The sequence below is a fragment of the Pantoea sp. GD03673 genome (genome assembly GCF_029844725.1).
Lineage (GTDB): Bacteria > Pseudomonadota > Gammaproteobacteria > Enterobacterales > Enterobacteriaceae > Pantoea.
The window spans coordinates 343,023-457,721 of sequence record NZ_JAOCKJ010000001.1 but is presented as its reverse complement, the minus strand read 5'-3'; the positions used below and the strand labels follow the sequence as shown (position 1 = coordinate 457,721).

The following is a 114,699-nucleotide window of genomic DNA, read 5'->3' as shown; positions in this document are numbered from 1 at the left end:
CGGCCAGCACAAATTTCAGCGCGTCATCCACCTTGGCGCTCAGGCTGGCGTCCGCTATTCCATTGAAAATCCGCATGCCTATGCAGATTCCAATCTCATTGGTCACCTCAATATTCTTGAAGGGTGCCGCCATCATAAAATTGAACATCTGCTTTATGCGTCATCCAGTTCAGTTTATGGCCTGAATCGCAAAATGCCGTTTTCTACCGAAGACAGCGTTGATCATCCGGTTTCTTTATATGCGGCAACGAAGAAAGCCAACGAGTTAATGTCACACACTTACTCCCATCTTTATCAGTTACCGACGACCGGATTGCGCTTCTTTACCGTCTATGGTCCGTGGGGCCGCCCGGATATGGCCCTGTTCAAATTCACCCGTGCAATGCTTGCCGGTGAGGCCATCGATGTTTATAACCAGGGCCAGATGAAACGCGACTTCACCTATATTGACGATATTGCTGAGGCGATTGTTCGTCTGCAGGATGTCATTCCGCAGCGGGATGATAACTGGACAGTTGAAACCGGTTCACCGGCAACCAGCTCAGCACCGTATCGGGTTTATAATATCGGCAACAGTCAGCCTGTTACGCTGATGCGCTATATTGAAGCGATTGAAAAAGCACTGGGTATCACTGCGAAAAAGAATCTGATGCCAATGCAGCCCGGTGATGTACTGGAAACCAGTGCAGATACCGAAGCGCTGTTTAACGCGATTGGTTATAAACCGCAGACCGGGGTGGACGAGGGCGTTAAAAACTTCGTTGACTGGTACCGCGATTTTTACCGCGTCTGATTAAAAGAAAAAGGAAGCTCCGGCTTCCTTTTTTTTATGCGGCATCAGGTTACGCTTTAAGCAGCGAAGCGGCATGTATTACAGTAAAAAATCGTCCAGCGTTTTACCCTGTTCGTCCAGCGCTTTTTTTATCACCGCAGGTGTCCTTCCCTGACCCGTCCAGGTTCTGGACTCGCCTTTTTCATCGGTGTAACCATATTTGGCCGGGCGCACTGAGCGTTTCCCTTTTGCTGCAGTTCGTGTGGTAACCGTCAGTGTATTAATCAGTTCATTCGGGTCGATTCCATCGGCCAGCAGCATTTCACGATACTGATTAAGCTTACGCGTGCGTTCTTCATTTTCTGCCTGAAAATGCGACTCTTCTTCGCGGCGCTCTTTTACCACCACGTCCAGTTTCTCCAGCATCTCTTCCAGTGTTTCGACGGAATACTCTCTGGCCTGGGCGCGCAGCGTACGGATATTATTAAGAACTTTTAGTGCTTCGCTCATTGTCCTGGTCTCTGAATAAGGGAAAAGTTGTGTTGCCCGCTAATAGTAGTGGTGACATTAAATAAGTTCAATCATAAAAAATATTCAGAGGGTGATTATCCGCGTAATTAAAAAATATTCGCAGTCAGACATTCACGGTCAGGCCGAATAAAAAATAATTTCGCCCGGCCTGATATACAATAAATTTAATGTATTTAGGTCAGTAACAAAAATGTCATTCCTTTTGGTGCGGGTAAAATAAGTAAAACTTATCCAGCGTGAAACGCAGATAACCGGCTTCCTGCGATGCGTGAGGATGTATAACAGGCCTGCCGCTACGGTTTATTTGCCGCAACACCGCACCGTATTGCCCGCGCTTTGTGTTAATATGCGCGCCATTCCGTTAAGTCCTGATGAAGATACGCGCTATGGCTCAACTCTATTTTTATTACTCTGCCATGAATGCAGGGAAATCGACCGCACTGCTGCAATCCTCCTATAACTATCAGGAGCGCGGCATGCGTTCACTGGTCTATACCGCTGAAATTGATAACCGGTTTGGTGCCGGGCAGGTGAGTTCCCGTATCGGACTCTCGTCGCCTGCCATGCTGTACAACGCCGAAACCTCACTCTACCAGGACATTGCCGCCGAGCACGCCGCGCAGCCTGTTCATTGCGTACTGGTTGATGAGAGTCAGTTTCTGACCCGCGAGCAGGTTAAAGCGCTCTCTGATGTCGTGGATAATCTGGATATACCGGTGCTCTGCTATGGCCTGAGAACCGATTTTCGCGGGGAACTGTTTACAGGCAGCCAGTATCTGCTGGCATGGGCAGATAAGCTGGTTGAACTTAAAACCATTTGTCACTGTGGCCGCAAGGCCAGCATGGTGCTGCGACTGGATAGTGAGGGTAAACCTTTCAGTGAGGGCGAGCAGGTGGTTATAGGCGGCAACGAACGGTATATCTCCGTGTGCCGTAAGCATTATAAACAGGCCATAGAGCAGGGGTCGTTGCAGGCGATTCACGGTGCGCAGACGCCGCTGAACTGACCGCGTAATTCAGCCAATAAAAAACCCGCCGTGGCGGGTTTTTTTATCAGAAAGTCAGACGCAGACTATCAGACTTTCTTCGCTTTCTTGTCAGCTTTAATGCCTTTCACCGGCTGTTCAGACACGGCGTCGGCGATACCTGAAAACGGTTCAACAAATTCACGTCCGTAGTAGGTATCGAGCATAATCTGTTTCAGCTCCGCAATCAGCGGATAACGTGGGTTTGCACCGGTACACTGGTCATCAAACGCGTCATCAGCCAGTTTGTCCACTTTTGCCAGGAAGTCCGCTTCCTGCACGCCAGCTTCACGGATTGAGGTTGGAATACCGAGTTCAGTTTTGATCTCATCCAGCCAGGCCAGCAGCTTTTCAATTTTCTGCGCGGTGCGGTCGCCTGGTGCGCTCAGCCCTAAGTGGTCAGCAATTTCAGCGTAACGACGACGCGCCTGCGGACGGTCGTACTGGCTGAACGCCGTCTGTTTAGTCGGGTTGTCATTGGCGTTGTAACGAATGACATTCGAAATTAACAGGGCATTGGCCAGGCCGTGCGGGATATGGAACTCTGAACCCAGTTTGTGTGCCATTGAGTGACAGACCCCGAGGAAGGCGTTGGCAAACGCAATACCGGCAATCGTCGCGGCATTGTGAACGCGTTCACGTGCCACAGGGTTTTTAGCCCCTTCGGCATAACTCGCTGGCAGGTTCTCTTTGAGCAGTTTCAGTGCCTGAAGCGCCTGTCCATCCGAGTATTCATTCGCCAGTACGGAAACGTAGGCTTCCAGTGCGTGGGTGACGGCATCCAGACCCCCAAAGGCGCAGAGTGAACGCGGCATATCCATCACCAGGTTGGCATCCACAATTGCCATATCCGGTGTTAATGCATAGTCAGCAAGAGGATATTTCTGACCGGTCGCATCATCGGTTACCACAGCGAACGGCGTCACTTCTGAACCGGTACCTGAGGTGGTGGTAATAGCCACCATGCGCGCTTTAACGCCCATTTTCGGGAACTTGTAGATACGTTTACGGATATCCATGAAACGTAACGCCAGTTCTTCAAAGTGGGTTTCCGGATGTTCGTACATCACCCACATAATTTTCGCCGCATCCATTGGGGAACCGCCGCCCAGTGCGATGATGACGTCAGGCTTAAAGCTGTTCATCTGCTCTGCACCTTTACGCACGATGCTCAGCGTCGGGTCAGCTTCAACTTCAAAGAACACTTCGGTCTCGATGCCGTGTGATTTCAGCACGCGGGTCACCTGGTCGGCATAACCGTTATTGAACAGGAAGCGGTCAGTAACGATGAAGGCGCGTTTTGCACCGTCCGTTGCCACTTCTTCCAGCGCAATTGGCAGTGAACCCCGACGGAAGTAGATGGATTTAGGAAGTTTATGCCACAACATATTCTCAGCTCGCTTGGCGACAGTTTTGGTATTGATCAGGTGTTTTGGACCAACGTTCTCTGAAATAGAGTTACCGCCCCATGAACCACAACCCAGCGTCAGAGACGGTGCCAGTTTAAAGTTGTAGAGGTCACCGATACCCCCCTGTGAAGCAGGGGTGTTGATCAGAATACGTGCGGTTTTCATTTTGTCGCCGAAGTAGTGCACGCGCTCAGTCTGGTTATCCTGGTCGGTATAAAGGCAGGAGGTGTGACCGATACCGCCCATGGCGACCAGTTTCTCCGCTTTTTCTACGGCATCCTGGAAATCTTTTGCCCGATACATGGCAAGGGTAGGAGAGAGTTTTTCGTGAGCGAAAGGCTCAGACTCATCCACCAGTTTCACTTCGCCAATCAGGATTTTGGTGCTCGCTGGCACGCTGAGTCCGGCCATTTCCGCGATTTTAAACGCGGGCTGGCCCACGATGGCCGCATTCAGGCCGCCGTTTTTCAGGATGATGTTCTGCACTGCACTCAGTTCAGCCCCCTGCAGCAGGTAGCCACCGTGGCTGGCGAAACGTTCGCGCACGGCGTCATAGACTGAATCAACCACAATGACGGATTGTTCAGAGGCGCAGATCACCCCGTTATCAAAGGTTTTTGACATCAGAATAGAAGCAACGGCACGTTTCAGATCGGCGGTTTCATCAATCACCACCGGCGTGTTACCGGCACCCACGCCAATCGCCGGTTTACCGGAGCTGTAAGCCGCTTTCACCATGCCCGGACCGCCGGTGGCGAGAATCAGGTTGATGTCAGGGTGATGCATCAGCTGGTTGGACAGTTCAACAGAAGGAGCATCAATCCAGCCGATAATATCTTTTGGTGCACCCGCGGCAATGGCGGCCTGCAGGACGATATCGGCAGCTTTATTTGTCGCGTCTTTGGCGCGTGGGTGTGGCGAGAAGATGATCCCGTTACGGGTTTTAAGGCTGATTAACGCTTTGAAAATGGCGGTTGAAGTCGGGTTGGTGGTCGGGACGATACCGCAAATCAGGCCAATCGGTTCGGCGATGGTAATTGTGCCAAACGTATCGTCAGTGGCCAGCACGCCACAGGTTTTTTCATCTTTGTACGCGTTGTAGATATACTCTGAAGCAAAGTGGTTTTTGATCACTTTGTCTTCGACGATGCCCATACCGGATTCGGCAACGGCCATTTTGGCTAGCGGGATTCGGGCGTCTGCAGCGGCGAGGGCGGCAGCGCGGAAGATGGCGTCGACCTGTTGTTGAGAAAAATTGGCATATTCACGCTGGGCTTTTTTTACACGTTCAACCAGTGCATTGAGTTCAGCGACATTGGTTACGGCCATGGTGTTCTCCTGAAGGAAGTTAAACTTTTTTAGTAAACAATCCTGCGCCCTGAGTATAGTCACGCTGCAATAACGCGTCTGGCTGACAGGGAACGCCCGGATTTTCAACTGTTTACTGAACGAGTCTTGCGCTGTCGTCAGCAAAATTTCCTTCACTGACGCTTATCCTTCCGTTAAGAAAAGATTACCTGGTTTGGGGTAGGTCAATTTTGATGCAGATCAATTTAACCGCAAGCTGACACCTTTCAGCACCGCTTTGATCTGCTTTTCTGTGAAATTTGTTTACCCCTCCTGCCAGCCCTCCCGGTAGTGGCTAAATCCAGCTCCTTTTTGATTCATGGCGGAAAGCGCTAAATGTTTCGCTGTTCACCGGGATAAATAGCCAGGCCAGCATCTGGCGTCTCTGCGCGTTTTCACATACATTAGGCGCGTTTTCCCCCTGTGGTACGGAGTAAAGTCGTGAATCCTGCGCTGTTAGATCTATCAGGCTATATAAAATTTTTTGTCGGACTCTTTGCGCTGGTCAATCCGATCGGAATTATTCCGGTGTTCATCAGCATGACGCGTTATCAGGGGGTGGCTGAACGTAACAAAACCAACCTTACGGCTAATCTGGCCGTTGCCATTATTCTCTGGACGTCACTGTTCCTCGGCGATGCGATTTTGCGTGTATTTGGCATTTCCATTGACTCGTTCCGCATTGCGGGTGGCATTCTGGTTGTAACCATTGCGATGTCGATGATCAGCGGCAAGCTGGGCGAGGATAAGCAAAATAAACAGGAGAAGTCAGAAACGGCAATCCGTGAAAGCGTCGGTGTTGTGCCGCTGGCGTTGCCATTAATGGCGGGACCGGGGGCCATCAGTTCGACTATCGTCTGGAGTACCCGCTACCACAGCTGGATAAATCTGCTGGGTTTTACCCTCGCCATTGCCATCTTTGCCTTCTGCTGCTGGCTGTTGTTCCGGGCGGCACCCTTAATGGTACGCATTCTCGGGCAGACCGGCATTAACGTCATTACCCGTATTATGGGGCTGTTACTGATGGCGCTGGGCATTGAATTTGTTGTGACCGGTATGAAGTCGATTTTTCCCGGCTTGCTGAATTAGAAACTCACTTATTTCATGCAGTGAAGCGAGTAGGTGACCTTAAATGGTGCAATAAAGGATTTTGTTGCACCATTACAGTGCAATTATTCGTCCTGCTTAATAAAAACTGTCGATTATAAATTCCATTACTGCGGGTTTGCTCACAGGCTTTTTTTGGCGAAATAATGTCACGATTTTCACACGATAATCTGCTATCACTTCTCCCATCATCCTGATAAACCCCCGGATTACGCCGCCTGTCATGAATTTCATCATGCTGATACCGGATTTAACAATATAAACGCCAAAACGGACGGTTTTTGCCGCTCCATTCCGCCTGCGCCAGGGGTTTCCAGCTAAACAGTCTATTTTTCATATCGATATCATATTTTCAGGAAGAAAATTAACACTTCCGCTGCCTGACATCTCATGATAAAAGAGAATTAGTTAACATTTTAGCTATTTTGCTTTGGCGCCCCTTCGCGGCTTCTGATAATTTTTGGCTCAGCGTAAATTTTTTCTCCGAAAGTCCAAAGTGAGAACGCTTTTTGCTTAAGCCTATCGGGATATTTAAATAAAGGTTGGCGTTTCGCATGATTGGGATGAAAAACTTGCAACAACAGCGGTCAGCAATCGCACTCTTTTTGTTCACGGCTTTTTCTCCGGCTTACGCCGCCACGGTTCCCCCCGGAACGGTTCTGGCAGCGCAACAGCAAATAGTGATCAACAACGGAAGCGAAGTTTCTTCTCTCGATCCGCATAAAACCGAAGGCGTGCCGGAATCGAATGTTATTCATAACCTGCTGGATGGCCTGGTTAACACCGATAATGGCGGTCAGGTTGTGCCGGGCGTCGCAAAAAGCTGGGAAAATCCGCAACCCACGGTCTGGATTTTTAATCTGCGGGATGATGCGAAGTGGAGCAATGGTGAGCCGGTTACCGCCGCTGATTTCGTCTACAGCTGGCGTCGGCTGGTGGACCCGAACACCGCATCGCCTTATTCCAGCTATTTGCAGGCCGCACATTTTGCCAGTATCGATGCCATCCTCGCCGGTAAAGCGTCGCCCGATCAACTGGGCGTGAAAGCGCTGGATGCGCACCGGCTGCAGATTACCCTGAGTGAGCCAGTCCCTTACCTGGTGGCGATGTTAGCGCATACGGCGATGAAGCCGGTTTACGCGCCAGCCATTAAGCAGTGGGGCGACGCCTGGACCCGTCCGGACCACTACATCGGCAACGGTGCCTACACGCTGAGCGACTGGGTGGTGAATGAAAAAATCGTCCTGAAGCGCAATCCTCAATACTGGGACAATGCCCATACGGTGATTGAGCAGGGGACCTTCCTGCCGATCGCCTCTGAAAACAGTGATATTAATCGCTATCGCAGCGGCGGCACGGATATGACCAACAGTGCCGTGCCGCCGGAGATGTTCGGCAAGCTGCGTAAAGAACTGGGCGATGAAGTCAAAGTCAGTCCGCTGCTTTGCACCTTCTACTACGAAATCAACAACAAAAAAGCACCGTTCACCGATGCACGGGTGCGCGCCGCGCTGAAGATGACCCTCGATCGTGAGGTGATTGCCAATAAGATAATGGCTCAGGGGCAGATTCCGGCCTATAGCCTCACGCCGCCGTTCACGGCCGGTATTAAGCTATCCCCGCCTGAATGGTTCACCTGGACGCAGGCGCAGCGTAATGAGGCGGCGAAAAAGCTGCTGGCAGAGGCCGGCTTTAATGCCAGCCATCCGCTGAGCTTTACGCTGCTCTACAACACGTCCGATCAGAATAAACGGCAGGCGATTGCAGCGGCGTCCATGTGGCAGAAAAACCTGGGGGCGAAAGTAACGCTGCAGAATCAGGAGTGGAAAACCATGCTGGAGACCCGTCATCAGGCCCAGTTTGATGTAGTGCGAGCCACCTGGTGTGCCGATTACAACGAGCCCTCAACCTTCCTGAATATGCTGATCAGCAACGCCTCGATCAACACCGCGTTTTACAGCAGCGCGACCTTCGATCGACTCATGGCAGAAACGCTGACAGCGGGCAGCGAGGCCCGGCGCGCTGACCTGTATCAGCAGGCTGAAACACAACTCGACAAAGACTCACCAATTGTGCCAGTTTACTACCGCGTAAGTGTGCGTCTGGTAAAGCCCTGGGTTGGCGGCTTTACGGGCAAAGACCCGCAGGACCTGACAGACCTGAAGTACTATTTCATCAAACAACACTGATCTGATCGCCGCTTCGGCGAGACAGTCGGGACACGCGTCAGCGTACAGACCATTTTGGGGTCAATCTCCCTGGGAACAGGCCAGGGAGCCCGGAGACGGGGGACGCCGTGGCAGAGCATCGCCACGGTGACGATAATAAAACTGGAGTGTAATAATGAACAACATCACGAAAAAAAGCCTGATTGCAGCGGGCGTTTTCGCCGCAGTGAGTGCCCTGGCAGGGAATGTGGCTTTCGCAGCAACCGTGCCTGCGGGCGTTGAGCTGGCCGCAAAACAGGAGCTGGTTCGCGGCAATGGCGATGAAGTACAGTCGCTGGATCCGCACAAAATTGAAGGCGTGCCGGAAGATAACGTGGCGCGTGACCTGTATGAAGGTCTGCTGGTCAATGACAGCAACGGTAAACCGATTCCGGGCGTTGCGGAAAGTTACGAAAACAAAGATTTTAAAGTGTGGACGTTCCACCTGCGTAAAAATGCCAAATGGTCTAACGGCGAGCCGGTAACCGCGCAGGACTTCGTCTACAGCTGGGAGCGTCTGGTCGATCCTAAAACGGCTTCACCGTACGCCAGCTATCCGCAGTATGGTCATATCCTGAACGTTGATGACATCATCGCCGGGAAAAAACCGATTACCGATCTGGGCGTAAAAGCCATTGATGACCACACGCTGGAAGTCACCCTGAGCGAGCCGGTTCCCTATTTTGATAAGCTGCTGATTAACTCCGTCATGTCACCGGTTTACAGACCGGCCATTGAGAAGTTTGGTGAGCAGTGGACCCAGCCACAGAACTGGGTCGGCAACGGTGCCTTTAAACTGGACGCGCATGTGATTAACGAGCGCATCACTCTGGTACGTAACCCGAACTACTGGGACAACGAACACACCGTGCTGAACAAGGTTACCTTCCTGCCAATCAGTTCTGAAGTCAGCGACGTTAACCGTTACTTCTCCGAGAACGGCAGCGACATGACCTATAACAACCTGCCGATTGAGCTGTTTAAAAAGCTGCAGCGTGAGAACGGAAAAGAGCTGCACGTCGATCCTTACCTCTGCACCTACTACTACGAAATCAATAACCAGAAAGCACCATTCACCGATCCACGCGTGCGCGCCGCCCTGAAGCTGGGTCTGGATCGTGACATCATGGTGAATAAAGTGCTGGCGCAGGGCCAGAAGCCGGCCTACAGCTACACCCCGCCATCAACGGACGGCATGGATATTCTGCCGCCAGACTGGTTCAAATGGTCCCAGGACAAACGCAATGCCGAAGCGAAGAAGCTGCTGGCTGAAGCGGGCTATACCGCCGACAAACCGCTGACCTTTAACCTGCTCTATAACACCTCCGATCTGCACAAGAAGCTGGCGATTGCCGCCTCGTCGATCTGGAAGAAAAACATTGGCGTGAACATCAAGCTGGAAAACCAGGAGTGGAAAACCTTCCTGGATACCCGTCATCAGGGTAACTTCGATGTCTCCCGTGCTGCCTGGTGTGCGGACTACAACGAACCGACTTCATTCCTGAACACCATGCTGTCCAACAGCAGCAGTAACACCTCACACTATAAGAGCGATGCGTTTGACAAAGTGGTGCGTGACGCAATCAAGGCCCCGGATGCTAAAAGCCGCGCAGCGGACTATCAGCAGGCCGAGCAGATCCTGGATAAAGACAGCACCATCGTGCCGGTTTACTACTACGTGAATACGCGTCTGGTGAAACCTTATGTCGGCGGTTATACCGGTAAAGATCCACTGGATAAGACGCTGGATAAAAACTTCTACATCATTAAACACTAATAGCATTCAGGCTATCAGCAGTGGCGGCGCGTCTGGCGCCGCCTTTTTTAATTTTTGATATGTTGTGAAGCAACAGCCTGGTAGGTACGGCAATGTTAAAATTCATCCTGCGTCGCTTGCTTGAAGCGCTACCGACGCTGTTCGTCCTGATTACCATCTCCTTCTTTATGATGCGCCTGGCCCCCGGCAGTCCCTTCACCGGGGAGCGTACGCTGGCACCTGAAGTCATGGCCAACATTGAGGCGAAGTATCACCTCAACGATCCCATTGGTAAGCAGTATGTCGATTACCTTGTGCAGCTGGCGCACGGCGATTTCGGCCCCTCGTTTAAATACAAAGACTATTCGGTCAACTATCTGGTCGCACACGCGTTCCCGGTTTCTGCCAAACTCGGTCTGGCCGCCTTCCTGCTGGCGATCGTGCTGGGCGTGACCGCTGGCGTCATCGCCGCGCTCAAACAGAATACGTTGTGGGACTTCGCGGTGATGGGGGTGGCAATGACCGGCGTGGTAATCCCGAGTTTCGTGGTTGCGCCGCTGCTGGTCCTGCTGTTTGCCATCAGTCTCAAATGGCTGCCGGGCGGCGGCTGGAATGGCGGACAGTGGAACTACATGCTGCTGCCGATGGTGGCGCTGTCGCTGGCGTATATCGCCAGTATCGCGCGTATTACCCGTGGGTCGATGATTGAAGTGATGCACTCCAACTTTATCCGTACTGCGCGTGCCAAAGGTTTACCGCTGCGCCGCATTGTGCTGCGTCATGCGCTGAAACCCGCGTTGCTGCCGGTGATCTCCTACATGGGACCGGCGTTTGTGGGCATCATCACCGGGTCGATGGTGATTGAGTCAATCTACGGTCTGCCGGGTATCGGACAGCTGTTTGTGAACGGTGCGCTGAACCGTGACTACTCACTGGTGATGAGCCTGACCATTCTGGTTGGTTTACTGACCATTATCTTCAACGCGATTGTTGACGTGCTCTATGCCGTTATCGATCCAAAAATTCGTTACTGATTGCGGAGTTCGCCATGATGTTAAGCAAGAAAAACAGCGAAGCTCTTGATGCGTTCAGTGAGAAGCTGGAAGTAGAAGGGCGCAGTCTCTGGCAGGATGCGCGTCGTCGTTTCATCCATAACCGCGCGGCTTTAATCAGCCTGCTGGTGCTGTTAGTGATCACCCTGTTCGTGATCTTTGCGCCGATGCTGGCGCAGTTCACCTACGACGATACCGACTGGGCTATGATGTCCTCACCACCGGATACCACTTCCGGCCACTGGTTTGGCACTGACTCATCGGGCCGTGACCTGCTGGTGCGTGTGGCGATCGGTGGCCGCATCTCACTGATGGTGGGTGTGGCCTCTGCACTGATCGCGGTGATCGTGGGTACGCTTTATGGTTCGATTGCTGGCTATCTCGGCGGCAAAACGGACTCAGTGATGATGCGTATTCTGGAAATCCTCAACTCCTTCCCGTTTATGTTCTTCGTGATCCTGCTGGTGACCTTCTTCGGTCGCAATATCCTGCTGATTTTTGCCGCTATCGGTATGGTTTCGTGGCTGGATATGGCGCGTATCGTGCGCGGCCAGACGCTGAGCCTGAAGCGTAAAGAGTTTATCGAAGCGGCCCATGTCGGCGGGGTTTCAACCTGGAAAATTGTGGTGCGCCACATCGTGCCGAACGTGCTGGGCGTGGTGGTGGTTTACGCCTCGCTGCTGGTGCCAAGCATGATCCTGTTTGAATCCTTCCTGAGCTTCCTCGGTCTGGGTACGCAGGAACCCCTGAGCAGCTGGGGTGCGCTGCTCAGCGATGGGGCCAACTCGATGGAAGTATCGCCGTGGCTGCTGCTCTATCCGGCGGGCTTCCTGGTGGTTACGCTGTTCTGTTTCAACTTTATCGGCGATGGCCTGCGTGATGCCCTCGACCCGAAAGATCGTTAAGGAGTTTCCCGATGACTATTCATGAATTCCAGCCAGCAATGGCGGCCCGCGCGGGAAGCGAACAGCTACTTACGGTCAAAGATTTACGCGTGACCTTTGGTACGCACGATGGGGATGTGACGGCCGTCAACGACCTGAATTTCTCGCTGCGCGCCGGTGAAACGCTGGGTATTGTTGGTGAGTCCGGTTCCGGCAAGTCACAGACGGCCTTTGCCCTCATGGGGCTGCTGGCAAAAAATGGCCGCATTGGCGGCTCGGCAATGTTCAACGGCAAAGAGATCCTGAATCTGCCTGAGAACCAGCTCAATAAACTGCGCGCTGAACAAATTGCAATGATCTTCCAGGACCCGATGACCTCGCTGAACCCCTACATGCGGGTAGGCGAGCAGCTGATGGAAGTGCTTAAGTTGCACAAAGGGATGAGCAGCGCACAGGCGTTTGAAGAGTCCGTGAGAATGCTGGACGCGGTAAAAATGCCGGAAGCACGCAAACGCATGAAGATGTACCCGCATGAGTTCTCCGGCGGGATGCGTCAGCGTGTGATGATTGCCATGGCGCTGCTGTGCCGGCCGAAATTGCTGATTGCCGATGAACCCACCACAGCCCTGGATGTGACGGTGCAGGCGCAGATCATGACGCTGCTCAACGATCTGAAGCGCGAGTTTAACACCGCGATTATCATGATCACGCACGATCTCGGCGTGGTGGCCGGGATCTGCGACAAGGTGCTGGTGATGTATGCTGGCCGCACCATGGAGTATGGCCGTGCCCGCGATGTCTTCTATCAGCCTGCCCATCCTTACTCGATTGGCCTGCTCAATGCGGTGCCGCGTCTGGATGCGGAAGGCGAAAGCCTGACCACTATTCCGGGCAATCCACCCAACCTGCTGCGTCTGCCGCAGGGCTGCCCGTTCCAGCCGCGTTGTCCGCACGCGATGGATATCTGCACTCAGGCTCCGCCGCTGGAACCCTTTGGCGATGGCCGTCTGCGTGCCTGCTTTAAGCCGGTGGAGGAGTTAGTATGAGCACCGTAGCTGAAAAAAAAGTCCTGCTGGAAATCGCCGACCTTAAGGTGCATTTCGACATTAAAGATGGCAAGCAGTGGTTCTGGCAGCCCTCTAAATCCCTGAAAGCGGTGGATGGGGTCAGCCTGCGTCTTTACGAGGGCGAGACCCTGGGCGTGGTAGGCGAGTCTGGCTGCGGCAAATCGACCCTGGCCCGCGCCATTATCGGTCTGGTGAAAGCGACAGAAGGGCGGGTGGCCTGGTTAGGCCGTGACTTGCTGGGTCAGAGTGAAGAGGAGTGGCGCAAGGCGCGCAGCGATATCCAGATGATATTCCAGGATCCGCTGGCCTCCCTGAACCCCCGTATGACTATCGGCGATATCATCGCTGAGCCACTGCGGACCTATCATCCGAAAATGGCGCGTCAGGAAGTTAAAGACCGCGTCAAAAACATGATGATGAAAGTGGGGCTGCTGCCGAACCTGATTAACCGCTACCCGCATGAGTTCTCAGGCGGCCAGTGCCAGCGTATTGGTATCGCCCGTGCGCTGATTCTGGAGCCGAAGCTGATTATCTGTGATGAGCCGGTGTCGGCACTGGACGTCTCGATTCAGGCGCAGGTGGTTAACCTGTTGCAGCAGCTGCAGCGTGAAATGGGGCTGTCGCTGATCTTCATCGCCCACGATCTGGCTGTGGTGAAGCATATCTCTGATCGGGTGCTGGTGATGTATCTTGGCCATGCGGTTGAGCTCGGCACGTACAGTGAGGTCTACGGCAATCCGCAGCATCCTTACACCCGTGCGCTGATGTCTGCCGTACCGATTCCCGATCCGGACAAGGAGAAGAACAAACAGATACAGCTGCTGGAAGGGGAACTGCCGTCGCCGATCAATCCTCCGTCAGGCTGCGTCTTCCGCACCCGCTGTCCGATTGCCGGCCCGGAGTGCGCAAAAACCCGGCCGCTGCTGGAAGGCAGTTTCCACCATGCGGTCTCCTGTCTGAAGGTCGATCCGCTATAAAGCAAAACGCCGGGTAATGACCCGGCGTTTTCTTATCTGACGCTTACTCACGCCACAGGATATGACAGAGTTTGTGATCTTTCTCGCGGCACAGCAGCACGCGGGCAAAGACGTCAGTGATCGGCTCACCGTCCGCTTCACCCAGGCCAATGACCACCTCGGCGAAAAAGTCCGGATTCAGATCGAAATCAACATGATCTTTCCAGTCTTCAGAAGGATCAAACAGTTCTGCGCCACCGCGCTCTTCAAACTGGAGATTAAAGAGAATGACGTCTGCCGGATCGAGATTGTCGACGGCCAGTTCAAGAAAAATATCGTAGGCCTGTTCCAGCGTTTCATCTTCGGTAAGGCGATTATTCAAATCCATAGTCTGTCCTGTCGGCCTGCGGCCATTTACACAATCTGGCTCGTTTTACAGTAAAGGGCTGAAGAAGTAAAACAGTCGTTCGACGATGCGCTGCCACCAGGCACGTTTTGCCCAGCGCTTAGCATCCAGCAGGCGGGAACGGGCGATATAGTCATCCTGCACGCAGGCGAGATCGCTGCCAAATCCTGCGTCATCCACCACCAGCGTCACTTCAAAATTGAGCCACAAACTGCGCATGTCGAGGTTGACGGTTCCCACCAGGCTCAGCTGCCCATCGACCAGCACGCTTTTGGTATGCAGCAGCCCATCTTCAAACTGATAAATCTTCACGCCCGCTTCCAGCAGTTCGCTGAAGAAGGCGCGACTGGCCCAGCCCACCAGCAGCGAATCATTGTGGCGCGGTACAATCACGCTGACACTGACGCCTCGCTGTGCCGCCGTACAGATAGCATGCAGCAGATCATCGCTGGGGACTAAGTAGGGGGTGGTCATAATCAATTGTTCACGCGCTGAATAGACCGCAGTCAGCAGCGCCTGATGGATCATATCTTCCGGGAAGCCAGGGCCGGAGGCGATCACCTGCACGGTGTGTCCGCTCTCCTGCTCAAACGGCATGATGTTGCGATCGGGCGGTGGAGGGAGAATCCGTTTACCGGTCTCAATCTCCCAGTCACAGCTGAAAACAATGCCCATAGCGGTCGCTACCGGGCCTTCCATACGCGCCATCAGGTCAATCCACTGGCCCACACCCGCGCTCTGTTTGAAAAAGCGCGGATCGACCAGGTTCATGCTGCCGGTGTAGGCAATATAATTATCGATCAGGACGATTTTGCGATGCTGACGCAAATCCATACGTCGCAGGAAAACGCGCAGCAGGCTGACCTGTAACGCTTCCACCACGTCAATACCGGCATTGCGCATCATGCCGACCCAGGGGCTGCGGAAAAAGTTGACGCTGCCTGCTGAGTCAAGCAGCAGTCGGCAATGAACGCCCCGGCGTGATGCGGCCATCAGCGACTCTGCGACTTCATCCGCCAGTCCGCCTGGATGCCAGATGTAAAACACCATCTCAATGTTATGGCGGGCCAGCTGGATATCACGAATCAGCGCCTGCATCACGTCGTCGGCGCTGGTGAGCAGCTGCAACTGATTTCCCTTCACCCCGGCGATGCCCTGACGGTGGTAGCAAAGCTCGAACAGCGAACGTGCAACGTCGCTGTGCTCAGTGGCAAAAATTTCACGGCACTGTTTCAGGTCGTTGAGCCAGCGGGCGGTTGACGGCCACATGGTGCGGGCGCGTTCAGCGCGACGTTTGCCCAGATGCAATTCGCCAAACGAGAGATAAGCAATAATGCCCACCAGTGGCAGAATATAGATAACCAGCAGCCATGCCATCGCCGAGGTAACGGCCCGCCGCTTCATCAGGACGCGCAGCGTAACCCCGGCGATCAGCAGCCAGTAACCAAATACCAGCAACCAGCTGATCAGAGTATAAAAAGTGGTCATAAAGTGGACGTCCCGTTCGCGCTTTCGTCTGGCAAGTTTACGTGCAGATCACCGCTAACGAAACCCTTTATCCCGGACAGGTTCGATGAGAGATCTGATTTGGCATTACGGCAGAGATCTCTATAATGCCCTCGCGTATGTCTTGCCTGTATGAAGCCAGAGAGGAAGTGATGAAACGAAGCAGAAATGAAGTGGCGCGCTGGAGAATGTTACGTCAGGTGCATCGCCGCCGCTCCCGCTGGCTGGAAGGGCAGTCACGGCGTTACAAGCGTATTCACTGCATCCGCCATCAGCTGGCGCAGCAGCAGCGTCGCTCAATCCTGTTTATTACGCAGTTAGTCTAGGTCTTACCGGGAGCCGCCCTGTTCAGGCCTCAAAAAATCCCCGTTCTGCCATGACCCGTCGCGCCAAAGCGTGCTCCTGACGCGACGCACCCCGGTCGCTGACTTCCTGCATCAGGCACTCCATCGGGTTGCCCAGCGCCGTGGGTCTGCGATAACCCGCGCGATCGTACCATTCGTAAGACCATTTGCCCGATTTACGCTGGTAATAGATTGTCAGCCACGAAGAGCAGTTTGCAGGGTAACCACTCATAACTTCGATTTTCGGATCAAAAATCGCCACGATCCGGGATAACAGTGGGTCCAGCAATGTCAGGGTCTGGCCGGGATACGTTTTATTCATAATTTGCCCGCGATTGCGCTGTGCATCCATTCAGAGGGTAAACTCACAAGAGCTAAATGTAGACAGCTCTGTCAGATAATTCCTCTTCACAGCTAAAAAAATGATGAAGAGATCAATTTTTTCGCTCAACAGGCCTTCTGAAGGCTCAGCTAATGGGGTGTACAACCGCTGACGTTAAACTTGTACAACTTTACATTTATTCAGGTGATTGAATTTTAATGATTTATTGGTTTTATCAGCAGGCGGGGCGATCTTTTGGGTTAAATATCTGTACAACTAAGGCGTTGTTGTATAACTTTACCGCATCGGTTAGAACTTTAAATGAATCCTAAGAGGGTCGACCATGCAAACTAACGTTCGTATTCCCGCTTCAGTATCTGATATCTCCGCTTACTTACACAGTGCTGCGCAGCCTTCTCAACAGGCAATCCTGGGATCGGTGGTGTCGGAGATCATCCGTTCAGGTCGCAGTCTGAATCGTAAAGCGATCTGCTCGAAACTCATCAGTCGTTTACAGCACGTTACCAGCCCGGAAGAAGAGCAGCATTATCATGCGCTGATTGGTCTGATTCTGGACAGGGGTTAATTCAACGCCACTCTGCCAGTGAGTGGCGGGCTGGCCGAAGCGGGTTCACTGCATGGACAGGCCCGCTGAGTCAGATTAAGCTCCACAGCGGTTAAAGATGGAAGTTCGCGGGCAAGCGGGGTAATGCAGGGCAGAGAGCCTCGTTTTCGCAGCGGTCATTTAGGCTGCTGTCGCACTAACCTGCTGTGAATGACTAACCCGAAAGACGCTGTGATGTCATCATCAGCGTCACGTTCACCAGTTGCAGTGCGGCTGCCAGCACAATCAGCATCACAATCCACTGCTTTTTGTTACGCCAGCCCTTTGTTCGCCAGAGCGTGAGCGCGCTGCCGATCAACAGAGCGATAATCGCCAGTAGCCCCAGAATAATTATCTGCATCTTTCCTCGCTGAATATTTAAAACAAAAATGGCTTCTGTGCCCGGCACAGAAGCCATTTTGACTGCAAATATCTTATCAGAAGACGCGTTTAAACGGCTTAACCGAAACCTGTTTATAGACGCCCGCCGCAAAGTAAGGGTCATCCTGTGCCCAGGATTGCGCAGCTTCCAGTGACGGGAATTCAGCAATGACGGTTGAGCCGGTAAAGCCAGCCACGCCGGGGTCGTTACTGTCGACAGCAGGCATCGGGCCCGCAATGATCAGGCGTCCCTCTTCCTGCAGCAGTTTGAGCCGCGCCAGGTGGGCAGGGCGCACGGCGTTACGTTTTTCCAGTGACTCTGCAGTATCTTCTGCATAAATGACGTAAAGCACTAAGGAACTCCTGGTTATCAGAATTTTGCAACACGTTAAGGGATTGACGATCAGAGTGCAAACGAAACCTGTGGGCGGCCAATGGCTCAGCATAATGGGCTAAAAAGCGGTTTTCTTCAGGCCGGGTGGTGGGAGTTATTGAAACTGATTGCTATTTGCATTTAAAATCGCTGCTCAATTCAATCACTGCGACTGTTATGACTACGCTGACTATGCCATTACCTAAACGCACGCCTGTCTCCATGTTGTTGTCTGTAGCGCTGCATGGGGCCGTGATTGCCGGAATTCTCTATGCTTCATTCCAGCAGGTGGTTGAGGTACCCAAAGCATCGCAGCCCATCAGCGTTACGATGGTCGCGCCTGAAGTCCAGCCTGAGCCTGCACCGGCTATCGCCGAACCGCCTGCGCCACAACCCGAACCGCAGCCTGAACCGGAGCCGGAACCTCAGCCAGTGCCAGAACCGCCAAAAGCGGAGCCGGTCCCCATTCCGAAACCTGAGCCGAAGCCAAAGCCCAAACCGGAGCACAAACGGGAGCAGCCAAAACGTGAAGTGAAGCCGCGTCACGAGAGCAAACCGGCGGCCAGCCCGTTTAAGCAGACGGCACCGGCGACCCAGAGCAAACCTGCTACGGCACCGAAAGCCACACCGGCTCCCACCTCGTCGGCATCGAACGGCCCTAAGGCACTGAGTGTCAGCAAGCCCGGCTATCCTCAGCGTGCTTATGCATTGCGGGTAGAAGGTCGGGTAAGGGTGAAGTTTGATGTAGATAGCGACGGCCGGGTGGATAACATCCAGATTATTTCTGCTGAACCGCGCAATATGTTTGAGCGGGAAGTAAAGCAGGCGATGAAACAGTGGCGCTATCAGAGCGGGCGGCCAGGACAGGGGCTGACCATGAATATCGTCTTTAAAATCAATGGTGGTGCCCGCATTGAATAAGGCGTCGGGTCAGGCAAAAGCCGCCTGACCCGTCACTTATTTGCCGGGTTGCTGATTAGCGCGACCGGCTGGCAGGGGACGTGAATTACCCGCGCTGTCGACCGCCACATAGATGAAGACCGCCTCTGTGGCACAGTAGGTCTGTCCGATGGGTTCAGACGACACTTTTTTGATCCACACTTCCACGTTAATGGTCATGGAGCTGTTACCGGTACGGATACAGCTCGCATGGCAGCTCACCACATCGCCTACCGCGACGGGTTTCATAAATGACATACCGTCAACGCGCACCGTCACCACGCGCCCTTCAGCGATCTCTTTCGCCAGGATAGCGCCGCCCATATCCATCTGTGACATCAGCCAGCCGCCAAAAATATCGCCATTGGCGTTGGTATCTGCCGGCATGGCGAGCGTACGCAGCACCATTTCGCCTTGCGGCAATTTATGTTTTTCGCCCATTGCTTCCACTTCTTATGCAGATGAATGCTAAAAAAATGCCCGGCGTACCGGGCAGAGTGATTATTTTTGTTCCTGCTGCGGCATCTGACGCCAGATGTAAAGCCCGCTGAGCAGCGTAAACAGTAAGGTCAGACCGGAAAGACCGAACACTTTAAAGTTAACCCAAAACGCCTGAGATAACCAAAACGCCACATAGATGTTCACCAGGCCGCAGATGAGGAAGAACAGCGCCCAGGCGATGTTCAGCCGACGCCAGACCGCGTCAGGCAGCTGCAGCTCTTTTCCCAGCATGCGCTGAATGAGGGTCTGCTGCATAAACCACTGGCTGTAAAGCAGGGCTGCGGCGAACAGGCTGTAGATAACGGTGACTTTCCACTTAATAAACTCATCGTTGTGGAACACCAGCGTCAGGGTGCCAAAAACGGCCACCAGCACAAAGGTGAAAATCGTCATCTTTTCCAGCTTACGGTAGAGCACCCAGCTGACAACCAGAGCCAGGCCGGTGGCAACAATCAGTGCGCCAGAGGCGACAAAAATGTCATAAAGCTTGTAGAAGATGAAAAAAACCACCAGGGGAAGAAAGTCGAGTAGCTGCTTCATAGTTTTTCCATTCAGAGTTGGCTGCGAATGTGCCCGAAGGCACATCGTCAATCAACGTAACAGCATATAGAGCCGATAGAGATAGATAATCAACATGGCTGAAACCACGTTGCCTGCTGCGGTAAAAATCACCGACGAGACATTGAGTGGTAACACCGTCAGCGATGAGAAAAAGAGCATCACAATGACTTTAGCCAGCAGCCAGAGCAGAATGGCGGGGGCGATCAGCCTGACATTCTTCCACGCCATCCGCATGCTGGCGCGCATAGCAGCAAAGACACCCATCTTCTCACTGGCCACCATTACGGGTGCCAGCGACAGCAGAATGGTCAGCAGAATGCCTGGCACCACCAGCACCATAAAGCCCAGCTGCGCGACCAGTGTCATCAGGAAGGTGAGCAGCAGCAGCTTCGGCAGCAGCGGTGCTGATGCGCCAATGGCCCGCAATGCACTCACTCGCTGGCCGGAAGAGACCATGGGAATCAGATAAAGCATGCCGCCAAGCAGCAGGGTATTTCCCATCAGCGCAGCAAAAGTGCTGGCCGCCGAGGCGCGCAGCAGCACCTGCTGCTGTTCCGGTGACATATTCTGCACCATCTCAAACAGCGAACTGGCGCTGTCGTCGCCCTGCTGCAGGATGGCCATCTGGTCGGCACCTGGCGTCAGCACATGCACCAGCATGACGGTGACGAAAGCAGCCAGCAGCGACATCAACAGCACCGTAGCCAGTTGATGGCGCGCAAAATTTCCTGTGTCACGGTATAACGAGCTTGCCGTGATAGACATGTACTCTCCTTGGAGGAACCGGGTTAATTAACCCGGCGATTGTACATGTTCTGGCAGCTCGCGGGCACCCGCAATGGCATAACTTTCTGTCATGTCAGGTAAAGAGGGTGAAAAAAGGGGGGGAAGACCGTAACGCGCACGTGCGCGATCGCACGCTTCATTGTGGATACCGGCTTCACCCGACATTGAAAACTCCCGACAGGGCGTCGGACGTTGTTCATAAATCCCGCAGGAGACACAGCCACCGGGTTCACCCTGCAGGGCTACGCAGCGGGGCGTGCGATCGTTTGTACCCCGCATATTGCGCATTAACAGGCTTAACGGCTCCGTTAATTCAGTGGGGACAAGGCCGCCCGCATCATCGGCTTCAGCCCAGTAAAAGGACACGCGGAAATGGGCGCAGCACGCGCCGCAGCTGACACAAGGGTTAGATATTTCACTCATTTGATCACCCGCCCCTCCCAGGGCATCGAACCAAAATCAACAATGAAGATAAGCAAAATAGAGCTGCCAGAATTATTCAGCAAGGAGAATTTGCGCGGTGGTGAAAGCGTTGAAATTGATCTAAATCAATCCATTGTTTTTTAAGCAATTTATCTCAGGGTTACTGAGTGCAATTTTCTGTAAATCACGTTAAATAATTGCCAGCAAAAAAACGATTTCATTCGCGACATCAATATTAAGCAAAGGAGTGATAATGAAACTGGCAAAATGCGCGATGCTGCTGGCCCTGGCTCTGCCCCAGCTGGCGATGGCCCACGAAGCGGGCGACTTCTTTATGCGTGCCGGCAGTGCCACCGTCCGGCCCACCGAAGGTTCCGATAACGTGTTAGGAATGGGCGAGTTAAGCGCCTCTAACGACACGCAACTGGGCCTGACTTTCACGTACATGGCCACAGATAATATTGGTGTTGAATTACTGGCCGCCACACCTTTCCGTCACAAAGTGGGTCTTGGCCCGACCGGCACGCTGGCCACGGTGCGCCAGTTACCGCCAACGCTGATGGCGCAGTACTACTTCTTCGACAGCAAAAGTAAAGCGCGTCCATACGTGGGCGTGGGTGTCAACTACACCACCTTTTATAATGCTGACTTCAACCAGACGGGGCGCGATGCAGGCCTGACCGATCTCAGCGTCAAGGATTCCTGGGGTGTGGCGGGCCAGGTCGGTCTGGATTACCAGATTAACCGCGACTGGATGCTGAATGCATCCGTGTGGTACATGGATATTGATACGGAAGTGAAATTTAAAGCGGGTGGTGAACAGCAGAACATTAATATGCGCATCGACCCGTGGGTCTTCTTCTTCGGGGCGGGCTACCGTTTCTGATGAGAAAAAGGCCGCTGAATCAGCGGCCTTTATTTGTCTGTTAAGACGTTATTTGATCTGCATGTTGTTGACGACTGACTTCACGCCAGGCACGCTGCGCGTGACCTGAACGGCACGATTCGCCATCTGTGGTGATGAAACAAAACCGCTCAGCTGAACTTTACCTTTAAAGGTTTCTACGTTGATTTCAGTCGATTTCAGCGAGTCATCTTTCAGCAGTTCACCTTTAACTTTTGTGGTCACCACGGTGTCATCAATGTAGCCACCGGTTCCCTCTTTGGTTGCGGTTGGCGCACAGGCGCTCAGTGTCAGCGCAACCACGCCCGCCAGTACAGCACCTGTCAGCAGCTTAACAAATTTCATTGCTTTCTCTCCCTGTCACAAAATGGATGCGACGTTACCGTAACGGCGCATTGTCATTGTGGTGCAGATTTTGCAAAAAGGGCAAATGGCGGAATGAAAAAAAAGGAAACAAATCATGCCTTATCGTGTGATAAGGCATGATGGCAGGATTAACGGCTTGCGGCTTTGAGGCGGCTGACGAAATTCTTCAGTTCACTCAGCATCACCTCAGGCTCTGCATGGTGTTTTTCAATGATTCTGACAATCGCAGAGCCGGAGATCGCACCCGCTGCACCGGCCGCAATCGCTTCCTTCACCTGTTCAGGCTCCGAGATGCCAAAGCCCTGCAGCGGAGGGGCCGCGTGGTATTCACGCAGCTTGTCGATCAGATGCTGTAACGGCAGGCTGGCGCGGTTTTCAGCACCGGTGACCCCGGCGCGTGACAGCAGGTAGGTGTAACCCCGGCCATGGGAAGCGATCTCACGCAGCAGATCATCACTGGCATTAGGCGGACAGATAAAGATAGGCGCTACGCCATGGCGCAGAGCAGCCTGACGGAAGGGCGCGGACTCCTCAATCGGCACATCCGCTACCAGCACCGAATCCACCCCTGCTTCAGCACAACGGGCATAGAACTCATCCACGCCGTTGGTGAAGACCAGATTGGCGTACATCAGCAGGCCAATGGGCAGATCCGGGTATTTACGGCGGATAGTTGCCAGCATTTCAAAGCACTGACTGGTGTTGGTGCCTGCCGCAAAGGCGCGCAGCGTCGCGTTCTGAATGGTCGGGCCATCCGCCAGAGGATCGGAGAAGGGAATACCCAGCTCCAGTGCATCCGCGCCACCTTCGACCAGGGCGTCAATCACGCGCAGTGAAAGCTCAGGGGAGGGATCGCCCAGCGTAACGAAAGGAACGAAAGCGCCTTCGTTATTCGCTGACAGCCGCGTAAACAGTTGATTGTAACGTTCCATCAGATTTCTCCCTGCGCGGTCAGAATGTCATGAACGGTGAAAATATCTTTGTCGCCACGGCCAGAGAGGTTGACCACAATCAACTGCTCTTTTTCCGGTTCAGCGTGAATCATCTTCAGCGCGTGTGCCAGTGCGTGGGATGATTCCAGCGCCGGAATAATACCTTCAGCGCGACACAGCTGTTTAAAGGCGTCCATCGCTTCGTTATCGGTAATGGAGACGTATTCCGCGCGACCAATGCTGTTCAGATGGGCATGCTGCGGGCCTACCGACGGGAAGTCGAGGCCTGCCGAGATTGAGTAAGACTCTTCAATCTGTCCATCGTGGGTCTGCATCATTGGCGACTTCATACCGAAGTAGATGCCGACGCGACCATGCTTGAGCGGTGCGCCATGCTCGCCGGTTTCAATGCCGTGACCCGCAGGCTCCACGCCGATCAGCTTCACGCTGGTCTCGTCGATAAAGTCGGCAAACATCCCGATGGCGTTCGAGCCACCCCCAACACAGGCGAGAATGGCATCGGGCAGACGACCTTCTCTTTCCAGAATCTGCTTTTTGGTCTCTTCACCAATCATGCGCTGGAACTCACGCACGATAGTCGGGAAGGGATGCGGACCTGCCGCAGTGCCGAGCATATAGTGTGAGGTTTCATAGCTGCCCGACCAGTCGCGCAGCGCTTCGTTACAGGCATCTTTCAGCGTGGCTGAGCCGCTGTGTACCGGGATCACTTCTGCGCCCATCAGACGCATGCGGAACACATTCGGTGACTGACGCTCCACATCTTTTGCGCCCATATAGATGCGGCATTTCATGCCCAGCAGCGCACAGGCCAGCGCCGAGGCGACGCCGTGCTGACCGGCACCGGTCTCGGCAATAATTTCATTTTTGCCCATGCGTTTTGCCAGCAGCGCCTGACCCAGTACCTGGTTGGTTTTGTGTGCGCCACCGTGCAGCAGATCTTCACGCTTCAGATAGAGGCGGGTTTTAGTGCCTTTCGTCAGGTTTTTGCACAGCGTCAGGGCCGTAGGACGACCGGCATAGTTCTTCAGCAGGTCGGTAAACTCGGCCTGAAACGCCGGATCTTTCTGAGCATCGACAAAGGCTTCCTCCAGCTGGCGCAGGGCTGGCATCAGGATCTGCGGAACATACATCCCGCCAAATTCGCCGAAGTAGGGATTCAGTAACGTCATTTTTCTCTTCCTTTCTCGGGCCCGCCGTTGAGCAGGCCAGGCAAATCAGTAGGCACGCAGCGTCTGAAACACAGCGGCAATTTTACGGGCATCTTTGATGCCAGGCGCGCTTTCCACGCCAGAGTTGAAGTCCAGTCCGGCACAGCCCAGCTGTGCGGCTTCAACACAGTTATCCGCACTCAGGCCACCGGCCAGCAGCACATTGCCCAGCTCCTGACCCTGTAACAGCGACCAGTCGAAACGCTGTCCGGTTCCGCCGTCGCCATTATCAAACACATAACGGTCTACGTGTGGCCAGTCGCGTGCGGGTAAGGCAGCCTCAATGCGAAGTGCCTTCCAGATGTGAATCTCTTCAGGCAGGGCAGCACGCAGTTGAGCCACAAATTCCGGCGTTTCGTTACCGTGCAGCTGAACCGCAGACAGTGAAAGTGCGCTGGCCTGCGTGACAACGTCACTCACAGAGTTATTGCGGAACACCCCGACATAGCGCAGCGGCGCGGCAGCCATGACGGTTTGCGCCGTGGCGGTGTCAATCTGGCGTGGAGAACCTTCAGCAAAGATCAGACCGCCATAAATTGCACCCGCTTCATACGCGGCACGGGCATCCTCTGCACGGGTCAGGCCGCACACTTTATTGCTGCCCAGCGTCACCCGACGCACCGCACCGGTCAGGTCGGCTTCTTCCATCAGGGCAGAGCCAATCAGGAAGCCGTTGGCAAAGTGACTGAGCTCGCGAATATCGGCATAGCTGTTGATGCCCGATTCACTGATGACCGTTACGCCGTGTGACAGGCGCGGCGCAAGCTGACGGGTACGGTTGAGATCGATGGAGAGATCACGCAGGTCGCGGTTATTAATCCCGACGACTTTGGCCTGAAGCGCGATAGCCCGCTCCAGTTCTTCTTCATTACTCACTTCCGTCAGAATGCCCATCTTCAGGCTATGCGCCACGGCGGCCAGCTGACGATACTGCTCATCGTCCAGCACCGACAGCATCAGCAGAATGGCATCCGCCTGATAGTAACGCGCCAGATAGATCTGATAGGGGTCGATGATAAAATCTTTGCACAGCACCGGCTGCGTGATGGCGGCGCTGACAATCGGCAGAAAAGCGAAGTCGCCCTGAAAATATTTTTCATCGGTCAGTACGGACACCGCAGAGGCGTAGTGGCGGTAGACCCCGGCAATGGCGGCTGGATCGAAATCCTCACGAATCACGCCTTTTGAGGGCGACGCCTTTTTACACTCCAGGATAAACGCAGTTCTTGCACCCTGCAGCGCGTCATAGAAATGACGACTGGCGGGTTCAATGCTGTTCTGAAAGGTGGAGAGAGGCTGCTGCTGCTGACGGGCTTCAACCCAAATCGCTTTATCCTGAACAATTTTTTCTAACACGGTGCCTTTCATGATTATCCTCTTGCTGCCAGTGCGACGACACGCTCAAAAGCCTGTCCGCTGCGGATGGCGTTAAGTGCCTGCTGTGCGTTTTCACGCAGATCTTCCTGACCGAATACCTTAAGCAACATCGCCACGTTAACGGCGACCGCTTCCTCATGGGCCTGCTGGCCATTACCCTGGAGCAAAGCGGTCAGAATGTCACGATTTTCTTCCGGCGTGCCGCCCGCCAGCGCCTCTTTAGGATGGAAGCCAAAACCAAAGTCCTCTGGTGAAAGCTGATAGCGGGTGATTTCACCCTCGCGCAGTTCGGCCACATGGGTTACGTCGTGCAGCGCCACTTCATCCATACCGCCACCGTGAACCACCGCCGCACGCTGATAACCCAGCACTTTCAGGGTCTGCGCAATCGGCAGCACCAGTTCCGGGCTGTAAACACCAATCACCGCCAGGGGCGGGCGCGCCGGATTGATCAGCGGGCCTAACACGTTAAACAGCGTGCGGGTCTTCAGCTGCTGCCGGACCGGCATCGCGTGGCGAAAGCCGGTGTGATACTGCGGGGCAAACAGAAAACAGACGTTGAGGTCGTCAAGCGCCTGGCGCGCCCGTTCAGCGGGCATATCAAGGTTGATGCCAAAGGCAGCCAGCAGATCGGACGATCCCGATTTACTGGAAACGCTGCGGTTGCCGTGCTTCGCCACTTTCAGACCGCAGGTCGCGGCAACAAAAGCGCTGGCGGTTGAGATATTAATGCTGTTACTGCCATCTCCGCCGGTGCCGACAATGTCGGCAAAGGCGTAATCCGGGCGGGGAAAGGGTTTCGCATCTTCCAGCAGCGCCGTCGCGGCCCCGGCGATCTCTTCCGGCGTTTCACCGCGTACTTTCATGGCGACCAGTGCGGCGGCGAGCTGTGTGGGCTCCAGCTGTCCGGTAATAATGGCGCTGAACAGCTGGTGACTCTCAGCCTGATTCAGCGTCTGTGCCTGGTAAAGTTTTTCCAGTGTCTGTTGCATAGTCATTCTCCCTGTTACTTCGCCAGCGCCCAGGCCAGCGTCTGCTCAAGCAGACGTGCGCCCTGAGAAGTCAGAATGGATTCAGGATGGAACTGAAACCCGCAAACGCGATCGGTTTCATGGCGAACCGCCATCACCATCCCGTTAAAGCTGGCATTCACGGTCAGCTCATCCGGCGTGTTGCTGCCCACCAGTGAGTGATAGCGCGCTACCGGCAGTGGATTGCTCAGACCGGCAAACATCGCTTCGCCGTCATGGACGATGGACGAGGCTTTGCCGTGCAGGATTTCGCCCGCCTGGCCTACATGACCACCGTAGGCTTCCACAATTGCCTGATGCCCCAGGCAGATACCGATAATCGGCAAACGACCGCGCAGGACCCGCAGCAGCGCCGGCATACAGCCAGCATCTTTGGGTGCGCCGGGGCCAGGTGACAGCATCAGGACCGGGTTTTCCATCCGCTGCAGTTGTTCAATCAGCAGCTCAGCGGGCAGGTTGTTGCGGTAGATCACCACGTTGTGACCAAAGGTCCGCAGCTGATCAACCAGGTTATAAGTAAAAGAGTCGATGTTATCGAGCAGCAGAATATCAGCCATCAGAAGATCTCCTTGCAGTGATGGGCCGTCGCGATAGCGCGCAGAACGGCGCGGGCTTTATTGCGGCTTTCATCAGCTTCAGCCTGCGGATTAGAATCCAGCACCACGCCAGCGCCCGCCTGAACAGTGGCAACGCCGTCTTCGACATAGGCCGAACGAATCACGATACAGGTGTCGAGATCGCCCTGAGCGGTGAAGTAACCCACCGCGCCACCGTAGCTACCGCGACGGGTGCCTTCCGCACCAGCAATCAGCTGCATAGCGCTGACTTTTGGCGCACCGCTGAGCGTGCCCATGTTCATGCAGGCGCGATAAGCGTGCAGCACATCGAGGTCGGCGCGCAGCGTGCCGACGACGCGGGAAACCAGATGCATCACAAACGAGTAGCGATCGACTTTGGTCAGGTCAGCCACGTAACGGCTGCCGGGCACGCAGATACGCGCCAGATCGTTACGCGCCAGATCGACCAGCATCAGATGTTCAGCCAGCTCTTTGTGGTCGGTACGCATTTCCAGCTCAATACGGCTGTCGAGATCGCGGTCAAGTGAGCCGTCCGCATGGCGGCCACGTGGGCGGGTACCGGCAATCGGGTAGATTTCAATCTGACGCGAGGTTGCGTCATATTTAAGCGAGCTCTCAGGCGATGCGCCAAACAGCGAGAAATCCTGATCCTGCATGAAAAACATGTAAGGGCTGGGATTACTGTTTTTCAGCGTGTCATAGGCGGCCAGCGGTGACGGGCACGGCAGCGAGAAGCGGCGCGATGGGACGACCTGGAAAATTTCGCCAATGCGAATCGCCTGCTGCATGGTGCGAACAACGTCGCAATACGCTTCATCACTCTGGCTGGTGGTCAGGGTCATCTGTTCAACCTTTTGTACCGGCAGAGCAGGTGCTGGCTGCAGCATCTGGCCGTGCAGCTGCTCAATGCGGCGTTGCAGACGCTGAAACTCGCTGGTGGACGGGCAGAACAGGCTGGCCTGCAGGCGGGCGCTGCGGGTTTGGTGATCGATCACCAGTAACGTCTCTGCCAGGTAAAAGCAGTAGTCGGGACAGCGTTGCTGATTGTCCAGTTCCGGCAGGGTTTCAAAACCGGCCACCAGATCATAGGCAAACAAACCACCCAGCAGCACGGCTTCGCGCTCATCAGCAGAAGAATTGACCAGCTGGGGAATCAGACGCAGTGCATCAAAGACCGACAGCGCCTTGAGGCGGGAATCTTCGTCCTGATGCTGGTCGGTTCGCTGCGGGAACGTCAGCTCACGTCCATCGGGACGAATATGATTGCTGACCGATGCGGGCAGGGCCTCATCCAGCAGCGGCAGCAGGGCCCGGCCATTTTCCGATAACGCCTGAATGGTCACACTGTTGCCCAACGCACTGACGCGCAGCGCGCTGTCGACAATCAGCAGGCTTTTTAAATTGCGCTTGCTGTCGATATCCGCAGATTCGAGCAGCAGGGTTGCCGGACGTGCGCCGCACAGCTGATGAAACACTGCGGCCGGATCTTCGCGGTAGGGCGCGGTGCCGGTAATCAACTTCACTGTAGGTTTCGCATTTGGCATGATGTTTTCTCTGAATTTCGCTCAAAAAAAAGCCCGCTCGGTGGCGGGCTCAGGTAATAGCACAGCGTTTACGCAAAGTGTGCACGATCCTGTCGCCCGTTTTCGGGAACATCGCGCCAACCGTTTAAATGCGTGATTACAACAGCCATGATTGAATACCCGTTACGTGTGAACTTATGTACTAGTTAACGGGTTCATGACCGAAATGTCAATACACTTTTTCACTGACCGTGAAAATCGTTATCATGCTGGCCGGTTTAGTTTTAGCAGGAGTTCTCTTGAGCGATATCGCCCGTTTCCCGGTTTATGATTTACACAGCCACACGCGCGCCTCCGATGGCTTACTGACGCCAGCAGACCTGGTGCAGCGAGCCGTTGAAATGCGCGTTGGCGTACTGGCGATCACCGATCACGACAGCGTTGCAGGGGTAGAGGAAGCGCAGCGCACAGCGCACGACCACGATTTACCGATTAAAGTGGTGGCCGGGGCTGAGATCTCCACCCTGTGGGAGAATCATGAGATCCACATCGTGGGCCTGAATATCGACATTCATCATCCCGCGATGGTGACGTTTCTGGCCGGACAACACGCCTGCCGACAGGCGCGGGCAGAAGAGATTGGTGAGCGACTGGCCAGGGCACGCATCCCGGATGCGCTGGCGGGTGCAACGCGACTGGCGGAAGGCGGCGTCATCACCCGGGGTCATTTTGCCCGATTTCTGATTGAGCAGGGCAAAGCCGCGGATATGGCGCAGGTGTTCAAAAATTATCTGGCACGTGGCAAAACCGGCTACGTGCCGCCACAATGGTGTACAATTAAACAAGCTATTGATGCGATTCATCATTCTGGCGGTTGTGCCGTACTGGCGCATCCAGGACGATACGGCTTATCAGCGAAGTGGCTCAAACGGCTGGTTGCCCACTTCCGCGAGGCGGGCGGTGATGCGATGGAAGTCGCGCAGTGCCAGCAGCCACCCAACGAGCGTTCAACACTGGCGCAATACGCCAGAGATAATGAACTGGCCGCATCACAAGGTTCTGATTTTCATCAACCCTGCCCGTGGATTGAGCTGGGCCGTAAACTCTGGCTGCCCGCTGCGGTTGAGCCGGTCTGGGAACGCTTCCCGGATCTCGCGCCCAGCCTGACAATCACGGAAAGGTGACACGAGGTTTCTATGAGTCAATTGTTTCATATTCATCCGGATAACCCCCAGCCACGGCTGATTAACCAGGCAGTCGATTATCTGAACAAAGGCAGCGTCATTGTCTATCCGACCGATTCCGGCTATGCGCTCGGCTGTCGGCTGGAGGAGAAGGGCGCGATGGAGCGCATCTGTCGTATCCGTCAGCTCGACGGGCACCACAACTTCACCCTGATGTGCCGGGATCTTTCGGAGCTGTCGGTCTATTCGCAGGTTGGCAACTCCGCCTTTCGCCTGTTAAAGAACAACACGCCAGGCAACTACACCTTTATTCTCAAGGCGACCAAAGAAGTGCCGCGCCGCCTGATGAATGAAAAGCGTAAAACCATTGGTCTGCGCGTGCCCTCAAATCCGGTGGCACTGGCGCTGCTGGAAGCGCTGAATGAGCCGATGATGTCGACCTCATTAATCCTGCCAGGCAATGATTTCACCGAGTCAGACCCGGAAGAGATCCAGCACAGCATTGGTAAACTGGTCGATCTGATCATCGACGGCGGAACGCTGGGTCAGCAGCCGACCACGGTGGTCGATCTGACCACAGATTCACCGGAAATCGTGCGTGAAGGCGTGGGCGATACCCGCCCGTTCCTGTAATAACGTCGGGCTTCAGACACCGCGAGTCGGTGTCTGGGCCAGATTCGACTCTAACCAGTTTTTAAATTGGCCGTAAGGAATATAAAGCGACACATCTTTCAGGATCACTTTATTATTACGCCCATTCCTGATCGAATCAGAATAGCCCACAATCACGCCGCCCAGCGTGTCATCACGGTTATATACGCCACCGCCAGACATGCCCTGAACGACGCCTGCATTCGAGGCCATCGCCAGGCAGGGACTTTTATTCCATTTATTCCGAATAGCCGTGCGGGCTAAATTTACCCCAGACGATTCTACCGGCATCGCTGAAATAAAGCTGTAGCCATACATTTTTACCGGATCGCCGATATCGCTGCTGCGGAACTTCGTCAGCGTGCTGGCATCATTCTTGTGATAAATAATCGCAAGGTCGCAATAAGGATGATAAGACTTCACACGCTGCACGGCGGTTTTCGCCACGTGCGCAGCCGTGAGGCTGTATTCAGGCGTCAGAGGGATGCTGGTGCCCAGTGTGCCGAGACCGAGGATCGTCGGAATGCCAGTCACGCTCATATCAACGTGCTGCATCGCCGTACGACTGTACTCGGTGTGGCCCACGGAACACCCGCTCAGCACCAGTGCAGCAAGCACCGGGCACAGAAACAGGTTTCTCATGATGTTGTTCTTTATTCAGGCATGTCGGGAAATCCCTGGTGAAGATTTTTGACATGCAAGCAAGGTTCATCACTGAACCGTATTAACGCAACAACTCCGGATGCGCCGGTTTATTGGATTAATGTAAAAACACTATTTTTATTAACGAATGGCAAAAGCCGGACTGCAATGTCGCAAGACCCGTTTAATGCGGTCTTTGCTTTTTTATTGTGCTGCTGAGAGACAGTGTATCAGCTTAATAGTGTCGTACAATTTATTAAATCTAATAAAAACTAAATATCATGAAAAATAAGGTTTTAAATGAATCTGCATCATCAATAAGCTGCCTTTATCACGCAAGGCAATTCCTTTGATGCAATGAAAGTCAACTTGTAAGTGTTTTATGCTGCCTTTGATGTATTTTTTAGGAGATTAATGGTAAGCGCAAAGCCGGGGAAGTGTAAGATAGCGTTAAGGTTTTTATTCTCCAGACACCCGATTAAAAATAATAGAGTGGTTAGAAAATTTAATTGTCTTCAGCTATAAAGTTTTCGACACATGCATTTTATTGAACATATTTTCTTATCATATAAACGGTGATTATTTTAATCAGCCGTGAAGATTATCAGACTTAAAATGATTAGAGGCTTAGGGTTCAGGATTCGCTCTGGCTCAATGATAAAGCACGTTACTTCGGGGTTAAATGCCTGTATAATGGGCCCAAATTAATAGGTTAACCTGTTGATTAAAAAAGATTTATCACCCTACCGTGACGCCTGGGAAGGCGACAAAGAGGAAGCTCAATGAGCGAAAAGTTACAGAAAGTCTTAGCGCGTGCCGGCCATGGCTCGCGACGTGAAATCGAATCAATGATTGCTGCTGGCCGTGTCAGCGTTGACGGCAAGATCGCCACCCTGGGCGACCGCGTCGAAAGCAGCAAATCCCTTAAAATCCGTATTGATGGCCATCTGGTCTCGATTGCTGAATCAGCAACCGAAGTCTGCCGCGTGCTGGCTTACTACAAACCGGAAGGTGAACTCTGTACCCGCAGCGATCCTGAAGGACGCCCGACGGTATTTGACCGTCTGCCTCGCCTGCGCGGTTCACGCTGGATTGCCGTTGGCCGTCTGGATGTGAACACCTGTGGACTGATGCTCTTCACCACTGACGGTGAACTGGCAAACCGCCTGATGCATCCGAGCCGCGAAGTTGAACGTGAATATGCAGTGCGCGTTTTTGGTCAGGTCGACGATGATAAAATTCGTCAGCTGAGCAAGGGCGTTCAGCTGGAAGATGGCCCGGCTGCTTTCAAAACCCTGCGTTTTGGCGGCGGAGAAGGTATCAACCAGTGGTACAACGTCACCCTGACCGAAGGACGTAACCGTGAAGTGCGTCGTCTGTGGGAGGCGGTCGGCGTACAGGTAAGCCGTCTGATGCGCGTTCGCTACGGCGATATCACCCTGCCAAAAGGCCTGCCACGCGGCGGCTGGACCGAACTGGACCTGCCTGCGGTTAACTACCTGCGTAACCTGGTTGAACTGGATGATGAAACCGTTACGAAGCTGGTGGTGGAAAAAGATCGCCGCCGTACCAAGGCGAACCAGATCCGTCGTGCTGTGAAACGCCACAGTAAAGTGAGCAGCACACCACGTGCGCCACGCCGCAATCCGGGCAGCAAACGTAACGCCGGTTAATCACGTTTCCGATTGCTAAAAACGCAGCCCCAGGGCTGCGTTTTCTTTTTCTGTTACCAGTCAATTCCCTGCTGAGCCTGTATACCGGCATCAAAGGCGTGCTTCACCGGCCGCATCTCAGTCACCGTATCCGCCATTTCAGTCAGGCTGCGATGACAGCCGCGTCCGGTAATGATAACGCTCTGGTGCGCCGGGCGCTGTTGCAGGGCAGTGATCAGCTCTTCCAGCGGCAGATAATCCATGCTGACCATATAGGTGATTTCGTCGAGCACCACCAGATCCAGCTGCGCATCGGCCAGCATCCGTTTTGCGTGCTGCCACACGGCCAGACAGGCAGTCGTATCCGTTTCGCGGTTCTGCGTGTCCCAGGTAAACCCGGTTGCCATCACCTGAAATTCCACACCGTGCTGTTCCAGCAGATTACGCTCGCCATTTGGCCAGTCACCTTTAATAAACTGGACAGCCGCTGCGCGTTTACCGTGTCCGGTGGCGCGAAGTGCCGTGCCAAAGGCTGCGGTGGTTTTGCCTTTGCCATTACCGGTAAACACCATCAGGATGCCGCGAACCTCTGTGGCTGCAGCAATGCGCGCATCCACCTGATCTTTTAACCGCTGCTGACGCTGTTGATGACGGTCGTCAGCCATTATTCCGCGGCTCCCGGTTTTCTGCCCGGCTGGGCATCAAAGCTGATGCCGGTTTTTCGCCGGCTGTCATCACCCATCAGATAAAGGTAGAGCGGCATCAGGTCAGCTGGCGTTTTCAGTTTATTAGCATCTTCCTGCGGGAATGCACTGGCGCGCATTTTGGTTCGCGTGCCACCAGGATTGATGCAGTTAACGCGCAATGCCTGCGTTTTATACTCATCAGCCAGCACCTGCATCATGCCTTCGGTGGCAAATTTAGAGACGGCATACGCCCCCCAGCCTGCACGACCGGTACGGCCAACGCTTGAGGTGGTGAATACCAGTGAACCGGCATCTGACTTTAACAGCAACGGCAACAGCGCCTGGGTCAGGAAGAAGGTGGCGTCCAGGTTGATGTTCATCACCTGCTGCCAGATTTGCGGGTCGAGCTCTGCCAGCGGCACGATTTCACCGAGGATACCGGCATTATGCAGCACGCCGTCAAGGCGCGGAAACTGCTGTGCCAATTGATCGGCCAGCTGCTGGCAACGCTCAGGTGTCGCCCCGGCCAGATCGAACACTACCGCGTGAGCAGCACATTTATTGAGCTGATGGATGGCCTCTTTAACCTGTTCAAGCTTCTCAGGGTTGCGGCCCAGCAGGATCACTTCTGCGCCATAACGGGCATAGGTCAGCGCCGCTTCCCGGCCAATGCCATCTGAAGCGCCAGTGACCAGAATAATACGGTGATTGAGCAGGTCGCTTTTCGGTTGATAATGCACTGCGGGATCCTCCGGCGAAAACAGCATGATTCCGCTTTATGCCTGAATTTACGAATCGGCGCAATCGCAAGACTACCCATTCTGTGCCAGCTGCTGGCATTTCAGGCGACGGAGCAGGGTAAAACGGCTAAACTGGCGAACTGTTTTTGATTCTCTGTTACTAAGGCGACCTGATGGATTTTATTTCAACGTATGGACTGTTTTTAGCGAAAGCGGTGACACTGGTGGTTGCCGTCGCTGTTATTGTCATGATTGTGATGAACGCGGCGTTACGCAAGCGGGCACAAAGCGGTCAGCTTCGTCTGACTCATCTGGGCGATGACTACCAGCAGATGAAAGAGGATGTGCAGCTGGCAAAAATGAAGCCGCAGGCGCAGAAAGTCTGGCTGAAAAATCATAAAAAAAGTGAAAAGCTGAAAGCCAAAGCGGAAAAACAGGCGGCGAAGCAGGGGCAGACTGACACGGTAAAACCCACGCTCTATGTGCTCGATTTTAAGGGCAGCATGGACGCCGGTGAGGTGAGTTCACTGCGGGAAGAAATTTCAGCCGTGCTGGCGGTAAAGCAGCCGGGTGATGAAGTGCTGCTGCGCCTTGAAAGTCCTGGCGGCGTGGTGCATGGCTATGGCCTGGCGGCGTCGCAGCTGCAGCGTCTGCGCGATCAGGGTCTGCGCATTACGGCGGCCGTAGATAAAGTGGCAGCCAGCGGCGGGTACATGATGGCCTGCGTGGCCGATCGCATTGTGGCAGCGCCGTTCTCGATCATTGGCTCCATCGGCGTGGTTGCGCAAATCCCGAACTTCAACCGCCTGCTGAAGCGTAACGATATTGATGTTGAACTGCACACCGCCGGACAGTACAAGCGCACGCTGACCCTGTTTGGTGAAAACACCGAAGAGGGGCGCGAGAAATTTCAGGAAGATCTTGATGAAACGCACCAGCTGTTCAAGCAGTTTGTTCACCAGATGCGCCCGTCGCTCGACATCGATCGGGTTGCAACCGGTGAACACTGGTATGGTCGACAGGCGCTGGAACTTGGTCTGATTGACGAAATCGGTACCAGCGATGATCTGATCATCCGTCAGATGGATCAGTTCAGCGTACTTGGCGTGCATTATGCCCGCCGTCGCAAAATGATGGATCGCTTTACCCAGAGCGCGGGCTCGGTAGCTGAGCGATTGCTGCTGAAGCTCTGGCAGCGTGGCGAAAAGCCACTGCTCTGATGCGAAACCCGGCCAGTGCCGGGTTTTTTATTCCAGGTGGTAATGCGGCGACAGCGTCACAGCAAGGTATTTGAAGACGTTAAATACCGCCGTGGTTTTCGCGGTAGGCAGGCCATCAGCATCAAGAAAAAACGGTCCGCGAAAGACCAGCACATCCGCCTGCTGAGTCACCTCATCCGCCTGCATGCCGGCTAAATAATCATCATGTTCTTTGATCAGCGCATTGGCCTTTTCCAGCAACGCCTGGCGGGAAATAGCCTGAGTCGATCTCTGCATTTATTCGCTCCTTTTTGACAGCATCCAAATCCTTTCTATATTACTGGCCTGTCACGCGATGTGACAAATCGGTCTGAACGATGAAAACCTGGCGTAAGTTGGGGCTGAGTGCTAATTAAGTTGCGTAACAGATTTTATCAGGTAGAGTGTGGGCGATTCCGATTTCAGGGATTTTGCACCGGGATGTGCGAAAAGTTCAGATGGAAAAAGCACGCTTTATCATGCAGTTGCATCAGGCTTCATCATCTGATCTGAGATTGACCCCTCCGCCTTGAAATGTTAAACAGGCGCAGCAATATTGAACCCGGTGGGTTTTTGGGCATCCAATCCTCTCCCGTTAAGCAGGATGTTTTCATTAGGTAAAGGTAAATATGGGTAAAGCACTCGTTATTGTTGAGTCCCCGGCAAAGGCTAAAACAATCAATAAATACCTGGGCAGTGACTACGTGGTTAAATCCAGCGTCGGTCATATCCGGGATCTGCCGACCAGTGGTTCAACCGCGAAGAAGAGTGCTGACGCTTCGACAGATAAGAAAGTCAAAGACGCTTCAACTGACAAGAAAGTCAAAAAAGTTAAAAAAGATGAGAAAGCTGCACTCGTCAGCCGCATGGGTGTAGACCCTTATCACGGCTGGGAAGCGGATTATCAGATTCTGCCCGGCAAAGAAAAAGTCGTTGCCGAACTCAAAGCGTTAGCAGCCAATGCTGACCACATCTATCTCGCAACCGACCTTGACCGCGAAGGGGAAGCCATCGCCTGGCACCTGCGGGAAGTGATCGGCGGCGATGATTCGCGCTTCAGCCGCGTGGTGTTTAACGAAATCACCAAAAATGCGATTCGTCAGGCCTTTGAAAAGCCTGGCGAACTGAATATCGATCGCGTAAATGCTCAGCAGGCGCGTCGTTTCATGGACCGCGTGGTGGGCTATATGGTCTCGCCACTGCTGTGGAAGAAGATCGCCCGTGGTCTGTCAGCCGGACGTGTGCAATCCGTTGCGGTGCGCCTGGTGGTGGAACGTGAACGTGAAATCAAAGCCTTTGTTCCCGAAGAGTACTGGGAAGTTAATGCGGCACTGACCACGCCGAAAGGCGATGAGCTGTCGATGGACGTGACGCACAAAGGCGATAAAGCCTTCCGTCCGGTTAATCGTGATGAGACTTACGCCGCGGTGGCGCTGCTGGAAAAAGCGCGCTACGAGATTGTGGATCGTGAAGATAAGCCGACCAGCAGCAAGCCGGGCGCGCCTTATATCACCTCAACTCTGCAGCAGGCAGCCAGCACCCGTCTTGGCTTTGGCGTCAAGAAAACCATGATGATGGCCCAGCGGTTGTACGAAGCGGGTCACATTACTTACATGCGTACCGACTCGACCAACCTGAGTCAGGATGCGGTCGCCATGGCGCGTGGCTATATCGAAAGCAATTTCGGTAAAAAGTATTTGCCTGAAACTGCCATTACTTACGCCAGCAAAGAGAATTCCCAGGAAGCGCACGAAGCGATTCGTCCTTCCGATGTGGAAGTGGTGGCGGAAAAGCTGAAAGATATGGAAGCGGATGCGCAGAAACTCTATCAGCTAATCTGGCGTCAGTTTGTTGCCTGCCAGATGACACCGGCAAAATATGACTCCAGCACCATCACTGCTGCTGCCGGTGAGTTCAGACTTAAAGCGAAAGGCCGTATTCTGCGTTTTGACGGCTGGACCAAAGTGATGCCAGCACTGCGTAAGAATGATGAAGATCGCACATTGCCCGCAGTCAGCGTGGGTGATGTTCTGGACCTGCAGCAACTTCTTCCGGGTCAGCACTTCACCAAGCCACCGGCGCGCTTCAGCGAAGCGTCACTGGTGCGTGAGCTTGAGAAGCGCGGCATTGGGCGTCCGTCCACGTACGCGGCCATTACCTCGACCATTCAGGATCGTGGCTACGTGCGCGTGGAAAACCGCCGTTTCTATGCGGAAAAAATGGGTGAAATCGTCACCGATCGTCTGGAAGAGAACTTCCGCGAACTGATGAATTATGATTTCACCGCCCGCATGGAGAGCAACCTCGACCAGGTGGCCAATAACGAGGCGCAGTGGAAGGCGGTACTCGACCACTTCTTCACCGACTTTACTCAGCAGCTTGAACTGGCCGAGAAAGATCCTGAAGAAGGTGGCATGCAGCCGAACCAGATGGTGCTGACGTCGATTGACTGTCCGACCTGCAGCCGCAAAATGGGCATTCGTACCGCCAGTACCGGCGTCTTCCTGGGCTGCTCCGGCTATGCGCTGCCGCCTAAAGAGCGCTGCAAGCAGACCATCAACCTGATTCCGGAAAATGAAGTCCTCAATATTCTGGAAGGGGATGATGCTGAAACCAACGCCCTGCGTGCCCGTCGTCGCTGCCAGAAGTGTGGCACCGCGATGGACAGCTACCTGATCGACAACGAACGTAAACTGCACGTCTGTGGTAATAACCCGGAGTGTGATGGTTACGAGATCGAGAAGGGCGAATTCCGCATCAAAGGCTATGACGGCCCGGTGGTGGAGTGCGAGAAGTGCGGTTCGGAGATGCACCTGAAAATGGGACGCTTTGGTAAGTACATGGCGTGTACCAACGAAGAGTGCAAAAACACCCGTAAGATTATGCGCAGTGGTGAAGTCGCGCCGCCGAAAGAAGATCCGGTTCCGCTGCCAGAGCTGGCATGTGAGAAGTCCGATGCTTACTTTGTGTTGCGTGACGGCGCAGCGGGCGTTTTCCTTGCGGCTAACACCTTCCCGAAATCACGTGAAACGCGTGCGCCGCTGGTGGAAGAGCTTCAGCGCTTCAAAGAGCGTCTGCCGGAGAAGCTGAAATATCTGGCCGATGCGCCAGCAGCCGACCCGGAAGGCAACAAAACGCTGGTGCGCTTCAGCCGCAAAACCAAACAGCAGTATGTCTCCTCTGAGAAAGAGGGCAAGGCTACAGGCTGGTCCGCCTTCTATATAGACGGCAAGTGGCAGGAAGCGAAAAAGTAATCCAGTCAGGCCAGCGTTCGCTGGCCTTTTTCTGAGCCTTATATCAATCCGTTCTACTCTCTTACTGAAACTGATATAGTTGTTATAGCATTTCCGACCTTTCCTGATGCATAGCATTTGTTTACCCTTGCGACTATACGTCAAGCGGGGATGCGACTCTGTAACTTACCGGGATGGAATAGATATGAAATTACAGCAGTTGCGCTATATCGTCGAAGTGGTGAACCATAATCTCAATGTCTCTTCGACAGCGGAAGGTCTCTACACCTCTCAACCCGGCATCAGTAAACAGGTGCGTATGCTGGAAGATGAACTGGGCGTGCAAATATTTGCCCGCAGCGGTAAACATCTCACCCAGGTGACGCCTGCAGGGGAAGAGATAATCCGAATAGCGCGTGAAGTCCTTTCCAAAGTGGATGCGATCAAATCAGTGGCGGGCGAGCATACCTGGCCGGATAAAGGCTCACTGTATGTCGCGACCACGCATACGCAGGCACGCTACGCGCTGCCGGGTGTGATCAAAGGATTTATTGAGCGCTATCCCCGCGTCTCTCTGCACATGCATCAGGGTTCGCCGACCCAGATCGCTGAAGCCGTTTCAAAAGGCAATGCAGACTTTGCGATTGCCACCGAAGCGCTGCATCTCTATGACGATCTCATCATGCTGCCGTGCTACCACTGGAACCGTGCGATTGTTGTTACGGCCGATCATCCGCTGGCCGGAAAAGGGCAGGTGAGTATTGAGGAACTGGCTGAGTATCCGCTGGTGACCTACACCTTTGGCTTTACCGGGCGTTCTGAACTTGATACGGCCTTTAATCGGGCGGGATTAACCCCCCGCATCGTCTTCACCGCTACCGATGCCGACGTCATCAAAACCTATGTCCGTTTAGGGCTGGGCGTGGGGGTTATCGCCAGTATGGCGGTTGACCCGGTGGCCGATCCTGACCTGATTCGCATTGAAGCCGCCGACATCTTTACCAACAGTACGACCAAGATTGGCTTCCGCCGCAGCACCTTCCTGCGCAGCTATATGTATGATTTTATCCAGCGATTTGCGCCACACCTGACACGCGACGTGGTGGATACCGCCGTGGCGCTGCGCTCAAACGAAGACATTGAGGCGATGTTCAAGGATATCAAACTGCCGTTTAAATAGAGTTTACCCGTTCTGCATGAACATAAGGCTGCCTGGTGCAGCCTTTTTTGTTGCCAGGCTTTAGCGCCAGGTGAGAATCAAAAGTTTTTATGATTTTTTTGTAAATGAAACATTGATCACATGTTTTCCGGTTGGGCTTTCTTAAATGCGAATTACAACACACTTTTAACGATGTCACTTTGCGGGCCGCCAGGATTATTCCCATACTCCAGTTAACACCTGATGTGTGAAGCCAGTAAACATCAGGTTCTTTAGTTGTTACTTTAGTTTTAAGTGGATCTGATTTTAATTTAACTCAAATTTATTAGCTGATTGTTTAATTAAATATTTGTTCAGGAGTTAATGATTTCTTACGTTATCGAAGCCTATTGATTAATACCGTTAATCGTTTTACTCAATAAAAATAACTGGATTTTTGGCCTTAACGCGTTTAGGATTCTTCCTAAATCTTAATCGATGTTATCAATCATTTTGTTGAGAGTGATTATCAAAAACTATGAATACACGACTGACTGTACAACCGGGCTTCCCGGCAAAAAGCACCAAGGTTGAGCGTACCGGTAACACCCGTCGCAATGCCTGGTTAACCGTATTCGCTGCCTCTGCACTGTTCTGGGTGGTTGTAGCGTTAATGATTTGGCGTATCTGGGGCTAAAGCCATGTGGGCAAACACACTCAGCCATAAACGTTCTTTGACTTCGGGTCAGCACAAGCCGGTATCCTGCAAAGGAAAAGAACCCCTTGCAAAGGACGAAAAAGTGTCTATCCCCGAGTCATGGGATTTGAGTGATAATCAGCGGCTGTTTATTGAGTCGTTTCTGGACCCTAAAAACAAATAACATTGTAAGACCATCTATTCGTCACTGCTCTTTTATAACCGGAGTTTCCGGTGGGCCTTTAAAATGCCCTTTTCCACATCCTGACAGACCAAAGGGTGTCGCCGATTGACAGGCGACAGCAAAAACTTTTACGCCCGATTCCGGCGAAGAGAGAACCAAATGAATATTATTAAAATGTCCTGGCTAAGCGCGTATGCTTTCTCCTTTGCGTTCTGGTCTGCGGCGGTGTGGATAACGCTGTAATTTGAATTAAATCACCTCTTTCTGATGCCTCGTGTTCTCACGGGGCATTTTCGTTTTCGTGCGATTGTAGCAATTTGTGTTGTAATCAAAACGTTAACGAATTTGTGGTCTATCTTTAACATAAACCTTTGTCTCACTAAGGTTTAAGACCATGAACGAAAAGGAGGAGCTATGTCGTCTACCCTACGCGAGCTGAGTCAGGAAACACTGCAGGTCGACACCAACAACTATCACATCTTCAGTCTTCCCCGCGCTGCTCAACATCTCGGCAATATCGATAGCCTGCCCAAATCTCTTAAAGTTCTGCTGGAAAACTTACTGCGCTGGCAGGATGGCGACTCTGTTACGGCAGAGGACATCCAGGCGCTGGTTGACTGGCAAAAAGATGCCCACGCCGAACGCGAAATCGCCTACCGGCCTGCCCGTGTATTAATGCAGGATTTTACCGGCGTACCTGCCGTAGTAGACCTGGCTGCAATGCGCGAGGCGGTGAATCGGCTGGGCGGAGATGTCGCGAAAGTCAATCCGCTGTCGCCTGTTGATCTGGTTATCGACCATTCGGTGACCGTGGACCATTTTGGCGATGATGACGCTTTTGAAGAGAACGTCCGGCTGGAGATGGCGCGCAATCACGAGCGTTACGTCTTTCTTCGCTGGGGGCAGAAAGCATTTGATAAATTCCGCGTAGTGCCGCCGGGAACCGGCATCTGCCATCAGGTGAACCTGGAGTATCTCGGCAAGGCGATCTGGCATGAAACCCTGGACGGGGAAGAGTATGCCTGGCCTGACACCCTGGTCGGCACCGACTCCCACACCACGATGATTAACGCGCTGGGCGTGCTGGGATGGGGAGTCGGGGGCATCGAGGCTGAGGCTGCCATGCTGGGTCAGCCTGTCTCAATGCTGATCCCGGATGTGGTGGGTTTCAAACTTACCGGCAAACTTCGCGCGGGCATTACCGCAACCGACCTCGTTCTGACCGTCACTCAGATGCTGCGTAAGCATGGCGTGGTCGGCAAATTCGTTGAGTTTTACGGTGATGGTCTGGCCGATCTGCCGCTGGCAGACCGTGCGACCATCGCCAACATGGCGCCGGAATATGGCGCGACCTGCGGCTTCTTCCCGGTCGATGACGTAACGCTAAGCTATATGACGCTGACGGGCCGTGATGCCGACCAGGTGGCGCTAGTGGATGCCTATGCCAAAGCGCAGGGACTGTGGCGCAATCCCGGCGATGAGCCGCGTTTTACCAGTACGCTGGCACTGGATATGAACGAGGTGGAGTCGAGCCTCGCCGGACCGAAACGTCCGCAGGACAGGGTTTCGCTGGGCGATGTGCCCGCCGCGTTTGATGCCAGCAACGAGCTGGAAGTGAATCAGGCGCAGAAACTGCATAAAAATGTTGAGTACACCGACAGTGACACCGGTCTGACCCATACACTGACCGATGGCGCGGTGGTGATCAGTGCGATCACCTCCTGCACCAATACCTCTAACCCAAGCGTGCTGATGGCGGCGGGCTTACTGGCGAAGAAAGCCGTCGAGCGCGGTCTGAAACGTCAGCCGTGGGTCAAAGCCTCACTGGCACCGGGTTCTAAAGTGGTGTCAGACTATCTGGCCGTTGCGCAGCTGACCTCTTATCTTGATGAGCTGGGCTTTAATCTGGTCGGCTATGGCTGCACCACCTGTATTGGTAACTCCGGCCCGCTGAACGATGAGATAGAATCTGCGATCAAAGCGGGCGATCTCACGGTCGGTGCTGTGCTCTCCGGCAACCGTAACTTCGAAGGCCGTATCCATCCGCTGATTAAAACTAACTGGCTGGCGTCGCCGCCGCTGGTGGTGGCTTACGCGCTGGCAGGCAACATGAAGATCAACCTGCAGACCGAGCCGTTAGGCCACGATCGTCAGGGTCAGCCGGTTTATCTGAAAGACATCTGGCCGTCGTCTGAAGAGATCGCCACGGCCGTGCAGCAGGTCACCAGTGACATGTTCCACAAAGAGTACGCTGAAGTCTTCGACGGCACGCCAGAGTGGCAGGCGATCAGGGTGAGTGAAGCCGCCACCTACGACTGGGATGAGGGATCCACTTACATTCGTCTGTCGCCTTTCTTCGATGATATGGAGAAAGCGCCCAAGCCGGTGGAAGATATTCGCGGTGCGCGGGTGCTGGCCTTACTGGGCGACTCGGTCACCACTGACCATATTTCCCCAGCGGGCAGCATTAAAGCGGAAAGCCCGGCTGGCCGGTATCTGCTGTCACACGGCGTTGAGCGCAACGACTTTAACTCTTATGGCTCGCGTCGCGGTAACCATGAAGTCATGATGCGCGGCACCTTCGCCAACATCCGCATCCGCAATGAGATGGTGCCCGGCGTGGAGGGGGGGTATACCCGCCACTATCCGAGTGGCGAACAGCTCGCTATTTATGATGCGGCGATGAAATATCAGGCAGACGGTGTGCCGCTGGCGGTTATTGCGGGGAAAGAGTATGGCTCCGGTTCAAGCCGCGACTGGGCAGCGAAAGGGCCACGTCTGCAGGGGGTGCGAGTCGTCATCGCCGAATCGTTTGAGCGTATTCACCGCTCTAACCTGATTGGGATGGGCATTCTGCCTCTGGAGTTCCCGCAGGGCGTGACGCGCAAAAGCCTGGGGCTGACCGGTGAAGAGCGTATCGATGTGGAAAATCTGCAGGACCTGACACCCGGCTGCAGCGTCAAAGTGACGCTGACCCGTGCTGATGGCAGTAAGGAAGAGCTGGACACGCGCTGTCGTATTGATACCGGTAATGAGCTGACCTATTACCGCAACGACGGCATCCTGCATTACGTCATCCGCAATATGCTGAACTGACAAAAAAGCCGGGGTAACCCGGCTTTCAGGACACCCATCCTGCTTCTCATCACGTTGAAAAAGACCCGCGGGAAAAGGAGGATAGCGTCCCGCGCCAGAGAAGGCGAGGGACGGAGGCGTCATGGAGACGGCGTTTGCGCCATCTGACCGTAATATCTTTGCCGTGGCGGACTGACAGCAGCCCGTATCGCTTATGACTTCGGCAGCAGGTGCCCCATCTTTTCCGCTTTCGTATCCAGATAGTGCGCATTCTTGGGGTTACGCCCCACAACCAGCGGCACACGTTCAACGATGTTAATCCCGGCTTCGCTTAAGATCTCCACTTTGCGCGGGTTGTTGGTCAGCAGACGTACTTCATTAACACCCAGCAGTTTGAACATATCGGCGCACAGGGTGAAGTCGCGTTCATCGGCGGCAAAGCCAAGCTGATGGTTCGCTTCAACCGTGTCATAACCTTTATCCTGCAACGCATAGGCGCGGATCTTATTCAGCAGACCAATATTACGGCCTTCCTGACGATGATAGAGCAGCACGCCACGCCCTTCTTCTGCGATAGCATTGAGCGCGGCTTCCAGCTGAAAACCACAGTCGCAACGCAGGCTGAAGAGTGCATCGCCGGTCAGGCATTCGGAGTGAACGCGCGCCAGTACCGGCTCATTATCGTTGATATCGCCAAAGACCAGTGCAACATGGTCATGTCCGGTTGCCAATTCTTCAAAACCAACCATCAGGAAATCTCCCCATGGCGTGGGCAGTTTGGCTTCTGCCACCCGTTTTAGCTGCATGTGACTCTCCAGAACCTTCAGAGGATGCACTATCATCATGATAGCGCACAGGCCAGTGTGGCCCGACAAACGTGCAATATTGTGCCACAACCCGTAAGCGGGCTGGTAATCTCTGAGACCAATTGCAGTGATAAAGCACAATTATCCAATCGGCAACGGTTATGTTATTCTTTTTTAAGCTAAAGTTATTCAAATGTTGTCATTTGACACCGGGATAAGGGAAGAGGATGTTTAAGATTTCGCGTCGTACCACCTTCGGAATGCTGCTGCTGCTCATCATGCCGGTTGCCGTCTGGCTGTCAGGCTGGCGCTGGCAGCCAGGTGAAAGCAATGCCGTGCTGAAAGGCCTCTTCTGGATGACCGAAACCGTCACCAATCCGTGGGGTATTGTCACCAGCGTGTTGCTGAGTGCCTGGATGCTCTGGTGTCTGCGCTTTCGTCTGAAGCCCGCTATCTTGCTGTTGCTGATCATGAACGCCACTATCCTGGCCGGGCAATACACCAAATCCTATATCAAAGAGCAGATTCAGGAGCCGCGACCTTATGTGATCTGGCTGGAGCAGCATCACGGGCTGGATGAAACCACTTTCTACGAACTGAAGCGCAAACAGCGTGGTGACATGGTGACGTCACTGATTGCCGATGAGACACAGATTCCAGGCTGGCTGAAACGACACTGGGCGTTTGAAACCGGTTTTGCTTTTCCGTCGGGGCATACCATGTTTGCCGCCAGCTGGGCGCTGCTGGCGTTGGGTTTGCTCTGGCCGCGTCGGCATTATAAAACCGTGGTGGTGATTTTTCTGTGGGCGACGGGCGTGATGGCGAGCCGTCTGCTGCTGGGCATGCACTGGCCGCGCGATCTGGCGATGGCAACCGTACTCTCCTGGTTACTGGTCACCCTCGCTACCTGGCTGGCCCAGCGTTTCTGTGGTCCGCTGACGCTGCCGCCGGAAGAGCAAAAAGAAGTGGCGCAGCGGGAGCCCTGATTGTAATTCTCCCTTAAGACCCCATATTATGAATCGGGCCTGTGCAAAAGCGACTCTCCCGATGCTGCTGGGAGCAGCATTTTTGCCGGAGTTTTGGCATAATTCTACCCGACAACCTCACAACAGGATGCACTGTGAAATATTTGCTGATTTTTTTAGTGGTACTGGTCATTTTCATCATTTCCGTCACCTTAGGCGCACATAACGATCAGGTTATTACTTTTAACTATCTGCTGGCGCAGGGTGAGTTCAGCATCTCGACCTTACTGGCATCGCTGTTTGGCGCAGGTTTTGTGCTTGGCTGGGTCATCTGCGGGCTGTTCTGGTTACGCACCCGCGTTTCACTGGCGAATGCCAACCGGAAAATTAAGCGCATGCAGACGCAAATTGAGCAGAGCACCGCCCTGGCGACCACGCCATCTTCTCCGGCTGGCCGGGAATAATTCTCAATGCATGAATTGCTGTTTCTGTTACTGCCGGTGGCGGCTGCGTATGGCTGGTATATGGGCCGCCGCAGCGCGCATCAGGATAAGCAACAGGAAGCCAACCGACTGTCACGTGAATATGTCGCTGGCGTAAATTTCCTGCTCTCAAATCAGCAGGACAAAGCGGTCGACCTCTTTCTGGATATGCTGAAAGAGGACAGCGGCACGGTAGAAGCTCATCTCACGCTGGGTAATCTGTTTCGATCGCGCGGGGAAGTCGACCGCGCCATCCGCATCCATCAGGCATTAATGGAAAGTGCTTCCCTGAGCTACGAGCAGCGTCTGCTTGCCGTACAGCAGCTGGGCCGTGACTATATGGCAGCGGGCCTCTATGACCGCGCAGAAGATATGTTTAAGCAGCTCACGGATGAAACGGATTTTCGCATCGGCGCGCTGCAGCAGCTGTTGCTGATTCATCAGGCCACCAGTGACTGGCAACAGGCCATTGAGGTAGCAGAACGTCTGGTCAGGCTCGGCAAAGAGAAGCAGAAAGGCGAAATTGCGCATTTCTACTGTGAACTGGCTTTGCAGGCGATGAGCAGCGACGATCTGGAACGTGCCATGAGCCTGCTGAAGAAAGGGGAGGCGGCCGATCGTAACAGCGCCCGCATCTCGATCATGATGGGCCGTATTCTGATGGAGAAAGAGGATTTCGCCAGAGCGGTGGGGCATCTGCAGCGGGTGCTGGATCAGGATAAGGAGCTGGTAAGCGAAACACTGGGAATGCTGGAAACCTGTTTTCAGCGGCTCGATCAGCCTGACGCCTGGGCGGAATTCCTGCAGCGCTGCGTGGAACAGAACACCGGTGCGGCAGCAGAACTCTATCTTTCTGACATTCTTGAGCAGCAGCAGGGTTATGATGCGGCACAGAACTACATCAGTCGTCAGCTTGAACGCCATCCGACGATGCGTGTTTTCCATCGGCTGATGGATTTAAACCTGCGTGAAGCAGAGGATGGCCGGGCCAAAGAGAGCCTGATGGTGCTGCGCGATATGGTCGGTGAACAGATCCGCACTAAACCACGCTATCGCTGCCAGAAATGTGGCTTTACCGCTCACGCCCTTTACTGGCACTGCCCATCCTGCCGGACCTGGTCATCGGTTAAACCTATCCGCGGTCTCGACGGCCAGTAAACCGGCCGTTGCAAGAGAATAAATAGCACCTTCCTATAGTTACAACATACTAAAGGCTCGAAAATTATCCGGGTTCGGCACAGGTGCATTTATTGCCCGGCAGAGGGGCAATCGCGATTGTGATGGCCAGACACCGCAGGTAGAATGCTTGCCGTTTGTCAATCGCGCCTGCGGGTGCTTACTGCAGAGGAAATGCCATGCCTTCACCCCACAACGTGACCGCTTCGCCGATTCTGGTAGCGCTGGATTATCATGACCTCGACAGCGCACTGCGTTTCGTCGACCAGATCGATCCTCGCAGCTGCCGCCTGAAAGTGGGCAAAGAGATGTTTACGCTGTTTGGCCCCTCGCTGGTGAAAACTCTGCAGCAGCGTGGCTTTGAGCTGTTCCTCGATCTTAAATTCCACGACATTCCTAACACGACCGCGCATGCCGTGGCTGCTGCTGCCGATCTCGGGGTCTGGATGGTCAACGTTCACGCCAGCGGCGGGGCGCGGATGATGAACGCAGCGCGTGAGGCGCTGCTTCCCTTTGGTAAAGACGCGCCTCTGCTGATTGCGGTGACCGTACTGACCAGCATGGATGCAGAAGATCTCAGCGAGCTGGGCATTACGCTTTCACCGGCAGAACAGGCAGAGCGACTGGCGAAGCTGACCCAGTCGTGCGGGCTGGATGGTGTGGTCTGTTCCGCGCATGAAGCTATACGCTTTAAACAGGTGATGGGGCAGGACTTTGCGCTGGTCACACCGGGAATTCGCCCGGCAGGCAGTGACGCTGGTGATCAGCGTCGCATCATGACACCGCAGCAGGCGAAGCAGGCCGGTGTGGATTACATGGTCATCGGGCGTCCGATCACCCAATCCGCCGATCCTGCCGCCACACTGCAGGCGATTCTGCAGAGTCTGGAGACACAATAATGGCGAATGATAATCCACTGGTTTACTCAACCGACAGCGGCCGCATCACGCAGCCTGAGCCAAAAGCAGAGCGGCCAAAAGGGGATGGTATTGTACGCATCCAGCGCCAGACCAGCGGACGCAAGGGCAAAGGTGTCTGCCTGATCACCGGCGTTGACCTGGATGATGCGGCGCTGACCCTGCTGGCGGCAGAGCTGAAAAAGAAGTGCGGCTGTGGCGGGTCGGTAAAAGAGGGCGTTATCGAGATTCAGGGCGATAAACGCGACTTACTGAAAACTCTGCTGGAAGCCAAAGGCATGAAGGTCAAACTGGCCGGTGGCTGAATAAAAAAATCGGGCTACCTGTGTAGCCCGATTGCGATGCAGATGCTTAGCGTAGCCGATTATTTTTTTTATGAGGTCCTTAGTGGACCTGATGACCGATAATACCACCGACAGCAGCACCACCGACTGTGCCGAGTGCACTACCATTGGTCAATACTGAACCACCAATCGCGCCCGCGCCCGCGCCAATGGCGGTGTTGCGGTCACGTTTAGACCAGTTAGAACAGCCGCTCAGTGCAACCGCTAACGTAGTCGCCAGTATAACGGCAGTGATTCGTTTCATTGTTGTTGTCATACACTTCTCCTTTGATGTGCTCACAGAGGCAACACTCTTAGTATAGCTCCGATATTTCCTCAGCCCGCTTGTGACGCATCATTGCCGCATCCGTGACGGCATCGAAATGTGATCACCATGGACAAACCGTTTGTAGCGGGTGAGTCACAATGCCAGCCCCGGCAGGGCCACGCATTGCCTGAGAAGATTCTAAGCATTCTGGATAAATTCCGAAGATAGAAAATTCTTAAATCACGACACATTTTTGCATTCACAGCCATTCCTTCTGCGTTTATAGCCATTTGCTCCATAACCCTTTTGTGCCCGACTCCGCAAAATTCAGTAACGATTGTCAGCAGGAGAAAAGGCATGCTGGAACACCTTAAACAACAGGTTCTGGAAGCGAATCTGGATCTACCTAAGTACAACCTGGTGACCTTCACCTGGGGCAATGTCAGCGCGGTTGACCGCGAACAGGGTTTGCTGGTGATTAAACCTTCCGGCGTGCGCTATGAGGTGATGAAACGCGACGACATGGTTGTCGTCGATCTGGCGAGTGGCAAGGTAGTGGAAGGGGATAAACGTCCTTCATCGGACACGGCGACGCACCGTGCGCTCTACCTTGCCTGGCCGGAGGTGGGTGGCATCGTCCATACCCATTCGCGTCATGCCACCATCTGGGCGCAATCAGGGCGACCTATTCCGGCCTGGGGAACCACCCATGCCGACGATTTCTACGGTGAGATCCCCTGCACGCGGTCAATGCGAAATGAAGAGATTCAGCACGACTATGAGTGGAATACCGGCGAGGTGATTATCGAGACCTTCGCGCAGCGCGAACTCTCCCCCATGGCGATTCCGGCCGTGCTGGTTAACTCTCATGGCCCCTTTGCCTGGGGGAAAGATGCTCACGCTGCAGTGCACAGTGCAGTCGTGCTGGAAGAGGTGGCGTATATGGGCCTGTTCAGCCAGCAACTCACCGCTAACCTGCCGCCAATTAATCAGACGCTGCTTGACCTGCACTACCTGCGAAAGCATGGTGAGAATGCCTGGTACGGGCAGAAATGATCAGCGGGACGCCACGGCGTCCCGTTTTTTTAGTCTCATCTGAGACTGGTATGGCGATCTTCATCATACTTATCAAAACAACCTGCCAACAATAATAAAACAGTGTTTCATTTTATCGGGGCGATCACTGTTTTAATGACCTCAAGTCACTATTTTGCCTGCATCGCCTTCGGGCACTTCCAGCTCCACCCTCTGGCATAGCAAAGGTGACACCCATATGCATATCAAACGGACAATAGACAAAATTCCGGGCGGCATGATGCTCATTCCGCTGTTTATCGGCGCACTCTGCCATACCTTCTCGCCGGGGGCCGGAAAATATTTCGGTTCTTTCACCAACGGTCTGATGACCGGTACAGTACCGATTCTGGCCGTCTGGTTCTTCTGTATGGGGGCGTCAATTAAACTCAGTGCCACCGGAACGGTACTGCGTAAATCGGGCACGCTCGTACTTACCAAGATTGCCGTGGCATGGGTTGTGGCCGCTATCGCCTCGCGGGTAATGCCAGAGAATGGCGTCGAGGCAGGGATGTTTGCCGGATTGTCGACGCTGGCGCTGGTGGCCGCAATGGACATGACCAACGGTGGCCTGTATGCCTCGATCATGCAGCAATATGGTTCCAAAGAGGAAGCGGGGGCATTTGTGCTGATGTCGCTGGAGTCCGGGCCATTAATGACCATGGTTATTCTGGGCACCGCCGGTATCGCCTCATTCGAGCCGCATGTGTTTGTCGGCGCGGTCCTGCCGTTTGTCGTGGGATTTGCATTAGGGAATCTTGATCCGGAGCTGCGCGACTTCTTCGGTAAAGCTGTACATACGCTGATTCCTTTCTTCGCCTTTGCGCTGGGTAACACCATTAATCTGAGTGTCATTGCTGAAACCGGACTGCTGGGCATCATGCTGGGCGTGTCAGTGATCATTATAACCGGCATCCCGCTTATTCTGGCCGACAGGCTGATTGGTGGGGGAGATGGCACGGCTGGCGTGGCGGCCTCCAGTACGGCAGGCGCGGCGGTAGCAACACCGGTGCTGATTGCGGAAATGCTGCCTCAGTTCAAACCGGTTGCCCCGGCGGCCACGGCACTGGTTGCCACTTCCGTAATTGTGACCTCTGTGCTGGTGCCAATCATCACCGCCATCTATTCAAAACGTCTTAAGCGTCTACATGTTGCCGTCGGGCAGCGTGCCGCTATTAAGTAACCTGCCTAATCAATCCCCGACGCGCCAGTCGGGGATCACTCTGGATTTTGTGTTGTAAATCAATCTCTCATTTGGTCTGGCCTCACTCTGCATTACGCTGATGTGGCGTATTTAGCGCATCAAAATATAAACAGAGGATGAGACAATGACAGTTATTAACCAAGCAACGTGCAGATTATTTACCGAAGTCGGCAACACCACGCAGTTAGTCGCCTATTACGAAGAAGGGCGTCGTACCATGTGGATGATGTTGCGTGCACAGCCCCGTCCGAGCTTCAACCATGAGCTGATTGAGGAGATCATGAACCTGAGCTATGCCGCTCAGCGCTCCGGTCTGCCAATCGACTTCTGGGTCACCGGGTCACTGGTGCCGCAGATGTTCAACGCCGGTGGCGATCTGCGTTTCTTCGTGGAGTGCATTCGCAATAACCGCCGTGAGGCATTGCGGGCCTATGCCCGTGCCTGTGTTGACTGCATCCATTCGGCAGCTCGCGGTTTCGATACCGGCGCGGTGACGCTGGCGATGATTGAGGGAAGTGCTCTGGGTGGCGGATTCGAAGCGGCGCTGGCGCATCACTTCATTCTGGCGCAGAACAATGCGCGGATGGGCTTCCCGGAGATCGCCTTTAACCTGTTTCCCGGCATGGGCGGCTACTCGCTTGTCGCGCGTCGTTCCGGCATGAAACTTGCTGAGGAGTTAATCTGTGAAGGGGAGTCCCACAGCGCAGAGTGGTATGAGACACGCGGTCTGGTGGATAAAGTCTTCCAGCCGGGCGACAGCTACCGCGCCACACGCACCTTTATCGATACGTTACGGCCTAAGCTCAATGGCGTACGGGCTATGCTGAAAGCGCGTCAGCGCGTGCTGCAACTGTCACGCGCTGAGCTGATGGACATTACCGAGGATTGGGTCGATTACGCCTTTACACTCGAACCCAAAGACATTGCTTACATGGAACGCCTGGTTCAGTTACAAAACCGCCACAGCGCATCACTGCGTAAAGCGGGCTAATCTTAACCAGCGTTAAACGCGGGCAGGATGCTTAGCCAGCCAATGCCCAAATTGCTCCGCGGGCATTGGTTTTGCGTAATAGTAACCCTGACGCCCATCGACACCATTTTTGAGGACAAACTTCTCTTCATCCGGGGTCTCAATACCCTCTGCAATCACCTGCAAATCGAGCGCCTTGGCGACGGCGACGATGGCACGCACCAGTGATTGTGAAACCGGCTGCTTGTTAATATCACGGATAAAACTCTGGTCGAGTTTAATGGCATTGATGGGCACGCGTGCCAGCTGAGAAAGTGACGAGTAACCGGTGCCAAAATCATCCAGATGTACCTGTGCGCCCAGCTCCTGAAACTGTTTCATCAGCTTCAGCGCTTCCGTCTCATTCTCAATGAGACAGCTTTCGGTGAGCTCAATATCGATGGGGCAGTCGGTGATACTGGCTTCTTGCAGCGCCTGTTTGAGATCGGTGTAAATGCTCTGATCGATTAACTGACGTGCTGAAACGTTGACGGCGACGCGCAGGAAAATGCCCTGCTCGCGCCAGGCGATAATCTGCTTCAGCACGTTGAGCATGACCCAGCGTCCCAGCGGCACTATCAGCCCTGACTCTTCGGCGTAGGGAATAAAATCAGCAGGCGAGACCAGTCCGCGCTCCGGGGAGTTCCAGCGCACCAGTGCTTCGGCGCTGCGTACCTGGCCATCACTGTCGATTTTTGGCTGGTAATGGACCAGCAGATGATCAAGTTCCAGCGCCTTGCGCAGGTTGGTATCCAGCCAGAGATATTCAAACACCCGCTGGTTCATTTCAGCTGCGAACACGCAGAACTTGCCGCGACCGTTCTCTTTGGCGTGATACATCGCCGTGTCGGCGTTGCGAATCAGGCTCTCGCGATCGTCACCATGCAGCGGCGCGAAGGCGATGCCGATGGAGCAACCGCTATAAACTTCGATTAGCCCGATGCGGAAAGGCTGACGCAGCCGCTCCAGAATGCGGGAGGACATCGCCTCCAGTGCGGCCTGACTGGTGTGTTCAGCCAGCACCACAAACTCATCACCACCGAGGCGGCCCAGGGTCTGGTCTTTACCCAGACAGCTGAGGATGGCCAGTGAAACCGCCTGCAGTAATTGATCGCCGAACATGTGACCGTAAGCGTCGTTCACTTTTTTGAAATTATCGAGATCGAGATAGACCACGCCGGTCTCATCGCCCCCGGATTGCTCCAGCGCCAGGCTAATCTGTTGATGAATGGCGTTGCGATTGGGTAAACCGGTCACCGTATCGGTGTTTGCCAGCACCCGCAGACGTTCCTGGGCGCGTCGCTCCTCGGTGATGTCGGTGCCGGAACAGATGAGGAAAATTTCATTTTTGCCACTGCCGCTGTGAACAAACTTATTACGAAACAGAAACAGTCTCTGTCCTTTCTTAGTTTTAACCCAGCGCTCGACCTCATAAGAGTTGCCGTCGCGGAAGAAGCCCGCAATGTTACGTCGGGATTGCGAGGCTTCCTGTTTGGTCATGAAAAGCTGGAAGACGTTACGGCCAATCACTTCATGCTCATTCAGGCCGGTATATTCTTCACTCAGGCGGTTAAAACGCTGGATATTCCCGCGCTGATCGAGGATCACAATCACCGAATTTGCTTCAGAAACCACCTGTTCAGCGAATGAAAGCCCCAGCGTTAAATCGCGGGCCACGGCTGAGGTATCCCCCCAGGCCGAGGCAGTGCCTGCCCATGTAGCCTGGTTGACTTTACGTCCGACAAAATGCATCGGCACGTCAATGCCCTGAAGGGTCATCGTCAGATTGATGCTTGAAGTGATGACCGGCATCGCGCGGATCATTGCGGCCTGGCCGGGGGTCAGCGGCAGGGCGATATTCGTTTGTGATGACTCATCTTCGGCAAAATGCAACGCATCGCTGTCCGCGGTCAGACGCCAATGAGGGCTGGTTGTACCAAAAAGGGTGTACAACAACGTTTGCCCTTGTTCATCGGTCATAGAAACTTCCTCCGGGAAGTGCTCTGCAGGCGTTATCTCATTATTTTAGCAACAGTATTCATCATCTGACGCCAGCACAAGATGCAAACCAAATATATTTTAACATCCAGATAAGAATGGCACAAAAAAGCCCCGGCGTTGCGGGGCTGTAGCGAGCGGTCAGCAGGGACATTTACCCAGTTTACCCGCCTGGCTGGGGAAGCGGGCATCCAGGCAGTAGCGGTGAAAATCGCGCTCATTCATCGGCGGCTGGTCGGGATGATGCAGCCGCATATGCTGCAGATATTTTTGATAATCCTGTACCCCGACCATTAAGCGAAAGCACTGCTGCAAGCCGCGCCAGAATCCCCGCCAGCTGCGTGCCTGCGGTGCCGGGGAAAAGGTCAGGTGGCAGCGGATGATCTGCCACTCACCCTGTGGACGGTGGCCCTGATGAATGGCATCAGACATGTCGCACCTCCTTGTTGCGCAGCGTCACCGCTGACTCATTCGTGGTAGGAAGGTTGCTACGCAATGCCCGGCGGATGACAAAGAACGCGGCGATCAGCATCGTGACGGCCACCAGCATAAAGAAAGCGCACAGCGCCGCGTTAATCTGATTGCTGAACACGATAGTCTGCATATCTGCCACGCTTTTGGCCGGTGCAATAATCACGCCTTCATCCAGCCCTTTGCGGAACTTATTCGCCTGGGCCAGGAAACCAATAGACGGCTTTTCATGGAAGATTTTCTGCCAGCCTGCGGTCATCGAGGTGATAAACAGCCAGACGGTGGGCAGAATAGTCACCCACGCGTAACGCTGCTTTTTCATTTTGAACAGCACCACGGTGCCGAGAATCAGCGCCATCGACGCCAGCATCTGGTTGCCGATACCAAACAGCGGCCACAGGGTGTTAATGCCGCCCAGCGGATCGACCACGCCCTGGTAAACAAAGAAGCCCCAGCCCGCGACCGCGACGGTGGTGCCCGCCATGTTGCCCAGCCATGAGCGGTTATTTGCCATCGAAGGCACCACGGTTCCCACCAGATCCTGCACCATAAAACGGCAGGCGCGGGTACCGGCATCGACGGCTGTCAGGATGAACAGCGCTTCAAACAGAATGGCAAAGTGATACCAGAACGCCATCATCGCCCGGCTGTTGAAGATTTCGGTAATGATGTGGGCCATTCCCACGGCGAAAGTGGGTGCACCGCCCGCGCGTGACAGAATCGAGCCTTCCCCTACGTCACGGGCAATACCGCTCAGCATTTCAGGGGTGACGACAAAGCCCCAGCCGTTGATCACCTGAGACGCGCTTTCAACGGTGGTGCCAATCAGGGCGGCGGGTGAGTTCATGGCAAAGTAGACGCCCGGATCCAGCACCGAAGCACAAATCAGCGCCATGATCGCCACAAAGGACTCCATCAGCATCGCACCATAGCCAATAAAGCGGATATGACTTTCCCGCTCCACCAGTTTCGGCGTGGTGCCGCTGGAGACCAGCGCATGAAAACCTGAGATCGCGCCGCAGGCGATAGTAATAAACAGGAACGGGAACATCGCGCCGGAGAATACCGGCCCCGTGCCATCGACAAATTTGGTGACAGCCGGCATTTTCATCTCAGGCATGGCAAAGACGATGCCCACCGCCAGCCCGACAATCACGCCGATTTTAAGGAAGGTAGACAGGTAATCGCGGGGGGCCAGCAGCAGCCAGACCGGCAGCACCGAAGCAATAAAGCCATAAATCACCAGCACCCAGGTCAGCGAGGTGCCTTTCAGGGTGAAGAAGGGGCCCCAGTAAGGATGCTGGGCAACGTCGCCGCCATAAATAATCGCCGCCATCATCAGCACAAAGCCAATCAGTGAGACTTCGGCGATTTTACCGGGCCGGATAAAGCGCATGTAGATGCCCATAAACAGCGCAATGGGAATGGTGGCCGCAATGGTAAACAGGCCCCAGGGGCTGTTCGCGAGCGCCTTGACCACCACCAGCGCCAGCGCCGACAGGATGATAATCATCACGCCCAGCGCGCCAAGCATCGTTACCACTCCGGCAAACGCCCCCAGCTCCTGCCTGGCCATCTCGCCCAGCGAGCGGCCATCACGGCGGGTTGAGATAAACAGGATCAGGAAGTCCTGTACCGCACCCGCCAGCATCACGCCAACCAGAATCCAGATGGTGCCCGGCAGAAAGCCCATCTGGGCGGCCAGAATCGGGCCGACCAGCGGACCGGCACCGGCAATGGCCGCGAAGTGGTGGCCAAACAGCACCCATTTATTGGTCGGGACATAATCGAGTCCGTCGCTCAGCCGCTCGGCGGGTGTCATCCGGCGATCGTCCAGTTCGAAGATATTGCGGGCGATAAACAGGCTGTAGAAGCGATAAGCGATGCTGTAACAGGCGACAGCGGCTATCACCAGCCAGACTGCGTTGACGTGTTCGCCGCGGCTGAGGGCCAGCATGGCGAAAGCGCCCGCGCCGATTAACGCCACTGCTAACCAGATCACACTGGTTTTGACGTTTTTCATGACTAACTCCTTGTAGGGACCGAGAGGAAAGCGATCGAAAACAACGAGTTAAACTTAATGTAATGGAATGTAAGTGAAAGTTAATCAGTGGAGAAGTGTGAAGCGGGGTACAAATTTAACGTTTTTGCACGGAAAGCGGGTGCAGGAACAGGCGGGATAACCGGAGTTATCCCGCCAGATTCAGTTACGCGATGTTCAGACGGCGGGACGGGCCACGACGCTGCGGGTTTCCATGCGGACTTCAGCGATGGTGACGTCGATAACGTCGGTGACACGGTAAACCACGTCACCTTTGATCTGTACGCTGCCGTTTTCCTGGCTGAGGACCAGCTCATCACGCACCGCGTGAATGAACGGTGCCGGGATAAAGGCCACTGCGCCAAACTCGACCAGGCGAACGCGCATTCCACCGCGAGAGACATCAATAATCTCAGCGCTGAAGCGACGGTCGGTAGCGGCAAACGGTGCCAGATAACGGGCGTAGAGCCAGTCGCCGACATCACGTTCCGCCATCCGGTTCAGGCGGCGGCGCTCACTCATCGTCACCGTGACGGCATCATCCGGGCGGGCAATCTGCTCACCGCGAATAATCGCCTTCAGCAGACGATGGTTGATCATATCGCCGAACTTACGAATCGGTGACGTCCAGGTGGCATAAGCTTCAAGACCCAGGCCAAAATGCGGGCCAGGCGTGGTGCTGATCTCAGCGAAGGTCTGGAAACGACGGATGCGGCTGTCGAGGAACTGGGTCGGCAGGGCATCAAGCTCACGACGCAGCACGCGGAAACCTTCCAGGGTGGTAATCGCCTGTGCATCGACGGTAATCCCGTGATTAGCCAGCACAGCGGCAGCCTGCTCAGCGTTGGTGGCATCAAAACCGGCATGCACGTTATAGATGCCGAAGCCGAGACGGTCACGCAGCACGGTCGCCGCGCAGACGTTCGCCAGAATCATGGCCTCTTCAACGATGCGGTTAGCGATGCGGCGTGGTTCAGCCACAATCTCCAGCACTTCGCCTTTTTCACCCAGCAGGAAGCGGTAATCCGGACGGTCTTTAAACACCAGCGCGTGGGTCTGACGCCACTCGCTGCGCGCCAGGCAGAGGCGGTGCAGCAGACGAATCTGCTCCGCAATCGCGTCACTCTCCGGCTGCCATGTCCCGCTGTTTTCCAGCCAGTCTGAGACGTCGTCATAGGCCAGTTTGGCTTTGGACTCGATCCAGGCGGCAAAGAACGCAACGTCATCCCCTAAGGTGCCATCGGCGGACACCGTAACGCGGCAGACCAGCGCCGGACGACGCACATTCGGACGCAGCGAGCAGACATCGTCAGAGAGTTCACGCGGCAGCATCGGGATGTTAAAGCCCGGCAGGTAGTTGGTAAAAGCACGCTGCGCCGCCAGCTTATCAAGCTGACTGCCCTCCGGCACATAGGCGGTGGGATCGGCGATCGCGATGGTCAGACGCAGGGCACCATCGTCCTGTGCTTCCACATAAAGCGCATCATCCATATCCTGGGTGCTGGCGCTGTCGATGGTCACGAAATCCAGCGCGGTCAGATCTTCACGCGTCAGATTTTCATCCAGCATCTCGCCAAAGCTGACATCGGGCGCTTCACGCTCAAGGTTGTGACGCGACAGCGTCACCCACCACGGTGCCAGATGGTCATCAGCTTTAACGATAAATTCAGTGAGTTCGGCATAAAAGCCGCGATCGCCTTTTAACGGATGGCGACGCATTTCCGCCACGGCCCAGTCGCCGTTCTCAAACGCATGGCTGACATCACGCGCAGGGCGGCACTGAATAGCCTCTTTCAGCAGGGGATGATCCGGCACAATCGACAGGCGATCGTCTTTCTTCTGCACCCGGCCGACAAAGCGGCTCAGGAACGGCTCAATCAGGGTTTCCGGCTCAGCGCTTTCGCGATCTTTATCGCTGTGGATCACGGCGGTGATGCGATCGCCATGCATCACTTTCTTCATCTGCGGTGGCGGAATGAAGTAACTTTTTTGCGCATCGACTTCCAGAAAGCCGAAGCCTTTTTCGGTGCCTTTAACGACGCCTTCAGCACGAGGCGTTTGTGAATGGAGCTTCTCTTTCAGCTGCGCGAGCAGCGGGTTATCCTGGAACATAATTTTTACGTTTCGTTGGCTGATTGCGGCTGACAGTTTTACGCGAATCAACGCCGCGCGGCAAGGCAAAAAGCCGGACGAACCGGCTTTTCAGGAAGGTGTGAAAGGGGGGGATCAGGCAATACGCTGATCGGCCAGCGCCGACGACAGTTCCAGCTTCACCGGGACCGATTTAGAGGTCGGTGTACCACTGTCATCGCCAAAGCTGTTCAGCGGCACCAGCGGGTTGGTTTCCGGATAATACGCCGCCAGATTACCGCGCGGGATATTGTAGGGAACCAGCCTGAAGCCGCTGACGCGACGGGTAATGCCATCATTCCACAGCGTCTCAATATCGACGTTCTGGCCTTCGGTGAAGCCCAGGTCTGCCATATCATCCGGGTTGATGAACACCACTTCACGCTGACCAAACACGCCACGGTAACGGTCATCAAGGCCGTAAATGGTGGTGTTGTACTGGTCATGAGAACGCAGCGTCTGAAGAGTGAAGGGCACATCCTGGTCCAGATTCGGGAACAGGGAGTCCGGCAGTGCCGACGCGTTGAACTCCGCTTTCTGGCTTGGCGTATTAAAGCGCAACTCCGCTGCGGCATTGCCCAGATAGAAACCGCCTGGCATGTCGCACTTCGCATTGAAGTCGGCAAAGCCCGGAATCGTCGCGGCAATGTGCTCACGGATCAGGTTGTAATCCCCCGCCAGCTCGCGCCATTTCACTTTCTCATCACCCAGCACGGCATGGGCGATACCTGCGACAATCGCGGTTTCAGAACGCTGGGTTTCCGCCAGCGGAATACCGATGCCTTCAGAGGCGTGAACCATGCTGAAAGAGTCTTCCACGGTAATAAACTGATTACCGGTCGCCTGCAGATCGCGTTCGGTGCGGCCCAGCGTCGGCAGAATCAGTCCTTCGTGACCCGGCACCAGATGGCTGCGGTTCAGTTTGGTGCTGATATGCACGGTCAGGCCACAGCGGGATAACGCCTCTTCGGTGCGCGGGGAGTCGGGTGCTGCCGCCGCCAGGTTGCCACCCAGCGCGATCAGCACTTTCACTTCGTCACGCAGCATGGCGTTCAGGGCTTCAACGGTGTTGTGGCCAGCCGCACGCGGTGGCTCGAAACTGAAATGATTACCCAGCGCATCCAGGAATGCTTTAGCCGGTTTCTCATCAATGCCCATGGTGCGGTTGCCCTGCACATTACTGTGACCGCGAACCGGGCAGAGGCCTGCGCCTTTTTTACCCAGTTGCCCAAACAGCAGTTGCAGGTTGGTGATTTCGCGCACCGTGTCGACAGAGTGTTTGTGCTGGGTGATGCCCATCGCCCAGGTACAGATCACGCGGTCGGCGCTCTGGTAGATGGCCGCAGCTTCACGGATCTGCGCCTGTGTCAGGCCGGACTGCGCCACGATCTGCATCCAGCTGGTGTTATCCACCGCATCAAGATAGGCCTCAATGCCATTAGTTTTGGCATTAATAAAGGTCTGATCAAACAGGCCACTTTCACCGGCGGCCAGACGCGCGCGATGGGTTTCCAGCAGGGATTTCACCATGCCGCGCACCGCCGCCATATCACCGCCCAGGTTCGGCTGGTAATAAGATGAGCTGATATTACCGGCTTTGGAGGTCACCACTTCAAGCGGTTTCTGCGGATCGGCAAAACGTTCCAGACCGCGCTCGCGCAGGGTGTTAAAGGTGACAATCTTCGCACCGTGATCGGCAGCATGACGCAGGCTGTGCAGCATACGCGGATGGTTAGTGCCGGGATTCTGCCCGAAGACGAAAATGGCATCAGCGTGGTCGAAATCATCCAGGCGAATGGTTCCTTTACCGACGCCAATACTGCGCTTCAGCCCGGTGCCGCTGGCTTCGTGGCACATATTGGAGCAGTCAGGGAAATTATTGGTGCCCATCAGGCGACCAAACAGCTGATAGAGCCAGGACGCTTCATTGCTGGCGCGACCGGAGGTGTAAAGCTCCATCTGGTCCGGATGGTCCATCGCCCTGATGTGCTGCGCAATCAGCGCAAAGGCATCGTCCCAGCTGATCGGCTCATAGTGGTCAGTTTGCGCGTTGTAGCGCAGCGGGTGGGTCAGACGCCCCTGATACTCCAGGAAGTAGTCACTTTGGGTATAGAGCGTTGTCACGCTGTGTTTAGCGAAAAAGTCGCTGTCGACCATGCGGCGCGTGGCTTCCCAGGTTACCGCTTTGGCACCGTTTTCGCAGAAGCTGAACGTACTTTTATTGTCATCACCCCAGGCGCAGCCCGGACAGTCAAAGCCGCGAGCTTTGTTCATGCGCATCAGGTTGCGCATATTTTTCAGTGCCGCTTTGCTGTCAAGAACGAAACGCGTGGTGGCTTCCAGTGAACCCCAGCCGCCCGCAGCCGCGCGGTAGGGTTTGATTTGGCGTTTAAATTTCATATTGAGTGCAGGCTTTTTATAGTAGGAATTATTGTTTGGTGTTTGTTATCAGGTTATAGCCTGATGGTGAAACAAAGTCTGCAGTTATCCTCATACCTTGTCTAATTGATTGACTTAATGGTGCGATAGCTGGCGTTTATCGTGCATCAGCCATAAATGTGATGGTGGTCAGATTTTACCCGCCTTTAACCGGCTGATAACGGGAGTTCTCCTCACAACAGGCTAATACTTGCTGTTCATAACCAGAGAGGGCGCAACTCCATGAAACAGCTGACCAGCCAGATCCATGCGTTTGGCAAAGCGTTGATGATGCCAATCTCGGTCATCGCTGCCGCCGGGATTTTTCTCGGTCTGGCGGCGGCGATGCAGAACCCGGCAGTGACCGGCGAGGCCTTTGCGCAGATGCAGGTGCCGCAGTTAATCATTGGTTTTATTCGCAAGATTGCAGGGGCGCTGTTTGCTAACCTGCCAGTCTTCTTTGCGGTGGCAAGTGCTATCGGACTGGCAAAAGCGGAAAAACCCACAGCCGCCTTTGCTGCGGTGATTGGCTACATCGTGATGAACGTCGGCATCAGCGCCACCCTGGCGGCGAAGGGGATCACCGCAGCCACCACCACACCGGCCGCGCTGCAGCAGGCGGGGATGGATCAGACCACCGCCATGATGACCTCGGCGGAATATATCAACATGCTGGGTGTCTTCACCTACAACATGAGCGTGCTGGGCGGGGTGATTGCCGGTCTGATCACGGTGGCGCTGCACAATCGCTTCTATACCCAGCAACTGCCGACCGCGATCAGCTTTTTTGGCGGACGGCGTTTTGTGCCGATTGTGACGGTGGTCTGTCTGCCGCTGATTGGGATTTTACTGGCGCTGGTCTGGCCGACCATCGGCCAGGGTATCGCCTGGATTGGTCAGATGATCGGCAAAAGTGGCCAGTATGGGGCTTTTCTGCTGGGGGCGTTTGAACGCATTCTGATCCCCACCGGCCTGCATCACATTCTCAACGAAACCGTGCGTTTCACACCGATTGGCGGGATGGCCGTGGTCGACGGTCAGACGATTGTGGGTGCGCTGAACATCTTTAACGCGTCGCTGACCCATCCGGGGTCAATCCCCGATGAGACCCTTCGCACCGCTACGCAGTTTCTGGCACAGGGCAAGATTCCGGTGATGATGTTTGGTCTGCCTGCGGCGGCGCTGGCTATCTACCACACCGCGCGGCCCGAGCATAAGCAGCGGGTCAAAGCGCTGGTGATGGCGGGGGCGCTGACCTCCTTTACCACCGGAATTACCGAGCCGCTGGAGTTCTGTTTTATCTTTGTCTCGCCGGTGCTCTACCTGCTGCATGCGTTCCTGACCGGGCTGTCGTTTATGCTGATGTCGATGCTGCATCTGATGATCGGCAACGTGCAGGGCGGCGTCATTGATTTGGTGGTGTTCGGTATGCTGGGCGGGGCCAAAACCCACTGGTGGTGGACGCTGGCACTGGGCGCTATCTACGCGCCGATTTACTACTACGCTTTCAGGCTGGTGATCACGCGGATGCAGGTTGAAACGCCGGGCCGCGAGTCGGAAGAGGAGAAAACGCAACAGGTCACTGCGGATGAGCGAACCCAGGTGATTATCAGCGGGCTGGGCGGGCAGGCCAACATCGAGGATGTCGATTGCTGCTTTACCCGGCTGCGGGTGCGGGTCAAAGAGATGAATGAGGTGGTCGATCAGACGCTGATGAGCACCGGTGCAAACGGGATAAATCGCGTCAGCGAGCACGACATTCAGGTTATTTACGGCCCGCAGGTTGAGAAGATCGCAAACGAAGTAAAAATGGCGCTGGGGGTGGCGTAACAACCCGGTGTCTGACGGCTGCGCACGCGCTGGTTGTCCGCCTTCGGGAGGCCATCAGCGCGTCTCTAGCCTGGCAGTCTGTTACCTGCCGTTCCGCTTATTGTAACTAAAAAAAGTCCAGCCCTAATGGGGCGGATTTTTTTGCCGATATAGCCACTAATCCTCCTGATTACTGGAACATCGTGATGTCGTTAAAAAAATCTTCCCTGATTATCTTTTCCTTCCTGCTGGCGCTGTTTCTTACCAGCGTGGCGATCAGTACCTGGCTGCTGATTCAGAGCAACCACTCTCTGAATGCGGTCAACAAAGAGATTCGTGTCGTGCTTTCGGTGATTGATCCCATCAACCACAGCCGCACGCTGCGTGTCCGTCTGATGGAGTACATGAAGGAGATGGAGGGCAGCAACGCCAGCAATCCCGCTACACTGGACAGCGTGCGGACCGTGGCGGGTAAAGCGGATGCCGCATTCCAGGCCTACATGAATGCGCCGCGTCTGCCGGGCGAAGCGGCCGAGGCAGATGCCTACAGTCAGGCTTATCAGGCCTATCGTCAGCAGGGGTTACAGCCATTAATTGATGCGGCTGAAGCGCACGATCAGGTGCGTTTTAAAAATCAGATCCCGACCGTTGTTCGCCTTGACCGCCAGTATGAAATTATTCTGGATCGGGTTCTGGCCCAGCATGAAACCTATGCCAAAAAGCTCAACAGCGACGCCCAGAGTCACTTCACCTCCGGCATTACCCTGCTGGGACTGTTTGGCGTGCTGTTTTTCGGCATCATCGTCGCCATTTACATCTTCATGAAACGCTACGTCCTGTTACCGCTTAATCACGCGCAGGAACACTGCAAGCTGATTGCGGCAGGCGTACTGGATGCCACGGTGCCGGTTAAACCGGGTTCACGCAGTGAAATTCAGTTGTTGATGGGCTCGCTGGAGCAGATGCGCAGCGCGCTGACCGGCATTATTCTGCAGGTGCGTGATTCCACCCGTTCAGTCTCGACCGCCTCACAGGAAATTGCAGCGGGTAACATCGATCTCGCCTCGCGCACCGAACAGCAGGCCGCCGCACTGACGGAGACCGCAGCCAGCATGGAGCAGCTGGGTGCAACGGTGAAACAGAACACCGAAAACGTCTTTGAAGCCTGCCGTCTGACCAGCGAAGCCGTGAAAAATGCGGAAAGCGGTGAAAAAGTTTCGCAGGAAGTGGTGGTATCAATGGGGCTGATTAACGCCAGCTCGAAGAAGATTGAAGAGATCACCACGGTTATCGACAGCATTGCCTTCCAGACTAACATTCTGGCACTGAACGCGGCCGTGGAGGCCGCCAGGGCAGGTGAGCAGGGGCGCGGCTTTGCAGTCGTAGCGGGAGAAGTGCGTAACCTGGCCCAGCGCAGCGCCACCGCCGCGAAAGAGATTGAGGGGCTGATTGCGGAATCGGTTTCGATCATTCAAACCGGTTCTGATCAGGTCAGCCGGACCGGCGAGGCGATGAGTGCCATTATCTCCTCGGTCAGCCGTGTGAATCTGCTGATGGAGCACATCTCCACCGCGTCTGATGAGCAGAGTCGCGGCATTGGTCAGATTGAACAGGCGGTGACCGAGATGGACAGCGTCACCCAGCAGAACTCGGCGCTGGTGCAGGAGTCCGCGGCGGCGTCTGCCTCGCTGGAGGAGCAGGTGCAGTATCTGACGCAGTCGGTCTCTACCTTCCGTCTTGCAGCGCATTAATCCGGCGTCTCCGCGCTGAGTCCGTTCAGCGCGGGATCCTGAATGCCGGGGTTTGGATCCTGCTGCGACAGAGAAGGGAGAGTTTGATTCAGCGCCTTGTAGCGGGTGGCTAATCGGCAGATTATAAGGCTTTGCATTGCACACAGGGTCGTCATGCTAATCAGCACAGAAAATGCCCGCAGCAACAGCGCCGATACCCGACTGGCCTGCACGCTTGCGGGTGCCGCAGGCGCGCTGAATACCGCCGCCTTTGAGATTGTCGGTTTTTTTTCCGCCAATATGACCGGGAACGTCTCGCTGCTGTCCGATCATCTGGCAAAAATGAATCTGGGACCCGGCCTGTTTTTTCTGTCGGTTGTCCTGCTTTTTATTGCGGGTTCTGCGTTTTCAACGCTGATGATCAATGCCGGGCACCGCAGGAACATCCGGGCCATTTATGCCTTTGTCATCCTGATTGAGGGCACCGCGCTGATTGCGCTGGGGGTGATTGAGCATCATTTTCCGCCGCTGTCCCCTGGTGTGGTGTTGATACTGAGCCTGAGTTTTTTGATGGGGCTGCAAAATGCGGTGGTGACGCGGATCTCCAATGCGCGTGTTCGCACCACCCATATCTCCGGCACAGCAACCGATATCGGGATTGAGCTGGCGATGCTGTTTGAGGTCCTGCGGCGCAAGGCGTCACCCAAAGATGCGCCGCGCTACCTGGAACGGTTGCGATTACATGCTCTGACTCTGCTGGCTTTCCTTGCAGGCGGTGTGGCCGGAATCGGGCTTTACCGGTTGCTGCGCTACGATTTCCTGCTGCCTGTGGGCTTTGGGCTAATCTGTCTGGCGCTGAACGCCATACTGACAAAACCGCTTAAACCCCAGGACCGGGAATGCTGATTTAACCGTTAGCTCTGCGTCGTGCAGCCGGTCTGCACGACGCGCTGATTTTATTATTCTGGCCGGGCAGATGATCCGTGCGGTTAAACGATTAGCGCCCGCGCAGGGTAACATTGACCCTTATACTCTGGCTGATACTGCCATTGAGACAGTGACGCGACCTGTTTTAAACCTGCTGATGGATAACTGACATCGACATTAAACAACTCATTTACCTGTGTAACCTGGAACGGGAACGCCATTTCGGGCGGGCTGCAGAAGCCAGTTTTGTTACACAGCCGACACTTTCGATGCGCCTGAAAAATCTGGAGCGCGAGCTGGGCCTGCCGCTCATTAATCGCAGCAATAACTTTGCCGGCTTTACGCCAGAGGGCGATCGTGTTCTGACGTGGGCGCGGGAAATCGTTTCGGTCTATCAGGGGCTGAAGCTGGAAGTGGAATCGCTGAAGCATGGGGTAAACGGGACGCTGCGGGTGGGCGTCGTGCCGCAGTGCAGCGTGGCGCTGCCGCTGCTGCTGAAAGCGGTGCAGACGCGTTATCCGCAGCTCGACTACCGCATTGCGGTGCTCAGTGCTGACCAGTTGCTGGACGCGCTCAACAGCCACACGGTGGATGTCGGCATCGGTTTTTTTGAGATGGCGACCCTGCGGGAACTCCATTTTCAGACCGAGATGCTGGCCGACCAGGGCGTTGAAGCGGTTTTTCATCCTGACCATTTTCCGGCGCTGGTGGGGGACACGCCACTGGCGCTTTCCGAACTGGCGCAACAGCCGCTCTGCCTGGCGGAGCCAACCCGCTATTTTCGCCGTTACCTCGATATGGCCTTTCGCGAGGCGGCGCTGGTGCCAAGGGTGATCGTCGAGAGCGCTTCCGTGATGCAGTTGATGCAGTGCGCCCAGGTCGGGCTGGGGCTGCTGGTGTCGCCGGTGGGCCATCTGCTGCCCGCTTCACTTCAGGGGCTGAGTCAGCGCACCCTCACGCTGCCGCCGATGGCCCGTCAGGGCGCGCTGGTTATCGCCGAACCTGGCCGGGCCACTCCGCTGGCCCAGCATTTTTTCGATGAAGCGCGTGGTTTGCTGCCGGTGTAATTTGCGAGACGGCAAGGCATCAGCAGGCCGCTGTGACGAGGGGTTGTGGCCTGTCCGGTTACCCGATTACTGCGCTTCGCCCAGTGCGTAAAACAGACGGCTGTTCCAGTTGCCCACCGCGACAGTCTGAATCAGCGCGAACAGCGCATCGGCTTCCCATCCCGCCGCCATCAGCGGTTGCAGATGGGCTGCGCTGAAACGTTCAGGGGAACGGGTCAGCTGCGCCGCCAGCGCAACGATATTCTGCTCTTCTCCTTTTAAATCTGTGTCATCTACCCCTTTAATCAACTTTTCATTCCCGGCCAGCAACCGGAAAGCCCAGCGACTGCCAAGAATTCGGGCGACTGTCGCCTCGGCGAGGGTGTTCTCCTGAGACAAATGCTGACGCAGTTGCGCCCAGCCATAGAGCGCTGACGGATCATGGGCCAGCAGCCATACCGCGTCCTGCATACCGGGCAGCGCCTGACAGTGGGTGACCGCAGCCAGCTGTTCGGCACTGGCATAGCGCAGCTCCAGCGGCTTCAGCACCGGCTGCCAGCGGACAGGCTGATCAAAGCCGCTGGCCCCGGCATCAGGCGGTGCGGTACTGCCGGGGAGCCAGCGAACCGGCTGCGCCTGCAGCGCCTGTAAGCCTGCGACAACCCGCGCCTGGTAACTGACAAACCCGATGACCTGATTCAGCGTCACAATATCGGGTTCGGTCAGGCCAACCGCGTCCAGCGCGGTGATGGCGCAGGCACCGATCAGCTCAGGCTGCATCGCCAGCTGGCGCGCATACTGCGTGATCTGGGTCAGGCGATTATTGCTCTCACGTGAAGAGTCAGGGCCAGGCAGCGGATTCAGGCGGGCAGAGTAGTGATTGCACAACCGCTGTACACCCGCGACCTGCGCCACGGTCAGCGCGGTGCTGAGGCGGTCGTAAAGCGTTAAGGTGTGTGTCAGCGACGTGACGACGCGATCGGGAAACAGCAGCTGTGCCAGATCGCGTGCCGCCAGCAGCGCGGGCTGCTGCGTGCGCAGCAGTGACTGTACCCCGGCGTTATCGGCACAGCATCCCAGCAGAAAACGGTCGTCGATAAGGGCGGCCTCTGGCACAAGCGGCGCGGCCTGAGATGTTCGCGGACTGGTCTGGCTCTCGTAGAACCAGTGGTTATGGCCCGGATAGCGGCGTTGTTCCATGATCAATCCTTTTGCAAATTCGGGTTCGGTATGCAGGTGGCAAAATCTGAAAATGTGCATAAACCGAAGGGCAGGCTTATCGTCGCTGATGGCCAGACCGGGGCAAAAGAATGATCGGTGATAATTAATAGCGTTACGGTATAACGGCAGAAAAATCAGGCGGGAGAAGGGAGCAGGGGCAAAAAAGAAGGGCGAGCCAGGCTCGCCCTTAACTGACTTATTTCAGTTCCAGTTCGTTCATTGCGGCGATGCTGAAGCCGCCATCAACGTGTACCACTTCACCGGTGATGCCGCCAGCCAGGTCAGAGCAGAGGAATGCTGCTGAGTTGCCGACATCTTCGATGGTAACGGTACGGCGAATCGGGGTGACCGCTTCGCAATGTGCCAGCATCTTACGGAAATCTTTGATGCCTGATGCCGCCAGGGTGCGGATAGGACCGGCAGAAACGGCGTTAACACGCACGCCTTCCGGACCCATAGCGTTAGCCATGTAACGCACGTTAGCTTCCAGCGAGGCTTTCGCCAGACCCATTACGTTGTAGTTAGGGATGGCGCGTTCAGCACCCAGGTAAGAGAGGGTCAGCAGCGCAGAATTTGGATTCAGCATCTCGCGGCACTCTTTGGCCATCGCGACGAAGCTGTAAGCACTGATGTCATGCGCGATTTTAAAGCCTTCGCGGGTAACGGCGTTCACGTAGTCGCCAACCAGCTGCTCGCCTGGGGCGAAACCGATAGAGTGAACGAAACCGTCAAATTTCGGCCAGGTTTTTGCCAGTTCAGTGAACAGAGATTTGATGCTTTCATCTTCGGCTACGTCACATGGCAGCACGATGTCTGAACCCAAATCTTTAGCAAACTCTTCCACACGACCTTTTAACTTGTCGTTCTGGTAGGTGAAAGCCAGTTCTGCGCCCTGTTTGTGCATCGCCTGTGCAATACCGTAGGCCATGGAAAGTTTACTGGCAACGCCAGTAATCAGAATGCGCTTACCGGAAAGAAAACCCATAGCTGTAATCCTTATGGTCATTGTAGTTGGCGGCCGCATGGTTAAAAAGTAAGCGACCGACGTTAATCGACGTGCGGATTCTAGCACGTCTCTCATAAATCAGGTAAATCGGCCCGCAATTTCCGCGATATGCAGCAAAAATCAGCGCTCGCGCCGCCAGGCTTCAGCACTCAGTGCCTCGCCAAAGTGGCTGCTGATGAGCCGTCGGGTCAGATCGTGCAGCGGGGACGCGAGCACGTCAGCGGTGCCGCCGCGTTCAACCACTTCGCCCTGATGCATCACCAGCACCTTGTCGCTGATGTGCTTCATCATCCCCAGATGCTGGGTAACATAAATGTAGGCGATTCCGTGCTTCTCCTGCAGCTCCAGCATCAGATTCACCAGCTGGGAGCGCATGGTCATATCCAGTGAGGCCAGCGCTTCGTCAGCAACAATCACTTTGGGTTGCAGGATTAACGCACGCGCCAGTCCCAGACGCTGTTTTTGTCCGGGGGCCAGCATGTGCGGATAATAGCCCGCGTGATCGCGCAATAAACCTACCTGACGCAGGGTGTCGATAATGCGTTTTTCGCGCTCTTCCGCAGTGAGTCCGGTATTCAGCCGCAGCGGAAACTCCAGGATCTGACTGATGCGCTGACGCGGGTTCAGTGAGGTTGAAGGATCCTGGAAAATCATGCGGATGCGCTGACTGCGATAGCCGTAATCGCCAAAGGTCAGCGGGTGATCGTCTATCAGAATCTCACCTTCCGTTGGCGCGATCATGCCGCTGAGCATTTTCGCCAGCGTGGACTTGCCGGAACCGTTTTCACCGATAATCGCCAGCGTCTGCTTTTCGCGCAGGGTAAAACTGACCGACTTCACCGCCTCAACGTGCTGACGCCGGAACAGGCCGGTGCGATAGCGAAACGTTTTACTCAGGTTGCGCACTTCCAGCAGGGTCTCCATGCTACTGGCCCTCCATATTCAGCGGGAAATGACAGGCAAAAAGATGAGTCTTGCTGCCGGTGAGGCGCGGCGTTTCAACACATTTGCGCTGTGCGTAGGGACAGCGTGGCCCCAGACGACAGCCAATCGGCAGGCTCTCCAGCGACGGGATCGCCCCTGACAGCGTGTTGAGACGACTTTTGTGCGGCAGGGCGCGGCCAAAATCGGGCATGGCCCGAATCAGCGCCTGAGTGTAAGGATGATGCGGCGTACTCATCAGATCTTCGCTGTGCGCGGTTTCCACCGTCTGACCGCAATACATGACATTAATGCGATCAGCCCACTGACTCATGGTGCGCAGGTCGTGACTGATCAGCAGAATGGTGGTGTTGTTATTCTGGTTCAGACGGCTCAGCAGGCGGAATATCTGCGCCTGCGTCGTGGGCTCCATGGCGTTGGTCGGCTCATCGGCGATCAACAGACGCGGCTGGTTGGCCAGCGCAATGGCGATCATCACTTTCTGGCATTCCCCTTCGGTCAGCTCATAGGGGAAGCTACGCATGATGTCTTTATGATCTTTGATGCCGACGCGATGCAGCAGCTCAATGGCGCGGGTTTTGCGCCAGAACCAGAATCGTTTGAGCCAGGAACCTTTATACGTCCAGCGCGGGATCACCTGCATCAGCTGACGGCCAATGCTTTCCGAGGGATCAAGACAGGATTGCGGCTCCTGAAAAATCATCGAAACGTTATGCCCGATAATGCGACGGCGCTCGCGTGGGGACAAGCGCAGCAGGTCTACATCATCAAACACCATGCGATCGGCGGTCACCCGCCAGTTATCGTTGGTCACGCCGCAGATAGCTTTGGCGACCAGACTTTTACCGGAGCCGGATTCACCGACCAGCCCGCGGATTTCACCTTCGGCCAGCGTCAGATTGACGCGATCGACCGCTTTGACCGGCCCGTCAGCGGTCATAAACTCAATGGTCAGATTTCGGATATCAAGTAACGGCATTTATTCCACTCCCGCTTCGACGGCGCGACGGATGCCGTCACCGAGCAGGTTAACAATTAATACGCTGACCATCAGCGCCACACCGGGCAGCATCACGGTCCAGGGCGCGACATAGATCAGTTCCAGCGAGTCGCCCAGCATCGCGCCCCATTCCGGCGAAGGCAGCTGTGCGCCCAGGTCAAGAAAGCCAAGTGCGGCAATATCCAGAATCGCCATCGACAGTGCGCGGGTAATTTCGGTGATCAGCAACGGTAAAATGTTCGGTAAAATGGCGTAGCGCAGGATATTGCGCCCACGGGCACCGTCCAGGCGTGCCGCCACCACGTACTCTTTCTCCAGCTCATCATGCACGGCACTGTAAATCTCGCGCACCAGACGTGGCATCAGCGCCAGCCAGACTGCCAGCAGCGCATGTTCCAGTCGCGGCCCGAGAAACGCCACCACGATAATCGCCAGCAACAGCGAGGGAAGGGAAAGCAGGGTATCCAGTACGTGGTTCATCACCGCCGAGCGAATGCCGTGCGTCATGCCCGCCAGCACACCCAGCACCAGTGCGCCCAGCGTAGCGAACAGTGTCACCAGGATCGCTGAACCCACCGTCGGTCCTGCACCACTCAGCAGGCGACTCAGTACGTCCCGGCCCAGATCGTCAGTGCCGAGAAAGAACGAGACATCGCCATAGCGCGACCATGACGGCGGCAGCAGCTGATACCCCAGGAACTGCTGGTCAATGCCGTAAGGTGCCATCAGCCCGCCAAAAAGGCAGAGCAGCAGCAACGAGCCAAAGCCATAGAGGCCGACCATCGAGATCGGGTTGCCATAGAAATGGTGCCAGCTCTGACGAAACGCGCTGGGCAGGCGTTTTTCAGCGTAGATATTATCGGAGGGCATAATGTTTCACTTTACTGTGCTTAACTTCAGGCAACGTTGCTTTGTAAAAGTAAATCATATCAGTTATTTATCTCGATTTAATGCGTAATGTTGCTTCACCAGGACTAATCTGAAGAGCTAAGCTGCTGTGTATGCGATGCGGGGAAATACACATTAATACCAGAGGTAATGCCGCGATAAAGGCGTCGTCGTCAATCTGCAAGGACCACATGTCAGGCATCCCTCTTAGCAGGCGTAACATTTATCAGCCGTTGCTGCTCTAAGGATAAGCCCGTTCAGCGCGATACAGGGGATTATCCGTCGATATCCCTGTCGCAGGCAAGGGAACGCCGTCTGCAATTTCGGTTCTGCGTGACAAAAGGTAACGATCCGCCTCCGCAGAACGTCGACGATGACGTCAGGACAGGCCTGCAACGGACGGGGAGAGTACACGGACAAAAGCCGCGAGTGTGCGGCATGGCAGGGAAATCGCTCTGGACCGGCGATGAGCACGACCTTTGGGATGCCGGTCCCGGCCATTGCATCGAATGAACAGGAGTCTGCGGCGTTTTGTTTGTCGCGTCCGGCCAGCCAATTCAGGGCGGGGGCACGATTGTGCAGCGTGGGGGGACTGTCGCTGTGACGGGGTGAATCAAACGCGAACGCTTTGCGTCAGGTTTTATGCTGCTGACAGGCAAATAGCGGGCATTGTCTGAGTGGCAGGTTTTTTTAAGTTTATATAAGCGTAAAACTTTATTAATGGCGTTTGCAGTACAGGTTTTTTTGTCCGGTTGTTAACGCTATGTTTTATTTTTAAAATTACCAATCTGTCGGCTGGCTTATTATTGTGTTAATGCGTTTCGCTTAGCTTGCTTTTATTATCAGGTTATTCCGGGTGCGCTTGCATACATGAGGGCCTCTTCTAGAATAAGAACTGCAACACGAATACGGCTGGCGTAACTCATTATGCTGGTTGCCAACTATTATCTATATCCAGGAGGATATTATGGCCGAACATCGTGGTGGTTCAGGTAACTTCGCAGAAAATCCCGAGAAAGCATCAGAAGCGGGTAAAAAAGGCGGGCATAACAGCGGCGGTAATTTCGCCAATGACCGGGAAAAGGCGTCTGAAGCGGGTAAGAAAGGTGGGCAGAATAGCCACAGCGGCGGACGTAAGTCTGAATAATCCGCGTTTACGCTTCTGATCAAGCCGCAGGCCCCGACATTTCTGTTGGGGCCTTGTGGTTGATAATATATACTTTTAACGCCGTTTTCTTCGTTAATGATATTAGTCACACATAAAAATGCCTGCCGAGAGGTCATCGGTCGTTTTTGCCGTGCCTGACTGTTAATTCTGTCAGGAGGTGAAGTTATTAATTTAACGGTGCGCTATACCTGTAAAGTGTTATTTCAGGGGGCCGAAATAACGCTTAATAAACGGCAGTTCATAGAAAACTCCAACACTTCTCTTCGAAAGACCGGATTCTGATTAACGCGTCAGAGTAAAATTATTCTCTGTATTTTAAGGTTGTGTGGCTCATGCATATTTTTTCTCACCCGCGGTGTGGCTGGAAATAAGAGATATCCATTCATCACGATTGGGCAATAAATGCAAACAGGGAACTGCCTGTGCGACAGGTTGGTAACCCGACGTCCTGCCAGCAGTCAGCAGGGCTCATGTGCGAATGCAACGTTTGAGCGCAGCCCTTCATGCCTTAAAACGGCATAATTCATTTCTGGCCAAGCGACTGAACATCCGCTAACGAAACTGCTCTGAGGAGAAATCAGTAATGCAAATGCGGGTTAACATTCCTGAGACCGGAGCCGCAAAAAAAACACTCCCGGTGTGGGGCATCCCGGTTTGCTTGCGGTTATCTCATACATAAATTATGTTTCAGTATCGAAATGGACTGGAAATAATTGACTTGAATAAAACCCACGGCAACGCTGCACCCTCAGGCATGCGTAATTCTCTTGGCCGCACTATGGCCTTGTTCCTTTTGATCACCGTGCTTGCGGTAGTAGTTATCAACATGTTTACGCTCTGGGGCTCATGGCAGCACAATCAGAAAGTACGTGAAGATGATGCCCGTAACCTTTCTGTTTCACTGGCCAAACAGGCGGAAGATGCCTTTCTGCAGGTAGACATTACGCTGGCTGATGCCGTTCGGCAGCTCACTCTGAACGGACTCAATTACGCCGCAACGCCCGTCTTTGCTCATCAGCTTAAAGAGCAGCAGGGGAAACTGCGTCAGCTTCATGGCCTGTTTATTTATGACGCACAGGGTAAATGGATTGCCACGTCGGGCAACTATGTTCCGGCGAAAGGAAGCAACGCCGACCGGGACTATTTTATCTGGCACCAAACCCATGAAGACACCCGTGTCCGGATTGGTCGCGTTATCCGCAGCCGGTCTACAGGTGATCTTGTTATTCCGGTCTCATTACGACTGAACGATTCACAGGGCAACTTTGCCGGAGTCGCACTGGCGACGGTCAAGGTAGACTATTTCCGGCAGTTCTACAGCTACTACACGCTGGGTGACCGCGACGTTCTGGGGCTGATTCTGGCGGATACCTCTGTTCTTTATATCCGGCCCTTTCCGGACACCGCCATTAACCGCAGCCTGTCAACGAGTCCATTATTTACAACCGTCCTGAAAACGTCAGCCAGTGGCAGTGCAACGTGGCGCTCTGCACTGGATGGGGTGGAGCGGGTCTATGGTTACGCCCGTCTTGAACAGTATCCGCTGATCGTCACTGCGGGATATGACCTTGAAAAGATCCGGGAAGACTGGTTCTCCGCCAATATCATCGACGTCATACTGAATCTGGTGCTGCTGGTCATGATTTCAGGAATGGGAAAGTTTGTTCTCACACAGGTTAAAAAGAACGTAAGAAATCAGCTGGAATTAACACAAATCCGGGATGAGCTGACCACAATCAACCATACGCTGCAGTCACTGGCGCTGATCGACGGGCTTACCGGACTGGCGAATCGCCGCCAGTTTGACGCGATGCTGGATCAGGTCCTCAAGCGCTCACAAAAATCAGGTGAACCCGTGTCACTCATCATGTTTGATATCGACTTTTTCAAGCGTTACAACGATACCTACGGGCATGTGGCCGGTGATGCCTGCCTTCAGCGGGTAAGCAACATCCTGAAAGAAATTACGCAGCGCCAGGATGCGGTGGTGGCACGCTATGGCGGAGAAGAGTTCGCCATTATCCTGCCTTTCAGCAGTGAGACAGAAGCGAAAAAGGTAGCTGAACGCGCAGTCAACGCTGTTATGGCGGCCAGAATACCGCACGAAACTTCCGGGCTGCCGGACGGTGTTGTGACCCTCAGCGCCGGATACAGTAGCCTGATTGCAGACGGACAGGCAGATGAGGCCAAAAGACTCAGGCAACAGGCTGATAAGGCGCTTTATGAAGCAAAACACAAAGGGCGTAATCGGGTCCAGGGACTGAATTGACTGAGATGTGTGATGTCATATCTTCATCCGGCGCTTAGTGTTTCAGAGGCATGACAGAAGCGGAACGCAAATAGAGCTGCAGACGTTCAGCGATTACGCTGCTTTTCTAATCTGATAAAAGCGCCATCTATGTTTGTTTCATTACCCCAGCCGAGTTGCAGGTAAAACTTCGCCGCACGGCTGTTTTTGTCGGTTTCCAGCCAGGCAATTTCGTGATGTCTGAATAACTCCTGCTCTGCAAGTACAGTCAGTCTTCGACCGATACCTTTACCTTCATATGCAGGAAGCACGAAAAGGCCGAAAAGGCAGCCTTTGTCTTTTAAAATCATTGAAAAACCAATAATTTCATCTGCGGCAATTGCAACCCAGGCGCACTGATCCTTTGTGATCATATCGCCCACGCTACTTTCTGTGATTCCCAGTTCCCTCATTTCCTCACGGCTTAAATGATTTTCAATGACAGATGTTCTGACAGAGAAAATACCTTCGATATCAGGTAATTGAGCAGGTCTTATACTGATAGTCATTTGCCTTACTCCATAAAATAATATTCCAGCCTCAAACGCATCCGGCCGCTTTGTCGATTTAACGCACGGATTTCATGAGGAGGAGTTGTCAGATGCCTGTCAGATTTATGTTCCTACGACTTAATCCCTGGTTATGTGCAATACCAGCAGTCAATGCAAGCGTAAACCGGGGTTATGCGCAAATAGCATGCGCCTGATTAAGCCCGTGAAAAAGCCTTTAAAATAGGGGAACACTTAGGCATAAAGGGCATAAAAAAGCCCGCTCTGGCGCGGGCATACATTAAGCCTGTCGGCTAGCGGCCATCAGCCCATCGGGTAATCTGATGGTCGATTTTGTCATCAAGATAATGCGTAATATGAACTGAACCTGCTTTTAGCAGCAGTGCAAGACACGCTGCAAACGTCAATACCATAAACACTCTGCTGAGACTCATATCCTTTCCTTGTATGAATGATTGACAACGGACGTGCATAAATTCTGTTATTGTTTCTGACACCCTGCAATAAAATCCCGATAAGCACGATGTCAGCAATAAAGTGCAGTTAAGCGTCTGACAATGTCTGCGCTGTGGCAATCAGGTGATGCGCTGCTTCATCTCACGCTGATGCTTATGATGGTCTTCACCGCATTCTGCTGAACAGAAAGCCGAGTCAATCACAACCGGCTCTTCTTTACACCAGATACACTGGCCACTGAGGCTGACTAATCTGGACTTACGGGCTGCCAGGGCAGCGGCGAGATGCGCTTCTTCACGCTCCTGTGCCAGGTCGACGTCATCCATAAATTTTTATCACCTCATCAAATTTTAACAATTCAAACACAAATCTTTCTGAAGAGAAAACGTTTGTGTGCGGAAATGCGTGCAATGATAGCAATGTCAGGCAGACAACGCGCATGTCTGCCTGTTTTAAATCGCTTTTTTATCAGCGTGGAAAGCCCTATCGGAGGGCATACCATTCCTTATGTTTCAGCGGATTCATTGCTGCACCAATCACGTCAGAAATCACATTCACCAGAATCACCAGCCCGCCAATTACCATTACACCGGCTGAGATGGCTGCATAATCCTGCTGACGAATCGCATTGATCAGCCAGCGCCCAAGGCCAGGCCAGTTAAACACCATTTCGGTAATCATCGCCAGCGTCAGCATGGTCGAGAACTGCAGGCCCAGACGCGGGATCACTGGCGGCAGCGCGTTATGCAGCACGTGGCGGCGGATTACCGTAAAGCGCGAAAGACCGCGTGTGGCGGCCGCTTTGACATAATTTTTATCCATCACGTCGCTGGTGCTGTTGCGAAGCAGGCGGATCACTTCCGTGGTGGGGGCCATTGCCAGCACAAGCACCGGTAAAATCAGGTGGGAGAGGGCGCTGATAATCATCTCGTGCCGCCACGGTGAAGAACTCAGCCAGGCGTCAATCAGCGCAAAGCCGGAGATATTCTGCACCGGATAGAGCAGATCATGACGTCCCGAGACCGGCAGCCAGCCCAGGGTCAGCGAGAAAAAAAGCGTGAGCAGCAGCGCCAGCCAGAAGATCGGCGCAGAGAAGCCGAACAGCGCCAGCGCACTGATGGTTTTATCCTGCCATTTATTGCGCATCACACCGGCGCAGATCCCCAGAGGGATCCCGACCAGCAGCGCAAACAGAAACGCCAGAATACAGAGCTCCATGGTGGCCGGAAAAACTTCACGCAATTGCAGCCCAATCTCCTGACCGTTAGTGCTTGAGACGCCGAAATCAAACTGCAGCATCCCTTTAAACCAGAACCACCAGGCGTCAGAGAGCGCAGCGCCTTCCAGCGGCGCGTTAGGAGTAAAGTAGCTCAGGCTGAAGCTGACCAGCGACAGCAGGAACAGGGTAATGAGCAGCAGCAGCAGACGTCGCAAAATATAGATAATCACTTACTTTTCCTTATCGCTTTCACGATAAACCCCGGCAAAGGAGGCGTTGCCAAACGGACTCAGTACCAGCCCTTTGATGTCATGACGAAAGGCCTGCAGTCGCAGAGAGGAAGCCAGCGGCAGGACCGGTAAATCCTGCGCCAGCATCTGCTGCGCTTTGTCATAGCTGTCGATGCGGCCAGCCAGTTGTTGTGATAACAGGGCATTCTGCAGCGTTTCGTCAAAGGCCGGAGAGCACCAGTGCGCGTAATTGGTCTGCGAACGAATGGCCGCGCAACTGAGTAGCGGGCGGAAGAAACTGTCCGGATCGTTACTGTCGGTGGCCCAGCCAGACAGTGTCAGATCATGATTCATCGCCATCAGCTGCGCCTCCTGAAAACGTCCCTCAACCGGCACAATCGTTAACCGGACACCAACCTGCGCCAGATCTGCCTGTAACAGTTCGGCGGTTTTCAGCGGGCTGGGGTTCCAGGACTGCGACGCGGCTGGCACCACCAGCCGCAGATGCAGATCGCTGATGCCAAGTGCGGCCAGCGCGGCGCGGGACTTCTCCGGATCATAGCTGGTGACACGCGCATCATTATCATAAGCCCAGGAAGCGCGCGGTAATATCGACGCGGCCGTTTCAGCGGTGCCGTAATAGATCGACTCCATCAACCGTTCGTTGTTGATCGCCAGCGCCAGCGCATGCCGCACTTCAGGGCGGTCGAGTGGCGGTTTACGGGTGTTAAAAGCCAGATAGGCGATGTTCATACCGGGACGCAGCGTCATCCTCAGGCGCGGGTCATCGCGCAGGATGCTGAGCTGGCTGGCGGCAGGATAGGCCAGCACGTCGCATTCACCGGTCAACAGTTTGGAGAGCCGCCCGGTGCCACCGGAGCCAAGATCAATCACGGCCTGTTGCAGTCGCGGTACGCCACGCCAGTAGTGAGGATTACGCGCCAGACGGATGTACTGACCGGTACGATATTCGCTGAGCTGATAAGGACCGGTACCGACCGGCTGACGGTCCATCTCTTCCTGACGACCTTTTGCGGTGAGCTGGTCAGCATACTCCTTTGACAACACAGGGGCATAATGCGTCGCCATGTGCCAGAGGAACGACGCATCCGGGCTGTTGAGCCTGAACTCAACTGTCCTGCTGTCGATTTTTTTCACGCTCTGAACCGAATCGGCAAATTGCAGACTATCGAAGTAGGGATAGTTGCCGCCGTTGACGTTGTGCCACGGGTGATGACGGTCAAACATGCGGGCAAAGCTGAAAACCACGTCGTCGGCGTTCAGCGGTCGCGTAGGGCGGAACTGATGAGTCTGCTGAAACTGCACGCCGCTGCGCAGATGGAAGCGATAGGTTGCTCCGTTGTCACGCACTTCCCAGCTTGATGCCAGGTCGGGTTTAAGACGATAGGTGTAGGGGTCGACATCCAGCAGACGATCATACAACTGGGCCGCCAGCGTATCGACAGTCAGCCCGCTGCTGGCCATCTGCGGATTAAAGGTGTTTAGCGTGCCGCTGACGCAATAAACAAAGCCGGTCTGGCGTATATCACCGGCGGGCGCTGACCACGCGGGGGCGCTCAACGCGCTGACGCTTAGCAACAGCGAACATAGTAGTTTTGACATAGAACTCAACGATTTTGAGGCATTGATGAGAGTGTATCGCAAAGCGGGCATTGTCCCAAAACCTGCAACCACTGCCAGCCCGATTTTCGTCATCGCGGGGTGGAATGCGCGCACAGAAGGTGTGGTAATGAGAAGAGTTCTCAATAACTGCTTTACAGATGATAATAAGAATGATTATTATTCCTTTGCGCTTCGACGGTGGCTCTGCCGAAGAAGCGCACGACATTGCTCACATTGCTTCCAGTATTGTTGCCCGCCTCATGGCGGGCTTTTTTTGTTATGTGCGTCGGAATCGGCAGAAGAGACCCGCATTGAAACACCAGGTCGTTTAAACCAAGACGCGGAGAGGAAGAGCAGCACGGCACAGTGCGCATGGCGGGTCACTTTTTTCCGTTAAAAAATCAGTGCGTGACAGCCTGATTTATCCTGTCAGATTTAAGGGGTAGTGGCTTTTTTACTGTTTTGTAAGAATTCCAGAGAGAGTTAACATCCGGGCTCTAATCGAACTGGAATAACGTAGCATTCATCTGAGTAAGTATCAAAAAATAATACGGGTTAATAAAATGTCTGAAAACTTTACCAGCCACACCGTGATATTAAGACTTTTCATTAAATGAGGAAAATCACGCTTATCTCTTCGGGCTTATGCTTAATGGAAGTTGAGGTTTTATCAATGCGCACTTAACAAACTCAGAAACAGAGTTATTATAAGCGCAACTTCTGGCCACCCCATTCCTGACAATGAATATATTCCAAAAAAACGCTCAGGCTTTTCATCATTCTTCCTTTCGCTATCTTTTTTTCGGACGTCTGTTTACCGTGCTGGGAAACGGGATTGCACCCATTGCGCTGGCCTTTGCGGTACTGGATATTGGCGGGTCTGCCTCTGATTTAGGGATAGTGGTTGCGTCCCGTTCCCTGCTTAACGTGCTGTTTCTGCTGGTCGGTGGCGTCATTGCCGACCGCTATTCTCGCAGTCAGGTATTGGTGATATCGGCGGGGGTTGCTGCGATTTCGCAGGCTATCGTTGCCTGGTCTGTGCTCGAAGGTTCAGCCACATTAACAAGCCTTGCGCTGCTGGGTGCCCTGAATGGTGCGGCTGCAGGGATCGCACTGCCTGCTTCAGCTGCGCTGGTGCCGCAGGTGGTGCCTGCAACGCATCTGCGTCAGGCCAATGCCTTAATTCAGCTGGGTGTTTATGGCGGAACGGTGATGGGGGCTTCGCTGGGAGGCGTGATTACCAGTGCTGTCGGGCCGGGCTGGGGACTGGCGATAGATGCGCTGGGCTTTGCTGCTTCTGCACCCCTCTATTTCTTCATTCGTGCCAGCGCAGAGAAAGCCAGCACGTCGCACGGCAATATTCTTCAGGATCTCAAAGAGGGATGGGCAGAATTTGCTGGCCGCAGCTGGATCTGGTCGATAGTCGTCCAGTTCGCTGTTATCAATGTTGCTTTCAACGGCATCGTCGTGGTGCTGGGCCCAATGATTGCGGATGCCTCTTTCGGGCGAACGCAGTGGGGGATAATTGTAGCCGCCCACAGTGCGGGATTAATTGCAGGTTCTTTTCTGGCCATGAAATGGCATCCACGTCGCGATCTTTATACTGGCGCTATGCTGGCAGGACTTTACGCACTTCCCTTATTTTTGCTGAGCCAGAATGCCACAGCATTATGGCTGATAGCGGGATTTTTTATTGCCGGTATGACATTGGGTCTGTTCGGCGTAATATGGGCGCATTCATTACAGACGCATATTCCACCGGATAAACTCGCCCGCGTTTACGCGTATGATGCAATGGGGTCTTTTATTGCCATTCCCTTTGGGCAACTGGTTGCAGGTCCGCTGGCGGCACACTATGGCATGAGCAATGTGCTGCTGATGTCAGCGCTGGCCGTGATAATGGTTACGGCTGGCGTCGGACGGGTTTCTGCTATCAGGCAGCCTGAAAAGATGAGCGATAAGGAGCGTCATTGGTAATAGATAGCTTATCTTAAAGCCTGAAGAGTCCGGTTGATACCGGACTATTTTAGCCTCTACAGCACAGGTCTTTCGTTCCACGCATCTGAATACTGAATGTTACCGTCGATAATTTTCCAGGTGATTTTTTCATACTGCAGACTCACATTTTCGATGTGATTCATCCTGTCGTTCCCCGCTAATTTCACATTCGGGACGCCGCAGTTAACGCCGGTGATTTTTACATTTTCCATCAGGACGCTGTAATAACAGACTTCCTGTCCGGCATCGTTAATGTGGTAGAACTTTATCACTGCGCTTTCGAGTGTCTGGCCCGTCGCGGCAGCTTTGTAGAGATAGGGCGTAGAGCGGTCCACATCTTTTTCAATCATCATGGAGGAATGCTGACGTGTGCCGGTTATTTTGCCGTTAGCGCTATCGACGGGCAGATTGACGCCGTGACTCAGCCCAATGATTTCTATACTACCTTCACGGTCTTTCACATCCACGGAACCTTTGATCTCTGCGCCGCCGTCATCTTTGAGCCACATATAGGGAGGGATAGGCATCTTACTTTCTCCTTAATATTTTGATTAACTTCAATGTCAGACAGTAAATCAGGGTGGTTAGGGGAAAAACAGTCATCACTGATATATAAAAATAAAGGTCATAAAAGTTATCCGCACCTATCTCTCCCGGGCCATAAAGCAAATAGCCCAGTTTATTAGTTAAATCATCGTTCATCCAGATTTCTGGATTTTCGATGTTCCGGGCCAGGATCAAGGAGAGGGAAACGTAATAAGCAATTTTGAAAAACCTACGGGCAAGTCTCGCTAAAGTCATTAACTACCTCCACCCATCCACAGGCCATAAGCGATCGCATACAGGGAACCGGTATCGGCGTTGTTCTTAACAATGCGTTCCTTATTAGTGAATAATCACAGTTGTGCGCTATAGTAATGCAGCCTTTAGAGACAGTGCCAGGGTGAAGCCTGAACAGACCTCGATGAACACCATTTATCCAGGTGCCATCATCAATACCCCAATCATCTTTGTACAGTGCAAACCACTCGTCGCGTCCAAATTCTGTCCCGTAGTAAACTTTATTAAAAAGATCGAGAGCCTGAGCTCTAACCCAGGAAAGGAACCCTCCTGAACCTCGCTCTACTATCCAGTATTTGCCAGGCGGTAACGGGCCATCATCTGGTATCGCACCACAGGCTCCATTATTACGATACAATCCTCTACCAGAGTGCGCCATAAAAACCCCGACGCCGTAAAGATTAAACGGCGCGTAGTCAGCGCCATTGAGAATCATTTTTCCATGGAGTGCCATGCTTATTCCTTAAGCCTGTTAAAATAATCGTTAATCAATTGGCATGAATTGCATTATCTGGAACTTAAAAGTGACCAGAGTCCATAAAATAGACGCTTATGATTTGAAAGTAAACTGATGAAGAGGGGGGTTGCGATTAATCCAATTAACATGCAAATTACATTGCTAACTACGGAATATTCAAACACAGTGTCACAATAACTAATATTTTTCTAAAACGTATTTACCGTTTATCCCAGGGGGAATGTCTATTATTCCTGAAAAGATTGACGTGTAGCAGCCTTGTCATTCCAAAGTGGGCAAGGGGCCTTGCCCACAAATCAGCGATCTTGTGAAAAGTAATGTCTTGCCAGGCTGAAAGAATAGACCGGGCTGTTACGGATTAATTTTCCGCCTTTATATCGTGCTTTTTCATCATCGCACGCAATTGATGATAGGTGACGCCTAATAATCCGGCTGCGCGGCGCTGGTTATAGCGTGCCTGGTGCAGGCTGGCATCAACCAATTCCCGCTCCTGCTGATTCTGCCATTGTCGCAGATCCAGCGGCAGGGCAGGCAGGCTGCCGCTATCCATATCCTGGCTGGCTCGCGGCAGCACAACCGGTTCAGAGCGGGGAGCGAACGGGTTAATAATGACATTATCAAGCGGCAGCTCGCTGCTGTTATGACGATAAACGGAACGCTCCACCACGTTTTTTAGCTCGCGGACATTGCCGGGCCAGTGGTAATCAAGCAGGGCTTGCTGTGCCCTGGCGGTAAAGCCGGGAAAGAGTAACAGGCCAAGCTCGCGGCACATCTGAATGGCAAAATGCTCAGCCATGACCAGAATATCACTGCGGCGTTCGCGCAGTGGCGGCAACTGCACGACATCAAAGGCAAGACGATCCAGTAAGTCTGCGCGGAATTTTCCCGCCGCTGCCAGGGCGGGCAGATCTTCGTTGGTGGCGCAGACCAGTCGCACATTAACCTGGAGGGCATGATTGCCGCCAACCCGCTCCAGCTGCCCATACTCAATCACCCTGAGCAGTTTTTCCTGAACCAGCATCGGTGCGGTTGCCAGCTCATCCAGAAACAGGGTGCCGCCATCAGCACGTTCAAAGCGTCCCAGATGGCGTTTCTGTGCGCCGGTAAAGGCACCTGCTTCATGACCAAATAGCTCTGAGTCGAGCAGATTCTCATTCAGCGCGGCGCAGTTCAGTGAGATAAATGGCCCCTGCCAGCGGTCGGACAGATAGTGCAACCGGCTGGCGATCAGTTCTTTCCCCGTGCCGCGCTCACCAATCACCATCACCGGTTTCTCAAGAGGAGCCAGCTTTGAGACCTGCTCCAGTACCTCCAGAAAGTTATTAGACTCACCCAGCAGATTATCATTCGTGCCTGTCATGATGAATTTCGCCACCCATTAATCATTTTGACTATCTTAAAACATGCCGCAGAGCCTGTAAAATTTAAAATATGTTTTAAATCAACAAGATAAAAAGTTGGCACGTATATTGTATTAATCAGGCAGGGCATCACGTTTTAAAACATTAAAAGAGGAACTTCATTATGGGTATTTTTTCTCGTTTCGCTGACATCGTAAATGCCAACATTAATTCTCTGCTGGAGCGTGCGGAAGATCCACAGAAACTGGTTCGCCTGATGATTCAGGAAATGGAAGACACACTGGTCGAAGTACGCTCAACTTCTGCGCGGGCACTGGCTGAAAAGAAACAGCTGTCACGTCGTATTGAGCAGGCTGAACTTCAGCAGGCTGACTGGCAGGAAAAAGCCGAGCTGGCGCTGCGCAAGGATAAAGATGATCTGGCTCGTTCCGCACTGATTGAAAAACAGAAACTCACTGACCTGATCGCCTCACTGAAACAGGAAGTGGGTCAGGTTGAAGAGACGCTGGAACGTATGAAAGGCGAAATCAGCGAGCTGGAGAAAAAACTGAGCGAGACGCGTGCCCGCCAGCAGGCTTTAACCCTGCGTCATCAGGCAGCGTCATCATCACGTGATGTTCGTCGTCAACTGGACAGCGGTAAAATCGATGAAGCGATGGCTCGGTTCGAATCGTTTGAACGTCGCATCGACCACATGGAAGCGGAAGCAGAAAGTCACGGTTTTGGTAAACCTAAAACCCTGGACCAGCGGTTTACGGACCTGAAAGCGGATGATGAAATCAGCCAGCAGCTCAACGCGCTGAAAGCCAAAATGAACCGCACTGAGTAATCATCGACGTTGCGATAAGTGATTAAGGAGAGTCAATGAGCGCACTTTTTCTCGCCATACCATTAACGATCTTCGTGCTGTTTGTCGCACCGATCTGGTTATGGCTGCATTACAGCAACAAACGCAACGGCGGTTCGGAACTGTCGCAAAGCGAAATTCAGCGCCTGCAGCGCGTTACGCAGGATGCGCAGCGGATGCGTGAACGTATTGATGCGCTGGAAGCGATTCTGGACGCCGAGCATCCTAACTGGAGGCAGCCATGATGAAAGGTCGCAAGTTATGGCGCAAGCCTGACGACGGCAAGCTGATGGGCGTCTGTGCAGGTCTTGCTGAGTATCTCGATATTCCGGTTCGCCTGCTGCGGGTTATTGTGGTGCTGTCGCTGTTCTTTGGATTGTTTCTTTTCACGGTGATCGCCTACTTCGTACTGGGTTTTGTGCTGGATGAGAAGCCCGCCAATGCCAGCGAGGCTGAACGCCAGCCAGCCGCCAGTGAGTTGCTGGATCAGCTGGAAAGCACCCTGCAAAGGGATGAGCGCGACGTGCGCGACCTGGAGCGCTATGTCACGTCTGAAACCTTCAGCGTGCGCAGCCGCTTCCGTAAGATTTAATTTTACGACTGACGGGCCTGTATCAGGCCCGAATGCTGTCTCAATGGAGGTGTAAATGTCTTTTTCGCGATCCACTGCTTTTCGTCACCGCGCGGCACCTGCATTGAAGTCGGCGGCTAAATTCATCATTATCAATGCTGTTACCTACGGTCCTGCCGGTGTCACTGGCTGGGCAGTGAAATCCGTCGCGCGACGCCCGTTACGTCTGCTGCTGGCGGTGGCGCTGGAGCCACTGCTGAAACGCGTGATGAACCGGGTGGCATCGCGCTTCATCAGGGAGAAAGATGAAAAGACTGCAAACTGAATTAGTGGCGTTGATGAACCGTGGCGTTGATCGTCACCTGCGCCTGGCGGTAACCGGCCTAAGCCGCAGCGGTAAAACCGCCTTTATCACCTCACTGGTCAATCAGCTTTTAACGGTTCACAGCGGCGCACGTTTGCCGCTGTTTTCCGTGGTGCGGGATGAACGCCTGTTGGGCGTAAAACGGGTGCCGCAGCGTGATATGGGCACTGCTCGCTTTACTTACGATGAAGGTCTGGCACAGCTTTACAGCACGCCGCCCGCCTGGCCGACGCCCACCCGCGGCGTCAGCGAAATGCGTCTGGCGCTGCGCTACCGTCCCAATGATTCGTTGCTGCGCCACCTGAAAGAGACGGCGACACTCTATCTGGAGATTGTCGACTATCCCGGCGAATGGCTGCTGGATCTGCCGATGCTGGCGCAGGATTATCTTGACTGGTCACGACAGATGAACGGTCTGCTGCAGGGCGATCGGGCTGAGTGGGCTAAGCCGTGGCGCGCACTTTGCGCAAAACTCGACCCGCTTGCCCCTGCCGATGAAACCCTGCTGGCTGAGATTGCTGCCGCCTGGACTGACTACCTGCACCGCTGTAAATCTGAAGGCTTACACTTTATACAGCCCGGCCGCTTCGTGCTGCCTGGCGATATGGCAGGCGCACCCGCGCTGCAGTTCTTCCCCTGGCCAGCGTCTGACGAGGCGCAACTGACAAAACTGGCGCAGGCGCACAAAGGCAGCAACTTCAGTATGCTGCAGCAGCGGTTTAACTACTACTGCCAGCATGTGGTTAAAGGCTTTTATAAAAATCATTTCCTGCGTTTCGATCGCCAGATTGTGCTGGTTGACTGCCTGCAACCACTGAACAGCGGGCCCCAGGCATTTAATGATATGCGGCTGGCACTCACGCAACTGATGCAGAGTTTTCATTACGGTCAGCGCACCCTGTTTCGCAGGCTTTTCTCGCCGGTGATCGACAAATTACTTTTTGCCGCCACCAAAGCGGACCACATCACCAGCGATCAGCACGGCAACATGGTCTCCCTGTTGCAGCAACTGGTTAAGGATGCCTGGCAGAACGCGGCATTCGAGGGGATTAGTATGGATTGCATCGGTCTGGCTTCGGTGCAGGCGACGCAGAGCGGGCTGGTTGATCACCGTGGCGAGAAGATCCCGGCCCTGCGCGGTCATCGGCTGGCAGATGGCGAGCCGCTTACCGTCTATCCTGGTGATGTGCCGCCGCGTCTGCCCGGTAATGCTTTCTGGCAGCAGCAGGGTTTTCAGTTTGAACAGTTCCAGCCGCAGCAGCTTGACGTCGATCGTCCGCTGCCGCATATCCGCATGGATGCCGCGCTGGAATTTTTATTGGGAGATAAATTGCGATGAGCGATCCACTGAAGCCGCGTATCGATTTTGCCCGTCCGCTGGATGAGAGCAATCCTGCACCATTGCGCCCGGCGCAGACCTTTCAGGCCGAAGCACAGGCTGCGTTTCTGGCAGTACAGGATGAGGATGTCGCTGTCGAAGAGGAGGGCGCTGGCGAGCGGGCTGTGGAAGCCGCACTGAAACCTAAGCGCAGTCTGTGGCGCAAAATGGTCACCGCTGGCGCACTGCTGTTTGGTGTCAGTGTGATCGCACAGGGTGTGCAGTGGATACATGACGCCTGGCTGGCACGCGACTGGTTTTCACTGGGCAGTGGTGTGGCAGGTGGCCTGATTGTTCTGGCGGGCGCAGGTGCGCTAACTACCGAATGGCGTCGCCTTTATCAGCTGCGTCAGCGTGCTGAGGAGCGTGATGTGGGCCGCGAGCTGCTGCTGAGTCAGGGCATCGGCAAAGGCCGGGCATTCTGTGAAAAACTGGCGCAGCAGGCAGAACTGGATCAGGCGCATCCTGCTCTGCAGCGCTGGCATGCCTCGCTGCACGAAACGCACAATGACAGTGAAATCGTGCGCTTGTATGCGCAGCTGGTGCAGCCCGTGCTGGATCGCCAGGCGCGACGCGAAATCAGCCGTCATGCAGCGGAAGCCACACTGATGATTGCGGTCAGTCCGCTGGCACTGGTAGATATGGCTTTTATTGCCTGGCGTAATCTGCGGCTGGTCAATCGCATCGCGGCAATATATGGCATTGAGCTGGGTTACTTCAGTCGTATCCGGTTGTTCCGGCTGGTGCTGCTGAATATGGCGTTTGCCGGGGCGTCCGAACTGGTGCGTGAAGTGGGGATGGACTGGATGTCGCAGGATATCGCCGCCCGCCTTTCAACCCGTGCCGCACAGGGTATTGGTGCCGGATTGCTGACTGCAAGACTGGGCATAAAAGCAATGGAGCTTTGCCGTCCATTGCCCTGGCTGGAGCAGGACAAGCCACGGCTCGGCGATTTCCGTCGCGAACTGCTGGGCCAGATGAAAGAGGCGTTACAGAAGGGCGGCAATAAGTCAGCCTGAATATTTGATGTTAAATAAGGCGGCCCTGCCGCCTTTATTTATTCGTGTGGCTGATGCAGCACCTGGCGTGAATCAATCGTCAGGCACTCACCCGGACAGGTCGTCTCGTCCTTAATAACCGGATCCGCTGGCAGCGTATACGCCATTCCGTTATTCTCCCTGATAAAATGTGCCATCCCGGCAAATGTCCATGACATACTCAGGCCGAGCCCGCCAAAATCATCATATTTCCGTAACGTCGCGACCTTCGGCAGGTACTCACCTGTAAGGCGGTAATAGAGCGCACCCCTGAAATCTTTCGGAACCTGGCGGGTAATTGCCTGGTCGAGCAGGGCAAATTCTTTGCGAGCCGGGACGGAGTATCCGTTGATAATATGACTTACCGTCAGCGAGGCCGCTGCTATCACCAGCAGTACATAAAAAGACGTTTTCCATTTTAACTTTTTACTGATTTCAAACAGGCCGAGAATAAATGCGCTGGTGGTAATGAGCGCACCGGCAATCAATGTACGGTAAGCCGCCATGCTTTCGCTGACAATCAGATTAGGCAGTGCGGCAATCAGCAGTAAGACAAACATCAGATAAAATTTGTCGTTGCCAGCCGCCTTAATTTTTTTCAGCCCAAAACCAATAATGATCAATGAGATAATTACCGATACCGTTTTGGCGCCGAGGTCAAAGTTGCAGATGACGTTCTTCAGATATTCGGTGAAAAACCATTTCAGCTTAACCGGGATGTCGTAGCTGAATGCCGAACGAGGCAGCGTATAACCGTAAAGCTGTACGGGCAGCACCTTCGAAGCGATTAGCGCGGCGAACATTCCTGCGCCCAGCACAATCAGTGAGATTATGGCCCGCTTCCTGTCGATTTTACGTGCTGTAAAGCAGAGGTCCAGTGCAGCAAAGAAAGTAAAGCTCATCGCGGCCGGTTGATAGAGACAGAAAGCAAGCGCCAGCAGGCCGAATGCTAAAAAGCGGCCTGTGATACCTGGCCTAATCGACAAACGGTAACTGGCACCCGCCAGTAAAATCGCCGCGATATAGGGGAAGCAGGATGCCCAGGCAACATATACCTGGAATGAAGGCAGCAGACAAAGCAACAATGCAAAAGTAAGCCGCTGAGCCTGATTCTCCATCAGCCCATCTTTATGACACAGGGTATAGATGTAATACCCGGTGAAAATGAGCAGAATAATTGCGACAGAACGTAGCAGCGCCAGCCGTTCTATGCTGTTTACGAGAAAAGAGGCACTATACTGAATAATGCCATACACCGGCCTGCCGGATAAGGTGTCCCAGTTTAGAATACTGAGCCTGTCAACGTTAGCCCAGTAGAGATTCGTCCAGTCATCGGTATAAGCGTAATGAGTTAACCAGGCGGGACTGTAAGCAATCAGAAAAACTATCGTAAAAAGTAAAAAAACCGTACGGCGGGTCAGGCCGGTATGAGTGGCGATCATCTGTCTTCCTTTTTAATCTGACCATCTTTTCTGCCCCTGAGCGGGCAGTCTAATCAATGTCCTGATGCGGGTTTATTTTGGTCGTTGCGGATTTTCGCAAAATATAGCGAGGACGGTTTTTGGTTTCCATATAGATGCGGCCAATATATTCACCCAGCACGCCAATGCCAATAAGCTGAACGCCACCGAGAAACAGTACGGAAACCAGAATTGAGGGGTATCCGGGCACCGGATTACCGAACAGCAGTTTATCCACGATCATCCAGAGTCCGTACAGGAAGGCCAGCGAGGCCACCAGAAAACCCAGATAGGACCAGATGCGAAGTGGAACGGTCGAGAATGAGGTCAGTCCCTCCAGCGCAAGATTCCACAGCTTCCAGCCGCCGAATTTACTGCGGCCAGCAATTCGCTCAGTGCGCACATACTCCACAATGTCAGTCTGTCCGCCAACCCAGCTAAGAATGCCTTTCATAAAGAGATTCTTCTCGGGCAGCAGCTTTATGTTCTCAACCACTTCACGCGACATCAGCCGGAAATCACCGACGTTCTCTTCTATCTGCGGGTGGCTAATGCTGTTATGTAGCTTGTAAAACCAGTGCGCTGTTTTGCGTTTCAGATGGCCATCCGCACGTCTGTCAATCCGCTTAGCTAACACGATGTCAGCACCCGCCTGCCATTTGCGTATAATCTCGGGAATAAGCGTGACTGGATCCTGCAAATCCACATCTATAGGGATCACGGCATCCCCGGTTGCGGCCTCCAGACCGGCGAACAGCGCCGGTTCTTTGCCGAAATTGCGAATAAATGAGAGGCTGCGCACCAGCGGATCGCGCTGGCTTAGCTGGGTAATCAGCGTATACGTTGCGTCGCTGCTGCCATCATCGATAAAAACAATCTCAACCTGCCACTCTGCCAGCGCGTCATATTTTCTGACCGCGTTATAAAAAAGAGGAATAACTTCCTCCTCATTAAATACCGGTACCACCAGAGAGATTTTCATTATTCTCCTTTGAAGACGACAAAGCGGGAAAAAAGAAAGCCGCACACCAGGCTGATAGCCGATGAGGCAATAAGGGTAATAATCGGATAAAGTCCGAAACGATCAGCCAGAAAGCCTACGCTGAATGCCATTGCACCCATAAAGACCGCGTAAAGGATGTATCGCCAGGTTGTAGCCCGCTGTCTGAAGGTCCAGCGCGCATTCACAAAAAAAGAGAAGGTGACGGCAATGCAAAAAGCAATCAGGTTAGCGGTCGACTGCAGGAGACCCAGGCTCAGGCCGATGAAAAAGGTCAACCAATGAATCAGGGTGTTAACCATGCCCACAGTCATATATTTTGCGAAGAAAGTCAGCATTTTATAATCAATTCTAATCAGTTGGGAAAAATATACAGCAATCAGCCCGCAATCAACAGCCTGGTGCTGACAAAGACTGACATTCAACGGAGAAGACCCGTCGCCGGACGGTCAGTACAAAAGTCCGGCATACGCGCCTCAGCTGTCAACTTTTCCTGACAGATCCCTTTCTGCAGGTGCGCCTCATAGCGTATTATTGATTTATCTGAACCTGATTAAGGCGAACGCAATGCGTCTGGAAGTGTTCTGTCAGGACCGTATCGGTCTGACGCGTGAACTGCTTGACCTGCTGGTGGCACGCAATATTGATTTGCGCGGTATCGAAATCACGGCGCTGGGCCGCATTTACCTGAACTTTTCTGCACTGGAATTTGATGCGTTCAGTAATCTGATGGCAGAAATCCGGCGTACACCCGGCGTAACAGATGTGCGCACGGTTACGTACATGCCCTCTGAACGGGAACATCGCGCGCTCAGTGCGCTGCTGGTGGCGATGCCGGATCCGGTTTTCTCCATCGATTTAAAAAGCAAGGTTGAACTGGCGAATCCGGCCGCGCAAAACCTGTTTAATCTTGATGAAGTGAAGATGCGCAACTTCAGCGCCGGTAATCTGATTAACGGCTTTAATTTCCTGCGCTGGCTGGAGAGCGATCGGGTTGAGGCGCAGGCCCAGCATGTCGTCATTGAGGGTCGTGATTTTCTGATGGAAGCGCGTCCTATCTACCTGCCGGGCGAAGAGGGGCAGGGTGACAGGCCGGTTGGGGCGATGGTGATGCTGAAGTCCACAGCCCGAATGGGCCGTCAGTTGCAGAATCTGGTGGTGACCGACGAATCGGAGTTTGACCATATCATTGCCGTCACGCCGAAGATGCGTCAGGTGGTTGATCAGGCGCGCAAGCTGGCGATGCTTGATGCGCCGTTGCTGATTGTTGGCGATACCGGCACCGGAAAAGATATGCTGGCACGCGCCTGTCATCTGCGGAGTGCCCGCGGGAAAAATCCTTTCCTGGCGCTGAACTGTGCCTCACTGCCTGACGATGTGGCGGAAAGCGAGCTGTTTGGTCACGCTGCGGGTGCCTATCCGAATGCGCTGGAAGGCAAGAAAGGCTTTTTTGAGCAGGCTAATGGTGGCTCGGTACTGCTGGATGAGATTGGCGAGATGTCGCCGAGAATGCAGACCAAGCTGCTACGTTTTCTGAATGATGGCACTTTCCGCCGCGTCGGTGAAGAGCATGAGGTGCATGTCAATGTCCGGGTAATCTGTGCCACGCAGAAGAACCTGATTGAACTGGTGCAGCGCGGCGAGTTTCGCGAGGATCTCTTTTACCGGCTCAACGTGCTGACGCTGCAGCTGCCTCCGCTGCGCGATCGTCCGCAGGATATTCTGCCGCTGACTGAAATGTTTGTGGCCCGCTTTGCGGATGAGCAGGGGATGGCACGCCCGCGACTGTCGCCACAGCTTAATGCATTTCTGACCCGTTATGCCTGGCCGGGCAACGTACGTCAGTTGAAAAACGCCCTTTACAGGGCGTTAACCCAGCTTGAAGGTTACGAACTCCGTCCGCAGGATATTGTGTTGCCCGAACAGGCACTGGATGTGTCACTCGGTGATGAAGCACTGGAAGGGACACTGGATCAGATCACCAGCCGTTTCGAACGCTCTATTCTGACGCGGCTTTATCTCTCCTATCCGAGCACCCGAAAGCTGGCAAAACGGCTTGGCGTGTCACACACCGCGATCGCCAATAAGCTGCGGGAATATGGGCTGGGGCAGAAGCGTACCGACAGCGAATAAGCGGGAAACAGGAGAGAAGCGGCAAGTCCGCTTAAGACTGGTAACACAGATTCAGGACATGTCTGGCGGCAATTAAGAAGTGCAACGTAACCCCGGTTACCGGCGCACCTCAGGGATGAGGGCGGCATCACACGGACTGCGCGGTCATCGGTAACCTTCTTGCGTCTTCCTGAACCTATCCTGTTTTTGTACAGGCTCGATCTGACAACGAATCGAGCCTGGCATGGCCTCAAAATCGGCGGATAACCGGGTTATCCGCTTTTTATTACTTCAGCGCGGCCAGCGCAGCGTCATAATCAGGCTCAGTGGTAATTTCATCGACCAGCTGGCTGTAGATCACTTTATCGTTCTCATCCAGCACAATCACCGCACGTGCCGTCAGACCTTCCAGCGCACCATCGGCAATTTCCACGCCATAATCATATTTGAACTCTGAGCCGCGCAGCGTCGACAGGGTGACCACATTGCTCAGGTTTTCAGCCCCGCAGAAGCGCGACTGTGCAAAAGGCAGATCGGCAGAGATGCATAACACCACCGCGTTATTCAGCTCGCTGGCGGCCTGATTGAACTTGCGCACCGATGACGCACAGACACCGGTATCAACGCTCGGGAAAATGTTCAGAACTTTGCGTTTTCCTGCATACTCAGAGAGCGCGACGTTGACCAGATTCTTAGCAACCAGCGTGAAAGCTTTGGCTTTATCGCCAGCCTGAGGAAACTGACCCGCAACCGGTACGGCGTTACCCTGAAAATGAACAGTCTGAGACATAGTGATTCCTTTTGATGGTAAAAAATCTGACACAAAACGGCTAAAGATAGCCGTTGTTTATGACATAAATGTTAAGGGTTTACGAGTTCAATTGATGAATTTAACGTGGCGGTCTGCCACCGCGTCCTACATTGTGGAGTGGAAATGAGAACGGTAAAAAGTTATCCCGAAGCCTGGCCATTGCATACGCCGTTTGTCATTGCCCGTGGAACGCGAACCGAAGTCAAAGTGGTCGTGGTTGAAATTGAGGAAGATGGGGTCAAAGGTGTGGGTGAAGCAACGCCCTATGCCCGCTACGGTGAAAGCGAAGCGTCAGTGCTGGCGCAAATCGCTACGCTGCTGCCTGCTCTGCAGCAGGGCATGACGCGCGAGGCTTTACAACAGGCGCTGCCAGCTGGTGCTGCGCGTAACGCCATTGACAGCGCACTGTGGGATCTCGCCGTACACCAGCAGCAGCGCACTCTCTGGCAGCTCAGCGGCGTCACCGCCCCTGAAGATGTGGTGACCGCGCAGACCGTCAGCATTGACACGCCCGAGGCGATGGCAAGCAGCGCACTGGCGCTGTGGCAGCATGGCGCAACGCTGCTGAAGATAAAGCTGGATAATAATTTCATTACCGAACGGCTGATGGCAATCCGTGCCGCCGTGCCGGACGCGACGCTGATCGTCGATGCGAATGAGTCATGGCACGCTGAAGGCCTTGCAGCGCGCTGTCAGCTGCTGGCAGACATCAATGTTGCGATGCTGGAACAACCCCTGCCAGCGCAGGAGGATGCGGCACTGGAGAACTTTATCCATCCTTTACCCATTTGCGCCGATGAGAGTTGCCACACCCGTGAAAGCCTGACGGCGCTTCGGGGCCGCTATGAGATGGTCAACATCAAGCTGGATAAAACGGGCGGACTGACTGAAGCGCTGGCCCTGGCCGATGCCGCTCAGCAGCAGGGTTTTGCGGTGATGCTGGGCTGTATGCTCTGCACGTCGCGGGCGATACGTGCTGCACTGCCGCTGGTGCCGCAGACCCGCTTCGCCGATCTTGACGGGCCGACCTGGCTGGCGGTGGATGCAGAACCCGCGATCAACGTGCGTAATGGTCAGCTGATTATTGCTGCCAGCGCAGCAGGTTAATCATCATTTCAAGATAGGTTTCGGTGGCTTCATCCACTGAAATCACCGGCATTTCAGCGGTTACGCAGGGCAGACTGAGATCGTTACACCAGCTGCCGAACGAACCGGGGGTGTCATAACCGACGCTGCTGACTCTGGGAAGACCGGTGTGGCTGGTCAGCCAGCCGCCAATGTCCACCTGATGCGGATCATCGATACAGCCCAGTGGCTCATGCCAGGAGACGATCCACTGCGGCTTAAGCTGATGAATCAGCGCGCAGAGCGCCTGGGTTTCCGGTTCAGAACCCGGATGCGTGCCGGTTGAAAGTGCCACATCGCGCGCGTCGGCAGCGCTGTTCCAGCGATAAACCGTCTCGCCTGACTGCCAGTTCGCCGCCGGGAAGTTGCGGTTGAGATCGACGCCGTTTGCGTTAGCGCGCAGCCCAAGCTGACAGCCATCCGGATTAACCGCCAACACAACGTGGTGCCGACGCATGCCATCCGGCAACGTCCGTAATGCGGCTGAAAGCGTGGCGATGGCCGCATTCTCATCGCCGTGGGTGCCAGCCAGGATCAGGCCGCTGTCGGGACCGGCCAAAGATGCCGGAAACCACAGCAGCGGCGCACCGAGGACTGAGCGGCCATACTGCTGATACGGAACGTCCAGTTTGCCCCGCAGGGGACGCGGATGTAGTGGCGACATACTCATTTCCTCAAAGCGTTTTATTCAAAGTAGCCGAAAAGCCGCACGCGGAAAATAGCTATTTATCTGTCAGCCATTTGCGCTAAAGTGCCCTGCACAAGCTGTATCGGCAACAGACTGATGCAGCACTTCTTTGGGGTAAAGGAGTGATGATGGCTAAAACCTTTCGCATGACGCTGGCAGCAATCAGTCTGAGCAGCGTTATCACACCCGCTATCGCGGCGAATCCACCCGCTGGTGCGCAGCTGGCTGAACAGCAGCAGATTGTTCGCCACATTAAAGATGAACCCGCTTCACTGGATCCGCTTAAAGCCGTAGGGCTGCCGGAAATTCAGGTTATTCGCGATTTGTTTGAAGGCCTGACGAATCAGGATGCGCAGGGCAAAATCGTGCCGGGCGTGGCGCAGAACTGGAGCAGTAGCGATAACAAAACCTGGGTTTTCAATCTGCGCAATAACGCACGCTGGTCAAACGGCGAGCCGGTTACCGCGCAGGATTTTGTCTACAGCTGGCAGCGGCTGGTCGATCCTAAAAACAGTTCACCTTTTGCCTGGTTCGCAGGATTAAGCGGCATTGAAAACGCGGCAGCCATTACCAAAGGTGAAATGACGCCCGAAAAACTGGGTGTGGTCGCCCAGGGTAAAACGCAGCTGAAAGTGACGCTGGATCGTCCGGTGCCGTGGTTCCCGGCGCTGGTGGCTAACGTGGCGCTGTTCCCGGTTCCCGAGAAGACGATTGCGCAGGAGGGTGATGGCTGGACAGCCCCCGGCAAACTGGTGGGCAACGGGGCCTATCAGCTCAGTGAGCGGGTGGTAAACGAAAAAATCGTCCTGACACGCAATGCTCACTACTGGGATGATGCGCATTCGGTGCTGACGAAAGTGACGTTTGTTCCGATCAATGAAGAGTCGAGCGCTACCAAGCGCTATCGTGCGAATGACATCGACATCACCGAATCCTTCCCTAAAAACATGTATGCGCTCCTCAGGAAAACGTTGCCTGGCGAGGTCTACACACCCGACCAGCTCGGGACTTATTATTATGCATTTAACACGCAGAAAGGGCCGACTGCCGACCTGCGGGTGCGTAAGGCGCTTTCATGGTCTATTGACCGAAACGTGATTGCTGAGAAAGTGCTCGGCACGGGTGAGAAACCGGCGTGGCACTTTACCCCTGATGTGACGGCGGGCTTCAGACCGTTGCCCACATTTATGCAGCAGCACGATCAGAATACCCTGAATGCGCAGGCCAAATCGCTGCTCACCGCTGCGGGTTACGGCCCTGGTAAGCCGCTGAAACTCACGTTGCTCTATAACACCTCTGAGAGTCATCAGAAGATTGCGATCGCCGTCGCCTCAATGTGGAAGAAAAACCTTGGCGTGGACGTGACGCTGGAGAATCAGGAGTGGAAAACCTATATCGACAGCCGCAATAGCGGGAACTTTGATGTGATCCGTGCTTCGTGGGTCGGCGACTACAATGAGCCATCCACCTTCCTGAATCTGCTGACCTCAGGCAACAGCAGCAATATTTCGCGGTTCAGCAACGCGGATTATGACGCGGTCATCGCCAAAGCCAGCAAAGAGACAAATGACCAGGCGCGTAACAGCGACTACAACCGGGCGGAGCAGATCCTGGCTGAACAGGCACCTATTGCACCGATTTATCAGTATACCAATGGCCGCCTGATCAAACCCTGGGTCAAAGGTTATCCCATCACCAATCCTGAAGATGTCGCCTACAGTCGTGAACTGTGGATTGAAAAGCACTAAGTACGCGGTGACCGGTTAACCGGTCACCCGCTGACATCTTTCTACACAGCCCGGCGATTGCAACTCAACGCCGTCACGCTAGACTGTATCGTATTGATTTTAGTGGTGAGGCGACGGTGTGGACGTAATAGAAGGAAAAGCATTACAGGTTTCGGATGCCATCATTTCCTGCCAGCTGGATGGCAAGGGTGGGATGATCCCGATTGCAGAAGATGACGTCATTCAGTGTGAGCAGCCCTGCTGGCTGCATCTGAACTACACCCATCGTAAAAGCGCCGAATGGCTGCAGTCAACGCCACAAATCCCCGACACGGTGCGTGACGCCTTAGCGGGAGACAGCATGCGTCCTCGCGTCAGTCGGCTGGGTGACGGATTTATGATTGTGCTGCGCAGCGTCAACCACAACAGCGATGCGCGTCGCGATCAGCTGGTGGTCATGCGGGTGTTCATCAACGATAAGCTCATCGTCTCGACCCGGCGGCGTAAAGTCTCTGCCGTTGATGAGGTGCTCACGGACTTGCAAAACGGTAACGGTCCGATTGACTGCGGCAGCTGGCTGGTGGATGTCTGTGATGCCCTGACCGATCACACCAGTGAATTCATCGAAGAGTTACATGACAAAATCATTGAGCTGGAAGATGCGCTGCTTGACCAGCGGATGCCCGCACGGGGTGAGCTGGGCTTGCTGCGCAAGCAGCTGATTGTGATGCGGCGTTATATGGCCCCTCAGCGCGATGTTTACGCCCGGCTGGCCAGTGAGAAACTAGGCTGGATGGATGACAGCGAGCGCCGCCGGATGCAGGAGATTGCCGACCGCCTGGGACGCGGGCTGGATGATCTGGATGCAGGCGTGGCACGCACCGCGATTCTGGCTGACGAGGTCGCCTCTGCGATGGCGGAATCGATGAACCGTCGCACCTATACCATGTCACTGATGGCGATGATTTTTCTGCCAGCCACGTTCCTGACGGGACTGTTTGGCGTCAACCTGGGCGGCATTCCGGGCGGCGAATGGAAGTATGGTTTTCCAATCTTCTGTCTGTTGCTGGTGGCGCTGGGGGTAGGGGTAGCGGGCTATCTGCGTAAACGACGCTGGCTGTAGCACCCCAGATGTCACTTCGGCGAGGTCATGTTTAATGGCGCAATCCTGACAGATGGACGGAAAATCGCATTAATCAGGCAAAAGCTGATCGACATCAAAAACCCATTGTCGCGGCTGACGCAAACTCTCTCCCGCAGGTGAATGCAACGTCAAGCGATGGGCGTTGCGCTCCATATTGTCTTACTTCCATATTTAGAATTATTGCATAGCACATTTAATTCGAAACATGCCGGCCAGTGTGCCGGCTTTTTTTTGTCCGCCTGGCTGTAACGCCGTTCCTTATCTAAGCTTAAAGTCCATTCGCAAGAAAAGGAGCACGGCATGAGCGCGATTTTTAACAGCGAGCCGATCCCCACGGATCCAATCCCGATTCCTGAGCCGATTCCCCAGCCGCAACCGCAGCCTGATCCGCCGACCGATCCTGAATTTCCGCCAATTATGGATCCACCGCCACATCGAAACATATAAAAAAAGGGCGTGCTGACAGCAGCACGCCCTTAATCATTTCAGGCACTTATTTAATCTGAAGCACATCCAGACGCGCGCTGATATCGGGTGCATCGTCTTCATTATCCCGCCAGCCTGCAGGCTGAACGGGCAGCGTTTCCCGGTCAAAGGCGAGATCGCCACCATCAACGACGGCATCGCCATGTTTGATGCCTTTAAAATCGAACAGACTGACATCGGCCAGGTGCGACGGCACCACGTTTTGCATTGCGCTGAACATGGTTTCGATACGGCCAGGATAGCGTTTATCCCAGTCACGCAGCATATCGGCCACCACCTGACGCTGCAGATTCGGCTGAGAACCGCACAGGTTGCACGGGATAATCGGGAACTGACGTGCTTCAGAGAAACGAATGATATCTTTCTCACGGCAGTAGGCCAGTGGACGGATCACAATCTGCTTGCCATCGTCGCTCATCAGCTTTGGCGGCATTCCTTTCAGTTTTCCGCCATAGAACATGTTCAGGAACAGCGTCTGCAGAATGTCGTCGCGATGGTGGCCCAGCGCGATTTTCGTACAGCCGAGCTCAGTTGCGACACGATAGAGAATGCCACGGCGCAGGCGCGAGCAGAGTGAGCAGGTGGTTTTGCCTTCCGGGACCTTATCTTTGACGATAGAGTAGGTATCTTCTTCGACAATCCGGTATTCAACACCCTGTGACTCAAGATATTGCGGCAGGATGTGCTCAGGGAAGCCCGGCTGTTTCTGGTCGAGGTTGACGGCAATCAGGCTGAAGTTAACCGGTGCGCTTTTTTGCAGACTGCGCAAAATTTCCAGCATGGTGTAGCTGTCTTTGCCGCCCGACAGGCAGACCATGATGCGGTCGCCTTCTTCAATCATATTAAAATCTGCAATGGCTTCGCCCACATGACGACGCAAACGCTTCTGCAGTTTATTGAGGTTGTACTGTTGTTTCTTGTCAACCGGTTGAATATCTTGCATTTTTACCTATCTCTGAAACCAGAAAGCGTAGCTAAAGGGCGAATTGCTGCGCGCGTTCAGCCGGTCACTTCTCTGCGGTGTTACGAATATGCAGCGTATGGTACGGATTGTTGCCGCGAATGCCAGCACTGGAGTGAAGTTATCAGCGGATTATCGCCGCCAGGGGCATCGGCCAGCGCTACCCGTCAGAACGATTAACCGGAACGCGGTGCTGTGAGAAAAAGCCGGTTTGCGCCGTAAGAGATTAAACCTGCGGCGACGCAGACGATAGAGAGTCAGACAGTGTGAGCTGCTTTATTGGCAGAGGAGAATCTTTAAAACGGACGCGGTTTAATATGCGTTGTTCCGCTGGATCTGAAATAAACCAGGCGTGCTGCAGAATTCCCGAATAAACCGTGCAGCATCAGAGGTATTAAACGCTGAACCTCTTTTCATTCTGCCCGGCGCTGTTACGTGTTGCTGCGTTCTGGTGCAGCCAGACCGGTGTGAATTACTTCATTTACTGCTGCACGCAATTCAGCCACAGGCCCTGAAAATCCAGCGGTAAGCATGATGTAAAAAATGCCTGAGCAATTCAATCAGACCTCTCGCCCCTTTTTCGGCCAGACATTGTCCGGTTTCCAGCGCGTTATTCACCGGGTTTCGATGATACAGAATCAGCATAATGGCCACCGCAGCCACTATCAGCACACTAACCAGCACGCGCAATGAGGGCGGGTCACTTTTCCTCGCGACAGCGGGCAGGGCGTTTTCAGAATGGTCAGTGTTACGGCGCATTTATCCCCGGAGTAAATTATTTCAGACATAAACCATCACGGATTATGCCATTAATTACCGGCAGGCTCTATGTCTCAGGTCAGGCCGAAGGCGTCGCTGATTTTGCGAGCAGATGAACCCGGACAGGGCGTGCAGAGGGCGGTGGCTGCGGATAACCGCCTTCTGCAACGTCAGATGCTGGCCTTAACGCGTCGGGCATTACATCATCTCCAGCGACTGCACGCCCTTGATCTCCATAACCTTGTCATAAAGGTGCGCATCGTTTGATCTGCGGGAGAGCGTCACCTGGACACTGAGTTCACACAGACCGCTCTCTTCATCACGATTGATCACCGTGACATTGCCATAGCGAATGCCTTCCCGCTGCATGACCAGCAGCACCAGCGGCACGCTTTTGGGCTTAAGAAAAACCAGCAGCGTATGGTGTTTGCCGATTAAAAGATGGCTCAGACGGCGGAACACTTCCAGCACCACCAGCGCCAGCACCGTGCCATAGATGCCAATCTCATACATGCCACTGCCGATCACCAGACCAATCGCTGCCGTCACCCACAGGCCCGCCGCTGTGGTTAACCCCTTCACCACCTGCTTCTGGATCATGATGGTGCCTGCGCCAAGAAAGCCCATGCCGCTGACGACCTGAGCTGCAATACGGCTGGGATCGAGTGCCACATGGTCGCTGCTGAGCATATCGGCGAAGCCATATTTCGACACCAGCATAAACATGGCGCTGCCGATGCCGACCAGAATATGGGTGCGCAGTCCTGCTTCTTTGGCCCGCATCTGACGCTCCAGGCCAATCAGACCGCCGAGAATACCGGCCAGCGCGATGCGAATTAACATATCCATTAACATGGCTTTACTCCGAATTAATAAGGGCCAAAAAAGGGTGGCAGTTCAGTGATAACAGGTAAACAAGATAATTCTGCTTGCAAAGTACGCTGCAGAATTTTGTAAAAAGCTGTTTCACCCCTCGACCCCTTGTGCCGCCTGACATATGCTGAGCCAGCCTTTTACCTCAATTCCCGGAGTCTGACTGATGAAAGCAGCCACCTTTTTGCTGGCCGGTGCCGCGCTATTACTCTCTGCCTGCAGCAGCAACAGTGATGATAACGAGCCACCGCAACAGGCCACCGCCGCCCATATCCAGCCACGGGTGGTGATGTCTTCCCTGGCAGAAAGCACCTGCTCGAATGCAGGCGGAACGCTGGCGTTTTCGCATCAGCTGGATGGCTCACGAGTGGGGATGTGTCAGTTGGTGAATGGACGCCGCTGTGATGAGCAGGCGTTGATTGGCGGGCGTTGCGCGCGCTGATAAACAGGCCGGTTTTCACCGGCCCGCATAATCACACAGACATTCGTCAGGCTGACAGTCGGTTCGGGCAGTTTTCACCGCGATCGAGCTGGCTAAGATTACTCAGCGTGGTTTCAGAAATGGCGGTCAGTGCTTCGGCCGTTAAAAACGCCTGATGGCCGGTGAATAAGACGTTATGGCACGCCGACAGACGGCGGAACACATCGTCCTGAATCACATCATTCGACTTATCTTCAAAGAACAGGTCGCGCTCATTCTCATACACATCCATGCCGAGTGCGCCAATTTTCTGCTGTTTAAGCGCGTCAATCGCGGCTTGTGAATCAATCAGGCCACCGCGACTGGTGTTGATGATCATAACGCCATCGCGCATCTGTTTAAACGCGTCGGCGTTAAGCAGATGATGATTCTCCGGCGTCAGCGGGCAGTGCAGCGTAATGACGTGGGATTCAGCAAACAGCGTCTTCAGGTCGACATATTCCGCGCCCAGCTCCAGTGCCTGCGCGCTCGGATAGGGATCAAACGCCAGCAGCCGCATACCAAAACCTTTCAGAATGCGCATCGTCGCAATCCCGATTTTACCGGTGCCGATAACGCCTGCGGTTTTGTTGTGCATGTTGAATCCTGTCAGGCCGTCGAGCGAAAAGTTTGCGTCACGGGTACGCTGATATGCGCGATGAATACGGCGGTTCAGGGTCATCATCAGGCCGATAGCGTGTTCAGCGACCGCTTCCGGTGAGTAAGCGGGCACCCTGACGACCTCCAGACCCAGCGCCTTCGCAGCCTCCAGATCAACATTATTGAAGCCCGCACAGCGCAGCGCGATATATTTCACACCCAATCCGGCCAGCTCTTCGAGTACCGGACGACTGCCGTCATCGTTGACAAAGATGCAGACGGCATCGCAATCCACCGCCGTTTTGGCCGTGCTTTCTGAGAGCAGGAAGTCAAAAAACACCAGCTCAAAGCCGAACTGCTGATTGACCTGCTCAAGGTATTTCTGATCGTAATGTTTGGTGCTGTAAACCGCGATCTTCATCGTTATGCTCCTGCAGAGTGATTAACCAAGGATAACGTTTTCTGGCCGACTTTGCTGAAACAGCTGATTTGCGCCTGGTGCAGGCCTTCACGTCTGGCAGATTACATGCCATCATCCCTGTCAGGATATTGTAAGGAAAAGGATTATGGCTTTTATGCCACGGATTTTCCGGCGACGGCTGGCGGCCATTCTGGCGGTTATCCTGCTGCTGCTCGGCCTGATCTTGACTGTGACGCAATGGCTGCCGCGGCTGGCCGGCATCTGGCTGCCTGACGGGACGCGCATTGAGCTGTCAGGTGCGCCGCGCTGGCGGGAGGGGGGGCTATGGTTGCCGCAGATTCGTTATCTCGCGGGCGACTGCTCGCTGGCAAACGTAAAGGCGGTGTCACTGGGCTGGCATCAGTCGCGCTGGAAACTGAATGCGAGGGAGCTGACGCTGGAGAGCGACTGCCTGCAAAAACTCCCGGCCAGTAACAGCGCGGCTGCACCCAAAACGCTGGCTGAATGGCAGGCAATGCTGCCTGGCGCCGATGTTCATCTGGGCAAACTGGTTGTTGCGCCGTGGCAGACGTATGCGGGTGCGCTGGATCTGACGCTGGAAAAAGATCGCCAGCAACTTCATTACCACGGCGATAACCTGCAGCTGGCGGCAACGCTGACCGGTCAGCAGCTCGCGATCTCTCGCCTGACACTCACCCATCCTGCATTGCCTGAACCCGTCACGCTGAGCGGTCATCTGGCGCTACCCACCTTTGCGACCGATCTGCCGGTCGATGGCGAGGTGGCCGGACAGCTGACGCTGGTCGCGCTGCCACATCCGCTGCAAGTGACGCTTAACTGGCAGGAGCAGCAGGGCGAACTGCGTGTGGCGATGGCGGAGGAGAAACGGCCGCTTCTCAGACTGCCCTGGCAGGTCAGCCGCGAGCAGATTCGGATTGAAAAGGGCGAATACTTCTGGCCCCAGGCGGCTCAGCCGCTGTCCGGGTTTGTTAACCTGACGCTGGATAACTGGCAGTCGGGCCTTGAAAGCAGCCAGATTAGCGGGCGGATTAACCTGCTGACCCAGGGACGTGGCGGCAAGGGCAACGTGGTGTTGGGTATCGGTCCCGGCAACCTCAGTCTGACCCATAGTAACCTGCCGTTTCAGCTGACCGGTGAAAGCAAGCTGGCCGAACTGCAACTTTACGGCTCGATTCCGGGCGTGCTCAGCGGTTCGCTGCTCGACCCTCAGCTGGTGCTGCAACCTAAATCGCTGCTCCGCCTGCGTGGCCGGCTTCTCTCCACGCTGGAAGTAGACGAAGCGCGCTGGCCGCTGGCGGGCGTTCGGCTCTCCTCACAGGGTATCGCGGGTCGCCTGCAGGCCATTCTCAACGCGCACGATGCCAGTTTTGGCCGCTTCCGGCTGCATCTTGATGGTCGCGCCACAGATTTCTGGCCCGATAAGGGCGAATGGAACTGGCGCTACTGGGGCGGAGGCGAGATGCTGCCGCTGCAGGCACGCTGGGATGTTAAAGGCACCGGCGGCTGGCACGACACGCTGATCCATCTTGATACCCTGTCTGCCGGTTTCAATCAGCTGGCTTACGGCAGCGTCAACGTGGCAAAACCGCGCCTGACGCTGACTGAACCGGTCAACTGGCAACGTGATGCGACAGTCCCTTCTTTTAACGGCCATTTCAGACTGCAGGCGGGGCCGACCCGTTTCAGTTACGGCGGCGGTCTGGCTGATTCTGCGCTCGACTTCGAAGCCAAAGGCCGGGATCCCGGCCATTTCCTCTGGCGGGGCGCGTTAAAAGCGGGCAAGGTTGGCCCGCTGCGGGTAAATGGCCGCTGGGACGGTGAGCGACTGCGCGGTCAGGCCTGGTGGCCTGCACAGTCACTGAAGGTATTTCAGCCGCTGCTTAGCCCCGATATGAAAATGCAGATCCAGGGCGGCAGTTTGCAGGCACAGGTTGCGTTTTCTGCCGCTGCTGATCAGGGCTTTCAGGCCGGAGGCCACTGGACGGTCAGACAGGGCAGCGTCTGGACCCCGGACAGCCAGGTGAACGGCATCGACTTCTCGCTGCCGTTTCGCTTCCGCCAGCAGCAGTGGCAGTTTGGTCAGCATGGCCCGGTCTCACTGCGGATTGCCGAGGTGAAGAACCAGTTTGCGATGCAGAATATTCGCGCCGATCTGCAGGGGAACTGGCCGTGGTCTGAACAGGCACCGCTGACGCTGCAGGATGTCAGCCTCGATCTGCTGGGTGGACAAATCACGCTGCCCTCCCTGCGTATGCCCCAGCATGAGCCCGCCCGCGTATCGCTGCGTCAAATCAGCCTTAGTGAGCTGGTCACGGCGCTGAAACCAAAACAGTTTGCGATGTCGGGCAGGGTTAACGGCGAGCTGCCGCTCTGGCTCAATAACCCCCGCTGGCTGGTGGAGAAAGGGTGGATTGCGAATAGCGGTCCGCTGACCTTCCGGCTGGACAAAGATATGGCAGATGCCATTACCCGTAACAACGTAGCGACCGGCGCAGCCCTGGACTGGTTACGCTACATGGAAGTCTCACGCAGCTGGGCCACGATTAATCTGGATAACCTTGGCGACCTTACCATGGAAGCACAGGTGCAGGGCGTCAGCCAGTTCAGTAACCGTCGGCAGACGGTCAATCTTAATTATCATCATCAGGAAAACCTGTTTCAGCTCTGGCGCAGCCTGCGCTTTGGCGATAATTTGCAATCCTGGTTAGAGCAACATGCGACTTTGCCATCGAACAAGGACACCTCACCATGAGCCTGAAGGCGCTACTGGTAATGGCAGCCGGACTGCTGAGCATCGGCTGCGTGCCGCGCATTGAAGTCACGGCACCCAAAGATCCCATTACCATCAACATGAATGTAAGAATCGAGCATGAGATCCACATCAAAGTCGATAAGGATGTGGAAGCGTTACTGAAAAATCAGAGCGGTCTGTTCTGAGGAGAGCCACGATGAAACGCATAAGTGCGGCGCTGTTACTCGCCCTGGCGATGGTGCAGCCTGTCCGGGCCCTGACGCTGGATCAGGCACGGCAATCAGGCCAGGCAGGCGAAACGCTTTCAGGCTATCTGGCGGCACGTTCACAGGACAGTGACACGCTGGCGCTGGTGCAGCGTATTAATGCCGGACGCAAACAGGCGTATCAGCAACTGGCAGAGCAGAATAATCTTTCCACGGCCGACATTGCCAGCATTGCCGGACAGAAGCTGGTGAGTCGTGCGGCTGCGGGGGAGTATGTGCGCGGTATTAACGGTCAGTGGCTGAGAAAAGAGGCGGGGGCCAGCCAGTAACGGGCAAAAACCGGGCGCGTGGCCCGGTTGAGTTACGGCGTCAATTCAGGATGGTGCTGAATCAGGCGGTAACGATCTGCTTAATCGCGTCTTTCGCTTCAGCGGTGGCTTTGCTGGCGACCTCCGGACCGTACGCGATGCCTTCAGCAAACACGAACTCCACGTCAGTGATGCCGATGAAGCCCAGGAACAGCTTAACGTAAGGGGTCAGCAGATCGGTTGGGGTATCTTTGTGAATGCCGCCACGGCTTGAGATCACCACAGCAGTTTTGCCTTTCACCAGACCTTCCGGGCCTGCTTCGGTGTAGCGGAACGTTACGCCAGCACGTGCAATCAGGTCGAAATAGTTTTTCAGCTGGGTCGGAATGTTAAAGTTGTACATTGGCGCGGCAATCACCACTTCATCATGCGCCTGAAGTTCTGCAATCAGTTCATCAGACAGGTCCAGTGCTTCCTGCTGACGCGGTGACAGTGGCGCTTCGGAAGGACGCATTGCACCCACTAACTCGCCATCCAGAACCGGAATCGGGTTAGCTGCCAGGTCACGTACGGTAACCTCTTTACCCTGTGCTTTTGCCTGTTCAACGTAGAAGTCAGCGAGCTGGCTGGATTGTGAGTAGCCTGCAAGGATGCTTGATTTCAGAACTAAAACTTTGCTCATGGTGGTTTCCTGTCTGTTACGCGGAAGACTTTCCGCTCAATGGTTTACACTCTACGGTTATCGATGGCGCGGTGAAAGCGCAATATTTCGAGACCCATGTTCGAATTTATTGAATAAGCGTAACCGGGGCCTGCCGCCGGAACGGTTCAGAATGTGCTATGATGCGCGCAATTATTTTTATTGAATCAGCTGGTTATCCCGGCTTTCAGGGCGCTGCTTTGTGCAGCGACACCGTCTGAGTAAGGTACGTCATTATTATGTCATCTTCCGATACATCCCCACTGGCCTCGCTCTGGTCACGGCTTGACGGTTTAATGCTGCGCGATCGTCAGCGGCTGCAGCGCCGTTTACAGGGGGCGCGAAAAGCTAAAAATCCCGAGGCACAGCAGGGCATCGCCAGCGAGCTGGAGCAGGAATTCATCGCCGCCGAACAGCGCGTGGTCCAGCGCCGTGCGGCTACGCCCGCGATTACCTTCCCGGATAATCTGCCCGTCAGTCAGAAGCAGCAGGATATTGCAGAGGCAATTCGCGACCATCAGGTGGTGATTGTCGCCGGTGAAACCGGCTCGGGTAAAACCACGCAGCTGCCAAAAATCTGTCTGGCGCTGGGACGCGGTGTCACCGGTTTAATTGGTCATACGCAACCGCGCCGTCTGGCTGCTCGCACCGTGGCGAATCGCATTGCCGATGAACTCAGCACCTCGCTGGGCGGCTGCGTCGGCTATAAAGTGCGGTTCAACGACCAGGTCAGCGATCTGACGCAGATTAAACTGATGACCGACGGGATCCTGCTGGCGGAGATTCAGCAGGATCGCCTGCTGATGCAATATGACACCATCATCATTGATGAAGCGCACGAACGCAGCCTGAACATCGACTTCCTGCTCGGTTATCTGCGCGAACTGTTGCCGCGTCGCCCCGATCTGAAGGTGATTATTACTTCCGCGACCATCGACCCGCAGCGCTTCTCTCGTCATTTCAATAATGCGCCGGTCATCGAGGTCTCTGGCCGGACCTATCCGGTTGAGGTGCGCTACCGTCCGGTGGTTGAAGAGGCAGATGATGGCGACCGCGATCAGCTGCAGGCAATTTTTGATGCGGTGGATGAACTGGGCCGGGAAAGTCGCGGCGATATCCTGATCTTCATGAGCGGTGAGCGCGAGATACGCGATACCGCCGACGCGCTGAACAAACGCGACCTGCCGCACACCGAAGTGCTGCCGCTCTATGCACGACTCTCAAACGCTGAACAGAACCGGGTGTTTCAGTCGCACAGTGGCCGTCGCATTGTGCTGGCGACCAACGTCGCTGAGACCTCGCTGACGGTACCTGGGATTAAATATGTGATCGATCCCGGCACGGCGCGTATCAGTCGCTACAGCTTCCGGACCAAAGTGCAGCGTCTGCCGATTGAGCCGATTTCCCAGGCCTCCGCCAACCAGCGTAAAGGACGTTGCGGGCGTGTCTCAGACGGTATCTGTATTCGTCTTTATGCAGAAGATGACTTCCTGAGTCGTCCGGCTTTTACCGATCCTGAAATCCTGCGCACCAACCTGGCGTCGGTGATCCTGCAGATGACCTCGCTGGGACTTGGCGATATCGCTGCCTTCCCGTTTGTGGAAGCACCCGATAAACGCAACATTCAGGATGGTGTCCGCCTGCTGGAAGAGCTGGGCGCGCTGACGCTGAATGAAGAGACCGGACATTACAAACTCACCGGCTCCGGGCGTCAGCTGGCGCAGCTGCCGGTCGATCCGCGTCTGGCGCGGATGGTGCTGGAAGCGCAGAAGTTTGGCTGCGTGCGCGAAGTGATGATTATCACTGCGGGCCTGTCGATTCAGGATCCGCGCGAGCGTCCGGCTGAGAAAAAGCAGGCGTCCGATGAGAAGCACCGGCGCTTTGCAGACAAAGATTCCGACTTCCTGGCCTATGTGAATCTCTGGAACTACCTGGCAGAGCAGCAGAAAGCGCTGTCCGGCAACCTTTTCCGCCGCCAGTGCAAAAGTGACTTCCTTAATTATCTGCGCGTACGGGAATGGCAGGATATTTACACCCAGCTGCGGCAGGTGGTACGTGAACTGGGGATCCCGGTTAACAGCGAACCGGCTGAGCTGCAGCCCGTTCACTGCGCGCTGCTCAGCGGTCTGCTGTCGCATATCGGTCAGAAAGATACCGATAAACAGGAGTATACCGGCGCACGCAATACCCGCTTCGCCATCTTCCCCGGCTCCGGGCTGTTTAAAAAACCGCCGAAGTGGACCATGGTGGCAGAACTGGTGGAGACCAGCCGCCTGTGGGGGCGCACGGCGGGGCGGATTGAGCCGGAGTGGATCGAGCCACTGGCGCAGCATCTGATCAAGCGCAGCTACAGTGAACCGCACTGGGAGAAATCACAGGGTGCGGTGATGGCCGCCGAAAAGGTGACGCTCTATGGCCTGCCGATTGTCGCCGCGCGCAAGGTGAATTATGGCAGCATCGATCCGACGCTGAGCCGTGAGCTGTTTATCCGTCACGCGCTGGTGGAGGGCGACTGGCAGACCCGTCACGCTTTTTTCCGCGCTAATCAGAAGCTGCGCAGTGAAGTCGAGGATCTGGAACATAAATCCCGTCGTCGCGACATTCTGGTGGATGACGAAACGCTGTTCGCGTTTTATGACCAGCGCATTGGCAAACAGGTGGTATCGGCGAAGCATTTTGACAGCTGGTGGAAACAGGCCAGCCGTGAAAACGCGGAGTTGCTGAACTTCGACAAGCAGATGCTGATTAAAGAGGGCGCGGATAAAGTCAGCCAGCTTGATTACCCGAACTTCTGGCATCAGGGCAACCTTAAACTGAAGCTGAGTTATCAGTTCGAGCCGGGTGCTGATGCCGATGGCGTGACGGTGCATATTCCGCTGCCGCTGCTGAATCAGATTGAAGACAGCGGCTTTGAATGGCAAATCCCTGGCGTACGTCGTGAGCTGATCATCGCACTGATCAAGTCACTGCCCAAGCCGCTGCGCCGCAACCTGGTGCCCGCACCCAATTACGCCGAGGCGTTCCTGGGACGGGTTAATGCGATGGAGATGCCGCTGCCTGATGCCCTGTCGCGTGAGTTTCGCCGCATGACCGGCGTCACGCTGGAGCGGGAGAACTGGCAGTGGGAACAGGTGCCCGATCATCTCAAAATGACCTTCCGTGTGCTGGATGAGCACAACCGCACACTGCTGGAAGGCAAAGACCTCACCGCGCTCAAGGCGCAGCTGAAAGGTAAAGTGCAGGAAACGCTGTCGAAAGTGGCGGATGACGGGCTGGAGCAGCGGGGTCTTCATATCTGGAGCTTTGGCGAATTGCCGCGAAGCTACGAACAGAAACGCGGCAGCTACAAGGTCAAAGCCTGGCCTGCGCTGGTCGACGAGAAAGAGAGCGTTGCCATTCGCCTGTTTGACAGCGAGCAGGAGCAGCAGAAAATGATGTGGCGCGGTCAGCGTCGTCTGCTGCTGCTGAATGTGCCGTCACCGGTTAAATATCTGCACGAGAAGCTGCCGAACAAGGCCAAGCTGGGCCTCTATTTTAACCCTTATGGCAAAGTAATGGAGCTGATCGACGACTGTATTGCCTGTGGCATCGATAAACTGATGGGAGAAGCGGGCGGTCCGGCCTGGGATCAGACCTCGTTTGAGCAGTTGCGTGACAAGGTACGTGGCGAACTCAATGAGACCGTGGTTACCATCGCGAAGCAGGTTGAGCAGATCCTCACGGCCGTTTTCAACATCAATAAGCGGCTGAAGGGACGAGTCGACATGACGATGGCGCTGGCGTTGTCTGACATCAAAGCGCAGTTAAGTGGCCTAGTCTATCGCGGTTTTGTCACCGGTAACGGCTGGCAGCGACTGGCTGATACGCTGCGTTACCTGCATGGCATTGAGCGTCGGCTCGAAAAACTGCCTGCCGATCCACACAGCGATCGCGCACGTATGCTAAAAGTGCAGGCAGTGGAACAGGCTTATCAGGCGTGGCGCAACAAATTGCCACCGCAGCGTCAGGATGACGAAGAGGTGCAGAGCATCCGCTGGATGATTGAGGAGCTGCGCATCAGCTATTTTGCTCAGCAGCTGGGTACGCCATATCCCATCTCAGATAAGCGTATTTTGCAGACGATGGAACAGATAGCGGGTTAAACGCACCGTGTGCGCGCCGTAACAGGCGCGCACACGGTAGTCAGGTCTGAAAGGACGGGTTACTGCGCGAGAGATTCCAGCTTATCTTTAAACGAGGTCACTGAAATGGCGCGGTTGTCAGCCAGATAGCGATCTTTCGCTGCCGGTGCTGAGCTTTGTACCGCGATTAACTGCCAGCCTTTATCGCTTTTGAGCAGCAGCGGTGAGCCACTGTCACCCGGCAGGGTGTCACACTGATGCGACAGCACGGCGCGCTGCGCCCAGCCGGTAATCAGGCAATCGCTGTGCGAGTAGAGCGTATCCAGATGATCAGCCGGATAGCCCGCCTGCGTCACCTTGCGACCGGTCAGCTTCAGCGCGGCAGTGAGATCGCTGCGTGATCCGTCAAACAACGGAATTGGCGTTATCGCTGAAGGCGGATTGCGTAAAATCACGAGGCCGTAGTCAAAGGGTGCTGCACTGCTCGGCACGATCCAGCCTTCCCCATCCGCTTTTAATTTTGATGCCAGCGAGGGTTCAACCCGCGCATCAATATCATGAAGCTCGTAACGCCAGCCTTTATCACTGGCCATAAATCGCAGCGCCACCGGCTTATCGAAATTACCCGGCGGGGAGAGCAGGCAGTGTCCCGCCGTCAGCGCCAGATGCGGAGAGATGAGCGTGGCAGTACAGAGGTTGCCGCTTTCGGTTTCCAGCTGACCAATGGCATCCCAGGGGGCAGCGGTAATATCGGTGATTGCCTGGCGATGATCCTTGCCGAAGAACAGCATCTTAATTTCAGCAGGAGTGGGCGAGTCATCGTCATCATCGGCATGAACCGTGGTGGCAAAGCTGAAGAGTCCAACCATTAACAGGGTAGCCAGGCGCATAGAAATCTCAATGGCGAGAAAATGAACGTTATTGTTATTACGTAAGTACGGTAACTATAGTCGGTGAGCGTTAAAAAAGGGAGTTTTATTGGTTAATCAGTACGCTACAGCGGCTAAATAAAAAAGCTGGCTGCAACAATGCCACACAGGATCATAACAAGCAGAATAATTTCGAAGCGATAGCGACGCACCATTTCATCCACTCCAGTAAAGAAACACCCGGCAGAACCGGGTGTTTTTAGTCAATATCTCGTGGCCGTGCGCTGAAGGCGACCTTAGTTTTTAGCAGCTGGTTTCACAACTTTTTTGTGGTGAACTTTTTTAGCGGCCTGGGCTTTCTGAGCAGGTTTTACCGCTTTTTTGTGGTGAACTTTTTTAGCAGCCTGGGCTTTCTGTGCAGCTGGCTGAGTCGCTTTTTTGTGGTGAACTTTTTTAGCAGCCTGGGCTTTCTGTGCAGCTGGCTGGGTCGCTTTTTTGTGGTGAACTTTTTTAGCGGCCTGTGCTTTCTGTGCAGCAGGTTTTACCGCTTTCTTGTGGTGAACTTTTTTAGCAGCCTGCGCTTTCTGCGCTGCATCTTTTTTCACCGCTTTTTTGTGGTGTTTCTTAGCAGCCTGGGCTTTCTGAGCCGCTTTATGGTGTTTCTTGTGCGCAGTTTTGTGAACGGTTTTAGCCGGTGCTGCAGCAGTAGTCGTTGTGGTTGTTGCGGCTGGGGCAGCAGCTGGAGCAGCTGTGGTATCAGCAGCGAAAGCAACAGAAGACATACCCATAGCAGCGGCGACAACCAGTGCAAATAATTTTTTCATTGCAAATCCCTCGGACTCTTTTTTCATGTGTAGCCCACTGCGGGGCCGGTGAAGAGACTATAGGGAAATCAATAAACGGTGTCCGTGGGTGTTTGGTATCGGCGTGTAACCGATTGTACAAAGGCGGGAAAGGGCGGTCAGCAGACCGCCCGGACGGCTAGCTATTCAGGTAGCGTTGTTCAAGATGCTGGCGGAAGAACGCCGGATTCAGCGCTTCGCCGGTCGCGTTGATCAGCAACGAATCAGTAGAGAAACGGCTGCCGTGCTGCCAGATATTCTGTTGCAGCCAGTCAAACACCGGCTGTAGTTCACCGTGCTGAATCAGCTCGCTGAGCTGAGGAATGGCCTTCTGCACTGACCGGAACAGCTGCGCGGCGTACATTGCGCCCAGCGTATAGGTCGGGAAGTAGCCGAATGCGCCATCGGTCCAGTGGATATCCTGCATACAGCCATCGCGGTAATTACCACGTGTATCCAGACCCAGCGACTGCATCATTTTCTCATCCCACAGCGTGGGGATATCCTCAACCTCAATTTCACCTTCGATCAGCGCCTGCTCGATTTCGTAGCGCAGAATGACATGTGCCGGGTAGCTGAGCTCATCGGCATCAACCCGGATCAGGCCGGGTTTTACCTGCTGCGTCAGGCGCACGAAATTGTCCGCCTGCAGGGCGGGCTGATTTCCAAAGGCGGCGATGACCTGCGGCAGAATACGCTGCAGGAATTCGCGACTGCGACCAAGCTGCATCTCCATAAACAGGCTTTGAGATTCGTGGATAGCCGTGGAACGCGCCAGCGCCACCGGCTGACCGCGCCACTGCTGCGGCAGGTTTTGCTCATAGCGGGCATGACCGGTTTCGTGAATAACGCCCATCATGGCACTGAGAAACTCATTCTCGTTGTAGCGGGTTGTGATGCGCACATCTTCCGGCACGCCGCCGCAGAAGGGATGCGCACTGATGTCCAGCCGGCCATGATTAAAGTCGAAGCCCAGGGTCTCCATGATGTTCAGGCCGAGCTGTCGCTGTGCAGTCAGGGCAAACGGCCCCTGCGGCGTGATGACCGGTTGATGTGCCTGTTTCTCCACGACCTGCTGCAGGAGATCGGGCAGCCAGGTTTTCAGTTCGCCAAAGGTTTCATCCAGGCGGGCGCGGGTCATACCCGGCTCATACAGATCCAGCAGGGCATCATAACGGGAACAGCCACTGGCATCGGCGCGACGCTGAGCCTCTTCGCGGCTAAGGCGCACCACCTCTTTGAGGTTGGCGGCAAAGCCCTGCCAGTCGTTAGCGGGACGCTGGCTGCGCCACGCATGTTCACATACCGAACCGGCGATGGATTTGGCTTCAACAAAATCATCAGGCAGCAGGGTGGCCTGCTGGTAAGCACGCTGCATCTCGTTGAGATTGGCCCGCTCGACATCGTTCAGTGACTGCTGTTCAGCAGCCTTGAGCCACTCACCCACCTGCGGGGCGGTCAGGATCTGGTGCTGCAACACGCTCATCTCGGCCAGCGCTTCACCCCGCGCCTGGCTGCCGCCAGGTGGCATAGTGGTTTGCATGTCACAGCCCGCGATTGCCGTCACGTGGCTGAAACGGGAAAGGCGCTGGAAGGTTTTGGTAAGTTGCTGATACGCTGAGGTCACGTAAGACTCCTTGTGGTTTTTAACGCAGCGGAATTTCCCGCAAGGTTAGATCAACCGGCCAGCAAAAGCGAACGCTGGCACCGCCCAGCG

106 protein-coding genes, 2 pseudogenes and 1 other annotated feature (2 of these 109 running past the window's edge) are annotated in these 114,699 nt (G+C 54.5%); of the genes and pseudogenes, 55 read left to right on the top strand and 53 right to left on the bottom strand.

From position 1 onward, the window contains the following. Positions 1-793, top strand: the 3' portion of a protein-coding gene (locus N5J69_RS02155) for an NAD-dependent epimerase (protein WP_279767781.1). Its footprint begins 215 nt before the window's first position; only the last 793 of its 1,008 coding nucleotides appear in the window; its start codon lies off the left edge, out of view; it ends in the stop codon at positions 791-793. A gap of 78 nt (positions 794-871) precedes the next feature. Here the strand turns inward: N5J69_RS02155 and hns are convergent, their stop codons facing one another. Beyond that, positions 872-1,282, bottom strand: coding sequence for a histone-like nucleoid-structuring protein H-NS (gene hns, locus N5J69_RS02150; RefSeq protein WP_279767780.1), 411 nt, complete (start codon positions 1,280-1,282; stop codon positions 872-874). 407 nt (positions 1,283-1,689) lie between these two features. Here hns and tdk point away from each other — a divergent pair, with 407 nt between their 5' ends. Continuing rightward, positions 1,690-2,310, top strand: a complete 621-nt coding sequence (gene tdk / locus N5J69_RS02145; RefSeq protein WP_279767779.1) for a thymidine kinase — start codon at positions 1,690-1,692, stop codon at positions 2,308-2,310. Positions 2,311-2,378: 68 nt separating this feature from the next. Here tdk and adhE read toward each other — a convergent pair whose 3' ends face one another. Continuing rightward, entirely contained in the window at positions 2,379-5,066 is a 2,688-nt protein-coding gene (adhE, locus tag N5J69_RS02140) for a bifunctional acetaldehyde-CoA/alcohol dehydrogenase (protein WP_279767778.1), read from the bottom strand. 459 nt (positions 5,067-5,525) lie between these two features. On the opposite strand from adhE, the gene N5J69_RS02135 reads away from it, so the two are divergent. The 7 genes from N5J69_RS02135 to oppF all read left to right on the top strand — a co-directional run bounded on the left by N5J69_RS02135 (position 5,526) and on the right by oppF (position 14,134). Beyond that, on the top strand, positions 5,526-6,173 hold the full coding sequence (locus tag N5J69_RS02135; protein ID WP_279767777.1) for a YchE family NAAT transporter: 648 nt from the start codon (positions 5,526-5,528) through the stop codon (positions 6,171-6,173). Positions 6,174-6,754: 581 nt separating this feature from the next. Next, entirely contained in the window at positions 6,755-8,380 is a 1,626-nt protein-coding gene (locus N5J69_RS02130) for an ABC transporter substrate-binding protein (RefSeq protein ID WP_279767776.1), read from the top strand. A gap of 154 nt (positions 8,381-8,534) precedes the next feature. Next, positions 8,535-10,175: an oligopeptide ABC transporter substrate-binding protein OppA gene (gene oppA, locus N5J69_RS02125; protein ID WP_279767774.1), complete on the top strand. Its 1,641-nt coding sequence runs from the start codon at positions 8,535-8,537 to the stop codon at positions 10,173-10,175. Positions 10,176-10,267: 92 nt separating this feature from the next. Next, positions 10,268-11,188 (top strand): oligopeptide ABC transporter permease OppB, encoded by a 921-nt coding sequence (gene oppB, locus N5J69_RS02120; RefSeq protein WP_061062598.1) that lies wholly within the window; start codon positions 10,268-10,270, stop codon positions 11,186-11,188. A 14-nt stretch (positions 11,189-11,202) separates the two neighbouring features. Further along, positions 11,203-12,111, top strand: coding sequence for an oligopeptide ABC transporter permease OppC (oppC, locus tag N5J69_RS02115; protein WP_279767773.1), 909 nt, complete (start codon positions 11,203-11,205; stop codon positions 12,109-12,111). A gap of 11 nt (positions 12,112-12,122) precedes the next feature. Then, positions 12,123-13,136, top strand: a complete 1,014-nt coding sequence (locus N5J69_RS02110; RefSeq protein WP_279767772.1) for an ABC transporter ATP-binding protein — start codon at positions 12,123-12,125, stop codon at positions 13,134-13,136. After that, a complete protein-coding gene (oppF, locus tag N5J69_RS02105) occupies positions 13,133-14,134 on the top strand; it encodes a murein tripeptide/oligopeptide ABC transporter ATP binding protein OppF (RefSeq protein ID WP_279767771.1) in 1,002 nt (333 codons plus the stop codon). Before N5J69_RS02110 ends, oppF begins: the two co-directional genes overlap by 4 nt. Positions 14,135-14,177: 43 nt before the next feature. Here oppF and N5J69_RS02100 read toward each other — a convergent pair whose 3' ends face one another. Both N5J69_RS02100 and cls read right to left on the bottom strand, forming a co-directional pair. Beyond that, complete coding sequence (locus N5J69_RS02100; protein ID WP_003853921.1) at positions 14,178-14,501, bottom strand: HI1450 family dsDNA-mimic protein; 324 nt, start codon at positions 14,499-14,501, stop codon at positions 14,178-14,180. Between the two features lie 45 nt (positions 14,502-14,546). Then, entirely contained in the window at positions 14,547-16,007 is a 1,461-nt protein-coding gene (gene cls, locus N5J69_RS02095; RefSeq protein WP_279767770.1) for a cardiolipin synthase, read from the bottom strand. A 170-nt stretch (positions 16,008-16,177) separates the two neighbouring features. On the opposite strand from cls, the gene N5J69_RS02090 reads away from it, so the two are divergent. Beyond that, positions 16,178-16,351 carry a YciY family protein gene (locus N5J69_RS02090; protein WP_095707117.1) on the top strand — a complete coding sequence of 58 codons (174 nt, stop codon included), beginning with the start codon at positions 16,178-16,180 and terminating at the stop codon, positions 16,349-16,351. Between the two features lie 22 nt (positions 16,352-16,373). Here the strand turns inward: N5J69_RS02090 and N5J69_RS02085 are convergent, their stop codons facing one another. Continuing rightward, on the bottom strand, positions 16,374-16,691 hold the full coding sequence (locus tag N5J69_RS02085) for a hypothetical protein (RefSeq protein ID WP_279767768.1): 318 nt from the start codon (positions 16,689-16,691) through the stop codon (positions 16,374-16,376). A 343-nt stretch (positions 16,692-17,034) separates the two neighbouring features. Here N5J69_RS02085 and ycgZ point away from each other — a divergent pair, with 343 nt between their 5' ends. Further along, positions 17,035-17,277, top strand: coding sequence for a regulatory protein YcgZ (gene ycgZ, locus N5J69_RS02080; protein WP_279767767.1), 243 nt, complete (start codon positions 17,035-17,037; stop codon positions 17,275-17,277). A gap of 193 nt (positions 17,278-17,470) precedes the next feature. On the opposite strand, the gene N5J69_RS02075 is transcribed toward ycgZ, so the two are convergent. Together N5J69_RS02075 and N5J69_RS02070 are read right to left on the bottom strand one after the other, a co-directional pair. After that, the gene (locus N5J69_RS02075; protein WP_279767766.1) at positions 17,471-17,656 is read right to left on the bottom strand and encodes a hypothetical protein; all 186 of its coding nucleotides are present in this window, start codon (positions 17,654-17,656) and stop codon (positions 17,471-17,473) included. A 76-nt stretch (positions 17,657-17,732) separates the two neighbouring features. Next, on the bottom strand, positions 17,733-18,029 hold the full coding sequence (locus N5J69_RS02070) for a YciI family protein (RefSeq protein ID WP_003853909.1): 297 nt from the start codon (positions 18,027-18,029) through the stop codon (positions 17,733-17,735). 197 nt (positions 18,030-18,226) lie between these two features. Between N5J69_RS02070 and tonB the strand changes: the two genes are divergently transcribed. Next, on the top strand, positions 18,227-18,970 hold the full coding sequence (gene tonB, locus N5J69_RS02065) for a TonB system transport protein TonB (protein ID WP_279767765.1): 744 nt from the start codon (positions 18,227-18,229) through the stop codon (positions 18,968-18,970). Positions 18,971-19,006: 36 nt separating this feature from the next. Here tonB and yciA read toward each other — a convergent pair whose 3' ends face one another. Genes yciA through N5J69_RS02045 form a run of 4 tightly spaced genes read right to left on the bottom strand, consistent with a single transcriptional unit; the run spans position 19,007 to position 21,259 of the window. After that, complete coding sequence (gene yciA, locus N5J69_RS02060) at positions 19,007-19,429, bottom strand: acyl-CoA thioester hydrolase YciA (RefSeq protein ID WP_279767764.1); 423 nt, start codon at positions 19,427-19,429, stop codon at positions 19,007-19,009. Positions 19,430-19,489: 60 nt separating this feature from the next. Continuing rightward, positions 19,490-20,029: a septation protein A gene (locus N5J69_RS02055; RefSeq protein ID WP_111140053.1), complete on the bottom strand. Its 540-nt coding sequence runs from the start codon at positions 20,027-20,029 to the stop codon at positions 19,490-19,492. A 51-nt stretch (positions 20,030-20,080) separates the two neighbouring features. Further along, a complete protein-coding gene (locus N5J69_RS02050; protein WP_222925409.1) occupies positions 20,081-20,815 on the bottom strand; it encodes a YciC family protein in 735 nt (244 codons plus the stop codon). A 27-nt stretch (positions 20,816-20,842) separates the two neighbouring features. Beyond that, entirely contained in the window at positions 20,843-21,259 is a 417-nt protein-coding gene (locus tag N5J69_RS02045) for a YkgJ family cysteine cluster protein (RefSeq protein WP_279767761.1), read from the bottom strand. Between N5J69_RS02045 and N5J69_RS02040 the strand changes: the two genes are divergently transcribed. Together N5J69_RS02040 and ompW are read left to right on the top strand one after the other, a co-directional pair. Then, on the top strand, positions 21,209-21,403 hold the full coding sequence (locus tag N5J69_RS02040) for a hypothetical protein (RefSeq protein WP_279768105.1): 195 nt from the start codon (positions 21,209-21,211) through the stop codon (positions 21,401-21,403). The genes N5J69_RS02045 and N5J69_RS02040 overlap by 51 nt on opposite strands. 70 nt (positions 21,404-21,473) lie before the next feature. Next, positions 21,474-22,145, top strand: coding sequence for an outer membrane protein OmpW (gene ompW / locus N5J69_RS02035; protein WP_279768097.1), 672 nt, complete (start codon positions 21,474-21,476; stop codon positions 22,143-22,145). 48 nt (positions 22,146-22,193) lie between these two features. Here the strand turns inward: ompW and N5J69_RS02030 are convergent, their stop codons facing one another. From N5J69_RS02030 to N5J69_RS02005, 6 genes and pseudogenes are all read right to left on the bottom strand, one after another. Then, complete coding sequence (locus N5J69_RS02030; RefSeq protein ID WP_009089937.1) at positions 22,194-22,508, bottom strand: BON domain-containing protein; 315 nt, start codon at positions 22,506-22,508, stop codon at positions 22,194-22,196. Positions 22,509-22,657: 149 nt separating this feature from the next. Continuing rightward, entirely contained in the window at positions 22,658-23,461 is an 804-nt protein-coding gene (gene trpA, locus N5J69_RS02025) for a tryptophan synthase subunit alpha (RefSeq protein ID WP_279767760.1), read from the bottom strand. Then, the gene (gene trpB / locus N5J69_RS02020; RefSeq protein ID WP_279767759.1) at positions 23,461-24,651 is read right to left on the bottom strand and encodes a tryptophan synthase subunit beta; all 1,191 of its coding nucleotides are present in this window, start codon (positions 24,649-24,651) and stop codon (positions 23,461-23,463) included. Before trpB ends, trpA begins: the two co-directional genes overlap by 1 nt. Positions 24,652-24,696: 45 nt before the next feature. Next, entirely contained in the window at positions 24,697-26,058 is a 1,362-nt protein-coding gene (gene trpCF / locus N5J69_RS02015; RefSeq protein ID WP_279767758.1) for a bifunctional indole-3-glycerol-phosphate synthase TrpC/phosphoribosylanthranilate isomerase TrpF, read from the bottom strand. A 2-nt stretch (positions 26,059-26,060) separates the two neighbouring features. Then, a pseudogene (trpD, locus tag N5J69_RS02010) lies at positions 26,061-27,655 on the bottom strand (bifunctional anthranilate synthase glutamate amidotransferase component TrpG/anthranilate phosphoribosyltransferase TrpD). Further along, positions 27,655-29,220: an anthranilate synthase component 1 gene (locus tag N5J69_RS02005; RefSeq protein WP_279767757.1), complete on the bottom strand. Its 1,566-nt coding sequence runs from the start codon at positions 29,218-29,220 to the stop codon at positions 27,655-27,657. Before N5J69_RS02005 ends, trpD begins: the two are co-directional and overlap by 1 nt. A gap of 23 nt (positions 29,221-29,243) precedes the next feature. Next, positions 29,244-29,345 (bottom strand) — a sequence feature (Trp leader region). Positions 29,346-29,465: 120 nt separating this feature from the next. Here N5J69_RS02005 and N5J69_RS02000 point away from each other — a divergent pair. Then, a complete protein-coding gene (locus tag N5J69_RS02000) occupies positions 29,466-30,383 on the top strand; it encodes a PHP domain-containing protein (RefSeq protein WP_279767756.1) in 918 nt (305 codons plus the stop codon). A gap of 12 nt (positions 30,384-30,395) precedes the next feature. Next, complete coding sequence (locus tag N5J69_RS01995) at positions 30,396-31,016, top strand: L-threonylcarbamoyladenylate synthase (RefSeq protein WP_279767754.1); 621 nt, start codon at positions 30,396-30,398, stop codon at positions 31,014-31,016. Positions 31,017-31,028: 12 nt separating this feature from the next. On the opposite strand, the gene N5J69_RS01990 is transcribed toward N5J69_RS01995, so the two are convergent. Then, the gene (locus N5J69_RS01990) at positions 31,029-31,676 is read right to left on the bottom strand and encodes a serine protease (RefSeq protein ID WP_279767753.1); all 648 of its coding nucleotides are present in this window, start codon (positions 31,674-31,676) and stop codon (positions 31,029-31,031) included. Positions 31,677-32,458: 782 nt separating this feature from the next. Between N5J69_RS01990 and rluB the strand changes: the two genes are divergently transcribed. Further along, entirely contained in the window at positions 32,459-33,349 is an 891-nt protein-coding gene (rluB, locus tag N5J69_RS01985) for a 23S rRNA pseudouridine(2605) synthase RluB (RefSeq protein ID WP_279767752.1), read from the top strand. 53 nt (positions 33,350-33,402) lie between these two features. Here the strand turns inward: rluB and cobO are convergent, their stop codons facing one another. Together cobO and N5J69_RS01975 are read right to left on the bottom strand one after the other, a co-directional pair. Then, a complete protein-coding gene (cobO, locus tag N5J69_RS01980) occupies positions 33,403-33,993 on the bottom strand; it encodes a cob(I)yrinic acid a,c-diamide adenosyltransferase (protein WP_279767751.1) in 591 nt (196 codons plus the stop codon). Further along, positions 33,993-34,754 (bottom strand): YciK family oxidoreductase, encoded by a 762-nt coding sequence (locus N5J69_RS01975; RefSeq protein WP_279767749.1) that lies wholly within the window; start codon positions 34,752-34,754, stop codon positions 33,993-33,995. Before N5J69_RS01975 ends, cobO begins: the two co-directional genes overlap by 1 nt. 173 nt (positions 34,755-34,927) lie before the next feature. Between N5J69_RS01975 and sohB the strand changes: the two genes are divergently transcribed. Further along, positions 34,928-35,974, top strand: a complete 1,047-nt coding sequence (sohB, locus tag N5J69_RS01970; RefSeq protein WP_279767746.1) for a protease SohB — start codon at positions 34,928-34,930, stop codon at positions 35,972-35,974. A 27-nt stretch (positions 35,975-36,001) separates the two neighbouring features. On the opposite strand, the gene N5J69_RS01965 is transcribed toward sohB, so the two are convergent. Beyond that, on the bottom strand, positions 36,002-36,250 hold the full coding sequence (locus tag N5J69_RS01965) for a YciN family protein (protein WP_279767744.1): 249 nt from the start codon (positions 36,248-36,250) through the stop codon (positions 36,002-36,004). Between the two features lie 371 nt (positions 36,251-36,621). On the opposite strand from N5J69_RS01965, the gene topA reads away from it, so the two are divergent. The 4 genes from topA (at position 36,622) to acnA (ending at position 44,340) form a co-directional block, all read left to right on the top strand. Further along, positions 36,622-39,246 carry a type I DNA topoisomerase gene (gene topA, locus N5J69_RS01960; protein ID WP_279767743.1) on the top strand — a complete coding sequence of 875 codons (2,625 nt, stop codon included), beginning with the start codon at positions 36,622-36,624 and terminating at the stop codon, positions 39,244-39,246. 184 nt (positions 39,247-39,430) lie between these two features. Then, positions 39,431-40,405, top strand: coding sequence for an HTH-type transcriptional regulator CysB (gene cysB / locus N5J69_RS01955; protein ID WP_013358012.1), 975 nt, complete (start codon positions 39,431-39,433; stop codon positions 40,403-40,405). 496 nt (positions 40,406-40,901) lie between these two features. Beyond that, on the top strand, positions 40,902-41,060 hold the full coding sequence (locus N5J69_RS01950; RefSeq protein ID WP_003853864.1) for a YmiA family putative membrane protein: 159 nt from the start codon (positions 40,902-40,904) through the stop codon (positions 41,058-41,060). Positions 41,061-41,658: 598 nt separating this feature from the next. Continuing rightward, positions 41,659-44,340, top strand: a complete 2,682-nt coding sequence (gene acnA / locus N5J69_RS01945) for an aconitate hydratase AcnA (protein ID WP_279767742.1) — start codon at positions 41,659-41,661, stop codon at positions 44,338-44,340. Positions 44,341-44,531: 191 nt separating this feature from the next. On the opposite strand, the gene ribA is transcribed toward acnA, so the two are convergent. Beyond that, on the bottom strand, positions 44,532-45,125 hold the full coding sequence (ribA, locus tag N5J69_RS01940; RefSeq protein ID WP_033783243.1) for a GTP cyclohydrolase II: 594 nt from the start codon (positions 45,123-45,125) through the stop codon (positions 44,532-44,534). A 227-nt stretch (positions 45,126-45,352) separates the two neighbouring features. Here ribA and pgpB point away from each other — a divergent pair, with 227 nt between their 5' ends. The 5 genes from pgpB to yciH all read left to right on the top strand — a co-directional run bounded on the left by pgpB (position 45,353) and on the right by yciH (position 48,970). Beyond that, complete coding sequence (pgpB, locus tag N5J69_RS01935) at positions 45,353-46,111, top strand: phosphatidylglycerophosphatase B (protein ID WP_279767740.1); 759 nt, start codon at positions 45,353-45,355, stop codon at positions 46,109-46,111. A gap of 134 nt (positions 46,112-46,245) precedes the next feature. Then, positions 46,246-46,554 carry a LapA family protein gene (locus N5J69_RS01930; protein WP_013358009.1) on the top strand — a complete coding sequence of 103 codons (309 nt, stop codon included), beginning with the start codon at positions 46,246-46,248 and terminating at the stop codon, positions 46,552-46,554. Between the two features lie 6 nt (positions 46,555-46,560). After that, on the top strand, positions 46,561-47,730 hold the full coding sequence (gene lapB, locus N5J69_RS01925; protein ID WP_279767738.1) for a lipopolysaccharide assembly protein LapB: 1,170 nt from the start codon (positions 46,561-46,563) through the stop codon (positions 47,728-47,730). 197 nt (positions 47,731-47,927) lie between these two features. Next, positions 47,928-48,647 (top strand): orotidine-5'-phosphate decarboxylase, encoded by a 720-nt coding sequence (gene pyrF / locus N5J69_RS01920; protein ID WP_279767737.1) that lies wholly within the window; start codon positions 47,928-47,930, stop codon positions 48,645-48,647. After that, positions 48,647-48,970 carry a stress response translation initiation inhibitor YciH gene (yciH, locus tag N5J69_RS01915; protein ID WP_279767736.1) on the top strand — a complete coding sequence of 108 codons (324 nt, stop codon included), beginning with the start codon at positions 48,647-48,649 and terminating at the stop codon, positions 48,968-48,970. The genes pyrF and yciH overlap by 1 nt, the downstream gene beginning before the upstream one ends. A 79-nt stretch (positions 48,971-49,049) precedes the next feature. Here the strand turns inward: yciH and osmB are convergent, their stop codons facing one another. Further along, a complete protein-coding gene (osmB, locus tag N5J69_RS01910) occupies positions 49,050-49,265 on the bottom strand; it encodes an osmotically-inducible lipoprotein OsmB (protein WP_279767735.1) in 216 nt (71 codons plus the stop codon). 348 nt (positions 49,266-49,613) lie between these two features. Between osmB and araD the strand changes: the two genes are divergently transcribed. The 3 genes from araD (at position 49,614) to N5J69_RS01895 (ending at position 52,525) form a co-directional block, all read left to right on the top strand. Continuing rightward, positions 49,614-50,312 (top strand): L-ribulose-5-phosphate 4-epimerase, encoded by a 699-nt coding sequence (gene araD / locus N5J69_RS01905; protein WP_279767734.1) that lies wholly within the window; start codon positions 49,614-49,616, stop codon positions 50,310-50,312. 217 nt (positions 50,313-50,529) lie between these two features. Further along, positions 50,530-51,513 carry a 2-keto-3-deoxygluconate transporter gene (gene kdgT / locus N5J69_RS01900; protein WP_279767733.1) on the top strand — a complete coding sequence of 328 codons (984 nt, stop codon included), beginning with the start codon at positions 50,530-50,532 and terminating at the stop codon, positions 51,511-51,513. A gap of 145 nt (positions 51,514-51,658) precedes the next feature. Beyond that, entirely contained in the window at positions 51,659-52,525 is an 867-nt protein-coding gene (locus N5J69_RS01895; protein ID WP_150010300.1) for a crotonase/enoyl-CoA hydratase family protein, read from the top strand. A gap of 12 nt (positions 52,526-52,537) precedes the next feature. Here the strand turns inward: N5J69_RS01895 and pdeR are convergent, their stop codons facing one another. The 5 genes from pdeR to N5J69_RS01870 all read right to left on the bottom strand — a co-directional run bounded on the left by pdeR (position 52,538) and on the right by N5J69_RS01870 (position 61,583). Further along, entirely contained in the window at positions 52,538-54,523 is a 1,986-nt protein-coding gene (gene pdeR, locus N5J69_RS01890; protein ID WP_279767732.1) for a cyclic di-GMP phosphodiesterase, read from the bottom strand. Positions 54,524-54,682: 159 nt separating this feature from the next. Further along, a complete protein-coding gene (locus N5J69_RS01885) occupies positions 54,683-54,973 on the bottom strand; it encodes a CstA-like transporter-associated (seleno)protein (protein ID WP_279767731.1) in 291 nt (96 codons plus the stop codon). Beyond that, the gene (locus tag N5J69_RS01880) at positions 54,966-57,035 is read right to left on the bottom strand and encodes a carbon starvation CstA family protein (RefSeq protein WP_279767729.1); all 2,070 of its coding nucleotides are present in this window, start codon (positions 57,033-57,035) and stop codon (positions 54,966-54,968) included. The genes N5J69_RS01885 and N5J69_RS01880 overlap by 8 nt, the downstream gene beginning before the upstream one ends. Before the next feature lie 195 nt (positions 57,036-57,230). Then, positions 57,231-59,165: an exoribonuclease II gene (locus N5J69_RS01875; RefSeq protein ID WP_279767728.1), complete on the bottom strand. Its 1,935-nt coding sequence runs from the start codon at positions 59,163-59,165 to the stop codon at positions 57,231-57,233. Between the two features lie 114 nt (positions 59,166-59,279). Next, complete coding sequence (locus tag N5J69_RS01870; protein WP_279767727.1) at positions 59,280-61,583, bottom strand: FdhF/YdeP family oxidoreductase; 2,304 nt, start codon at positions 61,581-61,583, stop codon at positions 59,280-59,282. Positions 61,584-61,844: 261 nt separating this feature from the next. On the opposite strand from N5J69_RS01870, the gene N5J69_RS01865 reads away from it, so the two are divergent. From N5J69_RS01865 to N5J69_RS01850, 4 genes are all read left to right on the top strand, one after another. Next, complete coding sequence (locus tag N5J69_RS01865) at positions 61,845-63,431, top strand: PTS transporter subunit EIIC (protein WP_279767726.1); 1,587 nt, start codon at positions 61,845-61,847, stop codon at positions 63,429-63,431. Positions 63,432-63,616: 185 nt separating this feature from the next. Then, on the top strand, positions 63,617-65,161 hold the full coding sequence (locus N5J69_RS01860) for a methyl-accepting chemotaxis protein (protein ID WP_279767725.1): 1,545 nt from the start codon (positions 63,617-63,619) through the stop codon (positions 65,159-65,161). 153 nt (positions 65,162-65,314) lie between these two features. Next, the gene (locus tag N5J69_RS01855; protein ID WP_279767724.1) at positions 65,315-66,046 is read left to right on the top strand and encodes a YoaK family protein; all 732 of its coding nucleotides are present in this window, start codon (positions 65,315-65,317) and stop codon (positions 66,044-66,046) included. A 191-nt stretch (positions 66,047-66,237) separates the two neighbouring features. Then, positions 66,238-67,134, top strand: a complete 897-nt coding sequence (locus tag N5J69_RS01850) for a LysR family transcriptional regulator (protein WP_279768095.1) — start codon at positions 66,238-66,240, stop codon at positions 67,132-67,134. Between the two features lie 66 nt (positions 67,135-67,200). On the opposite strand, the gene N5J69_RS01845 is transcribed toward N5J69_RS01850, so the two are convergent. From N5J69_RS01845 to sapC, 5 genes are all read right to left on the bottom strand, one after another. Continuing rightward, a complete protein-coding gene (locus N5J69_RS01845; RefSeq protein WP_279767723.1) occupies positions 67,201-68,313 on the bottom strand; it encodes an oxidoreductase in 1,113 nt (370 codons plus the stop codon). A 217-nt stretch (positions 68,314-68,530) separates the two neighbouring features. Then, positions 68,531-69,319 carry an enoyl-ACP reductase FabI gene (gene fabI / locus N5J69_RS01840; RefSeq protein WP_279767722.1) on the bottom strand — a complete coding sequence of 263 codons (789 nt, stop codon included), beginning with the start codon at positions 69,317-69,319 and terminating at the stop codon, positions 68,531-68,533. A gap of 141 nt (positions 69,320-69,460) precedes the next feature. Next, positions 69,461-70,264, bottom strand: a complete 804-nt coding sequence (gene sapF / locus N5J69_RS01835) for a putrescine export ABC transporter ATP-binding protein SapF (protein ID WP_279767720.1) — start codon at positions 70,262-70,264, stop codon at positions 69,461-69,463. Position 70,265: 1 nt separating this feature from the next. Beyond that, entirely contained in the window at positions 70,266-71,261 is a 996-nt protein-coding gene (sapD, locus tag N5J69_RS01830) for a putrescine export ABC transporter ATP-binding protein SapD (RefSeq protein WP_279767719.1), read from the bottom strand. Beyond that, positions 71,262-72,152 (bottom strand): putrescine export ABC transporter permease SapC, encoded by an 891-nt coding sequence (gene sapC, locus N5J69_RS01825; protein WP_279767718.1) that lies wholly within the window; start codon positions 72,150-72,152, stop codon positions 71,262-71,264. It lies immediately after the preceding gene. Between the two features lie 288 nt (positions 72,153-72,440). On the opposite strand from sapC, the pseudogene N5J69_RS22200 reads away from it, so the two are divergent. From N5J69_RS22200 to N5J69_RS01815, 3 genes and pseudogenes are all read left to right on the top strand, one after another. Then, a pseudogene (locus tag N5J69_RS22200) lies at positions 72,441-72,524 on the top strand (DUF4102 domain-containing protein); the annotation flags it as partial. A 613-nt stretch (positions 72,525-73,137) separates the two neighbouring features. Continuing rightward, the gene (locus N5J69_RS01820; RefSeq protein WP_279767717.1) at positions 73,138-73,317 is read left to right on the top strand and encodes a general stress protein; all 180 of its coding nucleotides are present in this window, start codon (positions 73,138-73,140) and stop codon (positions 73,315-73,317) included. A 775-nt stretch (positions 73,318-74,092) separates the two neighbouring features. Continuing rightward, the gene (locus N5J69_RS01815) at positions 74,093-75,607 is read left to right on the top strand and encodes a sensor domain-containing diguanylate cyclase (RefSeq protein ID WP_279768094.1); all 1,515 of its coding nucleotides are present in this window, start codon (positions 74,093-74,095) and stop codon (positions 75,605-75,607) included. Between the two features lie 86 nt (positions 75,608-75,693). Here the strand turns inward: N5J69_RS01815 and N5J69_RS01810 are convergent, their stop codons facing one another. From N5J69_RS01810 to sapA, 4 genes are all read right to left on the bottom strand, one after another. After that, positions 75,694-76,134: a GNAT family N-acetyltransferase gene (locus N5J69_RS01810; RefSeq protein ID WP_279767715.1), complete on the bottom strand. Its 441-nt coding sequence runs from the start codon at positions 76,132-76,134 to the stop codon at positions 75,694-75,696. Between the two features lie 575 nt (positions 76,135-76,709). Continuing rightward, positions 76,710-76,916: a hypothetical protein gene (locus N5J69_RS01805; RefSeq protein ID WP_279767714.1), complete on the bottom strand. Its 207-nt coding sequence runs from the start codon at positions 76,914-76,916 to the stop codon at positions 76,710-76,712. A 157-nt stretch (positions 76,917-77,073) separates the two neighbouring features. After that, entirely contained in the window at positions 77,074-78,039 is a 966-nt protein-coding gene (gene sapB / locus N5J69_RS01800) for a putrescine export ABC transporter permease SapB (protein WP_279767713.1), read from the bottom strand. Then, complete coding sequence (gene sapA, locus N5J69_RS01795; protein ID WP_279767711.1) at positions 78,040-79,662, bottom strand: ABC transporter substrate-binding protein SapA; 1,623 nt, start codon at positions 79,660-79,662, stop codon at positions 78,040-78,042. It lies immediately after the preceding gene. Between the two features lie 170 nt (positions 79,663-79,832). Between sapA and N5J69_RS01790 the strand changes: the two genes are divergently transcribed. Next, positions 79,833-79,994, top strand: a complete 162-nt coding sequence (locus N5J69_RS01790; RefSeq protein WP_279767710.1) for a hypothetical protein — start codon at positions 79,833-79,835, stop codon at positions 79,992-79,994. 409 nt (positions 79,995-80,403) lie between these two features. Continuing rightward, on the top strand, positions 80,404-81,639 hold the full coding sequence (locus N5J69_RS01785; protein WP_279767708.1) for an MFS transporter: 1,236 nt from the start codon (positions 80,404-80,406) through the stop codon (positions 81,637-81,639). A gap of 56 nt (positions 81,640-81,695) precedes the next feature. On the opposite strand, the gene tssD is transcribed toward N5J69_RS01785, so the two are convergent. From tssD to pspF, 3 genes are all read right to left on the bottom strand, one after another. Next, positions 81,696-82,187, bottom strand: coding sequence for a type VI secretion system tube protein TssD (gene tssD, locus N5J69_RS01780; protein WP_279767706.1), 492 nt, complete (start codon positions 82,185-82,187; stop codon positions 81,696-81,698). Positions 82,188-82,435: 248 nt separating this feature from the next. After that, positions 82,436-82,954, bottom strand: a complete 519-nt coding sequence (locus N5J69_RS01775; RefSeq protein ID WP_279767705.1) for a DUF2778 domain-containing protein — start codon at positions 82,952-82,954, stop codon at positions 82,436-82,438. 382 nt (positions 82,955-83,336) lie between these two features. After that, positions 83,337-84,338, bottom strand: a complete 1,002-nt coding sequence (gene pspF, locus N5J69_RS01770) for a phage shock protein operon transcriptional activator (RefSeq protein WP_279767703.1) — start codon at positions 84,336-84,338, stop codon at positions 83,337-83,339. Between the two features lie 164 nt (positions 84,339-84,502). Between pspF and pspA the strand changes: the two genes are divergently transcribed. Genes pspA through N5J69_RS01740 form a run of 6 tightly spaced genes read left to right on the top strand, consistent with a single transcriptional unit; the run spans position 84,503 to position 88,518 of the window. Further along, a complete protein-coding gene (pspA, locus tag N5J69_RS01765) occupies positions 84,503-85,168 on the top strand; it encodes a phage shock protein PspA (RefSeq protein ID WP_279767702.1) in 666 nt (221 codons plus the stop codon). 35 nt (positions 85,169-85,203) lie between these two features. Then, positions 85,204-85,431 (top strand): envelope stress response membrane protein PspB, encoded by a 228-nt coding sequence (pspB, locus tag N5J69_RS01760; protein WP_013357982.1) that lies wholly within the window; start codon positions 85,204-85,206, stop codon positions 85,429-85,431. Beyond that, positions 85,428-85,778 (top strand): envelope stress response membrane protein PspC, encoded by a 351-nt coding sequence (gene pspC / locus N5J69_RS01755; RefSeq protein WP_279767701.1) that lies wholly within the window; start codon positions 85,428-85,430, stop codon positions 85,776-85,778. Before pspB ends, pspC begins: the two co-directional genes overlap by 4 nt. Before the next feature lie 55 nt (positions 85,779-85,833). After that, a complete protein-coding gene (gene pspD, locus N5J69_RS01750; protein ID WP_010670225.1) occupies positions 85,834-86,082 on the top strand; it encodes a phage shock protein PspD in 249 nt (82 codons plus the stop codon). After that, positions 86,063-87,460, top strand: a complete 1,398-nt coding sequence (locus N5J69_RS01745; RefSeq protein ID WP_279767700.1) for a YcjX family protein — start codon at positions 86,063-86,065, stop codon at positions 87,458-87,460. Before pspD ends, N5J69_RS01745 begins: the two co-directional genes overlap by 20 nt. Continuing rightward, positions 87,457-88,518, top strand: coding sequence for a YcjF family protein (locus tag N5J69_RS01740; RefSeq protein WP_279767699.1), 1,062 nt, complete (start codon positions 87,457-87,459; stop codon positions 88,516-88,518). Before N5J69_RS01745 ends, N5J69_RS01740 begins: the two co-directional genes overlap by 4 nt. Before the next feature lie 38 nt (positions 88,519-88,556). Here the strand turns inward: N5J69_RS01740 and N5J69_RS01735 are convergent, their stop codons facing one another. From N5J69_RS01735 to N5J69_RS01725, 3 genes are read right to left on the bottom strand one after another with little or no spacing between them, the layout of a single operon-like run. Further along, positions 88,557-89,978, bottom strand: a complete 1,422-nt coding sequence (locus tag N5J69_RS01735) for a hypothetical protein (RefSeq protein WP_279767698.1) — start codon at positions 89,976-89,978, stop codon at positions 88,557-88,559. A gap of 49 nt (positions 89,979-90,027) precedes the next feature. Then, positions 90,028-90,978, bottom strand: coding sequence for a glycosyltransferase family 2 protein (locus N5J69_RS01730; RefSeq protein ID WP_279767697.1), 951 nt, complete (start codon positions 90,976-90,978; stop codon positions 90,028-90,030). Continuing rightward, a complete protein-coding gene (locus N5J69_RS01725) occupies positions 90,978-91,334 on the bottom strand; it encodes a GtrA family protein (protein ID WP_279768092.1) in 357 nt (118 codons plus the stop codon). The genes N5J69_RS01730 and N5J69_RS01725 overlap by 1 nt, the downstream gene beginning before the upstream one ends. A 229-nt stretch (positions 91,335-91,563) precedes the next feature. On the opposite strand from N5J69_RS01725, the gene tyrR reads away from it, so the two are divergent. Next, the gene (gene tyrR, locus N5J69_RS01720) at positions 91,564-93,129 is read left to right on the top strand and encodes a transcriptional regulator TyrR (RefSeq protein ID WP_279767696.1); all 1,566 of its coding nucleotides are present in this window, start codon (positions 91,564-91,566) and stop codon (positions 93,127-93,129) included. 265 nt (positions 93,130-93,394) lie between these two features. Here tyrR and tpx read toward each other — a convergent pair whose 3' ends face one another. After that, a complete protein-coding gene (tpx, locus tag N5J69_RS01715) occupies positions 93,395-93,898 on the bottom strand; it encodes a thiol peroxidase (RefSeq protein WP_279767695.1) in 504 nt (167 codons plus the stop codon). Between the two features lie 144 nt (positions 93,899-94,042). Between tpx and ycjG the strand changes: the two genes are divergently transcribed. After that, a complete protein-coding gene (gene ycjG / locus N5J69_RS01710) occupies positions 94,043-95,026 on the top strand; it encodes an L-Ala-D/L-Glu epimerase (protein ID WP_279767693.1) in 984 nt (327 codons plus the stop codon). On the opposite strand, the gene mpaA is transcribed toward ycjG, so the two are convergent. Further along, positions 95,001-95,708, bottom strand: coding sequence for a murein tripeptide amidase MpaA (gene mpaA / locus N5J69_RS01705; protein WP_279767691.1), 708 nt, complete (start codon positions 95,706-95,708; stop codon positions 95,001-95,003). The genes ycjG and mpaA overlap by 26 nt on opposite strands. 152 nt (positions 95,709-95,860) lie before the next feature. Between mpaA and N5J69_RS01700 the strand changes: the two genes are divergently transcribed. The 3 genes from N5J69_RS01700 to N5J69_RS01690 all read left to right on the top strand — a co-directional run bounded on the left by N5J69_RS01700 (position 95,861) and on the right by N5J69_RS01690 (position 99,050). Then, positions 95,861-97,480: a peptide ABC transporter substrate-binding protein gene (locus N5J69_RS01700; protein WP_279767689.1), complete on the top strand. Its 1,620-nt coding sequence runs from the start codon at positions 95,861-95,863 to the stop codon at positions 97,478-97,480. Between the two features lie 118 nt (positions 97,481-97,598). Then, positions 97,599-98,582: a zinc transporter ZntB gene (gene zntB, locus N5J69_RS01695; RefSeq protein WP_279767687.1), complete on the top strand. Its 984-nt coding sequence runs from the start codon at positions 97,599-97,601 to the stop codon at positions 98,580-98,582. Positions 98,583-98,903: 321 nt separating this feature from the next. Beyond that, on the top strand, positions 98,904-99,050 hold the full coding sequence (locus tag N5J69_RS01690; RefSeq protein ID WP_192033693.1) for a hypothetical protein: 147 nt from the start codon (positions 98,904-98,906) through the stop codon (positions 99,048-99,050). A gap of 46 nt (positions 99,051-99,096) precedes the next feature. On the opposite strand, the gene ttcA is transcribed toward N5J69_RS01690, so the two are convergent. Continuing rightward, positions 99,097-100,032, bottom strand: a complete 936-nt coding sequence (ttcA, locus tag N5J69_RS01685) for a tRNA 2-thiocytidine(32) synthetase TtcA (RefSeq protein ID WP_279767683.1) — start codon at positions 100,030-100,032, stop codon at positions 99,097-99,099. 975 nt (positions 100,033-101,007) lie between these two features. Further along, positions 101,008-101,664: an MgtC/SapB family protein gene (locus N5J69_RS01680; protein ID WP_279767681.1), complete on the bottom strand. Its 657-nt coding sequence runs from the start codon at positions 101,662-101,664 to the stop codon at positions 101,008-101,010. Positions 101,665-101,848: 184 nt separating this feature from the next. Between N5J69_RS01680 and N5J69_RS01675 the strand changes: the two genes are divergently transcribed. Further along, positions 101,849-102,124 (top strand): DUF333 domain-containing protein, encoded by a 276-nt coding sequence (locus tag N5J69_RS01675; RefSeq protein ID WP_279767679.1) that lies wholly within the window; start codon positions 101,849-101,851, stop codon positions 102,122-102,124. Between the two features lie 46 nt (positions 102,125-102,170). On the opposite strand, the gene N5J69_RS01670 is transcribed toward N5J69_RS01675, so the two are convergent. Further along, positions 102,171-103,163 carry a 2-hydroxyacid dehydrogenase gene (locus N5J69_RS01670; RefSeq protein WP_279767677.1) on the bottom strand — a complete coding sequence of 331 codons (993 nt, stop codon included), beginning with the start codon at positions 103,161-103,163 and terminating at the stop codon, positions 102,171-102,173. A 145-nt stretch (positions 103,164-103,308) separates the two neighbouring features. On the opposite strand from N5J69_RS01670, the gene N5J69_RS01665 reads away from it, so the two are divergent. The 3 genes from N5J69_RS01665 to N5J69_RS01655 are packed head-to-tail and all read left to right on the top strand — an operon-like array spanning position 103,309 to position 106,471. Beyond that, complete coding sequence (locus N5J69_RS01665; protein WP_279767674.1) at positions 103,309-105,936, top strand: YdbH family protein; 2,628 nt, start codon at positions 103,309-103,311, stop codon at positions 105,934-105,936. Continuing rightward, positions 105,933-106,121, top strand: a complete 189-nt coding sequence (locus N5J69_RS01660; protein ID WP_128086880.1) for a YnbE family lipoprotein — start codon at positions 105,933-105,935, stop codon at positions 106,119-106,121. The genes N5J69_RS01665 and N5J69_RS01660 overlap by 4 nt, the downstream gene beginning before the upstream one ends. 11 nt (positions 106,122-106,132) lie before the next feature. Continuing rightward, positions 106,133-106,471 carry a YdbL family protein gene (locus N5J69_RS01655; protein WP_279767666.1) on the top strand — a complete coding sequence of 113 codons (339 nt, stop codon included), beginning with the start codon at positions 106,133-106,135 and terminating at the stop codon, positions 106,469-106,471. Between the two features lie 61 nt (positions 106,472-106,532). Here N5J69_RS01655 and azoR read toward each other — a convergent pair whose 3' ends face one another. Next, on the bottom strand, positions 106,533-107,132 hold the full coding sequence (gene azoR, locus N5J69_RS01650) for an FMN-dependent NADH-azoreductase (protein ID WP_279767665.1): 600 nt from the start codon (positions 107,130-107,132) through the stop codon (positions 106,533-106,535). A 257-nt stretch (positions 107,133-107,389) separates the two neighbouring features. Between azoR and hrpA the strand changes: the two genes are divergently transcribed. Next, positions 107,390-111,292, top strand: coding sequence for an ATP-dependent RNA helicase HrpA (gene hrpA / locus N5J69_RS01645; protein ID WP_279767664.1), 3,903 nt, complete (start codon positions 107,390-107,392; stop codon positions 111,290-111,292). Positions 111,293-111,351: 59 nt separating this feature from the next. Here the strand turns inward: hrpA and N5J69_RS01640 are convergent, their stop codons facing one another. From N5J69_RS01640 to rstB, 4 genes are all read right to left on the bottom strand, one after another. Further along, positions 111,352-112,161, bottom strand: a complete 810-nt coding sequence (locus N5J69_RS01640; protein WP_279767663.1) for a serine protease — start codon at positions 112,159-112,161, stop codon at positions 111,352-111,354. A gap of 275 nt (positions 112,162-112,436) precedes the next feature. Continuing rightward, positions 112,437-112,964 (bottom strand): acid resistance repetitive basic protein Asr, encoded by a 528-nt coding sequence (gene asr, locus N5J69_RS01635; RefSeq protein WP_279767662.1) that lies wholly within the window; start codon positions 112,962-112,964, stop codon positions 112,437-112,439. Positions 112,965-113,121: 157 nt separating this feature from the next. Further along, positions 113,122-114,609 carry a carboxypeptidase M32 gene (locus tag N5J69_RS01630; RefSeq protein ID WP_279767661.1) on the bottom strand — a complete coding sequence of 496 codons (1,488 nt, stop codon included), beginning with the start codon at positions 114,607-114,609 and terminating at the stop codon, positions 113,122-113,124. 19 nt (positions 114,610-114,628) lie between these two features. Next, positions 114,629-114,699: the 3' end of a two-component system sensor histidine kinase RstB gene (gene rstB, locus N5J69_RS01625; RefSeq protein WP_279767660.1), read on the bottom strand. The gene runs 1,231 nt beyond the window's last position; the window shows 71 of its 1,302 coding nt (coding positions 1,232-1,302); its start codon lies beyond the right edge, outside the window; its stop codon occupies positions 114,629-114,631.

Bases quoted from the DNA above. Each gene is read 5' to 3' on its own strand.
- N5J69_RS01790 (WP_279767710.1), top strand. From the start codon at position 79,833: ATGATTATTATTCCTTTGCGCTTCGACGGTGGCTCTGCCGAAGAAGCG.
- tdk (WP_279767779.1), top strand. From the start codon at position 1,690: ATGGCTCAACTCTATTTTTATTACTCTGCCATGAATGCAGGGAAATCG.
- mpaA (WP_279767691.1), bottom strand. From the start codon at position 95,708: ATGTCGCCACTACATCCGCGTCCCCTGCGGGGCAAACTGGACGTTCCG.
- kdgT (WP_279767733.1), top strand. From the start codon at position 50,530: ATGCATATCAAACGGACAATAGACAAAATTCCGGGCGGCATGATGCTC.
- N5J69_RS01675 (WP_279767679.1), top strand. From the start codon at position 101,849: ATGAAAGCAGCCACCTTTTTGCTGGCCGGTGCCGCGCTATTACTCTCT.
- lapB (WP_279767738.1), top strand. From the start codon at position 46,561: ATGCATGAATTGCTGTTTCTGTTACTGCCGGTGGCGGCTGCGTATGGC.
- N5J69_RS02000 (WP_279767756.1), top strand. From the start codon at position 29,466: ATGCTGGCCGGTTTAGTTTTAGCAGGAGTTCTCTTGAGCGATATCGCC.
- acnA (WP_279767742.1), top strand. From the start codon at position 41,659: ATGTCGTCTACCCTACGCGAGCTGAGTCAGGAAACACTGCAGGTCGAC.
- hrpA (WP_279767664.1), top strand. From the start codon at position 107,390: ATGTCATCTTCCGATACATCCCCACTGGCCTCGCTCTGGTCACGGCTT.
- N5J69_RS01730 (WP_279767697.1), bottom strand. From the start codon at position 90,978: ATGAAAATCTCTCTGGTGGTACCGGTATTTAATGAGGAGGAAGTTATT.
- N5J69_RS02040 (WP_279768105.1), top strand. From the start codon at position 21,209: ATGGGCGCAGCACGCGCCGCAGCTGACACAAGGGTTAGATATTTCACT.
- oppF (WP_279767771.1), top strand. From the start codon at position 13,133: ATGAGCACCGTAGCTGAAAAAAAAGTCCTGCTGGAAATCGCCGACCTT.
- N5J69_RS02110 (WP_279767772.1), top strand. From the start codon at position 12,123: ATGACTATTCATGAATTCCAGCCAGCAATGGCGGCCCGCGCGGGAAGC.
- N5J69_RS01690 (WP_192033693.1), top strand. From the start codon at position 98,904: ATGAGCGCGATTTTTAACAGCGAGCCGATCCCCACGGATCCAATCCCG.
- pspA (WP_279767702.1), top strand. From the start codon at position 84,503: ATGGGTATTTTTTCTCGTTTCGCTGACATCGTAAATGCCAACATTAAT.
- tssD (WP_279767706.1), bottom strand. From the start codon at position 82,187: ATGCCTATCCCTCCCTATATGTGGCTCAAAGATGACGGCGGCGCAGAG.
- N5J69_RS01995 (WP_279767754.1), top strand. From the start codon at position 30,396: ATGAGTCAATTGTTTCATATTCATCCGGATAACCCCCAGCCACGGCTG.
- cysB (WP_013358012.1), top strand. From the start codon at position 39,431: ATGAAATTACAGCAGTTGCGCTATATCGTCGAAGTGGTGAACCATAAT.
- N5J69_RS01820 (WP_279767717.1), top strand. From the start codon at position 73,138: ATGGCCGAACATCGTGGTGGTTCAGGTAACTTCGCAGAAAATCCCGAG.
- N5J69_RS01815 (WP_279768094.1), top strand. From the start codon at position 74,093: ATGCGTAATTCTCTTGGCCGCACTATGGCCTTGTTCCTTTTGATCACC.
- N5J69_RS01860 (WP_279767725.1), top strand. From the start codon at position 63,617: ATGTCGTTAAAAAAATCTTCCCTGATTATCTTTTCCTTCCTGCTGGCG.
- N5J69_RS01885 (WP_279767731.1), bottom strand. From the start codon at position 54,973: ATGTCTGATGCCATTCATCAGGGCCACCGTCCACAGGGTGAGTGGCAG.
- N5J69_RS01875 (WP_279767728.1), bottom strand. From the start codon at position 59,165: ATGTTCCAGGATAACCCGCTGCTCGCGCAGCTGAAAGAGAAGCTCCAT.
- cobO (WP_279767751.1), bottom strand. From the start codon at position 33,993: ATGGCTGACGACCGTCATCAACAGCGTCAGCAGCGGTTAAAAGATCAG.
- N5J69_RS02130 (WP_279767776.1), top strand. From the start codon at position 6,755: ATGAAAAACTTGCAACAACAGCGGTCAGCAATCGCACTCTTTTTGTTC.
- asr (WP_279767662.1), bottom strand. From the start codon at position 112,964: ATGAAAAAATTATTTGCACTGGTTGTCGCCGCTGCTATGGGTATGTCT.
- N5J69_RS01865 (WP_279767726.1), top strand. From the start codon at position 61,845: ATGAAACAGCTGACCAGCCAGATCCATGCGTTTGGCAAAGCGTTGATG.
- N5J69_RS01805 (WP_279767714.1), bottom strand. From the start codon at position 76,916: ATGGATGACGTCGACCTGGCACAGGAGCGTGAAGAAGCGCATCTCGCC.
- N5J69_RS02100 (WP_003853921.1), bottom strand. From the start codon at position 14,501: ATGGATTTGAATAATCGCCTTACCGAAGATGAAACGCTGGAACAGGCC.
- N5J69_RS01680 (WP_279767681.1), bottom strand. From the start codon at position 101,664: ATGTTAATGGATATGTTAATTCGCATCGCGCTGGCCGGTATTCTCGGC.
- N5J69_RS01725 (WP_279768092.1), bottom strand. From the start codon at position 91,334: ATGCTGACTTTCTTCGCAAAATATATGACTGTGGGCATGGTTAACACC.
- N5J69_RS01965 (WP_279767744.1), bottom strand. From the start codon at position 36,250: ATGCAGAGATCGACTCAGGCTATTTCCCGCCAGGCGTTGCTGGAAAAG.
- ttcA (WP_279767683.1), bottom strand. From the start codon at position 100,032: ATGCAAGATATTCAACCGGTTGACAAGAAACAACAGTACAACCTCAAT.
- sapA (WP_279767711.1), bottom strand. From the start codon at position 79,662: ATGTCAAAACTACTATGTTCGCTGTTGCTAAGCGTCAGCGCGTTGAGC.
- topA (WP_279767743.1), top strand. From the start codon at position 36,622: ATGGGTAAAGCACTCGTTATTGTTGAGTCCCCGGCAAAGGCTAAAACA.
- yciH (WP_279767736.1), top strand. From the start codon at position 48,647: ATGGCGAATGATAATCCACTGGTTTACTCAACCGACAGCGGCCGCATC.
- trpCF (WP_279767758.1), bottom strand. From the start codon at position 26,058: ATGAAAGGCACCGTGTTAGAAAAAATTGTTCAGGATAAAGCGATTTGG.
- N5J69_RS01950 (WP_003853864.1), top strand. From the start codon at position 40,902: ATGAATACACGACTGACTGTACAACCGGGCTTCCCGGCAAAAAGCACC.
- N5J69_RS01640 (WP_279767663.1), bottom strand. From the start codon at position 112,161: ATGCGCCTGGCTACCCTGTTAATGGTTGGACTCTTCAGCTTTGCCACC.
- ycjG (WP_279767693.1), top strand. From the start codon at position 94,043: ATGAGAACGGTAAAAAGTTATCCCGAAGCCTGGCCATTGCATACGCCG.
- tyrR (WP_279767696.1), top strand. From the start codon at position 91,564: ATGCGTCTGGAAGTGTTCTGTCAGGACCGTATCGGTCTGACGCGTGAA.
- N5J69_RS01895 (WP_150010300.1), top strand. From the start codon at position 51,659: ATGACAGTTATTAACCAAGCAACGTGCAGATTATTTACCGAAGTCGGC.
- N5J69_RS01740 (WP_279767699.1), top strand. From the start codon at position 87,457: ATGAGCGATCCACTGAAGCCGCGTATCGATTTTGCCCGTCCGCTGGAT.
- oppB (WP_061062598.1), top strand. From the start codon at position 10,268: ATGTTAAAATTCATCCTGCGTCGCTTGCTTGAAGCGCTACCGACGCTG.
- N5J69_RS02090 (WP_095707117.1), top strand. From the start codon at position 16,178: ATGAAACGAAGCAGAAATGAAGTGGCGCGCTGGAGAATGTTACGTCAG.
- N5J69_RS01785 (WP_279767708.1), top strand. From the start codon at position 80,404: ATGAATATATTCCAAAAAAACGCTCAGGCTTTTCATCATTCTTCCTTT.
- sapD (WP_279767719.1), bottom strand. From the start codon at position 71,261: ATGCCGTTACTTGATATCCGAAATCTGACCATTGAGTTTATGACCGCT.
- N5J69_RS02030 (WP_009089937.1), bottom strand. From the start codon at position 22,508: ATGAAATTTGTTAAGCTGCTGACAGGTGCTGTACTGGCGGGCGTGGTT.
- tpx (WP_279767695.1), bottom strand. From the start codon at position 93,898: ATGTCTCAGACTGTTCATTTTCAGGGTAACGCCGTACCGGTTGCGGGT.
- N5J69_RS01775 (WP_279767705.1), bottom strand. From the start codon at position 82,954: ATGGCACTCCATGGAAAAATGATTCTCAATGGCGCTGACTACGCGCCG.
- pdeR (WP_279767732.1), bottom strand. From the start codon at position 54,523: ATGACCGATGAACAAGGGCAAACGTTGTTGTACACCCTTTTTGGTACA.
- pyrF (WP_279767737.1), top strand. From the start codon at position 47,928: ATGCCTTCACCCCACAACGTGACCGCTTCGCCGATTCTGGTAGCGCTG.
- N5J69_RS01700 (WP_279767689.1), top strand. From the start codon at position 95,861: ATGGCTAAAACCTTTCGCATGACGCTGGCAGCAATCAGTCTGAGCAGC.
- N5J69_RS01870 (WP_279767727.1), bottom strand. From the start codon at position 61,583: ATGAAATTTAAACGCCAAATCAAACCCTACCGCGCGGCTGCGGGCGGC.
- N5J69_RS02050 (WP_222925409.1), bottom strand. From the start codon at position 20,815: ATGTCTATCACGGCAAGCTCGTTATACCGTGACACAGGAAATTTTGCG.
- N5J69_RS01745 (WP_279767700.1), top strand. From the start codon at position 86,063: ATGAAAAGACTGCAAACTGAATTAGTGGCGTTGATGAACCGTGGCGTT.
- tonB (WP_279767765.1), top strand. From the start codon at position 18,227: ATGACTACGCTGACTATGCCATTACCTAAACGCACGCCTGTCTCCATG.
- sapF (WP_279767720.1), bottom strand. From the start codon at position 70,264: ATGGAGACCCTGCTGGAAGTGCGCAACCTGAGTAAAACGTTTCGCTAT.
- trpB (WP_279767759.1), bottom strand. From the start codon at position 24,651: ATGACGTTACTGAATCCCTACTTCGGCGAATTTGGCGGGATGTATGTT.
- oppA (WP_279767774.1), top strand. From the start codon at position 8,535: ATGAACAACATCACGAAAAAAAGCCTGATTGCAGCGGGCGTTTTCGCC.
- N5J69_RS02085 (WP_279767768.1), bottom strand. From the start codon at position 16,691: ATGAATAAAACGTATCCCGGCCAGACCCTGACATTGCTGGACCCACTG.
- ycgZ (WP_279767767.1), top strand. From the start codon at position 17,035: ATGCAAACTAACGTTCGTATTCCCGCTTCAGTATCTGATATCTCCGCT.
- osmB (WP_279767735.1), bottom strand. From the start codon at position 49,265: ATGACAACAACAATGAAACGAATCACTGCCGTTATACTGGCGACTACG.
- fabI (WP_279767722.1), bottom strand. From the start codon at position 69,319: ATGGGTTTTCTTTCCGGTAAGCGCATTCTGATTACTGGCGTTGCCAGT.
- N5J69_RS01735 (WP_279767698.1), bottom strand. From the start codon at position 89,978: ATGATCGCCACTCATACCGGCCTGACCCGCCGTACGGTTTTTTTACTT.
- araD (WP_279767734.1), top strand. From the start codon at position 49,614: ATGCTGGAACACCTTAAACAACAGGTTCTGGAAGCGAATCTGGATCTA.
- N5J69_RS01660 (WP_128086880.1), top strand. From the start codon at position 105,933: ATGAGCCTGAAGGCGCTACTGGTAATGGCAGCCGGACTGCTGAGCATC.
- rluB (WP_279767752.1), top strand. From the start codon at position 32,459: ATGAGCGAAAAGTTACAGAAAGTCTTAGCGCGTGCCGGCCATGGCTCG.
- N5J69_RS01670 (WP_279767677.1), bottom strand. From the start codon at position 103,163: ATGAAGATCGCGGTTTACAGCACCAAACATTACGATCAGAAATACCTT.
- N5J69_RS01655 (WP_279767666.1), top strand. From the start codon at position 106,133: ATGAAACGCATAAGTGCGGCGCTGTTACTCGCCCTGGCGATGGTGCAG.
- ribA (WP_033783243.1), bottom strand. From the start codon at position 45,125: ATGCAGCTAAAACGGGTGGCAGAAGCCAAACTGCCCACGCCATGGGGA.
- trpA (WP_279767760.1), bottom strand. From the start codon at position 23,461: ATGGAACGTTACAATCAACTGTTTACGCGGCTGTCAGCGAATAACGAA.
- sohB (WP_279767746.1), top strand. From the start codon at position 34,928: ATGGATTTTATTTCAACGTATGGACTGTTTTTAGCGAAAGCGGTGACA.
- hns (WP_279767780.1), bottom strand. From the start codon at position 1,282: ATGAGCGAAGCACTAAAAGTTCTTAATAATATCCGTACGCTGCGCGCC.
- oppC (WP_279767773.1), top strand. From the start codon at position 11,203: ATGATGTTAAGCAAGAAAAACAGCGAAGCTCTTGATGCGTTCAGTGAG.
- N5J69_RS01665 (WP_279767674.1), top strand. From the start codon at position 103,309: ATGGCTTTTATGCCACGGATTTTCCGGCGACGGCTGGCGGCCATTCTG.
- N5J69_RS02045 (WP_279767761.1), bottom strand. From the start codon at position 21,259: ATGAGTGAAATATCTAACCCTTGTGTCAGCTGCGGCGCGTGCTGCGCC.
- N5J69_RS02005 (WP_279767757.1), bottom strand. From the start codon at position 29,220: ATGCCAAATGCGAAACCTACAGTGAAGTTGATTACCGGCACCGCGCCC.
- sapC (WP_279767718.1), bottom strand. From the start codon at position 72,152: ATGCCCTCCGATAATATCTACGCTGAAAAACGCCTGCCCAGCGCGTTT.
- adhE (WP_279767778.1), bottom strand. From the start codon at position 5,066: ATGGCCGTAACCAATGTCGCTGAACTCAATGCACTGGTTGAACGTGTA.
- N5J69_RS01990 (WP_279767753.1), bottom strand. From the start codon at position 31,676: ATGAGAAACCTGTTTCTGTGCCCGGTGCTTGCTGCACTGGTGCTGAGC.
- azoR (WP_279767665.1), bottom strand. From the start codon at position 107,132: ATGAGCAAAGTTTTAGTTCTGAAATCAAGCATCCTTGCAGGCTACTCA.
- yciA (WP_279767764.1), bottom strand. From the start codon at position 19,429: ATGGGCGAAAAACATAAATTGCCGCAAGGCGAAATGGTGCTGCGTACG.
- N5J69_RS01845 (WP_279767723.1), bottom strand. From the start codon at position 68,313: ATGGAACAACGCCGCTATCCGGGCCATAACCACTGGTTCTACGAGAGC.
- N5J69_RS01855 (WP_279767724.1), top strand. From the start codon at position 65,315: ATGCTAATCAGCACAGAAAATGCCCGCAGCAACAGCGCCGATACCCGA.
- pspB (WP_013357982.1), top strand. From the start codon at position 85,204: ATGAGCGCACTTTTTCTCGCCATACCATTAACGATCTTCGTGCTGTTT.
- pspC (WP_279767701.1), top strand. From the start codon at position 85,428: ATGATGAAAGGTCGCAAGTTATGGCGCAAGCCTGACGACGGCAAGCTG.
- pspF (WP_279767703.1), bottom strand. From the start codon at position 84,338: ATGACAGGCACGAATGATAATCTGCTGGGTGAGTCTAATAACTTTCTG.
- cls (WP_279767770.1), bottom strand. From the start codon at position 16,007: ATGACCACTTTTTATACTCTGATCAGCTGGTTGCTGGTATTTGGTTAC.
- N5J69_RS01810 (WP_279767715.1), bottom strand. From the start codon at position 76,134: ATGACTATCAGTATAAGACCTGCTCAATTACCTGATATCGAAGGTATT.
- pgpB (WP_279767740.1), top strand. From the start codon at position 45,353: ATGTTTAAGATTTCGCGTCGTACCACCTTCGGAATGCTGCTGCTGCTC.
- pspD (WP_010670225.1), top strand. From the start codon at position 85,834: ATGTCTTTTTCGCGATCCACTGCTTTTCGTCACCGCGCGGCACCTGCA.
- N5J69_RS01880 (WP_279767729.1), bottom strand. From the start codon at position 57,035: ATGAAAAACGTCAAAACCAGTGTGATCTGGTTAGCAGTGGCGTTAATC.
- N5J69_RS02055 (WP_111140053.1), bottom strand. From the start codon at position 20,029: ATGAAGCAGCTACTCGACTTTCTTCCCCTGGTGGTTTTTTTCATCTTC.
- N5J69_RS02075 (WP_279767766.1), bottom strand. From the start codon at position 17,656: ATGCAGATAATTATTCTGGGGCTACTGGCGATTATCGCTCTGTTGATC.